The following is a 115,343-nucleotide window of genomic DNA, read 5'->3' as shown; positions in this document are numbered from 1 at the left end:
AGGAGGCCCACCTGGTGACCGACGCCGACGAGATCGCCGAGCTCGTGGGCGGCATGGGCGAGCTCGCCCCCGAGCGGCGAGGGCCCGTCGTGGCGCGTGACCTGCTGCCGCCCGCCACGGCCACCGTGCTCGACGCCGTCCCCGGGGGAGCCGGCGGCGACCTCGCCCGCATCGCCCGGAACGCCGGTCTGAGCAGGGACCGCACCCTCGGCGGCCTCTACGAACTCCAGGGTCTGGGCTTCGTCGAACGCCATGGTGATCACTGGAAGTTGGCCGGACCGCCGTCAACATCCGGCACCCCCAAGCCCCTCGGACGGCGCCCCACCACGCGGCGAGGCGGTTCTTGACCTGGGGCGATCGGGTGAAAGGGTTAAGAGGACGACCGTGGGAACCGATACGGCGGGCCCGGCACGGTCACCGAACCCCCCGGCCGCCGTATACCGGGGGGCGCGGACAGTGGAACGTATCTGCATATCAACCGAAGGGGCCGTCCTCGCGCACCGCAGCGCCACAGTCACGCTACGCTCACGGGAATCCAGCCATTCGTACCTCTCCCTTCACGTCACAGCAGAACGGCTCAAGACGACGAATGCCCCAGCACACCTCCGGGTCCGATCGCGCGGCGGCGCCACCCGCGGCGCGCGGCCCCGTGCGCCCTCCCGCTCCCTCGACCCTCGATGAGCTGTGGCGGTCGTACAAGGCTTCGGGCGACGAGCGGCTGCGGGAGCAGCTGATCCTCCACTACTCGCCCCTCGTGAAGTACGTGGCGGGCCGGGTCAGCGTCGGCCTGCCGCCCAATGTCGAGCAGGCGGACTTCGTGTCCTCCGGGGTCTTCGGACTCATCGACGCCATCGAGAAGTTCGACCCCACGCGGGAGATCAAGTTCGAGACCTACGCCATCACCCGCATCCGCGGGGCGATGATCGACGAGCTGCGGGCGCTGGACTGGATCCCGCGCTCGGTCCGCCAGAAGGCCCGGGCCGTCGAGCGCGCGTACGCCACCCTGGAGGCGGCGCTGCGGCGCACGCCCTCCGAGACCGAGGTGGCGGCCGAGATGGGCATCGCCGTCGAGGAACTGCACGCGGTCTTCAGCCAGTTGTCGCTGGCCAACGTGGTGGCGCTGGAGGACCTGCTGCACGTCGGCGTGGACGGCGGCGAGCGGCTGAGCCTGATGGACACCCTGGAGGACACCGCCGCGGACGACCCGGTGGAGGTCGCCGAGGACCGCGAGCTGCGCAGGCTGCTGGCCCGCGCCATCAACACCCTCCCCGAGCGGGAGAAGACCGTGGTCACCCTCTACTACTACGAGGGCCTCACGCTCGCCGAGATCGGCCATGTGCTCGGCGTCACGGAGAGCCGGGTCAGCCAGATCCACACCAAGTCCGTGCTTCAGCTGAGGGCGAAGCTCGCGGACATCGGGCGCTGACGGCGTGGGAAACCTCCCACCAGCGTCGTCCCGGTCAAGGGATATCCGTAAAGTGGAGCCGTGCCCAGGATTCGAGCGGCCTCAGTGGCCGAGCACCGGACTATGCAGCGCGACGCCCTGCTGGACGCTGCCCGCTCCCTGCTGTCCGAAGGCGGTACGGAGGCGTTGACCTTCCCCGCGCTGGCCGAGCGCACCGGCCTGGCCCGGTCCTCGGTCTATGAGTACTTCCGCTCGCGCGCGGCCGTGGTCGAGGAGCTGTGCGCCGTCGACTTCCCCGTCTGGGCGGCGGAGGTCGAGGCTGCCATGGAGCGGGAGGACACGCCCGAGGCGAAGATCGAGGCGTATGTGCGACGGCAGCTCGCGCTCGTCGGCGACCGCCGGCACCGGGCCGTGGTCGCCATCTCCGCCGGCGAGCTCGACGCGGGCGCCCGCGAGAAGATCCGCGCCGCCCACGGCGGTCTGATCGCCATGGTCGTCGAGGCCCTCGTCGGCGTCGGTCACGACCAGCCCCGGCTGGCGGCCATGCTCCTCCAGGGCGTCGTGGACGCCGCCGTCCGCCGTATCGAGCTCGGCGCGGCCGAGGAACCGGACCGGATCACCGAGGCGGCCGTCGCCATGGCCCTGCGCGGGGTCCGCGGCTGACACCGCCCGCGCGAACGTCCCCAGCGGGCCGGTCAGCGGCAGCAACCGGGACGGCGGCCGGCGCAGCATCCACGGCGGCAGCAGGCTCAAGGGGTCGAGGTAGGTCCCGCCCCGGAGCAGCCCCCAGTGCAGACACCCCGCCGGACAGTGGGAGAGCCCCGCCTGGAGGCTGCCGACCGCGGTCCCGGCGGACACGGCGTCGCCCTTCCGCACCGAAGCCCGCACCGGCTCATAGGTGATGCGCAGCGGTGGCTCACCGCTCCCCGCCAGCTCGACGGCGACCACGCCGCGCCCGGCGACGGTGCCCGCGAAGGACACCGTCCCCGGGGCGGCCGCCCGGACGGTCTGGCCCGCTCGGGCGTCGAGATCCACGCCGCGGTGCCCCGAGGCCCAGGGAACCGGTGGCGGATCCCATGCCCGGACGACCGCCGGCCGAGGTCCGCGGACCCCGCTCACGGGCCATGAGCGATCGCCCGCGACGCTGCCCGGCTCCGGCGGGAGCCTGGCGACGGAGGCGCTCACGGCAGGGATCCCTGGGGCCTGCGTGAATCCAGTGACGGCTGCGATGCATGCGATGACCAGCGTTAACGCACGGAGAGTGACCGCCCGTACCGGTCGGCCGGGCGGCCGGAAAGGGCGGCTCGGACCGCTTCGGAGGGACCGTGGGAGACGCGGGGCGGAGGTCATGGCAGCACCGTCGCGCACTCCGCCGATCCGCGGGGATCTTGTCCGTGACCGGTGGACTACTCGCGGGTTGTGGACAACGCCGTCACCCGGGCCTTCCCCGGTCCCGTACACTTCTCATGGCGATCCGGGTGACCGGATCGACTTCGCACGCCCCGCTACCGGCGCGTCAGTCCCTTTCGGGCAGCCCGGTGGCCGTGTCACTCGGTCCGCGGACGGTTCCTCGCAAAGGCACCTACCGCGGCGGACACGTCGGGGCGTCAGGAGCGGCGGCCGCCCGGCCGCCGTGGAACCGAGTAATTCAAGGAGCGCGGCCATGGCCGTCGTCACGATGCGGGAGCTGCTGGAGAGCGGCGTCCACTTCGGTCACCAGACCCGTCGTTGGAACCCGAAGATGAAGCGTTTCATCTTCACGGAGCGCAACGGCATCTACATCATCGACCTGCTCCAGTCGCTGTCGTACATCGACCGCGCCTACGAGTTCGTCAAGGAGACCGTCGCGCACGGTGGCTCCATCATGTTCGTCGGTACGAAGAAGCAGGCCCAGGAGGCCATCGCCGAGCAGGCGACGCGCGTCGGCATGCCCTACGTCAACCAGCGCTGGCTGGGCGGCATGCTCACCAACTTCTCGACCGTCTACAAGCGCCTCCAGCGCCTCAAGGAGCTCGAGCTCATCGACTTCGAGGATGTGGCCGCCTCCGGCCTCACCAAGAAGGAGCTGCTCGTCCTCTCCCGTGAGAAGAGCAAGCTGGAGAAGACCCTCGGCGGTATCCGCGAGATGCAGAAGGTGCCCAGCGCCGTCTGGATCGTGGACACCAAGAAGGAGCACATCGCCGTCGGTGAGGCGCGCAAGCTGCGCATCCCGGTCGTCGCGATCCTCGACACCAACTGCGACCCCGACGAGGTCGACTACAAGATCCCGGGCAACGACGACGCGATCCGCTCCGTCACCCTGCTGACCCGCGTGATCGCCGACGCCGTCGCCGAGGGCCTCATCGCCCGTTCCGGTGCCGCCACCGGTGACGCCAAGGCCGACAAGGCCGCCGGCGAGCCGCTCGCCGAGTGGGAGCGCGACCTGCTCGAGGGCGAGAAGAAGGCCGACGACGAGGCCGAGAAGCCCGCCGAGGCCCCGGCCGAGGCTCCGGCGGCCGACGCCGAGCAGGCCTGACACCTCAGTCCCGGTAGTTGAACGGCGGGGGTCGGCGCGAGCAGCGCCGCCCCCCGCCGTGCACCCGTAGTCAACGACTTTCGAGAGAGATTCACCATGGCGAACTTCACCGCCGCTGACGTCAAGAAGCTCCGTGAGCTCACCGGCGCCGGCATGATGGACTGCAAGAAGGCGCTGGACGAGGCTGCCGGCGACCTGGAGAAGGCCGTCGAGATCGTCCGCGTCAAGGGTCTGAAGGGTGTGGCCAAGCGCGAGAGCCGCACCACCGAGAACGGCGCCGTCGTCACCTCCATCGCCGACGACAACACCTCCGGTGTCATCGTCGAGCTGAAGTGCGAGACGGACTTCGTCGCCAAGGGTGACAAGTTCATCACCGTCGCCGACGCTCTGGCCGCCCACATCGCCAAGAGCGCCCCGGCCGACCTCGAGGCGCTCATGGCGTCCGAGATCGAGGCCGGCAAGACCGTCCAGGCGTTCGTGGACGAGGCCAACGCCACCCTCGGCGAGAAGATCGTCGTGGACCGCTTCGCGCAGTTCGCCGACGGCAAGGTCTACTCCTACATGCACCGCACCGCCGCGGACCTGCCCCCGCAGGTCGGCGTGCTGGTCGAGCTGGACAAGGAGAACGCCGAGGTCGCCAAGGACGTCGCGCAGCACATCGCCGCCTTCGCGCCGAAGTTCCTGACCCGTGACGCCATCCCGGCCGACGTCGTCGAGAACGAGCGCCGCGTCGCCGAGGCCACCGCTCGCGAGGAGGGCAAGCCCGAGGCCGCCCTGCCGAAGATCGTCGAGGGTCGCGTCACCGGCTTCTTCAAGGAGCAGGTCCTGCTGGACCAGCCCTTCGCGAAGGACAACAAGAAGACCGTCCAGAAGATTCTGGACGAGGCCGGTGTCGCGCTGAAGCGCTTCGCGCGCATCCGCGTCGGCGCCTGAGCCTGTAGCAGGGCAGCGATTGACCTGCGACCCGCTAGGGTCGTATGCAGCCGGCCCGTCACCGGTCGGCCGCTGATGTGACGAGGAGGCCATTGCCGCAGAGGGATCTGATAAGGACCCGTCCGGCAATGGCCTTCTTCGTATGTGCACGAGGAGATCTCCAATGAATCAGGGTGCGGACGCCCGGCAGACCGCCGACGACAAGAGCGACGACCACGGCAAACGCCGCCGGTTTATGCTGAAACTGTCCGGCGAGGCATTCGCCGGCGGCGGGGGCCTCGGTGTCGACCCCGATGTCGTGCACGCGATCGCCCGCGAGATCGCGGCGGTCGTCCGCGACGGGTACGAGATCGCCGTCGTGATCGGCGGCGGCAACTTCTTCCGCGGCGCCGAGCTCCAGCAGCGCGGCATGGACCGGGCCCGGTCGGACTACATGGGCATGCTCGGCACCGTCATGAACTGCCTCGCCCTCCAGGACTTCCTGGTCAAGGAAGGCATCGAGACGCGGGTGCAGACCGGCATCACCATGGGCCAGGTCGCCGAGCCGTTCATCCCGCTGCGCGCGGTACGCCACCTGGAGAAGGGCCGCGTCGTCATCTTCGGCGCGGGCATGGGCATGCCCTACTTCTCCACCGACACCACCGCCGCCCAGCGCGCCCTGGAGATCCACGCCGAGGCGATCCTGATGGGCAAGAACGGCGTCGACGGGGTCTACGACTCCGACCCGAAGAAGAACCCCGACGCGGTGAAGTTCGACGCCCTCGAGTACGGCGAGGTGCTCTCCCGCGGCCTCAAGGTCGCCGACGCCACCGCCATCTCCCTGTGCATGGACAACAAGCTCCCGATCCTGGTCTTCGAGCTGCTGGCCGAGGGCAACATCGCCCGCGCGGTCAAGGGTGAGAAGATCGGCACGCTCGTGAGCGACGAGAGCACGCGGGCCTGACCGCCCGCACCGCCGTCCGTGGCTCTCACGCCCGATGCGGACGGCAACTCCGTGCCGTGGGAAGACCTCGGCACGGGGATGGACAACGGCCTGCCGGTCGGACACCGTGCAGGAGAAGACGCGCGCAGGGGCGAGGCTCTGCTTACTGATAACACCAGGAGCAAGTGGTGATCGAAGAGATCCTCCTCGAGGCCGAGGAGAAGATGGAGAAGGCCGTTGTGGTCGCCAAGGAGGACTTCGCGGCGATCCGCACCGGGCGTGCGCACCCGGCGATGTTCAACAAGATCGTGGCGGACTACTACGGTGCGCTGACGCCGATCAACCAGCTGGCGTCCTTCTCGGTGCCGGAGCCGCGCATGGCCGTGGTGACGCCGTTCGACAAGACCGCGCTGCGCAACATCGAGCAGGCGATCCGTGACTCGGACCTCGGCGTCAACCCGAGCAACGACGGCAACATCATCCGGGTGACGTTCCCGGAGCTGACCGAGCAGCGCCGCAGGGACTACGTCAAGGTCGCCAAGACCAAGGCCGAGGACGCCAAGGTCTCGATCCGCTCCATCCGCCGCAAGGCCAAGGACGCCCTGGACAAGCTGGTCAAGGACAAGGAGTCCGGCGAGGACGAGGTGCGCCGCGCGGAGAAGGAGCTCGACGACACCACCGCGAAGTACGTCGCGCAGGTGGACGAGCTGCTCAAGCACAAGGAAGCCGAGCTCCTCGAGGTCTGATGAACGAGACATCCTGGGGGACCCCGCAGGCAACCGCGTACTGGGGGTCCACCGACCGGGGGCCCTCCTCTGCGGCCCCCTCGGCGGGTCCTGTGCGCGAGGCGGGCGACGCGGCGCAGACTCGCCCCATGCCCATCGTGCCCGCCGCAGGCGGAGACCAGGACGACCGTGACCAGGGGGCCGCCCACCTTCGCGGCCCCCTGTTCCGCGATGAACAGGAGCCCGACATCCGGCCCCAGGACCCGCCCCCGGTGCCCGCTTCCCCGCAGGCCCCGAAGTCGGGGAAGAAGAGCGCCGGCCGCGATCTGCGGGCCGCGATAGGGGTGGGACTGGGCCTCGGCGCGGTCATCCTCGCCTCCCTGTTCATCTACAAGCCCGTCTTCCTCGGCGTCATCGTGCTCGCCGTGGTCGTCGGGCTGTGGGAGCTGACCTCCCGGCTCGCCGAGAAGAAGGCCGTCCGGGCCCCCCTGGTGCCGCTGGCGCTCGGTGGTGCCGCGATGGTCATCGCGGGCTATGTGAACGGCGCCGAGGGCGCGTGGGTGGCCATGGCCTTCACCGCGCTGGCCGTGCTCGTATGGCGCATGACGGAGCCGCCGGACGACTACCTCAAGGACGTCACGGCGGGCATCTTCGCGGCGTTCTACGTGCCCTTCCTCGCCACGTTCGTGGCGCTGATGCTGGCCGCGGACGACGGTGCGTGGCGGGTGCTGACCTTCCTGATCCTCACGGTGGTCAGCGACACCGGCGCGTACGCGGTGGGCTGGAAGTTCGGCAAGCGCAAGCTGGCGCCGCGCATCAGCCCCGGCAAGACCCGCGAGGGCCTGGTCGGCGCGGTGGTGTTCGCCATGGTGGCGGGCGCGCTGTGCATGCACTTCCTGATCGACGACGGGGCGTGGTGGCAGGGTCTGCTGCTCGGTCTCGCCGTCGCGGCCAGCGCCACGCTGGGCGACCTCGGTGAGTCCATGATCAAGCGGGATCTCGGGATCAAGGACATGGGCGCGCTGCTGCCCGGCCACGGCGGGATCATGGACCGGCTGGACTCCCTGCTGCCGACGGCTCCGGTCGTCTGGCTGCTGATGGTGGTCTTCGTCGGAGGTGGCTGACCGGGCGGGCACCCCGTCCGACCTGCTGTTTCTCGTGTTGAAGGGTTCGTCGTCCACAGGGCGGCGGGCCCTTCTTCGTATGTCTGCGACACTGGTAGGACCATGCCTGCACCTGGAGAACTCACCTTTGTCGCGCCGCGCGGGGCCAAGAAGCCCCCGCGGCACCTTGCCGATCTTTCGCCCGCCGAGCGCCGTGAGGCGGTCGCCGCGATCGGCGAGAAGCCGTTCCGCGCCAAGCAGCTGTCGCAGCACTATTTCGCGCGGTACGCGCACGACCCGGCGGCATGGACGGACATCCCGGCGGCGGCCCGCGAGAAGCTCGCGGCCGAGCTGCTGCCGGAGCTGATGAGCGTCGTCCGGCACATCTCGTGCGACGACGACACCACCCGTAAGACCCTCTGGCGGCTGCACGACGGCAAGCTGGTGGAGTCCGTGCTCATGCGCTACCCCGACCGGGTCACCATGTGCATCAGCTCCCAGGCCGGCTGCGGTATGAACTGCCCGTTCTGCGCCACCGGCCAGGCGGGCCTGGACCGCAATCTGTCGACCGCCGAGATCGTCCACCAGATCGTGGACGGCATGCGCGCGCTGCGCGACGGCGAGGTCCCGGGCGGCCCCGCCCGGCTGTCCAACATCGTCTTCATGGGCATGGGCGAGCCCCTCGCGAACTACAAGCGGGTCGTCGGCGCCATCCGCCGCCTCACCGACCCCGAGCCGGACGGCCTCGGCCTCTCCCAGCGCGGCATCACGGTCTCCACCGTCGGCCTGGTCCCGGCGATGCACCGCTTCGCCGACGAGGGCTTCAAGTGCCGCCTCGCCGTCTCGCTGCACGCGCCGGACGACGACCTGCGCGACACCCTGGTCCCCGTGAACACCCGCTGGAAGGTCCGCGAGGTCCTCGACGCCGCGTGGGAGTACGCCGAGAAGTCCGGCCGCCGGATCTCCATCGAGTACGCCCTGATCCGCGACATCAACGACCAGGCCTGGCGTGGTGACCTCCTCGGCCGGCTCCTCAAGGGCAAGCGGGTGCACGTCAACCTCATCCCGCTGAACCCGACCCCGGGCTCCAAGTGGACGGCCTCCCGCCCGGAGGACGAGCGGGCCTTCGTCGAGGCGATCGCCGCCCACGGCGTGCCGGTGACCGTCCGGGACACCCGCGGCCAGGAGATCGACGGCGCCTGCGGGCAGCTGGCTGCCACCGAGCGCTGAACACGACCCGCCGGAGGCGCACTGATACTGTGCCTTCGCACAAATGAACAATCCGACAGGGGAGCGCGCGAGCGCTGAGAGTGCGGCACAGGCCGCAGACCCTCGGACCTGATCCGGGTCATACCGGCGTAGGGAGTCAGCATCACCATGAACACCAATCTCCGGCGTGCCCTCGGGGCTGCCGTCGTCGCCGCGCTCGGTCTGCCCGTGCTGGCCGCCTGCGGCGGCTCGGGCGGCTCCGACGGGGCCGACGGCGGCAAGACCGTCACCCTCGTCTCGCACGACTCCTTCGTCGTCTCGGACGGTGTCCTGAAGGACTTCGAGAAGGAGAGCGGCTACACCGTCAAGGTGATCAAGAGCGGCGACGCCGGCTCGGCCGTCAACCAGGCGATCCTGTCCAAGAGCCACCCGCAGGGCGACGTCTTCTTCGGCGTCGACAACACCCTGCTCTCCCGGGCGCTGGACCAGGACCTCTTCACGCCCTACGAGGCCAAGGGCCTCAACCGGGTGCCGAAGAACCTCCAGGCCGACGCCGCCCGGCACCGGGTCACCCCGGTCGACACCGGCGACATCTGCGTCAACTACGACCGCGCGTACTTCGCCGACCACAAGCTGGCCCCGCCGCAGACCCTCGACGACCTGATCAAGCCGGAGTACAAGAACCTCCTCGTCACCGAGAACGCCGCCACCTCCTCGCCCGGCCTCGCCTTCCAGCTCGCCACCGTCGCCAAGTACGGCGACGACGGCTGGCAGGACTACTGGAAGAAGCTCAAGGCCAACGGCGTGGAGGTCGTGAGCGGCTGGGAGCAGGCGTACAGCGAGCGCTTCTCCGGCTCGGCCGGCGGCAAGAAGGCCAAGGGCGACAAGCCGCTGGTCGTCTCCTACGCCTCCAGCCCGCCCGCCGAGGTGATGGGCGTGAAGCCGGAGCCCAAGGAGGCCCCCACCGGGGTCGCGACGGGCACCTGCTTCCAGCAGACGGAGTTCGCCGGCCTGCTCAAGGGCGCGAAGAACACCAAGGGCGGCCAGGCCCTGATCGACTTCCTGCTGAGCAGGAAGTTCCAGGAGGACATGCCCCTCCAGATGTTCGTCCGGCCCGCCAACCAGGACGCCGCGCTGCCCGAGCTGTTCACCAAGTACGGCGTGAAGGTCACGGATCCCCACACCCTCGACCCGGAGAAGATCGCCAAGAACCGCGAGCAGTGGGTCAAGGCATGGTCCTCGATCGTCCTGAAGTAGAAGCCCTCCGGGCACCCCGCCGGCCGGACCCCCGGCCGGCGCTCCGGCAGACGGCGGTGCGGTTCGGCCTGATGGTCGTGCCGCTCGCCTTCTTCGGGGTCTTCTTCGCCTATCCCGTCACCGCCATCGTCCTCCGCGGTCTCAAGGACGGCGGCCGGTGGCACTTCGGGCGCGTGGGCGAGGTGCTCGCCGACCCGGCGATCGGCCACGTCCTGTGGTTCACCACCTGGCAGGCGGCCGCCTCCACGGCCCTGACGCTCGCCCTCGCCCTTCCCGGCGCGTACGTCTTCGCGCGCTTCGAATTCCCCGGGAAGCGGCTGCTGCGGGCGGTGGTGACCGTCCCCTTCGTGCTGCCCACCGTCGTCGTGGGATCGGCCTTCCTGGCACTCCTCGGCCGGGGCGGGCTGCTGGACGAGCTCTGGGGCGTCCGGCTGGACACCACCGTCTGGGCGATCCTGCTCGCGCACGTGTTCTTCAACTACGCCGTGGTCGTCCGGACCGTCGGCGGCCTCTGGGCACAGCTCGACCCACGCCAGGAGGAAGCCGCCCGGGTGCTGGGCGCGGGGCGGGTCGCCGCCTGGCGGCGGGTCACCCTGCCGGCCCTCGCGCCGGCCGTGGCCGCCGCGTCCCTCATGGTCTTCCTCTTCACCTTCACCTCCTTCGGCGCCGTCCAGATCCTCGGCGGCCCCCGCTACGCCACCCTGGAAGTGGAGATCTACCAGCAGACCGCCCAACTGCTGGACCTGCCGACGGCCGCGGTGCTCACGCTCGTGCAGTTCGTCGCGGTCGCCGTGCTGCTGGGGGTGCACGCCTGGACCGTGCGCCGCCGCGAGTCCGCCCTGAAGCTGGTCGACGCCGCGCACACCGCGCGCCGCCCGCGCGGTGCCGCCCAGTGGACGCTGCTGGGCGGCGTGCTCACGGTGATCGCCCTGCTGGTCCTGGTGCCGCTGGCCGTGCTCGTCCTGCGCTCCTTCGACGGGCCCGACGGCTACGGCCTGGCCTTCTACCGCGCCCTGGCCTCCGCCGGGGGCAGCGGTGGCACGTTCACCGTCGCCCCACTGGAGGCCATCGGAAACTCCCTGACGTACGCGCTGGCCGCCACCGGGATCGCCCTGGTCGTCGGCGGGCTGGCCGCCGCCGCGCTGACCCGGCGCGCGGGCCGCCTCGTCCGGGGCTTCGACGCGCTCCTGATGCTGCCGCTCGGCACCTCCGCCGTGACCGTCGGCTTCGGCTTCCTGATCACCTTGGACGAGCCGCCGCTGGACCTGCGCGCGTCCTGGATCCTGGTGCCGCTGGCGCAGGCGCTGGTGGGCGTGCCCTTCGTCGTCCGGACCATGCTGCCCGTGCTGCGCGCCGTGGACGCCCGGCTGCGCGAGGCCGCCGCGGTGCTCGGCGCGTCCCCGCTGCGCGCGTGGCGCGAGGTGGACCTGCCGCTCGTCGGCCGGGCCCTGGCGGTCGCCGCGGGCTTCGCCTTCGCGGTGTCCCTGGGGGAGTTCGGCGCGACCGTGTTCATCGCCCGCCCCGACAGCCCGACCCTGCCGGTGGCCGTGTCCCGGCTGCTGGGCCGCGCCGGTGAGCTCAATTACGGGCAGGCCATGGCCCTCAGCACGATTCTGATGCTGGTGTGCGCGGCGGCGCTGCTGGTTCTGGAGCGCATCCGCACCGACCGTTCGGGAGAGTTCTGATGTCCTTGCTGCGACTGGACGGCGTCACGGTCCGCTTCGGGGAGCGCGCCGCCCTGGACGCGGTGGACCTGGAGGTCGCCGAGCACGAGACGGTCTGTGTGCTCGGCCCGAGCGGCAGCGGCAAGTCCACGCTGCTGCGGGTCGTCGCCGGGCTCCAGCGGGCGGACGCCGGACGGGTGCTCCTCTCCGGGAACGACCAGGAGGGCGTGCCCACGCACCGGCGCGAGGTGGGCCTGATGTTCCAGGACCACCAGCTCTTCCCGCAGCGGGACGTCGGCGGCAACGTCGCCTTCGGCCTGCGCATGCGGAAGGCGGGCCGCGCCGAGACGGAGCGCCGGGTGACGGAGCTGCTGGAGCTGGTGGGGCTGCCGGGTGCCGGGCGGCGCGCCGTCGCGGCGCTGTCCGGCGGTGAGCAGCAGCGGGTGGCGCTCGCGCGCGCCCTCGCGCCCCGCCCCCGGCTGCTGATGCTCGACGAGCCGCTCGGCCAGCTCGACCGCGGTCTGCGCGAGCGGCTGGTGGTGGAGCTGCGCGAGCTCTTCGGCCGGCTGGGAACCACGGTGCTGGCCGTCACCCACGACCAGGGCGAGGCGTTCGCGCTCGCCGACCGGGTGGTGGTGATGCGCGACGGGCGCATAGCCCAGGCGGGCACGCCCCTGGAGGTGTGGCAGCGGCCGGCGTCGGAGTTCGTGGCCCGCTTCCTCGGCTTCGACAACGTCGTCGCGGCGCGGGTGAGCGGCGGGAGCGCGGACACGGTGTGGGGCAGGATCCCGGTGCCCGCCGGCACACCGGAGGGCGAGCGCCGGCTGCTCGTACGGCCTGCGGGTGTGCTGCTGGTGCCGGACGGAGGGGAAGCCGGCGGGCTGCCGTGCACGGTGACCGGCCGGACGTTCCGGGGCGACCATGTCGTGGTGCTGCTGAGTCCCTCCGACGGGCCGCAGCTGGAGGCTGCGTGCGGCCTGCGGGGCGCGCCCGACGTGGGGGACCGGGTGGGCGTCACGTTCGACGCCGGCGAGGTCGTGGTGCTGGACGGTCCCTGAGGGGAACGGGAACGGGCCCGTCGCCCTGTCCACGAGGGACGGGGCGGCGGGCCCGTTCGTACGCGCGCCGGGCGTCAGCCCGTGGCGGTCGGTTCGAGTCTCTTCGCCTCCGGCTCGGCCGCCGGTGCCCCCTCGGGCTCGCCGAACCAGGCGACCGCCACCGCTCCCGCCACGGCCAGCAGGAAGCCGAGGATCGCCATCCAGGCGAAGCCGGCCCGGGAGGTGTCGCCGAGCCACACCACGCCGATGATGCCGGGCAGCACCGTCTCACCGACGACGAGCGCGGCGGTGGCGCCGTTGACCGAGCCGATCTGGAGGGCGACGGTGTGCAGGTACATGCCGACGCTGCCGGATATGAGGATCGCGTACAGCGCAGGGTCCGCGAGCATCGTGGGCAGGTCGAACGGGTCGATGCCGTCGAGGATGCGGACACCCACGCCGATGGCGCCGAAGCCCAGGCCGGACAGCAGACCGGCCAGGATGGCGGCCTTCGACCCCAGGAAGTGGACGGCCACCCAGCCGCCGCCCATCAGCACGACGGAGATGATCAGCAGCCACCAGTGCGTGGACCGGGCGGCCTCGCCGCTGCCCTCGTGACCCGCGGCGGTCGCCAGCAGCACCAGCGCGGAGCAGACGACGCCGATCGACATCCACTCCTTCCGGGTCAGCCGGATGCCGAGGAGCTTGATGCTCAGCAGCGCGGTGACGATGAGGTTGGCGCTGATGACCGTCTGGGAGAGGAAGAGCGGCAGCATCCGGGCGGCCAGGGCGCCGAGGGCGAAGCCGACGAAGTCCAGGACCGTACCGACCATGAACTCCCAGGTCACCGCGGCCTTGGCGGTGGACGAGAGGCTCGGCCCGCCGTGCTGGGTGGTGCCCGTGGTGGAGGCCGCCGCGGCTTCCCGGCGGGCCGATTTGCGCGATCCCACGGCTTGCAGGACCGAACCTGTTCCGTAACAGGCCGAGGCCGCGACAGCCGTCAGAAGGCCGATGATCACCAATAGCTCCGTTCGCCTGATAAACCGTCGTGCTCCAAAGCCAGACGCGGTTTTCGGCGCGGAAGTTGCCTTGGGTCAAGAAAAGGTCAAAAACTTGGTGCCGGCCGGTCAGCCGCCGAGGTGCCCCGCCAGCCGGGTCAGCACCGCCGGCACCTCTTCGACGGTGTCCACCAGCGCGATCCGCCCGGCCATCGGCCTCCCCCTGGCCAGGGCCGTGAGGAGCGGCCAGGCGGGCAGGACGGACGTCCAGTGCTCACGCCCCACGAGGACCATCGGCCTCGCCTGCCCCCGGGACCCGTAGAAGTTGGGGGTGGCGTTGCCGAAGATCTCCTGGAGGGTCCCGGCGGCGCCCGGAAGGAAGATCACCCCGGCGTCGGCGCGGGCGAGGAGACCGTCCTCGCGGAGGGCGTTGGCGAAGTACTTCGCGATGTGCCCGGCGAAGGCGTTGGACGGCTCGTGCCCGTAGAACCAGGTGGGGATGCCCACCGAGGGCCCGCCGTCGGGCCGCGTCGCCCTTACGGCGAGAGCCGTGGCGGCCCAGGCGCCCACGGACGGGGTGAAGCCGGGGACGCCCCGGAGGTCCGCCAGGGCGCGGTCCAGCATGCCGTCCTCGAACGGCGCCGCGTACGCGCCGAGGTTCGCGGCCTCCATCGCGCCCGGGCCACCGCCCGTGGCGACCATCAGCCCGGAGCGCGCCAGGGCCCGGCCGAGCCGTGCCGCTGCCGCGTACTCCGGTGTGTCGCGGCGCAGGTTGTGGCCGCCCATGACGCCCACGACGCGCTCCCCGACCAGAAGCTCGTCCAGGGCGTCGGAGACCGCGTCGTCATGGATGCCGCGCAGCATCGAGGCGACGATGTCGCCGTCCGCCCTGGTGCGCTCGTACCAGCTGTACGCGAGCGCGTCGGGCGTGTTGCCGTAGCCCTTCTCCAGGCCCTCGTACAGCTCCTCGGGCCGGTAGAGCGTGCCCCGGTAGGGGTCGAAGGGCAGATGCGGCACCGGCGGGAAGACCAGCGCGCCGCCGGCCCGCACCTTCGCCGCCGCCTCCCGCTCCATCGGACAGCCGAGGAAGACCGTCCCGGAGGTGTCGGCGGCCAGCAGGGCGGGGGTACGGGCCGTCAGGTCGACGGACTGCACCCGGTATCCGGCGGGCGAGCCGGTGGCGGAGACGACCCGGTCGAACTCCTCCAGCGACTCGATCTCCTCCGTGGCACCGGCGGCCATCGGCCGTCACCGCGTCATGGGCAGGGCCGCCAGCTCGGCGATCGCCCAGGTCAGCGGGGTCAGTACGGCCAGCAGCACACCGGTGCGCAGCACGGCCGCGCCACGGAGCAGCGAGTGCGGGATGCCCAGGCGGTTCAGCGCCGAGGTGGTGCCGGCGCGGCTCTGGCGGCTGTCGAGGGCCGCGGTGATGGCGGTGGCGGTGACGCAGGACATCACCAGGCCCGCGCCGAGGCCGGTGAGCGGGCCGAAGGGCCGTGATCCGTCGGCCTCCCACGCCGCGCCGTAGAGCTCGGCGGCGGCGAGCGACGCCGAGGCCACCGCGCACAGCACCCCGAGCGGCCGCCCGATCCGGGTGGCGGCGTCCTGTAGTATCCGCCCGGCCAGCAGCCTTACGGCTCCGGGTCGTCCGGCCGCCAGCAGGACCCCGCACCAGTGGGTCAGCCCGGGCCCGGCCAGGACGAGCCCCAGGGAGGCCAGCAGCCAGCCGCCGATGACGCCGGGGGAGGCACCGTCCGAGCCGGGCAGGGCGAGCAGGGCGTCGGGGGCCGGAGCCGGCCCCCGGGCCACGTACGCCTCCATGGCGAGGCCGACCGTGATGATCGTGATGCCCCAGGGGAGGCCGGTGTAGCTGGGCTTGGGCGCGCGTGGCGGTGCGGGCGTGACGGGAGCGGCGGGGGCGTCCGCGGTGTCCTGCGGGCCCTCGTCGGTGTGCTTCGCGGCCGCCCTGGCGCGCCGCTCGCCGCCCGAGCGCGGCCGCAGGACGAGGGCGCAGGTGCCGGCGGCGAGTACCGGCAGCAGGCCCAGGAGGGTCAGCGTCGCGGCCCACGGCAGGGGGGCGTTCCCGTCCAGCAGCCGGGAGGCGGAGCCGCTCAGCGGGGTGCCGCCGAGATCCCCGCGGAGCTCCAGGTAGACCAGCAGGGCGACGCCGCTGCCGACGGAGCAGGAGAGGGCCGTGGACGCCGCCGCGAGCAGGGACAGCCGCACCGGGCCGAGGCCGATGGCGTCGAGGCCGTCGCGGGGCCGGGTGGCGGGGTCCGTACGGGCCACGGCGAGGGCGAACTGCACGACGGCGGCCAGCGGCACGGCGCACCACACCAGCCGGACGAGTGATTCCCCGGTGGCCTTGGGGTGGGCCACCGCGTATCCGAGCGTGCACAGCAGCAGGAACCCGACGCCCGCGGCGGCGGCCACGACCAGCAGCCGCCGCAGCAGGACGAGCGGATGCGCGCCGCGCGTCAGGCGGAGACTGAGCACGCGGCCCTGCCCTCGCCCTCGGATGCCTCGGGGGACGGGATGCCGCTCGTGCGGCGGCCGTCGACCAGGGTGACGGCGCGGTCCGCCAGGGTGGCGACCTCCTCGTCCAGGCCGGCGACGACGACGGTGATCTGGTGCGAGCGCGCGGCCGTGGTCAGGGTGCGCAGCACCTGGGCCCGGTCGGCGTTGTGCAGCGGGGCGGTCGGCTCGTCCGCGAAGATCACTGTCGGTTCGGTGGTCAGCGCCCGTGCGATGGCGACCCGCTGACGCTGGGCCATGAGCAGCGCGCCGGGCCGCTTGCGGGCGCAGTCGCCGACGTCGAGGCGTTCCAGCCACTCGCCGGCGGTCCGCTTGGCGGCCCGGTGGCCGATGCCGCGCAGCAGCAGCGGCAGGGCCGCGTTCTCCCAGGCCGACAGCTCCGGTACGAGGTGGGGCTCGCTGTCGATCCAGCCGAACCGCTCCCGGCGCAGCCGCTCCCGCGCGGAGCGGGAGAGGGTGTGCACGGGCGCGCTGTTGAACCACACCTCGCCGGGGTGGGGGACGAGCTGTCCCGACAGGCACTTGAGCAGGGTGGACTTCCCGGAGCCACGTGGTCCGGTGACGGCGAGGATCTCGCCTTCGCGCACGCCGAGGGAGACTCCGGCGAGTGCGGGGGAACCGCTGTATGCGTAATGCAGGCCGCGTGCCCAGAGCACGTCGTTGTCCGGCGGGGCCACCATATCGAGCACCTCGGGTCGCTGAAGGGTCCGTTCCCCTGACCGGCTGAACGAACCGGAGGCCATTGGGTCACTGGCACCGTACGGAACCGGGATCCTAGCCCTCTCCCAGGCTCGGCGCTGGAGTGCCTCACTTTCCTCCGGTCGGCCTCATCCCCGGCCGTCGCCCAAGCGTCGGAGCGCGTACGCGCACGGCCGGTGAGCGGATGTGCGGCAGGGGCGTGGGCGGACATGGTGAAAGCCGTGGCCCACGCGCGCGTACTGCGAAGGGGGTCGCGCGGGGCCACGGCGGGGGGACGGTGTCCGGGAGCGGGCCGGACGCCGTCGGGTCGGTGCGGACGGCCGGCCGGGCCGCCGCTCGGACCATAGGTCAGATCTTCGTCCAGGCCTCCGTAAGGACGCCGCGGAGGATCTGCTCGATCTCGTCGAAGGTCGACCGGCCGGCGATCAGCGGCGGCGCGACCTGGATGACCGGGTCGCCGCGGTCGTCGGCCCGGCAGTACAGCCCGTTCTCGAACAGCTTCTTCGATACGAAGCCGTAGAGCAGCCGCTCGCAGTCCTCGGGCGTGAACGACTCCTTGGTGGCCTTGTCCTTCACCAGCTCGATGCCGTAGAAGAAGCCGTTGCCGCGGACGTCGCCGACGATCGGCAGGTCGTGCAGCTTGGACAGGGTCGACAGGAAGGCCGACTCGTTGTCCAGCACGTGCTGGTTGAGGCCCTCGCGCTCGAAGATGTCGAGGTTGGCCAGCGCGACGGCGGCGGAGACCGGGTGGCCGCCGAAGGTGTAGCCGTGCAGGAAGGTCGCGTCGCCCTTGAAGAACGGCTCGGCGATCCGGTCGGAGATGACGGCCGCGCCGATGGGGGAGTAGCCGGAGGTCATGCCCTTGGCACAGGTGATGATGTCCGGGACGTAGCCGAACTTGTCGCAGGCGAACATCGTGCCGAGGCGGCCGAAGGCGCAGATGACCTCGTCCGACACCAGCAGGACGTTGTACTTGTCGCAGATCTCGCGGACCCGCTGGAAGTAGCCGGGGGGCGGTGGGAAGCAGCCGCCCGCGTTCTGCACGGGCTCCAGGAAGACGGCGGCGACGGTGTCGGGGCCCTCGAAGAGGATCTGCTGCTCGATCTGGTCGGCGGCCCAGCGGCCGAAGGCCTCCGGGTCGTCGCCGTGGACCGGGGCGCGGTAGATGTTGGTGTTGGCGACCTTGTGCGCGCCGGGGACCAGCGGCTCGAAGGGGGCCTTGAGGGCCGGCAGGCCGGTGATGGACAGGGCGCCCTGGGTGGTGCCGTGGTAGGCGACCGACCGCGATATGACCTTGTACTTCCGGTGGTTGCCGGTCAGCTGGTGGTACTGCTTCGCCAGCTTCCAGGCGGTCTCGACGGCCTCGGCGCCGCCGGTGGTGAAGAAGACCTTGTTGAGGTCGCCGGGGGCGTAGTGGGCCAGCCGCTCCGCCAGCTCCACGGCCCTGGGGTGGGCGTAGCTCCACACCGGGAAGAAGGCCAGCTCCTGCGCCTGCTTGTTGGCGGCCTCGGCCAGCTCGGCGCGGCCGTGGCCGGCCTGGACCACGAACAGGCCGGCGAGACCGTCGAGGTAGCGCTTGCCCTTGTCGTCGTAGATGTAGGTGCCCTCACCGCGCACGATGGTCGGCACGGATGCGTTCTCGTACGACGACATGCGGGTGAAGTGCATCCACAGGTGGTCGTACGCCGTCTGGGAGAGGTCCTTGCTCACGGCTATCGGGTTCCCCATGTGTAGGTCTGCTTGCGGAGCTTGAGGTAGACGAAGCTTTCGGTGGAGCGCACGCCGGGGAGGGTCCGGATGCGCTTGTTGATCGTTTCCAGGAGGTGGTCGTCGTCCTCGCAGACGATCTCGATGAGGAGATCGAAGGAGCCGGCCGTCACCACGACGTACTCCACCTCGTCCATCGCGGTCAGGGCGTCGGCGACGGGGTCGAGGTCGCCCTCGACGTTGATGCCGACCATCGCCTGGCGCCGGAATCCCACGGTGAGCGGGTCCGTGACGGCGACGATCTGCATCACGCCCTGGTCGAGCAGCTTCTGCACGCGCTGCCGGACGGCCGCCTCGGACAGACCTACGGCCTTGCCGATCGCCGCGTAGGGGCGGCGGCCGTCCTCCTGGAGTTGCTCGATGATCGCCAGGGAGACGGCGTCGATCGACTGCGTGCCCTGCACGCTCTTGGGGTCTGCACTACGAGTGGCCACGGAGTCCACTGTGCATGGGACTCGCCCGTGTGGCAACCCTGAATCGATGAAATTCGTTGTGTGGAACCTTTTGAAGAACTGATTCCGTTGTTCATGGGTAGTGGGTATGTCGAAAGCGTCGCCTTACTGACTAGGCTGGGCGTCTCACCCAATGGACCTGAAAGAAGGGGTGGCGCACGTGACCACCGAGCTGCGTCGTCTTCGCAACTACATCGACGGAGAGTTCCGGGAGGCCGCCGACGGGCGGACCACGGAGGTGGTCAACCCGGCCACCGGCGAGGCGTACGCCGTCGCCGCCCTGTCCGGCCCGGCCGATGTCGACGCGGCCATGGCCGCGGCCCAGGCCGCGTTCCCGGCCTGGCGCGACCTGGTGCCGGCCGAGCGCCAGAAGGTGCTCCTCAAGATCGCCGATGCCTTCGAGGTGCGGGCCGAGGAGCTGATCGCCGCCGAGTCCGAGAACACCGGCAAGCCGCTGGCGCTCACCCGCAGCGAAGAGATCCCGCCGATGGTGGACCAGATCCGCTTCTTCGCGGGTGCCGCCCGGATGCTGGAGGGCCGCTCCGCCGGCGAGTACATGGAGGGCATGACCTCCATCATCCGGCGCGAGCCGATCGGCGTCTGCGCGCAGGTCGCGCCGTGGAACTACCCCATGATGATGGCCACGTGGAAGTTCGCCCCGGCGCTCGCCGCGGGCAACACCGTCGTCCTCAAGCCCTCCGACACCACCCCGGCCTCCACGCTGCTCATGGCCGAGATCATCGGCGGCGTGCTGGAGGAGCTCGGCCACCCCAAGGGCGTCTTCAACGTCCTGTGCGGTGACCGCGAGACCGGCCGCCTGATGGTGGAGCACTCCGTGCCGGCCATGGCCTCGATCACCGGCTCCGTGCGGGCGGGCATCCAGGTCGCCGCGTCCGCCTCCAAGGACGTCAAGCGGGTCCACCTGGAGCTCGGTGGCAAGGCGCCGGTCGTCGTCTTCGAGGACGCCGACATCGCCAAGGCCGTCGAGGACATCTCGGTCGCGGGCTTCTTCAACGCCGGCCAGGACTGTACGGCCGCGACCCGGGTGCTCGTGCACGAGTCGATCCACGACGAGTTCGTGACCGCGCTGGCCAAGGCCGCCGCCGACACCAAGACCGGGCAGCCGGACGACGAGGACGTGCTCTACGGCCCGCTCAACAACGCCAACCAGCTCCAGCAGGTGTCGGGCTTCATCGAGCGGCTCCCCTCGCACGCCAAGGTCGAGGCGGGCGGTCACCGCGTCGGCGAGAAGGGCTACTTCTTCGCCCCGACCGTCGTCTCCGGCCTTCAGCAGGACGACGAGATCATCCAGCACGAGGTCTTCGGCCCGGTCATCACCGTCCAGTCCTTCTCGGACGAGGAGCAGGCCGTCGGCTACGCCAACGGCGTCGAGTACGCGCTGGCCTCGTCGGTGTGGACCAAGGACCACGCCCGCGCCATGCGGATGTCCAAGCGGCTCGACTTCGGCTGCGTGTGGATCAACACCCACATCCCGCTGGTCGCCGAGATGCCCCACGGCGGCTTCAAGCAGTCCGGCTACGGCAAGGACCTCTCGGCGTACGGCTTCGAGGACTACACGCGCATCAAGCACGTGATGACGTCCCTCGGCTGAGACGCGACGGCAGTGCAGCGGTGGCCCCGCCGGATCATCCGGCGGGGCCACCGCCGTTCCCGGGGCGGGTCAGGGTGCGGGCCGTGCCGTGCCGGGCGGGCCGTAGAGGCGCAGGAAGGCGCGCACGCCGCCGCTGACGATGGTGTCGACCTCGGTCTCGGGCATCCTCACGGCGCCGAAGAGGGAGCCCTGGCTGACGTCCGAGACGGCCAGCAGCGCGAAGTGCCGCGCGGCCAAGCCCGCGTCGTCGATGTCGAGCAGCCCCTCCTCCGCCAGCTCGCCCAGCCGGTGGGCCAGCTGCCGGAAGGCGGGCCGCGGGCCGGCCTCCTGCCACGCCTCGATGACGGCGGGCTCCAGGTGGGACGCCTCCGCGTGGATCTGGCGTACGAGCGCGAAGTGGTCGGCGAACTCGGGTGGGGGCGAGGCCCAGTCGAAGGCGAAGGAGGTGAGGTCCCGCTCCAGATCGGTGATCTTGCCGAGGTGGCGCTCGACCATCGTCCGGTGCCAGGCGGTGACGGAGCCCGCGCTCTCGATGACGACGGAGCGGAAGAGCTCCTCCTTGTCCTGGAAGTGGTTGTAGATCGTGCGCTTCGACACCCCGGCCTCGGCGGCGATGGCGTCCACGCTGGCGCGGCTGAAGCCGTCCCGGGCGAAGACCGTGCGGGCGGCGCGCGTGATGGCCTGCCGCTTCTCCGCCATGCCGCGGCGGGGACGTCCGGCCGCGGGCTCCTGTGCTGCGGGCATCGCCGCTCCTCTCCAAGGGTCGCGAAGCGTGCCTCGCGAAAAATTGCACTGTTCGGTTTACCTGTTGCACTGCACGGTGTAGTTTACCTGTATGCCTTCCGAGTCCCCGCGGACCCGGCGGCCCAGCCCCGTCATGACGGTGCTCGTGGTCCTGCTGGGTTTCCTCACGCTGCCCATGTCCATGTCCGGCACGACCGTCGCGATCCCCCGCATCGGCGAGGACCTGCACGCCTCCGGCGCCTCCCTGCAATGGGTCGTGACGGGCTATTTCCTCACGGCCTCCTCCCTCATGCTCGTCTCCGGCTCGCTCGGCGACCTCTTCGGCCGTCGCCGGATCTTCTCCATAGGCGCCGCCGTCTACACCGCCGGGGCCCTCGGCAGCGCCGTGGTGAACGACATCCTGCTGCTCGACGTGGCCCGTACGCTCTCCGGCGCGGGCGCGGCCGGAGTGATGGCCGGCGGCGGCGCGATCCTCGCGTCCACCTTCCAGGGCGCGGCCAGGACCCGGGCCTTCGCCGCCATGGGGACCATGGGCGGCATCGGTCTCGCGATCGGCCCGACGTTCTCCGGGTGGATGGTCGGTGGGCTGGGCTGGCGCACGACCTTCGGGGTCTTCGCGGCCGCCGGCCTGGTGATCCTCCTGGGCACCGCCTTCATCGGCGAGTCGCGGGCCGACCACCGCCCGAAGGTCGACCGGCCGGGAGTAGCCAGCTTCATCGGCGGCCTGGCGCTGCTGATGTTCGGCATCACCCAGGGCGCGCAGGCCGGCTGGGGCAGCCCCCGGGTGCTCGGCCCCGTGGCCGCCGGAATCCTGCTGCTGGTGGTGTTCGCGGCCGTCGAGCGGCGCAGCGACCATCCGGTGCTCGACCTGACCCTGGTCCGTGACCGCCGCTTCATGGGCTGGAGCCTGGCGGCCCTCGCGGTGCCCGTCGGTTCCTCCGGGGTGCTGGTGTTCCTGCCGACCTACCTCCAGGGTGTGAACGGCCTCTCCGCCCGGGACGCCGGACTGAGCATGCTGATGCTGACGGCCCCCGTGCTCGTCCTCCCCGCCGCCGGCGGCCGGCTGGTCAACCGGGGGGTACCCGCCCGCTTCCTGGTGGGGCTGGCCCTGCTGCTCCTCGCGGGCGGCAACGCCTGGCTCACCGTGCTCCACCCGGGCATATCGGCCCTCGCCCTGCTCGGCCCCCTCCTCGCCATCGGCACCGGCAACGGCCTGGTGGTCGGTATCATCGATGCCCAGGCGATGAGCCTGGTGGAGCCTGCCCGGGTGGGCATGGCGGCCGGATTCCTCAACACCGTCAAGGGCGGCGCCAACGCCCTGGTGGTGGCCGTGGTCGGCGCGGTGCTGACCAGCTTGATCCAGGCCCGTACGGGCTCGGCCGAGCTGGCCGGGAAGATCGCCGCCGGTGACCTCTCCGGACCCGCCGAGGCGCTGCACGCGGCACAGTTCACCGACGCCTGGCACATCGTCCTCTGGTCGGTCGCGGCCCTGTGCGCCCTGGGCGCGGTCACCGTCCACCTGCTGCTCGCCCCGGCCGGGCCCGTCAAGGTGTCGGGGGGTGCGGACAGCTCCCGGACAGGCCGTACATTGTCCGCGAAGATCTGACCCGTCAAGCTGCCGAAATGCGAGTGAGCCCCGTGAAGAGCCTGTCCCGCCGGTCCCTGCTGCGCGTGCTCGGCGCCGGCGCGGGCGCCGCCGCACTCGCCGGCTGCGGGGTCCCCGCGGCCTACGTCGAGCCCGGCGACCGGGCCGCGGCGGACCGCTCCGGCCGGGACAAGCGGCTCGTCTTCGCCAACTGGCCGCTCTACATCGACACCGACGAGGACGACGCCCAGCTCCGCCCGACGCTGGACGAGTTCGAGAAGGCCAGCGGGATCTCGGTGAAGTACACCGAGGAGATCAACGACAACGACGAGTTCTTCGGGAAGATCAGCCCGGCGCTGATGAACCACAAGGACACCGGCCGGGATCTCGTCGTCGTCAGCGACTGGATGTGCGCCCGCTATGTGCACCTGGGCTGGGTGCAGGAGATGGACCGCTCCCGTCAGCCGAACGTCGCCCGCAACCTCGACCCGCTGTTGCGCGAGCCGCCCTTCGACCCCGGCCGCCGGCACACCGTCCCCTGGCAGTCCGGCATCACCGGCATCGCCTACAACCGCAAGAAGCTCGGCCGCGAGATCCGGCACACCTCCGAGCTGTGGAAGGACGACCTGCGTGGCCGGGTCACCCTGCTGGCCGGGCTGGACGAGGCGTTCTGCCTGCTCATGCAGGGCAACGGCGCAGACGTCACCCGCTGGACCGCCGACGACTTCCACACCATGACCGACCAGCTGCGCCGGCTGGTGAGCAAGCGCCACATCCGCCGCTTCACCGGCAACGACTACATCAAGGACCTCTCCTCCGGCGACGTCCTGGCCTGCCAGGCCTACTCCGGCGACATCATCCAGCTCCAGGCCGACAACCCCGACATCGAGTTCGTGGTCCCGGAGGAGGGCGCCGAGCTCTGGGCGGAGAGCCTGATGATTCCCAACCTCGCCCGCCACAAGAGCAATGCCGAGCGGCTCATCGACCACTACTACCAGCCGGAGGTCGCGGCCCGGCTCGCCACCGCGGTCAACTACGTCTGCCCCGTGCCCGCCGCGCGGGACGTCCTCGCCTCCTCCCCGGACAAGGAGGTCGCCGAGCTCGCCGGGAACCCCCTGATCTTCCCGAGCGACGACATGCGCAAGCGCCTCGGGACCGCCCGCGACATGACCTCCAAGGAGCGCCCCGCGTTCGCCAAGGAGTGGAACGAGATCGTCGGCCTCTGAGGCGGCCCCCGGGCGGCCGGGGTCCCGTCCCCCTCAAGGCGGCCTCCGTGAAAGACCGTTGAGGCTGCCTGAATCCATACCCGCTACGCCCCCGCACTACGGATTCCGTCGTAAGTCAAGGTCTTGACCGGCGATCTTGTGCATCGTCAGACTGTCGCCGTCGCCGACGAGCCATCGGCGTGCAGACCACTACGGGGGAGTGATCGCACTGGACGGCAAGACGAGCCTGCCCGCGAGGGCCGGCCTCTCCGAAGCCCTGGCGGCCCTGCCGCAGGACACCGGCGCGGCCGGCTTCGGAGCGGACATCGACGCGGCGCACGAGGTGCTGCTGGCGCCGGACGCCTCGGCCGAGGAGCGGGAGACGGCCCTGCTCGGCTGGCTGCGCCGGTCCCAGCCCTGCCTGTTCGGACGCCTCGCCGCCAGGTCCTGGCAGGGCCCGGGCGCCTCCAAGGGGCTGGGCGTCGACATCTGCTGGTTCGGCCCGGAGGACCTCGCCCGGGGCCACGCCCACCTCGCGGCCCGGATCTGGACCGCGCGGGCCGCCTGGAAGCGCCGGGCGGTCACCGGCCAGAGCAGCGCCTTCCTGATCGTCTTCAACGACGAGCGGCTCGCCCGGGCGCTGCCCGGCCCCGAGTTCGCCGACCTGTGCCGGAGCCTGGCCGACAGCTACCTCTCCGAATGGGCGCCCCTCGCCTTCGACACCGTCTACGCCGAGGCCGTGCCGCTGGAGCAGCCCGACGGCTCCCTGGTCCTCTTCAAGGCCAGCACCCAGCTCTTCTACACCGCCGCCCACCAGCGCCGTAACCACGACCGCAGGATCCCCGGCGGGGTGGTGATCTCGGTCAACGCCCCGGGCCACTACGCCCATTCGCTCGTCACCCGCGGCCTGCTGCCCGACCTCGGGGCGGCCATGGACTTCGTCCGCGACAACGCCCACCGCACCATCGGCAACGGCGGCATCGGCCACCCGGACCGCCTCACCAGCAGCTGGCACAACCCCGCCCGTCCCGGCTGCCCCGCCGACACCTTCTCCGCCACCCACCAGATCGACGTCCTCGTCCAGAAGGACGTCGTCGGCGACGACACCCTGCGCCTGGGCACCCACCGTGAGGAGGAGATCTGGCCCTCGCTGCGGCTGGACTACCTCACGGCGAAGGACTTCTCGGTCGGCGACCCCGACCACGGCTGGGCCAACGGCCTGCCCATCGAGCACGACGCCCTGCTCACCAACCCCTGGGAGCCCGTCGTCGCCGCCAACACCCCCGACTTCAACTACTGACCACCCGCGGCGCGCCCCGCCGGGACGGAGACCTCCATGCTCATCAGGGACATGAGTGACAGCCGGCTCACCGACGCCTACGGCATCCGCTACCAGCAGGTCTACCCCCACGGCGGCGAGGACCTCGCCGACTGGGGCCTGGGCCGGGCCGTCATCCCGCCCGGCGGCGAGACCGAGCCGCACGACCACCACGAGGAGCACGAGGCGTTCGTCATCCTCTCGGGCAGCGGGGTCATGGTCATCGACGACGAGACGCGGCCCGTCTCCGCGCCCTCGGCCGTGCTCATCCCCAACGGCTCCCGCCACCAGCTGAGGAACGCCAGCGACACCGAGCCGCTCGTCTTCCTCTCGCTCTACTGGCCGCCCGCCATGGGCCCGCTCGACCTCTGACCCGCGCTCCACCGGCCCGCGCTCCCCACCCCGGAGATCCCGCACATGCTCACGCGCACCCTCGTCACCGCGGCACCGCCCACCCCCAACGGCGACCTGCACCTCGGTCACCTCTCCGGCCCCTACTCCGGAGCCGACATCCACACCCGGGCGCTCCGCCTCCACGGCACGCCGGTCCGCTACCTCACCGGCTCGGACGTCCACCAGAGCTACGTCCCCCTCAAGGCCCGCGCCCTGGGCGAGGACCCCCTCGCGCTCGCCGACCGGTACGCGGACGTCGTCGCCGCCATCTTCACCTCGGCCGCCTTCGAGGCCGACACCTACGTCCGGCCCCAGCACTCCCGCCTCCACCAGGAAGCCGTACGGGACTTCGTCGCCACCCTCCACCGCACCGGCCGGATCGTCCCCCGCACGGCGGAGGGGCTCCACTGCGCCGCCTGCGACCGCTACCTCTTCGAAGGGCACGTCAGCGGCGGCTGCCCCCGCTGCGGCGCCGACAGCGACGGCAACTCCTGCGAGGAGTGCGCCTGGCCCAATGTCTGCACCGACCTCGTCGACCCCGTCTGCAACACCTGTGGAGCCACACCGGTTGCACGCACCTACGAGCGCCTCGTCTTCCCCCTGGGCCGGTACACCGACCGGCTGCGCGCCCTGCACGCCGGCACCGCGATGAGCCCCCAGCTGGAGGAGCTCTGCGCCGGCCTGCTGGCCGGCGAGCTCCCCGACATCCCCGTCACCCACCCCACCGACTGGGGGCTCCCCGTCCCCGTGGCGGGCTTCGAGGAGCAGCGCGTCTACGTCTGGGCCGAGATGGTCCCCGGCTATTTCGCCGAACTCCAGGAGGCCCTGCGCGCCGAAGGAGCGGACCCCGGCGGCTGGCGCGAGGAGTGGAACGCCTCCCGGATCGTCCAGTTCTTCGGCTTCGACAACGGCTACTTCCACACTGTCCTCTTCCCGGCCCTGATGATGGCCTACGACGAGGGCCTGCGGCTGCCGGACGCCTTCGTCACCAACGAGTTCTTCCAGCTGGACGACGCGAAGTTCTCCAAGAGCCGCGGCCACGCCATCTGGGCCGACGCGCTGCTCGCCAAGGTGCCCGGCAGCGTCGTCCGCTTCGCGCTCGCCCACGACCGGCCGGAGACCGCCCGCACCTCCTTCACCTGGGACCGCTTCCGCCGGCTGGCCGACGAGGAACTGGCCGGAGCCTGGCAGGGCTGGCTCGACGGGCTCTTCCGGCGCGTCACCGCCGTCGGCGGCGGCCGGGTCCCCGCACCCGGCACGCCCACCCCCTCCCAGGCCGCCTTCGCCTCCGCCGTCGACGCGCTGGCCGACGAGTGCCTCGCCGCCCTCACCGCCGAAACGTTTTCCCCGCAGCGGGCCACCCGCTGCCTCGGCGAACTCGTCCGCCTCTCCACCGCCTTCGCCGCCGGGCAGTCCCGCCTGCTCGCCGCCCGCCCCGGCGACGACCGCGCCCGTACGGCCGTCGCCCTCGAAGCACGCGCGGCCCGCACCCTGGCCGCCTGCGCCCACCCCCTCATGCCGGACTTCGCCCGGCAGCTCTGGCACGCCCTCGGCCTGCCCGGCGAGCCCACCCGCGACGCCGGGCGGGCGGACCTCCGCGGCACTGGGACCCACCCCGTTGTCCCCGGCCCCCACACCTTCTTCACGCCGCTGCCCGCCGACATCGACACCCGGGTGATGGGCGGATGACCCGGGCCCGCGCATGAGCCGCGCACTCGTCATCGGCGCCGGGGTCTTCGGCCTGTCCCTCGCCCGCGAACTCGCGGGCCGGGGCCGGTCCGTCGACCTCGTCGACCCCCGCCCCGCCGGCGCGGGCAGCGGCCCCTCCTACGCCGACACCCGCATCCTGCGCTGTGCCCACGGACCGGACCGCTTCTACGCCCGCTCCGCCTGGCGGGCCCGGACGCTCTGGCGGGAGCTGGAGGCCGAGACCGGCGAGCGGTTCCTCCACCCCACCGGCGCGCTGCTGCTCGCCACCGGCCCCGACACCGGCTGGGAGCGGGCGAGCCTCGGCACCCTGCGCGACCTCGGCATCCCCGTCGAACACGTGCCGGCCGCCGCCCTGCCCGGCCGCTTCCCCGGCTGCACCGCCCACGGTGTCTCCTTCGCCGTCCACGAACCCGGCGGCGCCGTGCTCGCGGCCCGTACGGCCATGCGCGCCCTCGCCGCCTCCGCCGCGCGGCACGGCGTCCGCACCACCGTGGGCACCGCCGTGCCCGACGGCGAGGGCGCCCGCGTCGACGGCCGGCTCCACACCGCCGACCTCGTCGTCTGGGCCGTGGGCCCGGCCCTGCCCGTGCTCTTCCCCGGCCTCACCGGGGTCGTCGCCGAACGGCAGGACAGCTACTGGCTCACCGCGCGCGGCCCCTGGGCGGCGGGCGGCCCCGCCTGGATCGACCGCTCGGCGGAGATGTACGGCGTGCCGGCGCTCGGCGGCGCGGCCACCGTGAAGATCGTGCCGGACAGCGTCGCGACGGACCTCGCGCACGTCCACGCCGCGGTGGCCGCCGGCGAACTCCCGCCGCACGCGCGGCGCTACGTCGCCACCCGCTTCCCCGCCCTCGCCGAGGCGCCCGTCGAGCGGCGCGAGGAGTGCGCGTACGCCTGGTCGCCCGACGAGCACTTCGTCCTCGACCGCCTGCCCGGCACCCGCGACGGCTGGCTGGTCGGCGGCGACTCCGGACACGGCTTCAAGCACGGGCCGGCCTGGGCCCGGTACGTGGCCGACGTCCTCGACGGGACGGCCGAGCCGCTCCCGCGCTTCGCCCTGCGCGGGCCCTCCGCGGCGCCGGGGGCACACCGAGAACCACCGGGAGAAGAGTCATGAGCGAGCAGCGACACGAGCCGCGGAACGAGCGGAACGAGCAGGAGACAGAGCGGCCGAACGGGTCCTCGCACGAGCAGGAGTACCCGCGGCACCCCTGGACGCCCGCCTGCGCCGCCGTCGCCGACCGGCTGACGCCCGGCGCCGACGTGGTCGTACGGGGCCGGAAGTGGCGGGTGGCCGGCCGGGTGGTGGCCACGGACCACGAGGAGACCTGGCTGGAGGTCCTGCTGGAGGACGGCTCGGAGACGTCCTGGCTCGCCGTCGAGACCCTGGGGGGCGACCCCCGCCTCTCGCTCTGGCGGCGCGCCGAGGCGACCACCGCGGGCTTCGACCTCGCGTCCGCCACGCTGCGCGGCGCGGTCCTGACCGAGACGGCGCGTGGCGAGGCCCGCTATGTGACGGAGGGCCGGTTCGCCTGGGCGCTGCCGGCCGCCGGGCGGCTGGTCCACCGTGAGTACGAGGGCCCGGAAGGCCGGGTCGCGGCGGCCCGCTTCAGCCCGGAAGGGCCCTGGCTCGTGGGCGTCGGCACGCCCCTGGGCGGCGCGGAGGCCCTTGAGGGACCCGAGGGACTCGATGAGGAAGGGGACGGCGGGACGACGGAGCCCGGCGACTGGTGGACCGCGTTCTTCGGCGACATCTACACCGACTCCGACATCGAACAGCAGGACCCCGGCCTCACCCGCACCATGGTCGACTGCGTCACCGCGCTGCTGCCGCCCGCCACCCACCCCCGCCTGCTCGACCTCGCCTGCGGCACCGGCCGCCACGCGGTGCCGCTGGCGGGCGCCGGCTACCGCGTCACCGGCGCCGACCTGTCGGCCGACTACCTCGGCCAGGCGCGCCGCCGGGCCGCGGCCGCCGGGCGCGACGTCGCCTTCGTACGGGCCGACATGCGCGACCTCGGCGCCTTCCCCGACGGCTCCTTCGACGCCGTGACCAACCTCCACACGAGCTTCGGCTTCTTCCACGACGCGGCCGAGGACATGCGCGTCCTCCACGAGGTGCGCCGGGTCCTGGCGCCCGGCGGCCGGTTCCTCCTCGACGTCGTCAACCGGGACGCCTTCCTCCGGCAGACCAGCGAGGTCTTCGGCGTCCCCGAGGACCAGTACGTCATCCGCAACTTCGACAGCTCCACCGGCCGGACGTTCCTCCACGAGGAGGTCTTCGACCCGCTGACCAGCCGCATCCGCTGGACCGTGACCGAGCCCGCCACCGGGCGCTCGTCCACCGCCGACTACCGCGTCTTCAGCGCCCACGAGCTCCTGGCCATGCTGCGGGCCGCCGGTCTGCGCGTGGAGGCGGTGCACGGGGACTACGACCGCTCGCCGTTCACCGTCCACGCGCCCAGCGTGGTCGTGCTCGCCTCGGCCCCAGCCGCCCGCTGAAGCCCTCACGCCCCGGACGTCACCCCCTTTGACGTCACCTCACCTCACGATTGGCGATCCGATCACCATGCCGACCGCACTCCACCGCATGATCAACCAGCAGGCCGCCGCCCTCGAACACGTCGCGGGCCTCGACCTGGCCGAGCGGGCCGCCGTCCTCGCCGCCGCCCGCCGGGTCGTCGTCACCGGCACCGGGACCAGCCAGCACGCCGCCGAGCTCGGCGCCGCGATGCTGGAGCGGGCCGGCCTCGACGCCCGCTGGGTGCCCGCCGTCCAGTGGTCCCGGTGGAGCGCGGGTCACCGGCCCGGTGACGTCCTCCTGGTCATCACCCACACCGCCGAGACCGCCTTCGCGGTCCGCGCGCGGGCCGCCGCCCAGGAGGCCGGCGTCCCCGTCGTCTCCGTCACCGGCACGGGCCGCGGCTGGCCGGAGGCGATCGGGACGGTCGCCCCCGAGGAGTCCGAGACCTACACCGTCAGCTACACCTCCGCGCTCGGCGTCCTCGCCCGGCTCGCCCACCTCGCCGGCGCCCCCGAGGGCTCCGCCGACGACCTCCGGCGCACGGCGGAGCAGGTGCGCGCCGTCTGCGCCGAGCCGGGCATCGACCACATCGCGGTCCCCGCGCGCAGCCTGGCGGTCATCGGCTGCGGGCCCTGGGGCGTCACCGCCCGCGAGGGCGCCCTGAAGATCCGCGAAGGGGCCCGGATCCTCGCCGAGGGCTTCGACTCCGACCGCTTCCTGCACGGCTCGGCCGTGCCCTACACCGCCGCCGACGGCCTCGTCGTCCTCGAACCGGCCGCCGACGCCGACGGCCTGACCGCGGCCCTCGCGGACGCCGCCCGGCGCGAGGGCATCGCGACCGCCACGCTGGAGGCGCCCGCCGGGGACCCGCTGCCGCCGCTCCTCGCCCAGATCCCCATGACCGTCCGCCTCCAGCTGCTGGCCGACCGCTACGCCGCCCTGCGCGGCCAGGACCCCGACGAGGCCATCGTCGGCGCCTGGGCCGACAGCGCGCTGTGGCGGATGGGTACCCCGGGCCGGTGAACCTCCCGCTGCCCGCCCGCCTCGCCCGGCTCTCCCGTCACCAGGTCGCGCTGGTGTCGGCCGCCCTGTTCTGGGGCAGCTCGGCGACCTTCACCAAGTCCGCGCTGGACGCGCTGCCGCCGCTGACGCTGCTGGTGATCCAGCTGGCGTCGGCGACGGCCGTGCTCTGGGCGGTGCTCCTGATCCGCGGTCCACGGCGCCCACCCGGCCGGAAGTGGGTCGTCCGCCTCGGTCTCCTGGGGCTGCTGGAACCCGCGCTCGCCTACGCGTTCTTCACCTTCGGACTCACCCGCACCACGGCGTCCAACGCCTCCCTGCTCACCGGCCTGGAGTCGTTTTTCGCCATCGGCATGGCCTGCCTCTTCCTGCGCGAGAGACTCACCGGGCGGGCCTGCGTGGCGCTCGTCCTGGCCCTCGCGGGGGTGGCCACGCTGGAGGGCCTCGGCTCGGGCTTCGCGCCGCACCCCGGGGACGGGCTGGTGCTCGCCGGGGTGGTGTGCGCGGCGAGCTACGTCATGCTCGCCGCGCGGGCGGCCGAGCACGTGGACGCGCTGACGATGACGGCGTACCAGTTCTCGTCCGGGCTGCTGTGCACCCTGCCGTTCGCGGTGGCGCGGTGGGCGGGCGGCGCGGAGTCCCTGCCCACGGACGCCTCGGCCGGGGCCTGGACCGCGGCCGTGCTGTCCGGGGTCGTCGGCTACGCCGCGAGCTTCCTGCTCTACAACTACGCGATCAAGGCCGTACGGGCCACGACGGCGGCGATGGTCCTCAACCTCATCCCCGTCTTCGGCGTCGCCTGCGCCGCGCTGTTCCTCGGCGAGCGGCTGACGGGCGCGGCGCTGGCCGGCGCCGTGCTGATCGTCGGCGCGGTCGTGGTCTTCTCCACGACGGAGGCCGACGTCCCGCCCGCAGCCGGCTCGCCGCCGGAGGAAAGGGAGGAGGAAGGGGACGGCGTCGCCGTCCCCACCGGGAGGTCAGCGGGGCAGCAGTGACCGCAGGGCGTCGATGCGGTTCGTGGTGATCGAGTCGACGCCCGCGGCGAGCAGCCGGCGCATGGTGAAGCGGGTGTCCGCCGTCCACGCGGAGACCAGCATTCCCGCGGCGTGGTCGCGGGCGACCAGCTCCGGGGTCACCAGCCCGAAGCGGTAGTTCATCCAGCGCGGCCGGACCGCGTCGAGCAGCGCCGCGCGGGGCGGCACGAGCGTCGTCCAGGTGAGCGCGATCTCGGCGTACGGGTCCGCGCGGCGCACGGCCAGCATCGCCGTGGGGCCGCCGCAGTAGTACACCCGCCCGGCCGCGCCGCTCGCGTGGACCTCGGCGACCGCCGCCTCCGTGGCCGCGGGGTCGGGCAGGTCGACGAAGAGCCGCGGCGCGGGCCCCGCCGGCCCGCCGTCCGTGAGGAGCGTGAGCGCCTCGCGCAGGGTCGGCACCCCACCGTCCGTCAGCTCGCGCAGCTCCTCGGCCGACAGCGAGTCCAGCAGCCGGGTTTGGCCCCACAGCCGTTCCAGCGTCGCGTCGTGCAGCAGGACGGGCACGCCGTCCCGCGTCAGCCGGACGTCGGTCTCCACCGCGCCCGCCCCGGCCCGGAGCGCCGAGCCGAGCGAGGCGAGGGTGTTCTCACGGTGGACGTACGGGTCGCCGCGGTGGGCGACGGCGGTGAACTCGGGGGCGGCTGCTGCGCGCGTCGGTTCGGACATGGGGCCATTCTTACCGGCGTCCCGCCGGGGACCGGACCCGCCGTGCCCCCGCCGGGCCCGGTCAGCCCCGCCAGGCCGCGGTGTAGTCGTCGATCTCCGCGCGCAGCGCCCGCTTGCCCGCCTCGTCCATGAAGGACGCCTCGACCGCGTTCTTGGCGAGCTCGGCGACGCCCCGGGCGTCGAGGTCCAGCAGCCGGGCCGCGACGCCGTACTCCCGGTTGAGGTCGGTGCCGAACATCGGCGGGTCGTCGCTGTTGATCGTGACCAGCACGCCCGCGGCCACCATCTCCTTGACCGGGTGCGCGTCGAGGTCGGTCACGGCCCGGGTGGCGAGGTTGGAGGTCGGGCAGACCTCCAGCGGGATCCGGTGCTCGGCGAGGTGGGCCAGCAGCGCCGGGTCCTGGGTGGCGCTCGTGCCGTGCCCGATGCGCTCGGCGCGCAGCTCGGTCAGCGCGTCCCAGATCGTCCCCGGGCCCGTGGTCTCCCCGGCGTGCGGGACGCTGTGCAGGCCGGCGGCGATCGCCCGGTCGAAGTAGGGCTTGAACTGCGGCCGGGGCACACCGATCTCGGGGCCGCCCAGCCCGAAGGAGACCAGCCCCTCCGGCTTGAGCTCGCAGGCGATCCGGGCCGTCTCCTCGGCGGCCTCCAGCCCGGCCTCGCCGGGGATGTCGAAGCACCAGCGCAGCACGACGCCCAGCTCCGCCTCCGCCGCCTTGCGGGCGTCCTCGATCGCCTCGACGAACGCGACGTCGGGGATGCCGCGCCGGGTCGAGCTGTACGGGGTCACGGTCAGCTCGGCGTAGCGGATGTTCTGCCGGGCCATGTCGCGCGCGACCTCGTACGTCAGCAGCCGTACGTCCTGGGCGTCGCGGATCAGGTCGACCACCGAGAGGTAGACCTCGATGAAGTGGGCGAAGTCGCGGAAGGTGAAGAAGTCGGCGAGCGCCTCGGGGTCGGTGGGCACCGGGGAGTCCGGGTGCCGGGCGGCCAGCTCGGCGACGATCCGCGGGGACGCGGAGCCGACATGGTGGACGTGCAGCTCCGCCTTGGGGAGCCCGGCGATGAACGAGTCGAGAACGGACATGCGCGCCTCCAGGGCTGCTCGGTCGACGGGGTGATCATCGTATGCGGGGCGGGTACGGGGGCCGTGCTCAGGCCTTAGCATGACGGAGTACCGACTGGGGAGGGCCATGTCCGAGAGGGCCGACCGAGCCGACGGGGCCGCCACGGCCGACGAGCAGCCCGGGGCGCGGGTCCGCGACCCCTGGGCGCCGCCGGAGCGGCGGGTGCCGCTGGACGAACCGACGACCGGAGCGCTGCCCGAGCAGCGGACCGCGGACGCGCCCGAACGGCCGGGCCACGCGGTGCCGCCGCCGCACGCCGCGGTGCCTCCCGCCCACCGCGCCGGACCACCGGGCGCCCCCTCCGCCGTTCCGCCGGTGCCTCCCGCGCCGACGGGTCCGGGGACCCCGAGCGCGTATCCGGGCGGTCCCTGGGGGCAGGGCCCCTACCCCCAGGGCTACCCGCAGGGGCCTGTGAACCCGCAGGCCCCCTACGCCACGACCGGCTACGGCTACCCCGTGGCCCCCGCCGGCCAGGTCCCTTACGGCGCACCGCCCTACGGCGGGCCCGTGCCCTACGGCCAGGTTCCGTACCAGCCGGGCTCGTACGGCTATCCGGTGCCGGCGTTCTACGGCGAGGACCCGCGCGCCATGGGCTCGGACAGCGGCTTCGGCGTCGCCGCGCTGGTGCTCGGCATCGTCGGCACCGTCATGTCCGTCACGGTGCTCTTCGGGGCGCTGCTCGGCATACTCGGCGTCATCTTCGGCGCGATAGGCCGGTCCAAGGTGAAGAACGGCCGGGCGTTCAACGGCGGCCAGGCGCTCACCGGGCTGATACTCGGGGCGCTGGCGTTCGTGCTGTCCGCGGTGATGCTCTTCGTCTACATCAGCGTCTCGGACGACGAGGACGGGTACGTGCCGGAGGATGATCCGGGGGCGACGTACGGGGCGTATGTGTCGGCGCCGTTGCGGCCGGGGCCCGCCGCCGGAGGCGGCTGACGCCGCGTGGCGGAACCTTCCGCCGGGCACCGCGCCTTGGTGCGTCCGGCGGGGCATTTGCCCTACCCGCCCCTTCCCGGAACCGGGGCTCCGCCCCGGACCCCGGTCCTCAAACTCCCCCAGCTACCGCTGGGAGGTGCCCCCGGACGGGCCGAATCGTCGCCCGGAACCGGGCCGGACACCGGCCCCGGGCAGGGAGGGGTCAGGCCCGCTCCGCCAGCCGCTGCCGGGCCTCCATCAGCGCGAAGCCCAGCAGGTTGTCGCCGCGCCACCGCCGCGGGTCCCGCGCCCGCTCGTCGTCGGCCGCGAGGCCGATGCCCCACACGCGGTCCAGCGGGCTCGCCTCGACGAGGACCCGCTCGCCGGTGCCCAGCAGGTAGTCGCGGAGCGCCGGGTCCTGGCCGAATTTGTGCACGCTGCCCTCGGCCACCAGGTCGAAGCGGTGGCGGCGCCAGCGCTCCTCGTCGAAGCCGCGCACCGTGCGGCCCGCGTCCTTGGCCTGCTTGGGGTGCGCGGCCGCGAGGGCCCGTGCCTCCGCCTCGGCGTCGCCGAACAGCCGGGCCTTGCCCGCCATCATCCAGTGCTCGGCCGTGGCGTACGTGATGCCGCCCACCGTGAACGGCGACGGCCACCACTGGCTGAAACAGCTCGCGCCTATGCTGCCGTCGGGCCGCGGCCGGTGGCCCCAGAAGTAGACGTACGTGACGCGCTCGCCGCGGCCGAGGACCGCCGACAGCTCCGCCACCGTGCGAGGCCCGTCCGCGTGGCTCTCCGGCCCGTTCTCCCCGTTGATCGTCATCCGGCCATTCTGGCGGCCCGGACACCGCACGTGAAGTCAATTACTGACCGTCAACCCTTCGCCATAACATTGCCCGACGCAGTCCAACGGAGGGGACAACCTTATGTCTGACTACCAGCAGAATCCTTACGGCGCGCCCCAGCAGCCGCCGGCGCCGGGGTACGGCTACCCCACGCAGGGCCAGGGCCAGACTCAGGGCTACCCGGCCCAGAGCCCGAGCCAGGGCTACCCCGCGCAGGGCGCCTACCCGGCAGCGCCCCCGGTCCAGCCCTACCCCGGTGGCTACGCCGTCCCGATGCAGCCCAACAACAGCATGGGCACCGCCGGTCTGGTCTGCGGAATCATCGGCACGGTGTGCAGCCTGCTGGTCTTCCTGTGGTTCTTCGGCCTGATCCTGGGCATCCTCGGCATCATCTTCGGCGCCGTCGGCCGCTCCAAGGTGACGAAGGGCGAGGCGACCAACCGCAGCGCCGCCACCACCGGCATCGTGCTGGGCATCGCGGCGCTCGTGATCCCCGTCCTGTGGTTCGCGCTCTTCGCGAGCATCATCAGCGCGGGCTCCTGGGGGGCGTGACGATCCGGCCGTTCCGTCACCGATTCCGTCGTGATGTCAAAACACCACGACGGAATCCCTTGTTGCCGACCCTCTCCTCTGCCAAGATCTGCAACCAACGCGATCGGTCGAGGAGTATGCGATGGGCCAGCGGTTCGATGTGACGGAGCGGTTCGCCGACGGCGCGCAGTACATCGGGGGCCGGCTGCGGACCGGCACCTCCGGCCGCCGGCAGGCGATCGTCGACCCGGCCACCGGAGCCGAACTCCTCGGCTACGAACCGGCCGGGCCCGCCGACGTCGACGCCGCGGTGACCGCCGCCGCGCGGGCCCTGCCCGGCTGGGCCGGAGCCACCCCCGGCGACCGCGCGGGCGCGCTGCACCGCTTCGCGGACGTCCTGGCCGGCCGGGCCGAGGAGCTCGCCCGCACCGAGACCGCCCAGTGCGGCAAGCCCATCCGGCTCAGCACGGAGTTCGACGTCCCGGGCACGGTCGACAACACCTCTTTCTTCGCGGGCGCCGCCCGGCACCTGGAGGGCCGCTCCGCCGGCGAGTACAGCGCCGACCACACCTCTTACGTCCGCCGCGAGCCGATCGGCGTCGTGGGCTCGATCGCGCCCTGGAACTACCCGCTCCAGATGGCTGCCTGGAAGGTCCTGCCGGCCATCGCCGCCGGCAACACCGTCGTCCTCAAGCCTTCCGAGCTCACCCCGCTCACCTCCCTGATGTTCGCCCAGGCCGCGTCCGACGCCGGCATCCCCGACGGCGTGGTCAACGTCGTCAGCGGCGCGGGCGAGGACGCGGGGGAGCACCTCGTCGGCCATCCGTCCGTCGCCATGACCTCCTTCACCGGCTCCACCCCGGTCGGCAGGCGCGTCGCCGAGATCGCCACCCGCACGGTCAAGCGGCTCCACCTCGAACTCGGCGGGAAGGCCCCCTTCCTCGTCTTCGACGACGCCGACCTGGAGGCCGCCGTCCACGGCGCCGTCGCCGGCGCGCTCATCAACGCCGGCCAGGACTGCACCGCCGCGACCCGCGCCTATGTCCAGCGACCGCTGTACGAGGCCTTCGTGGCCGGCGTCGCCGACCTCATGGCCACCGTCCGCCTCGGCGACCCCTTCGACCCCGCCACCGACCTCGGCCCGCTCATCTCCCACGCCCACCGCGACCGCGTCGCCGGCTTCGTGGACCGCGCCCGCTCCTACGCCACCGTCGTCACCGGCGGCGCGGCCCCCGCCGGCGACCTCGCCAAGGGCGCGTACTACCTCCCCACCCTGCTCACCGGCGCCCCGCAGGACAGCGAGGCCGTGCAGCGGGAGATCTTCGGCCCCGTCCTGGTCGTGCTGCCCTTCGACGGCGACGACGAGGGCCTGGCGCTCGCCGGTGACACCCCCTACGGCCTGGCCGCCTCCGTCTGGAGCCGGGACGTCTACCGCACCGGCCGCGCCACCAGGGAACTGCGGGCCGGCTGCGTCTGGGTCAACGACCACATCCCGATCGTCAGCGAGATGCCCCACGGCGGCTTCCGCGCCTCGGGCTACGGCAAGGACATGTCGGCCTACTCCTTCGAGGAGTACACCCAGGTCAAGCATGTGATGTCCGACAACACCGCGGTCGCCCGGAAGGACTGGCACCGCACCGTCTTCGGTGGGCGCTGAGCACCCCCCGCATTAGCGACAATCTTCTGGTCCCCGCCGAACGGGCCACCGGCGCGGCGCCCGACCCCGGACATATGAGAACGTACGCGGCTGTACGTGCCGTACGTGCTCACGCCCCCGACACCCCTGGACCAGACCCATGACAACATCCGCCCCGACCACCACCCCGACCAGCGACAGCAGCGGCACGGACGTCCGCCTCACCGGCATCAGCAAGCGCTACGGCGCCTTCACCGCCGTGCACCCGCTCGACCTGGCGGTCCCCGGCGGCTCCTTCTTCGCCCTGCTCGGCGCCTCCGGCTGCGGCAAGACCACCACGCTGCGCATGATCGCCGGCCTGGAGGACCCCAGCACCGGCACCGTCCGGCTCGGCGGCAAGGACGTCACGGGTCTGCCCCCGTACAAGCGGCCCGTCAACACCGTCTTCCAGAGCTACGCGCTCTTCCCGCACCTCGACATCTACGAGAACGTCGCCTTCGGCCTGCGCCGCCGCGGCGTGAAGTCCGTCAAGAAGCAGGTCGACGACATGCTCGACCTCGTCCAGCTCGGCGACTTCGCCCGCCGCAAGCCCCAGCAGCTCTCCGGCGGCCAGCAGCAGCGCGTCGCCGTCGCCCGCGCCCTGATCAACCACCCCCAGGTGCTGCTCCTCGACGAGCCCCTCGGCGCCCTCGACCTCAAGCTGCGCCGCCAGATGCAGCTGGAGCTCAAGCGCATCCAGACCGAGGTCGGCATCACCTTCGTGCACGTCACCCACGACCAGGAGGAGGCCATGACCATGGCCGACACGGTCGCGGTCATGAACGGTGGCCGCGTCGAGCAGATGGGCGCCCCCGCCGACCTCTACGACACCCCCCGCACCACCTTCGTCGCCAACTTCCTGGGCACCTCCAACCTCATCACCGCGGACGTCCTCGACACCTCCGGTGACGACATCGTCCTGCGCGCCGCCGACTCCAAACTCGCCCTGCCCGCGCACCGATGTACCGTCACCGCCCGGACGGGCGAGAAACTCCTCGTCGGGATACGGCCCGAGAAGATCACCCTGACCCACGCCGACGACGCCGGCACCATCCCCGACGGCCGCAACCGCGTCCGCGGCCGCATCACCGAGGCCGGGTTCATCGGCGTCTCCACCCAGTACCTCGTCGACAGCCCCGTGGGCACCGGTCTGTCCGTGTACGAGCAGAACATCGAGCGCGACGGCCGCCTGGTCCCCGGCGCCGACGTCGTCCTGCACTGGAACCCGGGCCACAGCTTCGGCCTGGACGCCGCGCAGAGCATCGAGGCGGGCACGGACGCGGGGGAGGGCACCTGATGGCACTGACCGGCACCCGGCACGAGCCCCCCGCCGACGCCCCGGCGACGGCCCCGGCCGCCCGCGGGAAGCTCACCCCCTACTGGCTGCTGCTCCCCGGCATCCTCTGGCTGCTCGTCTTCTTCGCGGCCCCCCTCGTCTACCAGGCGTCCACGTCCGTGCAGACCGGCTCCCTCGAAGAGGGCTTCCAGGTCACCTGGCACCTCGCCACCTACTGGGACGCGCTCACCGAGTACTACCCGCAGTTCCTGCGGTCGGTCGCCTACGCCGCGACCGCCACCGTGCTCTGCCTCGCCCTCGGCTACCCGCTCGCCTACCTCATCGCCTTCCGGGCCGGCCGCTGGCGCAACGTCCTGATGGTCCTCGTCATCGCGCCGTTCTTCACCAGCTTCCTGATCCGCACCCTCGCCTGGAAGACGATCCTGTCCGACGGCGGACCCGTCGTCTCCGCCCTGGGCGCCCTGCACGTCCTCGACCTCACCGACGCGCTCGGCGTCACCGAGGGACAGCGCGTCCTCGCCACCCCGCTGGCCGTCGTCTGCGGCCTGACCTACAACTTCCTGCCCTTCATGATCCTGCCGCTCTACACCTCGCTCGAACGCATCGACCCCAGGCTCCACGAAGCGGCCGGAGACCTCTACGCCAGGCCCCTCACCACCTTCCGCAAGGTGACCTTCCCGCTGTCCATGCCCGGTGTCGTGGCCGGCACCCTGCTCACCTTCATCCCGGCCACCGGCGACTACATCAACGCCGAGCTGCTCGGCTCCACCGACCAGAAGATGATCGGCAACGTCATCCAGTCGCAGTTCCTGCGCGTCCTGGACTACCCGACCGCCGCCGCCCTCTCCTTCATCCTCATGGCCGCCATCCTCGCCATGGTCACCCTCTACATCCGCAAGTCCGGGACGGAGGACCTGGTCTGATGGCCGCTCCCACCAAGACGCCCAAGGCGCCCGCCAAGGCGTCGCGCTGGCTCCGCCGCAACCTCGTCGTCCTCGCGGGCCTGGCCACCCTCGCCTATCTGATCCTGCCCAACGTCGTCGTCACGGTCTTCTCCTTCAACAAGCCGAACGGCCGCTTCAACTACGAGTGGCAGCGCTTCTCCACCGACGCCTGGACCGACCCCTGCGGCGTCGCCGACCTGTGCGGCTCGCTCTCCCTGAGCCTGGAGATCGCCTTCTGGGCCACCCTCGGCGCGACCGTCCTCGGCACGATGATCGCCTTCGCGCTCGCCCGCTACCGCTTCCGCGCCCGCTCCTCGGTGAGCACCCTGCTCTTCCTGCCGATGGCCATGCCCGAGGTCGTCATGGCCGCCTCGCTGGCCACCCTCTTCCTCAACATGGGCGTCACCTTCGGCTTCTGGACCGTGCTGATCGCCCACATCATGTTCTGCCTGAGCTTCGTGGTCACGGCGGTCAAGGCCCGGGTCATGTCCATGGACCCCCGCCTCGAACAGGCCGCCCAGGACCTCTACGCCACCCCGCTCCAGACCTTCCTGCGGGTGACCCTGCCGATCGCCGCCCCCGGCATCGCGGCGGGCGCCCTGCTCGCCTTCGCGCTGTCGTTCGACGACTTCATCATCACGAACTTCAACGCCGGCTCGACTGTGACCTTCCCCATGTTCGTCTGGGGAGCCGCACAACGGGGCACACCCGTTCAAATCAATGTCATCGGAACGGCGATGTTCGGCATCGCCGTGCTGTGCGTCCTCGTCGGTCAGCTGGTCGGCGGGCGCCGTAAAAGGAGCTGAGACCATGGCCGCTCGTGCCATGAACCCTGCCAAATCACTCTCCGACGCCGCACCCCGGCCCTACTGGCTCGACGACCCCGGCCGCCCGGCGGCCCTCCCCGCCCTCGTCGGCGACGAGCGGTGCGAACTGCTCGTCGTCGGCGGCGGCTACTCCGGACTGTGGACCGCGCTCCTGGCCAAGGAGCGCGACCCCGCCCGCGACGTCGTCCTCATCGAGGCCCAGGAGACCGGCTGGGCCGCCTCCGGCCGCAACGGAGGCTTCTGCTCCGCCTCCCTCACCCACGGCTGGGCCAACGGCCAGTCCCGCTGGCCCCAGGAACTGGCCACCCTGGAGCGGCTCGGCCGCCGCAACCTCGCCGAGATCGAGGCCACCGTGGCGCGCCATGGCATCGACTGCGGCTTCGAGCGCACCGGCGAGATCGACATCGCCACCGCCCCGCACCAGGTCGCCGAGCTGCGCGAGGCCGCCGACGAGGTCGCCGGGCTCGGCCTCCCCGACTACGAGTACCTCGACCAGGACGCCCTGCGCGCCGAGGTCGACTCCCCGACCTTCCTCGCCGGACTCTGGGACCGCACCGGCGTCGCCATGCTGCACCCCGCCCGGCTCGTCTGGGGCCTCAAGCGGGCCTGCCTCGACCTCGGTGTGCGGATCTACGAGCACACGCCCGGCACCGAGCTGTCCGCCCAGGGCCCCGGCGTCGTCGTCCGCACCCCCTACGGGCGGGTCTTCGCCCGGCACGCCGCGCTCGGCACCAACGCCTTCCCCTCGCTGGTCAAGCGGGTACGCCCGTACATCGCGCCCGTCTACGACTACGCCCTGATGACCGAGCCGCTCACGCCCGAGCAGCGCGACGCCATCGGCTGGCGGCGCCGGCAGGGACTCGGCGACGCCGCCAACCACTTCCACTACTTCCGGATCACGCCCGACCACCGCATCCTGTGGGGCGGGTACGACATCGTCCACCACTACGGCGGCGGCGTCCGGTCCGAGTACGACCACCACCCGGCCACCTACCGCAAGCTCGCCGAGCACTTCTTCCGCTGCTTCCCCCAGCTGGAGGGCCTGCGCTTCACCCACAACTGGGGCGGCGCCATCGACACCTGCTCCCGGTTCTCGGCCTTCTTCGGCACCGCGCACGGCGGCCGGGTCGCCTACGCGCTCGGCTACACCGGCCTCGGCGTCGGCGCCAGCCGCTTCGGCGCGGACGTCATGCTCGACCTGCTCGCCGGGGAGCGCACCGAGCGGACCGAGCTGGACATGGTGCGCAGCAAGCCGCTGCCGTTCCCGCCCGAGCCCGTGCGGTCCATGGGCATCGGCATCACCCAGTGGTCGATGACCCGCGCCGACGAGAACGGCGGCCGCCGCAACCTCTGGCTCAAGGCCATGGACAAGGTCGGGCTCGGCTTCGACAGCTGACGCCCCTCGCCCGGCGCACGCCGATCCCCTGACCGACGACGGCAGATGCGCCGGTGCGCCCCCTTCGTGTCTCCGTACGCCCCATGGCGTCGGGAACCCGCGTAATGATCCGCCGCCCGCGGCCTCTCATCCGTGAACGCAGGACGAGCGCACACGGAACGGAGGAGCCCACATGAACGGCGGCGCGGGGAACGACGAGGGCAAGAGGAGTGCGGTGGAGTGGCTGGCGTCGGCGGCACCCGACCCCGGGACGTGCCGGTGGGAGTGGGAGCGCAACCCCCTCGGGGTGGCGCTCCTGCCCGCGGGCCGGGTCTGGGACGTCCTCGTCCTCCCCAGCGGCCTCGGCTATCCCACCCTGGACGTGCTGGGCCGGTGCACCGACCGGCTGGGCCCGGTCCTCGCCGACTTCGGCGACAGCCGCATGGGGTTCTTCGTGCCGCCGGGCACCGCGGCGGGCTGGCTCGCCACCGGGGTACGGGGCGCGGGGCTCGGCAGCTGGGTGGTGGTCCCGTACCCCGGACGCCACGCCTCCGGGGTCCGCTGGGTCGTGCCGCCCGACGGTACGGGCACGCTGACGGACCCGGCGACGCTGGAGCTGGCGATGCACGAGGCGGCCGCGAACCTCGCGGGCGCCGACCGTCCCGGCGACTTCAGGGTCCGGGAGGCGGATCCGCCCGAGTGACGCGGGTGAGCGGCAGGGCGAGGGCCCACAGCACCACGCCGGACAGGCACCAGGCGCCCGCCACGTCCAGCGGCCAGTGGTACCCGCACCGCACCAGGCCGATCCCCACGCCGGCGTTGAGCAGTACATACGCGCCGAGGGCCAGGGCCCGCGGACGGCGGCCGGCGCGGGTGGCGGTCAGGAGAAGCAGCGCCGCGGCGCCGTAGGCGACGGCGGCCGTGGCGGTGTGCCCGGAGGGGAAGAAGCCGTCGTGCGCGCCGGAGGCCGCCATCTCCGGCGGCCCCGGGCGGCCGACCCAGGACTTGAGGGGGACGACCAGGGCCGGGACGGCGGCCATCGCGAGGGCGGCGCCGAACGCCGGCGGCCACCACCGGCGGCCGCGGCGGGCGCGCGCCGTGGCGAGCGCGGACACGGCGATCGCCGCCAGCAGCACGGGCAGGGCCACCGTGACGTTGCCGAGGTCGGCGAGGAAACGGGCGAGTCCGCCCGGGAAGCCGGAGTGCGCGACCGTACGGCCGAGGCGCTCGTCGAGGGCGCGCAGCGGGCCGTGCGAGGCGGTCTGCCAGGTGAGGAAGGCGAGGAGCAGGACGCACAGCGCCGGGAAGAGCCCGCGCCGGGTCCATGCCGGCGGCCCCGGAACAGGGGGGGTGGTTCCGGGGCCGCCGTGGGGACCGGGGTGCCGCGCGCCCCGGGGGGTATGGGGCGAGCGGCCATCCGATCGGTGAGGATGTCCGGAGCCGGAGGCTCCAGTGGTGTGCGCGAAGGCACGGCCGGACCGGAGCTGGGGAAGCGCCGGCGCGGCGGTGTCCGCAGTCTCCTGCGGACGGGGTGTTGCGTTCATCTGAAGAAACCGTACGGCAGGTCGAGCGCCCCGAACAGCCGGATCACTCGTCCACCACCCGCCCCGCACAGGTTCTTCACTCCGCGCATCGCTTACCCGTGGTAACCGATACCCGGGGTTACGGCGAAAGGTGTCACAGGCGGGCGAAAGCGGCCTCGATGATGTCCAGGCCCTCGTTCAGCAGGTCCTCGCCGATGACCAGCGGCGGCAGGAAGCGCAGCACGTTGCCGTAGGTGCCGCAGGTGAGGACGAGCAGCCCCTCCGCGTGGCAGGCCTTGGCGAGCGCGCCGGCGGCGGCCGCGTTCGGGGTCTTGGTGCCCGGCTCGACCAGCTCGATCGCGATCATCGCGCCGCGACCGCGGATGTCACCGATGATCGCGCCGTTGTCCAGCTTGGCCTGCATCTCGGCGAGGCGGCCCTTCATGACCTCCTCGATGCGCTTCGCCTTGGCGTTGAGGTCCATCTCGCGCATGGTCTCGATGGAGCCGAGCGCCGCGGCGCACGCCACCGGGTTGCCGCCGTAGGTGCCGCCGAGGCCACCCGCGTGCGGGGCGTCCATGATCTCCGCGCGGCCGGTGACGGCGGCGAGCGGCAGACCGCCCGCGATGCCCTTGGCCGTCGTGATCAGGTCCGGGACGATGCCCTCGTCCTCGCACGCGAACCACTGGCCCGTACGGCAGAAGCCGGACTGGATCTCGTCCGCGACGAAGACGATGCCGTTGTCCTTCGCGAACTGCGCGATGGAGGGCAGGAAGCCCTTGGCCGGCTCGATGAAGCCGCCCTCGCCGAGCACCGGCTCGATGATGATCGCGGCGACGTTCTCCGCGCCGATCTGCTTGGTGATCTGGTCGATGGCCTGGGCGGACGCCTCGGCGCCACAGTTCTCCGGGCCGGTCGGCCAGCGGTAGCCGTAGGCCACCGGCACGCGGTAGACCTCGGGCGCGAACGGGCCGAAGCCCTGCTTGTACGGCATGTTCTTCGCCGTCAGCGCCATCGTCAGGTTGGTGCGGCCGTGGTAGCCGTGGTCGAAGACGACGACGGCCTGGCGCTTGGTGTACGCGCGGGCGATCTTGACGGCGTTCTCGACGGCCTCGGCGCCCGAGTTGAAGAGCGCGGACTTCTTGGCGTGGTCGCCCGGGGTCAGCTCGGCGAGCTGCTCACAGACCTCCACGTAGCCCTCGTACGGGGTCACCATGAAACAGGTGTGGGTGAAGTCGGCGAGCTGCGCGGACGCGCGGCGCACGACGGCCTCCGCGCTGGAGCCCACCGAGGTCACGGCGATGCCCGAGCCGAAGTCGATCAGGCGGTTGCCGTCGATGTCCTCGATCACGCCGCCGCCGGCGCGCGCGGTGAACACCGGGAGCGTCGAACCCACGCCCGCCGCGACCGTCGCCGTGCGGCGGGCCTGAAGCTCAAGCGACTTGGGGCCGGGGATCGCGGTGACGACGCGGCGCTCCTGGGGGAGGGAGGGGCCTCCGGTCAGTTCGGTCATGAGTGGGCTCCAGAGGGGGAACGGTGCGGCATTCGGACTTTTAGTCGCAGGCTAGGGGCGAAATCACGCCCCCGGCATGTTCCGTAAGGGAGAAGTGCGCGTGCCGCCTTGTCCGTACCGGACATGGCGGGGCTCCCGCCACTAGATTGAGCGGCGGCGCGCAGGCGTGGCGCCGACGACCGCGGCTGGTGGGGGGCAAGGGGCAGCGATGGACACAGAGGGCACGTACGACGCACCCGGAACACGGGGTGCGGGGGGAGCGGGGGGGCTGCCGGGCCCCCGGGCCGTGCCCCCCCGCCCCGCCGAGCCACCACGGTTCGTCGCACCTCCCGTACCGGCGGCCGCCCCGCCGGCGGCCCCGGCCCACGGCGGTGGCCCGGAAGCGCCTTTCCTCGCCTGGCTGCGCACCCCCCGCCCCGCCACCCGGCCGGGCGTCTGGGCCTTCGGCCACCGGCCGCGGACACCCGAGGACCACAGCCGGGTGCCGGCCCGGCAGCTGCTGGTCGGCGCCGTGATCGCGTTCCTGTGCGGCTGGCTCCTGTGGTCCTTGCTGTGGCACGGCTACCTCGGGCCCTACTGGCAGTGGCCGCTGCGCGCCATGTTCCTCGACGTGTGGCCGGAAGGCACCCAGGAGTGGCTCGCGGCCTCGTACATCTACTACGCCCTCTGCGTGGGCGCCCTCGCGGTCGGCTTCGGCCGGATCGGCCGGTGGGCGGAGCTCTGGCGGCGCTACGGCGCGCCCCTGTGGGACCGGATCTGGCGCCCGGCCCCGGCCTTCCTCCGCCCGCCCGACCCGGAGCGCCTCCCGTCGCCCGTGCTGATCCGCCGCGGCGCCCTGGCCGCCGCCGGCGCCGTGGCCGTGTGGACGCTCTGCTGGAACGGCGCGTTCGGCGGGGTGTGGCTGTGGCCGCTCTTCCATCTGACCCCCGAGTCCTGGCAGGGGCAGATCCCCGAGTCCTTCTACGCCACCTACACCTACTACGTCCTCTTCGCTGGCCTCCTCCTCGCGGTCGCCGGCCGCGTCGGCTGCTGGCGCGAGATCCGGCGCCGCTACGGCCCGGCCGGCCGCGCCGCCGCCGAACGGCCCGGCCCCGTACCGCCCGACGGCTCCCCCGGCCCCGGGACCGCCGACCCCGAGCCGCAGGGCGACCCCGCCGACTGGCCCCAGCTGCGCGCCGCCGGAGCCCACGACGCCGCCGAACGGCTGGCGGCCGAGGCCCGTGCCGGTGTGATGAACGACGTCGACCACTCCCGCATCGAGCGCGCCTGGCAGTCGGTGCGCACCCGGCCGGGCCGGCTGGCCGCCTTCACCGAGACCGTGCTGCGGTACGGCGCCGCCGCCTGCGCGCACCCCTCCGGCGCCCGCGACCTGCCCGTCCGCGTCGCCCGGCACGACCTCGTCACCCGCCAGGTGCGGATCGGCACCGCCGCCGACGACGAGCGCAACCCCCACGACCACCGCGGCGCCGGCTGCGCCCTCGACCCCGGCCTGCTCGGCACCTCCCTGCTGGCCGTCGGACCGCCCGGCTGCGGGAAGACGGACCGTCTGGTGCGGCCCGTGCTGGAGTCGCTCTGCCTCCAGGCGCTCGCCGGCCGCACGGCCGTCGTCGCCGTCGGCGCGGCGGGGGAGGGGCTCGCCCCGGACGAGGCGTTCGACATCGTGGTGAAGATCGGACGCCCGGACTCCGCCTACGACCTGGACCTGTACGGCGGCACGGAGGACCCCGACGAGGCGGCCGCCGTCCTCGCCGAGGGCCTCATCGGCGACGTCGCCGCCACCCTGCCCGGCGAGGGCTCCCGGCGGGCCGCGATGGCGCTGGCCCAGCTCCTCGGCCCGTACCACGCGGTCCACGGCCGCTTCCCGTCCGTGCCCGAGCTGCGGGAACTCCTCGACGGCTCGGCCACCGCCGTCGCCGCGCTGCGCGCCGGACTCGCCGCCGGCGGGCACGACGCGCTCGCCCGGGAACTCGACGCGCGCGAACGGCAGGCGCACCGACCCGGCGACGCGGGACCGCTCCTCGCCGACCGGCTCGCGCTCCTCGACCGGCCGGCCTTCGCCCGCTTCTTCGACACCACCCGGCCCGGCCGCACCTTCTCCCTCCGCACCCTCGAACACCCGCTGCGGGTCCGCATCGACCTGCCCGAGCGCGGCCACGCCGAGGCGTCCCGGATGCTCGCCCGGCTCGTCCTCGCCCAGTTCACCGAGTCCACCGTGGCCCGCGCCGACCGCTCGCTCTTCGCCTGCCTCGTCCTCGACGACGCGACCCACGCCGTCACCCCCGAGGCCGTCCGCGGCCTCGGCCGGCTGCGCTCGGCCAACGCCGGGGCCGTCCTCACCCTCCGCACGCTCGACGACGTGCCGGAGTCGCTGCGCAGCGCGCTGCTCGGCTCCGTGGGCTGCCGGATGGCCTTCTCCGGGGTCACCACCTGGGACGGCGCCCGCTTCGCGGAGGTCTGGGGCAAGGAGTGGGTGGAGGCCCGCGACGTCACCGACCGCCAGGTCATCGCCCACGAACCGCTGACCCGGGCCGCGCACCTGCTGCGCCGCGCGGTCACCGGCCGGGCCGTCACCGCCCAGTCCGTGACCGTCCGCAAGGTCGAGCGGGAGCGCTGGTCCGCCTCGGAGCTCGCCCATATGGTGCCCCCTGGGCACGCCGTGCTGTCCGTGACGTCCGTGCGGGGCGCGAGCGCGCCGCCAGTGCTGGTCGACCTGATGCGCTGACGGGCCCCGCGCGCGCCGCCCACCCGCGCCGCGGATGGGCCGCGGGGCAGCGTTCGCGTGCCCGGCGAATCCTCCACTGAGGCAGAATCGGGAGCAGCCGTTCATACGGGACGGCGCAGTCGTCAGCCCTCCCGAAGGTGCCATGCCTCCTACGCTCGCCTCCCTCGTCCACCACTCCGCGCTCAAGCTCGCCGTGCTCGCGGGGGAGGACCGGCTGGACACCCCCGTCCGCTGGGCGCACGTCAGCGAGCTGGCCGATCCCGTGCCGTGGATGGACGGCGGGGAGCTCCTGCTGATCACCGCGATGAAGATCGACGCGGAGGACCGGCAGGAGATGCGCCGGTACGTGCGCCGGCTGGTCCGCGCCGGCGTCGTCGGACTCGGGTTCGCCGTCGGTGTCAACTACGAGCAGGTGCCCGCGGCGCTGGTCGAGGCCGCCGAGGCGGAGGGGCTGCCGCTGCTGGAGGTGCCGCGCCGCACCCCGTTCCTCGCCATCAGCAAGGCCGTGTCGGCCGCCATCGCCGCCGACCAGTACCGCGCGGTGACCGCGGGCTTCGAGGCCCAGCGCGAGCTGACCCGGGCGGCCGTCGGCGCCGAGGGCCCGGCCGCGCTGCTGGCCCGGCTCGCCGTGCACCTGGACGGCTGGGCCGCGCTCTACGACGCGTCCGGCGCCGTCGTCGCGGCCGCCCCGGACTGGGCGGCCCGCCGCGCCGCCCGGCTGGGCCGGGACGTCGAACGGCTCCGCGAGCGCCCCGCGCCCGCGACCGCCGTGCTGGGCAGCGACCCCGCCGAGGAGGGCGCCGACCGCGTCGAGCTCCAGTCCCTCGGCTCCGGCCGCCGGGCCAGGGGCGTCCTCGCCGTCGGCACGGCCGCCCCCCTGGGCACCGCCGAGCGCTACGCCGTCCAGTCCGCGATCGCCCTCCTCACCCTCACCACCGAGCGCTCCCGCGCCCTCCAGGACGCCGAGCAGCGCCTGGGCGCGGCGGTGCTGCGGATGCTGCTGGCCGGCGAGCCGGACCACGCGCGGGCCGTCGCCGGCGACCTCTACGGCGGACTGCTGGACGCCCCCTTCCGCGTGCTGGTCGCCGAGGCCGTGACCGAACCGCCGGCCGCCGAGGAGGCAACCGAGCCGTCCGGCGAGGCCGCGCCGCCCCCGGCCGACCCGCTGGGGCTGCTCGCGGACGCGGTGGAGACGGCGGCGGGCCGGGTGGCCGAGGCGGTGCTGACGGTTCCGGACGGTGAGCGGCTCATCGTCCTCGCGCCCGACGGCGGCGCGGCGGTCGCGGCCTGCGCGGAGCACGCGCGCGGGATAGAGGCCCGCCGGGGGACGAAGTCCCGGCCGCGGGACCGCAGCGCGGCGGCGCCCCCCTGCGACCTCGTCGTCGGCCTCTCGGCCCCCGCCGGGCCCATCGCCGCCGCGGCCGCCTACCGGCAGGCCGAACAGGCCCTGTCGGTGGCCCGCCGCCGCGGCCGCGTCCTCGTGGAGCACGAGGAGGTCGCGGCCGGTTCGGTGCTCCCCCTCCTCGCCGACGACGCCGTCCGCGCCTTCGCCGACGGCCTGCTCCGCGCCCTGTACGAGCACGACGCCACCGGCCGCGGCGACCTGGTCGCCTCCCTCCGGGCCTGGCTCTCCCGCCACGGCCAGTGGGACGCGGCGGCGGCGGACCTGGGCGTGCACCGCCATACGCTGCGCTACCGGATGCGGAGGGTGGAGGAGATCCTGGGCCGGTCGCTGGACGACCCGGACGTCCGGATGGAGCTGTGGCTGGCCCTGAAGACGACGTCGGGGCAGCAGCAGTAGGGCATTCTCGCCACCCCGTCCCGCCCCGGTCCTCAAGCGCCGGACGGGCTGAAGATCAGCCCGTCCGGCGTTCGAGGACACCGCGCGGAGCGCGGAAAAGGGGGCCCGGGGGGCTTGTCCCCCGTTCGGGAAGGGGCGGGGCGGGGAAAAGGCCCGCCGCAGGCGCACCCCTCCACCCCGCCATTGCGGCGCGCCCACCCCCACCCGTACTCCATCCCGGACAACGGCCCCCAAGACCCGCCCCCTCTACGGTGAGGGAGCCGAAATCACCTACACCTCCCGGGAGGGAAAACCGTGACTGCTCCCCACGCGTTCTGGCTGGTCGGCCGCGAGGCCACCGGCGAGGAGACCTTCGACGTCACGAACTCCTGGGACGGCCGTCTCGTCGGCACCGTGAGCGTGCCCACCGAGGCGCAGGTCGAGGAGGCCGTCGCCGCCGCGCACGCCGTCCGTGACGAGTTCGCCGCCACGCCCGCGCACGTCCGCACCGCCGCCCTCGACCACGTCGCCGCGCGGCTCACCGAGCGCACCGAGGAGATCGCCCAGCTGATCTCCGCCGAGAACGGCAAGCCCATCAAGTGGGCGCGCGGCGAGGTCGGCCGCGCCGTTTCCGTCTTCCGCTGGGCCGCCGAGGAGGCCCGCCGGTTCAACGCCGGTGACGCCCAGCGCCTGGACACCGACGCCGGCGGCACCGGCCGCCTCGCGCTGACGCGCCGCTTCCCGCGCGGCACCGTGCTCGGCATCGCGCCCTTCAACTTCCCGCTCAACCTGAGCGCGCACAAGGTCGCCCCGGCCATCGCCGTCGGCACCCCGATCATCCTCAAGCCCGCGCCGGCGACCCCGATCTCCTCCCTGGTCCTGGGCGAGATCCTCGCCGAGACCGACCTGCCGGCCGGTTCCTGGAGCGTGCTGCCGGTCCCGAACGACCGGATGCCCGCCCTCGTCCAGGACGAGCGCCTGCCGGTCATCTCCTTCACCGGCTCCGGCCCCGTCGGCTGGTCGATCCTCGACTCCGCGCCGCGCAAGCACGTCACCCTGGAGCTCGGCGGCAACGGCGCGGCCGTCGTGCTCGCCGACTGGTCCTCGGAGGAGGACCTGGACTGGGCGGCGCAGCGCATCGCCACCTTCTCCAACTACCAGGGCGGCCAGTCCTGCATCTCCGTGCAGCGCGTCATCGCCGACGCCTCGCTGTACGAGCGGCTGGTCCCCAAGGTCGTCGCGGCCGTCGAGGCACAGGTCACCGGTGACCCGTCCGACGCGGCCACCGACGTCGGCCCGCTGGTCAGCGAGGACGCCGCCAAGCGCGTCGAGTCCTGGGTGGACGAGGCGGTCGCCGCCGGTGCCACGCTCCTCGCGGGCGGCAAGCGCGAGGGCGCCACGTACGCCCCGACCGTCCTCGCGGACCTCCCGGCGGACGTGACCCTCGCGTGCGAGGAGGTCTTCGGACCGGTCCTCACCCTCTCCCGGGTGGACGGCGAGGCCGCCGCCTTCGCCGCCGTCAACGACTCGCCTTACGGTCTCCAGGCGGGCGTCTTCACGCATGACCTCCAGACCGCCTTCCGCGCCCACCGCGCGCTGGAGACCGGCGGCGTGATCATCGGCGACGTGCCGTCCTACCGCGCCGACCAGATGCCTTACGGCGGTGCCAAGCAGTCCGGCGTCGGCCGCGAGGGCGTCCGCTACGCGATGGACGACTACACCTACGAGCGGGTGCTGGTCCTGTCGGGCCTGGCGCTCTAGCCACAGGACCCGCGCGGGACGGCGCGGGGTACGGACAGGACGGCCGGACCGGCACCACGGGTGGGTGCCGGTCCGGCCGTCCGTATGTCACGCCCCGCCCGCCGGCCCCGTGGCCCGATCCTTGCGCATCATGACAGTCAGGCCGCTCGTCGCCCGTCGCCGCCTCGGGAAATCTGGAGGCCGTAGAACGGTCCGACCGCAAGGAGCCCCCTCATGAACGACGCCACCACCCCCGCCCGCATGCTCGCCGTCCGGCAGGAGACCGCGGGCGGCCCCGAGGTGCTGGAGCTGGTCGAGACCGACCGGCCCGAGCCCAACGTGGGCGAGGTCCTGGTGCGGGTGCGCGCCGCCGGGGTCAACCCGGTCGACTGGAAGACCCGGGCCCGCGGCTTCTACTACACCGGCCAGACCCCGCCGTTCGGCCTCGGCTACGACGTCTCCGGCACGGTCGAGGCGGTCGGGGACGGCGTGACCGTCCACGCCGTGGGCGACGAGGTCTACGGCATGCCCCGCTTCCCGCACCCGGCCGGCGCGTACGCCCAGTACGTCACGGCGCCCGCCCGGCACTTCGCGCCCCGGCCGCGCGGCCTCGACCACGTCCGGGCCGCGGCCCTGCCGCTGGCCGCGCTGACGGCCTGGCAGGCGCTCGTCGACACGGCCGGGGTGGGCGAGGGACAGCGCGTCCTGGTCCACGCGGCGGCCGGCGGGGTCGGCCACCTGGCCGTGCAGATCGCCAAGGCCCGCGGCGCGTACGTCATCGGCACGGCGAGCACCGCCAAGCACGACTTCCTGCGCGGCCTGGGCGCCGACGAGCTGATCGACTACCGCGAGCGGGACTTCGCCGAGGCCGTGCGCGACGTCGACGTCGTCCTGGAGGCCATCGGCGGCGACTACCCCGCCCGCTCCCTGCGCACCCTGCGTCCCGGCGGCACCCTCGTCTCCCTGCTGCCCCTGGCCGAGCCGGTGCTCACGGAGGCCCGTGAGCGCGGCCTGCGCGCCGCCCGCATCATGGTCGAGCCCGACCTCGGCGGCCTGCGCGGCATCGCCGAGCTCGTCGAGTCCGGCCGGCTGCGGACCGAGGTCGCCGCCGTCCTGCCGCTGGCCGAGGCGGCCGAGGCCCACCGGATGGGCGAGACCGGCCGCACCACCGGCAAGATCGTCCTCTCCGTCGACTGACGCCCGGGGGCCCGCGATCCGGACCCTCACCCGCCCGGGTGAGGGTCCGGATCGTTGCGCGAGGACTGGTAGAGGTACGTCGAATCGGGTAGATACGGTCGAGTAGCACCGGTCGGTAGCCGACCGGGACGGCCCCGACTCACGCGGCGAGGTGCCTGATGACCGCACCATCCGTACGACCGGTCTCCGAACGCGAAGCACGCCAGGTCGCCGAAGCGGCCCGGGAACAGGACTGGAAGAAGCCCAGTTTCGCCAAGGAACTCTTCCTCGGCCGGTTCCGCCTCGACCTGATCCACCCGCATCCCACGCCCGTGCCGGAGGACGTCCGGCGCGGCGAGGAGTTCCTCACCAAGCTCCGCGACTTCTGCGAGACCCGCATCGACGGCGCCCGCATCGAGCGCGAGGCGAAGATCCCGGACGAGACGGTCAACGGGCTCAAGGAGCTCGGCGCCCTCGGCATGAAGATCGACACCAAGTACGGCGGGCTGGGCCTCACCTCGGTCTACTACAACAAGGCCCTCGCCCTGGTCGGCTCCGTCAGCCCCGCCGTCGGCGCCCTGCTCTCCGCCCACCAGTCCATCGGCGTCCCCCAGCCGCTGAAGCTCTTCGGCACCCAGGAGCAGAAGGACACCTTCCTGCCGCGCTGCGCCCGCACCGACATCACGGCCTTCCTGCTCACCGAGCCGGACGTGGGCTCCGACCCCGCCCGGCTCGCCACCTCCGCCGTCCCCGACGGCGACGACTACATCCTGGACGGCGTCAAGCTCTGGACCACCAACGGCGTCGTCGCCGACCTGCTCGTCGTGATGGCCAGGGTGCCCAGGAGCGAGGGCCACAAGGGCGGCATCACGGCCTTCGTCGTCGAGGCCGCCGCCGAGGGCGTCACCGTCGAGCACCGCAACGCCTTCATGGGCCTGCGCGGCATCGAGAACGGCGTCACCCGCTTCCACCGGGTCCGCGTCCCCGCCGCGCACCGCATCGGCCCCGAGGGCGCCGGCCTGAAGATCGCCCTGACCACGCTCAACACCGGCCGCCTGTCCATCCCCGCCATGTGCGTCGCCGGCGGCAAGTGGGCGCTGAAGATCGCCCGCGAGTGGTCGGAGGCGCGCGAGCAGTGGGGCAAGTCGATCGCCGAGCACGAGGCCGTCGGCGCCAAGATCTCCTTCATCGCCGCGACGACCTTCGCGCTGGAGGCGGTCCTCGACCTCTCCGGCCAGATGGCCGACGAGAACCGCAACGACATCCGCATCGAGGCCGCCCTCGCCAAGCTGTACTCCAGCGAGATGGCCTGGCTGATGATGGACGAGCTGGTCCAGATCCGCGGCGGCCGGGGCTACGAGAGCGCCGCCTCGCTGGCCGCCCGCGGCGAGCGCGCCGTCCCCGCCGAGCAGATGCTGCGCGACTCCCGCATCAACCGCATCTTCGAGGGCTCCACCGAGATCATGCACCTGCTCATCGCCCGCGAGGCCGTCGACGCCCACCTCTCGGTCGCCGGCGACCTCATCGACCCCGAGAAGTCCCTCGGCGACAAGGCCCGCGCCGGAGCCCGCGCCGGCGGCTTCTACGCCCGCTGGCTGCCCAAGCTGGTGGCGGGCCCCGGGCAGCTGCCCACCACGTACACCGAGTTCCACCCGGCCGGCCACCGCGACCTGGCCGGCCACCTGCGGTACGTCGAGCGCTCCTCGCGCAAGCTCGCCCGCTCGACCTTCTACGCCATGTCGCGCTGGCAGGGCCGGATGGAGACCAAGCAGGGCTTCCTCGGCCGCGTCGTCGACATCGGGGCCGAGCTCTTCGCCATGAGCGCCGCCTGCGTCCGCGCCGAGCGGCTGCGCACCGAGGGCACCCACGGCCGCGAGGCCTACGAGCTGGCCGACGTCTTCTGCCGGCAGGCCAGGATCCGCGTCGAGGAGCTCTTCGGGCGGCTGTGGACCAACACCGACGACCTCGACCGCAAGCTCGTCTCCGGCGTGCTCGCGGGATCGTACGAATGGCTGGAGGCCGGCATCGTCGACCCCAGCGGCGACGGCCCCTGGATCGCGGACGCCACCCCCGGCCCCGCCACCACCGACAACGTCCACCGGCCCATCCGCTGAGACCCGGCGGGCGACCCGCTACCAGACCGGGGCGCCCGCCGGACGCAAATGTTCCGCCACGGGGGCGGGCGGGGGGATCCCTGTCCGCCCACCGGCGGGAAGACGTAACAATGGAGCCCATGACGGACTCCCTCGCTGACCCGCATCTGCGCTACTCCGCCCCCACCGCCCCCGGGGCGCCGCGCGAGATCGTGATCCTCGGCTCGACCGGCTCGATCGGCACCCAGGCCATCGACCTCGTGCTCCGCAACCCCGGCCGCTTCACGGTGACGGCCCTGTCCGCCGCCGGCGGCCGGGTGGGGCTCCTGGCCGAGCAGGCCCGCCGGCTGCGGGTCCGCGCCGTCGCCGTCGCGCAGGCCGACAAGGTGCCCGCGCTGCGCGAGGCGCTGGCCGCGCAGTACGGGACCGAGCCGCTGCCCGAGATCCTCGCGGGCCCCGAGGCGGCCACCGAGCTCGCCCGCAGCGAGTGCCACACCGTCCTCAACGGCATCACCGGCTCCATCGGCCTCGCGCCGACCCTCGCCGCCCTGGAGGCGGGCCGCACCCTGGCGCTGGCCAACAAGGAGTCGCTGATCGTCGGCGGCCCGCTGGTCAAGGCGCTGGCCAAGCCCGGGCAGATCATCCCGGTCGACTCCGAGCACGCCGCGCTCTTCCAGGCCCTGCTCGGCGGCACCCGCGCCGAGGTCCGCAAGCTGGTCGTCACCGCCTCGGGCGGCCCCTTCCGCGGCCGGACGAAGGCGGAGCTGGCCTCCGTCACCCCTTCGGACGCCCTCGCGCACCCGACCTGGTCCATGGGCCCGGTGATCACGATCAACTCGGCCACCCTGGTCAACAAGGGCCTGGAGGTGATCGAGGCGCACCTGCTCTACGACATCCCCTTCGACCGCATCGAGGTCGTCGTCCACCCGCAGTCCTACGTCCACTCGATGGTGGAGTTCACGGACGGCTCCACGCTCGCCCAGGCGACCCCGCCGGACATGCGCGGCCCCATCGCCATCGGCCTCGGCTGGCCCGAGCGGATCCCGGACGCGGCCCCGGCCTTCGACTGGTCCAAGGCCTCCACCTGGGAGTTCTTCCCGCTCGACGAGGAGGCCTTCCCCTCGGTCGGCCTCGCCCGGCACGTCGGCGGCCTCGGCGGCACGGCGCCCGCCGTCTTCAACGCGGCCAACGAGGAGTGCGTCGACGCCTTCCTGGCGGGCGCGCTGCCGTTCAATGGGATTGTCGATACCGTCGCCGAGGTGGTGGCGGAACACGGCACCCCCGCCTCGGGAACCCGGCTGACGGTCCCGGACGTCCTGCAAGCGGAGACCTGGGCCCGCGCCCGGGCCCGTGAACTGGCCGCCCGCAAGGCGGCCCGTACGGTGAAGACAACCTCGGAGGCCCGCGCATGACAACACTGATGACGGTCCTCGGGATAGTCGTCTTCGTGGTGGGCCTGCTCTTCTCGATCGCCTGGCACGAACTGGGACACCTGTCCACCGCGAAGCTCTTCGGCATCCGGGTGCCGCAGTACATGGTCGGCTTCGGGCCGACGCTGTTCTCGCGGCGCAAGGGCGACACCGAGTACGGCATCAAGGCCATCCCGCTCGGCGGCTACATCCGCATGATCGGCATGTTCCCGCCCGGCGCGGACGGGAAGATCGCCGCACGCTCCACCTCGCCCTGGCGGGGCATGATCGAGGACGCCCGCTCGGCGGCCTTCGAGGAGCTCCAGCCCGGCGACGAGTCCCGGCTCTTCTACACGCGCAAGCCGTGGAAGCGCGTGATCGTGATGTTCGCCGGACCGTTCATGAACCTGGTCCTGGCCGTGGTGATCTTCCTCGGCGTGATGATGTCCTTCGGCATCAACACACAGACGACCCAGGTCTCCACGGTCTCGGACTGTGTGGTCAAGGCCACGGACAAGACGGACAAGTGCTCCCCGGGCGCCAAGGACTCCCCGGCCAAAGCCGCCGGACTCCAGCCGCGCGACAAGATCGTCGCCTTCAACGGCCACAAGGTCGACGACTGGTCCACCCTCCAGAAGGACATCCGCCGCACCACCGGCCCGGCCACCCTCACCGTCGAGCGGGACGGCACCCGCAAGACCCTCCACGCGAACCTGATCTCCAACCAGGTCCAGAAGTACGACGGCAAGGGCACCCCCCTCAAGGGCGAGTACGTCACCGCGGGCTTCCTGGGCTTCACCCCGGCCACCGGCGTCGTGCCCCAGTCCTTCGGGCAGTCGGTCGACCGTATGGGTGACATGGTCCAGTCCGGCGTGGAATCGCTGATCGCCCTGCCCAGCAAGATCCCCGACCTGTGGAACGCGGCCTTCGACGGCGGCGAGCGCAAGGCGGACTCCCCGATGGGCGTGGTCGGCGCCGCCCGCGTCGGCGGCGAGGTCTTCAACCTCGACATCCCGCCGTCGCAGCAGATCGCGACCATGCTCTTCCTGGTCGCGGGCTTCAACCTCTCCCTGTTCCTGTTCAACATGCTGCCGCTGCTGCCGCTGGACGGCGGACACATCGCGGGAGCGCTGTGGGAGTCGGTGCGGCGGGCCTTCGCCAAGGTCTTCCGCCGCCCCGACCCGGGCCCGTTCGACGTGGCGAAGCTGATGCCCGTCGCCTATGTGGTGGCCGGCATCTTCATCTGCTTCACGCTGCTGGTCCTGATCGCGGACGTGGTGAACCCGGTGCGGCTCACGTAGCGCCTTGCCGGCGGGGCGCGGGTGGGGGTGCACCACCGCTGCGCGGCGGTGTCCTCGCTCTCCCCCGACGGGCTGCTGTGCTGTGTCCTCAAGCGCCGGACGGGCTGATATCAGCCCGTCCGGCGCTTGAGGACGCGCCCGCAGGGCGCCGGCCGCCGTAGGCGGCGACGACGGGGCCGCAGTCGAAGGCCCGCCGGACACGCCTTGGCCCAGCCCGGCCCCGGCCCGCAATGTGCCCCGAAGGGGCCCGGTGCCGTAACCTCGAAGGCCGGAGCCCGCCGATCTCGGGACCTTGATTCACACCTTGGGGTTGCTCGCCAGATGACTGCGATTTCGCTTGGAATGCCTTCCGTTCCGATCAAGCTCGCCGACCGCAGGGTCAGCCGCAAGATCCAGGTCGGCTCCGTGGCCGTCGGAGGCGACGCACCCGTGTCGGTGCAGTCGATGACGACGACCCGGACCTCGGACATCGGCGCGACGCTCCAGCAGATCGCCGAGCTCACCGCCTCCGGCTGCCAGATCGTCCGCGTGGCCTGCCCGACCCAGGACGACGCCGACGCGCTGCCGGTCATCGCGAAGAAGTCGCAGATCCCGGTGATCGCCGACATCCACTTCCAGCCGAAGTACGTCTTCGCCGCCATCGACGCCGGCTGCGCCGCGGTCCGGGTCAACCCGGGCAACATCAAGCAGTTCGACGACAAGGTCAAGGAGATCGCGAAGGCCGCCGGCGAGACCGGTACCCCGATCCGCATCGGCGTCAACGCCGGCTCCCTCGACGCCCGCCTGCTGGCCAAGTACGGCAAGGCCACCCCGGAGGCGCTCGTCGAGTCCGCCCTGTGGGAGGCGTCCCTCTTCGAGGAGCACGGCTTCCGCGACATCAAGATCTCGGTCAAGCACAACGACCCGGTCGTGATGGTCAACGCCTACCGCCAGCTCGCCGCCCAGTGCGACTACCCCCTCCACCTCGGCGTCACCGAGGCGGGCCCGGCATTCCAGGGCACGATCAAGTCGGCCGTGGCGTTCGGCGCGCTGCTCTCCGAGGGCATCGGCGACACCATCCGCGTCTCCCTGTCGGCCCCGCCGGCCGAGGAGATCAAGGTCGGCATGCAGATCCTGGAGTCCCTGGGCCTGCGCCAGCGCCGCCTGGAGATCGTCTCCTGCCCGTCCTGCGGCCGCGCCCAGGTCGACGTCTACAAGCTCGCCGACCAGGTCTCCGCCGGCCTGGAGGGCATGGAGGTGCCGCTGCGCGTCGCCGTCATGGGCTGCGTCGTGAACGGCCCCGGCGAGGCCCGTGAGGCCGACCTCGGCGTAGCCTCCGGCAACGGCAAGGGCCAGATCTTCGTCAAGGGCGAGGTCATCAAGACCGTCCCCGAGTCCAAGATCGTGGAGACCCTCATCGAGGAGGCCCTCAAGCTGGCCGAGCAGATGGAGAAGGACGGCGTCGCCTCCGGCGAGCCCGAGATCAGCGTCAGCGGCTGAGCCCGGCGCCGGCTCCGCCCGGCCCGTACCGGACATCACGATGCCCCGCCCCCACCGGCGGGGCATCGTCGTGCCCGGAGGAGTCCGCCTTCGACGGGGGAGGTGTGCGCGGACCCGGAGAGGTACAGTTCCAAGACCTGTTCCCATGGCCACCGGCCCGCGACGGTGAGGCATACCCACACGTGTTGACGACGACCACCACCAAGGTCCTGGAGCCCGGTGAACTCGACGCCGCCCTCGCCGTCCTCGACCGCGAACCCGTCGCCAACGCCTTCGTCGCCGCGCGTGTCCAGGTAGCCGGCCTCGACCCCTGGCGGCTCGGCGGCGAGATGTGGGGCTGGTACGCCGGCGGCCGCCTCGAATCCCTCTGCTACGCCGGGGCCAACCTCGTCCCCATCTGCGCCGGCCCCGAGGCCGTCCGCGCCTTCGCCGACCGCGCCCGCCGCGCCGGCCGCCGCTGCTCCTCCATCGTCGGCCCGGCCGAGGCCACCGCCGAGCTGTGGTCCCTGCTCGAACCGCACTGGGGACCCGCCCGCGAGGTCCGCGCCCACCAGCCGCTGATGGTCACCCACGCCATGCCCGCCGACATCCAGCCCGACCCGCACGTCCGCCGCATCCGCAAGGACGAGATGGACGTGATCATGCCGGCCTGCGTGGCGATGTTCACCGAGGAGGTCGGCGTCTCCCCGCTCGCCGGCGACGGCGGACTCCTCTACCAGGCCCGCGTCGCCGAGCTCGTCGGCGCCGGGCGCTCCTTCGCCCGGATCGAGGACGGCCGGGTCGTCTTCAAGGCCGAGATCGGCGCCGCCACCACCCGCGCCTGCCAGATCCAGGGCGTCTGGGTCGCCCCCGAGTACCGCGGCCGCGGCCTCTCCGAGACCGGCATGGCCGCCGTGCTGCGGTACGCCCTGCGCGAGGTCTCCCCGGTGGCCAGCCTCTACGTGAACGACTACAACACCGCGGCCCGGGCCGCCTACCGCCGCGTCGGCTTCCGGGAAGTCGGCGCGTTCATGAGCGTCCTGTTCTGACCGGACCGCCGCTCGGCCGCCCCGCCCGGGTAGCCTCCGGACATGGATGACATCGCGGTCGGGAACCTCGACCTCGCCGCGCGGGTGGACGACGCGCTGGCCGTGCAGGCGCTGGCCTTCGGGCTCAGCGACGAAGAGATCGCTGTACGGCGCCACATCGTGCTCCGGCACCTGACGTCACCGGGCGCGCGGGCCCTCGGGGCCACCACGGCGGGCGGCCGGCTCGTCGGCTTCGTCTACGGCATGCCCAACGACCGCGCCCACTGGTGGTCCGGCGTCGTCGAACCGTATCTGCGCGCCACCGGCTCCGAGGGCTGGCTCGACAACGCCTTCGTCATCACCGAGCTGCACGTCCACCCCGACTTCCAGAAGCGGGGGATCGGCCGCTCCCTCATCACCACCCTCACCGGGAGCGCGGCCGAACCGCGCAGCATCCTCTCCGCCATCGACATGGAGAGCCCGGCCCGCGCCCTCTACCGCAGCCTCGGCTACCGCGACCTCGCCCGCCCGGTGATCTTCCCCAGCGCGCCGAGCCCGTACGTGGTGATGGGCGCGCCGCTGCCGCTGCGCGAGCGGCCGTGAGAACCCGTTTTCGCCCCACCGGCGGCTGCCGATAATCTCCTGGGATTCCCCCCGAGCCCGCAGGAGATCTGATGGCCCCCGTCCAGCGCATGTCCACGACCATGCTGAAAACCCTGCGTGACGACCCGGCCGACGCCGAGACCGCGAGCCACAAGCTGCTGGTCCGCGCCGGGTACGTCCGCCGTACCTCCGCGGGCGTCTGGACCTGGCTCCCGATGGGCAAGAAGGTGCTGGAGAACGTCTCCCGCGTGGTCCGCGAGGAGATGGACGCCATCGGCGGCCAGGAGGTCCTCCTTCCCGCCCTGCTGCCCAAGGAGCCCTACGAGGCGAGCGGCCGCTGGGAGGAGTACGGCGACCTGCTCTTCCGGCTCAAGGACCGCAAGGGCGCGGAGTACCTGCTCGGGCCGACGCACGAGGAGATCTTCACCCTCACGGTCAAGGACCAGTGCACGTCCTACAAGGACCTGCCGGTGATGCTCTATCAGATCCAGACCAAGTACCGGGACGAGGCGCGCCCCCGCTCGGGCGTGCTGCGCGGCCGCGAGTTCCAGATGAAGGACTCCTACTCCTTCGACACCACGGACGAGGGCCTCGCCGAGTCCTACCGTCTGCACCGCGAGGCCTACACCCGGATCTTCGAGCGGCTCGGCCTCGACTACCGCGTCGTCTCCGCCGTGTCGGGCGCGATGGGCGGCTCGGCGTCCGAGGAGTTCCTCGCCCCGGCCGCGGCCGGCGAGGACACCTTCGTCGACTGCCCCGCCTGCGACTACGCGGCCAACACCGAGGCGGTCACCGCCGTCGTCGCCCCCGCGGACCCCGCCGGGCACGGCCCCGTCGAGGAGCTCGACACCCCCGACACCCCGACCATCGAGTCCCTCGCCGAGCACCTCGGCGTGCCCGCCTCGGCCACCCTCAAGAACCTCCTCGTCAAGATCGACGGCGAGATCACGGCCATCGGCGTGCCCGGCGACCGCGAGGTCGACCTCGGCAAGCTGGGCGAGCACCTGGCGCCCGCCGTCGTCGAGTTGGTGACGGCCGAGGACTTCGCCGGCCGGCCCGACCTCGTCCGCGGCTACGTCGGCCCGCAGGGCCTGAAGCTGCGTTACCTCGCCGACCCGCGCGTGGCCCCCGGCACGGCCTGGGTCACCGGCGCCAACAAGCCCGACACGCACGCCCGCAACGTGGTCTGCGGCCGGGACTTCGAGGTCGACCAGTACCTCGACGTCGTCGTGGTCGAGCAGGGCGACCCCTGCCCCCGCTGCGGCGCCGGCCTGGAGATCGGCCGCGCGATCGAGATCGGCCATATCTTCCAGCTCGGCCGCAAGTACGCGGACGCGTTCGGCCTCGACGTCCTCGGCCCCCAGGGCAAGCCGGTCCGGGTCACCATGGGCTCGTACGGCATCGGCGTCTCGCGCGCAGTCGCCGCCCTCGCCGAGCAGACCCACGACGCCTCCGGCCTCTGCTGGCCCCGCGAGGTCGCCCCGGCGGACGTCCATATCGTCGCGGCCGGCAAGGCCCTCCAGACCGAACTCGCCCTGGAACTCGCGGAGAAGCTGGGCGCGGCGGGCGTGCGCGTCCTGGTCGACGACCGGGCGGGGGTGTCGCCGGGCGTGAAGTTCACGGACGCGGAGCTGATCGGTGTGCCGACGATCCTCGTGGTCGGGCGGGGGGCGGCCGACGGGGTGGTGGAGCTGAAGGACCGCCGGACGGGGGATCGTGAGGAGCTCACGGTCGCGGAGGCGGTCGGGCGGCTGTCGGCGCGGGTCTGACGTCCGGGGCCGGGCGCCTGACGGCGGGTCTTTCCCCGACCCGCCCCTTCCCGGACCGGGGGCGAGCCCCCGGGCCCCCGGTCCCGGGCAGCGATTCAGCCCGTCCGGCGTTTGAGGACCGGGGTCCGGGGCGGAGCCCCGGTCGGGAAGGGGCGGGGCTGGGGAAAGGCCCCGCGCAGCGGTGCCCCCACCCGCCCCACCCGCTCACACCCCCGTCACAACAACCCCGCGAACTCCAGCATCAGTTCACCCCGCCCCCGAACCCCCACCGACAGCTCCCCGACCCCCTCGCACACCGCCCGGACCACCGCCCACCCGCGCAACCGCTCCGCGTCCACCTCCAGCGAATCCGCCAGCTTCGCCACCCGCCGCCGCGCCGCGGCCGCCGCACCGGGGGAGGCCAGGAGGGTGTCCGCGCGGTCGCGGACCAGCCAGGCCAGGTCGTACGCGCGCTCGCCGACCAGCGGGCGCGGGGCGATGGCCAGCCAGGGCGCGCGGTCGCCGGACAGGACCGTGCCCTGGTGGTACTCGCCGTGCAGCAGCACCGCGTCACCACCCTCGCCGGCGCTCTCCGTCAGAGCGGTCACCAGCTCCAGGGCCTCGTCGGCCAGCGCCCGTACGTCCGCCGCCACGGGCAGCTCGCGGCGCTCGCGCAGGGTCTCCGCCAGGCCGGCCGCGTGCGCGGTCAGCTCGGGGAACGGGTGGGCCGGACCGGCGGGCGCGGCGGGCGGCACCCACAGCCGCTGGAGCACCGCGGCGGCCTCCAGCTGGGCCTTCGCCTCGGCCAGCGAGCGCAGGCTGATGTCACCGTGCAGCCGTTCCAGGAGCAGCGCCCCCGCGTCCGCCCGCAGCACCCGCACCGCGCACCGGCCGTCCCACCGCTCCAGCGCCGCGTGTTCGAGCGCGGCCGTGCCGTCGGGAGGGCAGAGCTTGAGCACGGCGGGCGTGCCGTCCGCCTGGCGTACCAGGACGACGACGCTCGTCCGGCCGCCGGGCGTCTGCACCCTTTCGGGCGTCAGCTCCCAGCGGGCGAGGTAGTCCTGGGCGGTCTCCGGCAGTGCCGCCAGCCAGCGGCGGGCCACCCCGTCCGCGGGCTGTGAGCTCAGGGTGCGCACCAGCCGCTCCGGCGGTTCGAGGCGGTAGTTCGCGTTGTTCATCCCTGCGCTGTCCTTTTCTTCTTCCGCTGGTCAGGACCGGTTCGGCGACCCGCTCGGCGAGGCGTCCGGCCCGGCCGCGGCGGCCCGCTCGGCGAGCCCAGGGAAGGCTACGCCGTCGCCGCGCCACCGCACCGACCGCACCGCCGCGTCCCGCAGCGCCGCCGCCGCGTCCCGGCGCAGGGCGCCGGTGGCGGCTCGTACGAGATCGGCGTAGACGCCCGCGGCGCGGCTCTCCAGCTCCGCCGCCAGCCGTACCGCGCCCGCCTCGTCCGGCACCGGGAACGGCAGCGCGTACCCGGCCGCCGCGGCCTCCGGCTCGCCTCCCAGCTCGCGGACCGCGCGGCCCATCGCGTCGCGCCGGGCCCGGTGCGCGTCGAATGCCTCGCGGGCCTCCGCCGCGCGCTCCTCGCCGATCCGGGCGCCGACGACCCCGTACCCGTACACGGCCGCGTGCTCGGCGCCGAGCGCGGCCTGCGCCGCCGCCAGCGCCCCGCCGCTCTCCCGGGCGGCGCTCACGCGTCACCGCCGAGCAGGTAGGCGTGGGCCGCGCCGGCCGCCGCGACGGAGGCGAGCAGCCGGGCGAGTTCGGGCGGTGCCCCGGTCAGGGCGGCGGTCCGGGCGTCGGCGGCGCGCCGCTCGGCGTCGGCGAGCGCGGCCAGGGCGGCCTTCTCGTCGCCGGGCACGCCGGACGTGCCTCCGGAGGGGGCGGCGGATCCCGGTGCGGTCACCCCGAAGGCCTCCGCGTGGCGGGCGGTCTCGGCCCGCAGCGGCCGGAGCCGCGCGGCGAGCCCGTCGTGCGCGCGGGCCGTCGCGTCGTACCGCTCCAGCAGGGCCGCCGAGTCCCGGCCGGCGGCGGCCCGCAGCCGCTCCGCCGTGGCGCCGCGCTCGGCGTCCGCTTCACGCCCCCGCCCGGAGGCACCGTCCGAACACCCGGTCAGCAGGGTCGCCGCACCCGCCGTGAGGGCCACCGCGCCGCCTGCCAGTACGCTGCGTCTGCGCGGGCCGGCAGCGCCCCGCGTCGTCGTCGTGCGCGCCACGATCCTCTTTCCGCCAGGTTCCGCCAGGTCCGGTCATGATCACCGCACGCGAGCGTACCGGCGCGCGGCACCACGGCCGGGGACCAGGCACCGAATCGTCAGTCGCCTGCCGGAACAGATAGGCTTTGACCTGACACGCGACTTTCCCACAACAGCACACGCGGCCGAGGAGTCACCCGGATGAGCACCACCCAGAGCGAGAGGCTGCGCGAGCTGCTGGCCCCTCTCGTCAGCGCGCGAGAGCTGGATCTGGAAGAGGTCGACGTGACCACCGCGGGCAAGCGGCGCGTGCTGCGCATCGTGGTGGACTCCGACGCGGGCGTGGAGCTGGACGAGTGCGCCGAGGTCAGCCGCGCGGTCTCCGAGAAGCTCGACGAGACGGACGCCATGGGTGGCGCTCCGTACGTCCTGGAGGTCACCTCCCCCGGCGCGGACCGCCCCCTGACCGAGCACCGGCACTACGTCCGGGCCACCGGCCGCCTGATCAAGGCGCAGCTGACCGAGGGCGGCGAGCTCGTCGCCCGCATCGTCGCGGTGGACGACGAGGGGCTCGACCTGGAGGTGCCCGGCGTGAAGGGGCGCAAGCCCACCGCCCGCAGGCTGGCCTTCGGTGAGATCGCCAAGGCGCGCGTGGAGATCGAGTTCAACCGCAAGTCCGTCGAGAAGGCCGAGAAGGCCGCTGACGAAACCGACGAGAGCCAAGAGGAGGCGTAGCCGTGGACATCGACATGAGTGCCCTGCGGGGTCTGGTGCGAGAGAAGGAGATCTCCTTCGACCTGCTGGTCGAGGCGATCGAGTCGGCCCTCCTCATCGCGTACCACCGCACCGAGGGAAGCCGCCGCCGCGCCCGCGTGGAGCTGGACCGGGCCACCGGCCATGTGACGGTCTGGGCCAAGGAGGACCCGCAGGACCTGGAGGAGGGCGAGGAGGCCCGCGAGTTCGACGACACGCCGTCCGGTTTCGGCCGGATCGCCGCGACCACCGCCAAGCAGGTCATCCTCCAGCGTCTGCGCGACGCCGAGGACGAGATCACTTTCGGTGAGTTCGCGGGTCGCGAGGGTGACGTCGTCGCGGGCATCGTCCAGCAGGGCAAGGACCCCAAGAACGTCCTGGTCGACATCGGCAAGCTGGAGGCCATCCTGCCGGTGCAGGAGCAGGTCCCCGGCGAGGAGTACAAGCACGGCACCCGCCTGCGCACGTATGTCGTCCGGGTGGCGAAGGGCGTCCGCGGCCCGTCCGTGACGCTGTCCCGCACGCACCCCAGCCTGGTGAAGAAGCTCTTCGCCATGGAGGTGCCGGAGATCGCCGACGGTTCGGTGGAGATCGCCGCCATCGCCCGCGAGGCCGGCCACCGCACCAAGATCGCGGTGCGCTCGACCCGCTCCGGGCTCAACGCCAAGGGCGCCTGCATCGGCCCGATGGGCGGCCGCGTCCGCGCCGTCATGGCCGAGCTGCACGGCGAGAAGATCGACATCGTCGACTGGTCGGACGACCCGGCCGAGCTGGTGGCGCACGCGCTGTCCCCCGCACGGGTGAGCAAGGTCGAGGTCGTGGACTTCGGCGCGCGCTCCGCACGGGTGACGGTCCCGGACTACCAGCTCTCCCTCGCCATCGGCAAGGAAGGCCAGAACGCCCGGCTCGCCGCCCGCCTCACCGGCTGGCGCATCGACATCCGGCCGGACACCGAGCAGCCGGAACAGGACTGATCCCACCCCCGGTCCCGGCCCTGCGATCAGGGCCGGAGCCGGGGCCCGGGCCGGGGATTCCCACCGGCCCGGGGCCGGGATCCCGCATGATCCACGGCGGGCCCGCCACGGCGGGCCCCGACCGGGCCGCACAGAGTGGCCGAAACGTATACGTGCCCGATCACTGCCCCCCAGGGGTGGGGTCGGTGCGGGGAGGTAGACTTAATCAGTGTCTGGCCGGACGCATGCCCGCGCATGCCCTGAGCGAACCTGCGTGGGATGCCGGGAGCGAGCGGCCAAGGGCGATCTGTTGCGGATCGTGAAGATCGAGGGCGAGTGCGTCCCCGATCCTCGCGGTACGCTGCCCGGCCGGGGTGCTTCCGTGCACCCGACACTGGTCTGTCTCGACCTGGCGGTCCGCCGCCGGGCGTTCCCCCGGGCCTTCAAAAGCCCGGGTCCGCTCGGCACCGCGGAACTGCGCCAGTACATCGAACGGGCCGAGGAATAGATCCCCGCGTATGCGGGGATGGCCCCACCGTAAGTAAGAACGCCACGGGAAACCGTGCGGTCAGGTACCTCGCGAGTTGGAAGTAGGTCGAGATTGCGATGAGCACTCGATGAGTACGCGATGAGTACGCCCATGAAGTAGCGACGGTCCGGTGGACACCCGGACCTAGAAGGAGCGAAGTGGCTAAGGTCCGGGTATACGAACTCGCCAAGGAGTTCGGAGTGGAGAGCAAGGTCGTCATGGCCAAGCTCCAAGAACTTGGTGAATTCGTCCGTTCGGCGTCCTCGACTATCGAGGCGCCGGTCGTCCGCAAGTTGACTGACGCATTGCAGGGACCGGGCGGCAACGCCAAGTCCGCTGCGAAGCCCGCGGCGCCGCGCAAGGCCGCGCCCGCGAAGCCGGGTGCCCCCACTCCGGGCGCCCCCCGTCCCGCCGCACCGGCCCCGAAGCCGGCGGCGGAGACCCCCTCGTCCAGCCCCAAGCCCGCGGGCGCCGCGCCGACCCCCGGCCCGCGTCCCGGCCCGAAGCCCGCTCCGGCCAAGCCCGCGCCGGTCACCCCGGTGCCCGCCGCGGAGTTCTCCGCGCCGGCTCCGGCCGCCCCGGCCCAGCAGGCCCCCTCCGGCCCGCGCCCCGGCGCCACCCCCGGCCCGCGTCCGGCTCGTCCGGCGCCCGCCGGTCGTGACGGCGGTCAGCGTGACGGCGGCCGTCCCGAGCGCGGTCCGCGCCCCGGCGGCCAGGGCCAGGGTGCCCCGCGCCCCGGTGGCGCCCGTCCGGCCGGTCCCCGTCCGGGCAACAACCCCTTCACCTCCGGTGGCTCCACGGGCATGGCCCGTCCGCAGGCCCCTCGTCCCGGTGGCGCGCCGCGCCCCGGCGGCCAGGGTGCCCCGGGCGCTCCGCGTCCGCAGGGCGGCCCGGGTGGCGCTCCGCGTCCCCAGGGTCAGGGCGGCGCTCGTCCGACCCCCGGTGGTATGCCTCGTCCGCAGGGCGGTCCCGGTGGCGCTCCGCGTCCCGGCGGCGGTCCCGCGGGTAACCGCCCGAACCCGGGCATGATGCCGCAGCGTCCGGCTGCCGGCCCGCGTCCGGGCCCCGGTGGCGGCGGTCGCGGTCCCGGCGGCGGCGCGGGTCGTCCCGGCGGTGCCGGTCGTCCCGGCGGCGGCTTCGCCGGCCGTCCGGCCGGTCCCGGCGGCGGCGGTCGTCCCGGTGGCGGCGGCGGTTTCGCCGGTCGTCCCGGTGGCGGTGGCGCTCCCGGTGGTGGCGGCGGCTTCGGCGGTCGTCCCGGTTTCGGTGGCCGTCCCGGCGGTCCCGGTGCCCGTGGTGGCACGCAGGGTGCGTTCGGCCGTCCCGGCGGTCCGGCGCGTCGTGGCCGTAAGTCGAAGCGGCAGAGGCGCCAGGAGTACGAGGCCATGCAGGCCCCGTCCGTCGGCGGCGTGATGCTGCCCCGCGGTGGCGGCGAGACCATTCGCCTGTCCCGTGGTGCCTCCCTCACCGACTTCGCGGAGAAGATCGGCGCCAACCCGGCGTCGCTCGTCGCCGTGATGATGAACCTCGGCGAGATGGTCACCGCGACCCAGTCGGTGTCCGACGAGACGCTGACGCTCCTCGGTGACGAGATGAACTACCAGGTTCAGATCGTCAGCCCCGAGGAGGAGGACCGCGAGCTGCTCGAGTCGTTCTCCATCGAGTTCGGTGAGAACGAGGGCGGCGAGGAGATGCTCGTCTCCCGTCCGCCGGTCGTCACCGTCATGGGTCACGTCGACCACGGTAAGACCCGACTGCTCGACGCCATCCGCAAGACGAACGTCATCGCGGGCGAGGCCGGCGGCATCACGCAGCACATCGGTGCGTACCAGGTCGCCACCGAGGTCAACGGCGAAGAGCGCGCGATCACCTTCATCGACACCCCGGGTCACGAGGCGTTCACCGCCATGCGTGCCCGTGGTGCCAAGTCGACCGACATCGCGATCCTCGTGGTGGCGGCCAACGACGGTGTCATGCCGCAGACGATCGAGGCGCTGAACCACGCCAAGGCGGCCGACGTGCCGATCGTGGTCGCGGTCAACAAGATCGACGTCGAGGGCGCCGACCCGACCAAGGTGCGCGGTCAGCTCACCGAGTTCGGTCTGGTGGCCGAGGAGTACGGCGGCGACACCATGTTCGTCGACATCTCCGCCAAGCAGGGCCTGCACATCGACAGCCTGCTGGAGGCCGTGGTCCTCACCGCGGACGCGTCGCTCGACCTGCGCGCCAACGCGGAGCAGGACGCGCAGGGTATTGCGATCGAGGCCCACCTCGACCGCGGTCGCGGCGCCGTGGCCACCGTGCTCGTCCAGCGCGGTACCCTCCGCGTCGGCGACACGATGGTCGCCGGTGACGCCTACGGCCGTGTCCGCGCGATGCTCGACGACAAGGGCCAGAACGTGGAAGAGGCGGGTCCGTCGACCCCGGTCCTCGTCCTCGGTCTGACCAACGTCCCGGGCGCCGGCGACAACTTCCTCGTCGTCGACGAGGACCGCACGGCCCGCCAGATCGCCGAGAAGCGCGCGGCGCGCGAGCGCAACGCCGCCTTCGCCAAGCGCACCCGCCGGGTGTCCCTCGAGGACCTCGACAAGGTGCTCAAGGCCGGCGAGATCCAGCAGCTCAACCTCATCATCAAGGGTGACGCGTCCGGTTCGGTCGAGGCTCTCGAGTCCTCGCTGCTCCAGCTCGATGTGGGCGAGGAGGTCGACATCCGCGTGCTGCACCGTGGCGTGGGTGCGGTCACCGAGTCCGACATCAACCTGGCGTCCGGCTCCGACGCGATCGTCATCGGCTTCAACGTCCGTGCGGAAGGCCGTGCCACGCAGATGGCCGACCGCGAGGGCGTCGACGTCCGGTACTACTCGGTCATCTACCAGGCGATCGAGGAGATCGAGGCGGCCCTCAAGGGCATGCTGAAGCCCGAGTACGAAGAGGTCGAGCTCGGTACGGCGGAGATCCGCGAGATCTACCGCTCGTCCAAGCTGGGCAACATCGCGGGTGTCCTCATCCGCTCGGGCGAGGTCAAGCGCAACACCAAGGCGCGCCTCATCCGCGACGGCAAGGTCATCGCAGAGGACCTCACGATCCAGGGTCTGCGCCGCTTCAAGGACGACGTCACCGAGATCCGCGAAGGCTACGAGGGTGGTATCAACCTCGGAAACTTCAACGACATCAAGGTCGACGACGTCATCGCGACGTACGAGATGCGGGAGAAGCCGCGCGGCTGATCGCATTGACACAGCCCGCGCGTAGCGTGGTCCACCAGGGGTGGTGGTCGGGCGGCGGGCGGGCCCGGGGCCGGTCGGCGGGGAGTAATTTCCGTCGATCGGCCCCGGCCGTTACGTGTACGGTTCGAAGAGTTCGTCGTACACCACGTACACCTCACGCCTCCCGGGTGGGCTTCACCCGTCACGCATGTATGTAGGGACGCTGTCCTTCGACCTCCTCCTCGGCGACGTACGGTCGCTGAAGGAGAAGCGCTCCGTCGTCCGACCGATCGTCGCCGAGCTGCACCGCAAGTTCGCGGTCAGTGTGGCGGAGGTGGGCGACCAGGACCTGTACCGCCGGGCCGAGATCGGCCTGGCGGCGGTCTCCGGGGATCCGGGGCACCTCACCGACCTGCTGGACCGCTGCGAGCGCTGGGTCGCCGGGCGGCCCGAAGTGGAGCTGCTCTCGGTCAGGCGGCGGTTCCACGGCGCCCATGACGACTGAGCGCGTCAGGGGCGTCACAAGCACAATGGACAACAAGAAGGAGACGGACCAGTGGCCGACAACGCGCGGGCGAAGAGGCTGGCGGACCTCATCCGCGAGGTGATCGCCCAGAAGCTTCAGCGCGGCATCAAGGACCCGCGGCTCGGTACGCACGTGACCATCACGGACACCCGGGTCACCGGCGACCTGCGGGAGGCTACGGTCTTCTACACGGTCTACGGCGACGACGAGGACCGTGCCAGCGCCGCCGCCGGCCTGGAGAGCGCCAAGGGCATCCTGCGCTCCGAGGTCGGCCGTGCCGCCGGGATCAAGTTCACGCCGACGCTGACGTTCGTGGCGGACGCCCTCCCGGACACCGCCCGGACGATCGAGGACCTGCTCGACAAGGCGCGGGCCTCGGACCAGCAGGTGCGCGAGGCGTCCTCGGGCGCCGCGTACGCGGGCGACGCCGACCCGTACCGCAAGCCGGGCGACGAGGACGAGAAGGACGCCGCCGCCGAATGAAGCACAAGGAGACCCCGCCGGACGGGCTGGTCGTCGTCGACAAGCCGGCCGGTTTCACCTCGCACGACGTCGTCGCGAAGATGCGCGGCATCGCGCGGACCCGGCGCGTCGGCCACGCGGGGACGCTCGACCCGATGGCGACCGGTGTGCTCGTCCTCGGGATCGAGCGGGCGACCAAGCTGCTCGGTCACCTCGCGCTGACCGAGAAGGAGTACGTCGCGACGATCCGGCTCGGCCAGAACACCGTGACGGACGACGCGGAGGGCGAGATCACCTCGTCCGCCGACGCCTCGGGCGTCACCCGTGAGGCGATCGACGCGGGTGTCGCCAAGCTCACCGGCGCCATCATGCAGGTGCCGTCGAAGGTCAGCGCCATCAAGATCGACGGCAAGCGGTCGTACGCGCGGGCCCGTGAGGGCGAGGACTTCGAGATCCCGGCCCGCCCGGTGACGGTCTCCTCCTTCGCCGTGCACGCCGTGCACGCCGTGCACCCGGCGGAGGCGGCGGACGGCACCCCGGTGCAGGACCTGCTGGTCTCCGTCGTCTGCTCGTCCGGTACGTACGTCCGTGCCCTCGCCCGTGACCTGGGCGCGGACACGGGTGTCGGCGGCCATCTGACGGCGCTGCGGCGCACCCGCGTCGGCCCGTACGGGCTGGGCGAGGCCCGCACGCTGGACCAGCTCCAGGAGGAGCTGACGATCATGCCCGTGGCGGAGGCGGCCGAGGCGGCCTTCACGCGCTGGGACGTCACGGAGGAGCAGGCGCGCCTGCTCGCCAACGGCGTCCGGGTCAGGATGCCGCTCTTCGAGACCACGGGCCCGATAGCGGTCTTCGGTCCGGACGGGCGCTTCCTGGTCCTGGTCGAGAACCAGGGCGGGCGGGCCAAGAGCCTGGCCGTCTTCGGCTGAGCCGGACCGCGGCATCCAGACGCCCCCGGGGCGGTCCACCGACCGCCGTGGGGGCGTCCCGCATGTTCCGGGGGCCTTGGGGCCGGGTGGTGGTCCCGGTGGCCTCACCGTGGGACGGGAGCGTGCCTTGCGACACGCTCCCGTCCCACGATCCCCCTCCCTCCGGTTCCCTATCCATCCCGTGCCGAGGATTCACCCCATTGGGCAGGCGCTCGGAGTGAATCGAGGGGGTGGAAGGGGGCGCGTTCCTGGTGCGATCTGTCCTGCCGATCATCCGCTGCCTAACGTCGCAGTAAGTGCACGGCGGGGAGGTTCGGCGGATGAGCGGTCGACGGACCGATGCGGACGAGAACTTGGTACGCATCAGAGACCTCGCCGGGCGTCCGCGCGGCACGGGTTTCCTCGCGGACGACCGCGGCACCATGATCACCAGCCATGAGGCGGTCGACGGCCTCGCCCGCCTGGTCCTGCTCGCGCCCGGGGAGCGCACCTGCCTCGTCGGGGCCGAGGCCGTCACCCCGCTGCCCGGGTCCGATCTCGCGCTGGTGCGGACCGAGGGCCTCGGCGTCCAGCCGCTGCCCGTCGCCGCCGCGGAGTACCTGGAGGACGGTGCGGAGGTCCGGCTCCGGGCCGGCCGCTGGCAGAACGCCCGGATCGTCGGCGAGGCCCTGGTGACGTACACCGCCACCGACCGCTTCCATCTGCTCGACGCCGCGGTGGAGCTCTCCGTCGGCGAGCGGGACGGCCTGCGCCTGGGCGAGGAGGCCACGGGCGGCCCCGTCCTCGACGCCCGCACCGGCACCGTCGTCGCCGTCCTCGGTACCGCGCTGCACGCCGAGCGCCGCTCCGGCGGCTTCGCCATCCCCCTCCGGGCGGCCGCCCTGGCCTGCCCGGACGGCCCCCTGGCCCGCCTCCTGGAGCACAACGGCGCCACCGTCCCCGCCTACGGCCCCGACCTCAACCTCGCGGGCGCCCTCCAGCTCACGGCGACCTCGCTCGGCCCCGTCACCACCTCCCGGGTCTGGCGCGACCCCGTCGACCGCCCCGAGGTCGCCCGCGAATTCGCCCGTTTCCTGGACACCGGCCGCCGCCCGCGCGAGCGGGTGCCCTGCGGCCTCGACCACGACGTCCACGGCGGGGTGACCGTCGCGGCCGGGCTGTCCCCGGGCCTGCCCGCGGAGACCTGCGGCGGCGCCGACGGCCGTACGTACGGCGGGGAGGGCCCGTACGGCGCGGAGAGTCCGTACGGGCCGGGGCACGGCGCCGGCTCCCCGTACGCCCCCGGGAGCCCCGGAGCGGGCGACGCGGGCGGCACGGCGGGCCCGGACGCCTGCGAGGAGGGGCCCGCGCCCGAGGAGGGATCCCCGGACGACGAGCCCGAGGAGGACGCGGAGGCCCGGCCGCCCGCAGCCCGGGTCCTCGGCCTCGTCGGCGGGCCCGGCACGGGCCGCACCACCGAGCTCGGCGCGCTCGCCACCCGCCGCGCCCGGGGCCCGGAGCCCGCGCCGACGATCTGGCTGCGCGGCGCCGACCTGGAGGACGGCGACGAGAGCGTGCGGGACGCCGTGGCCCGCGCCCTGGAGGCGGCCGGCCGGATCGTCACCGCCTCGGCGGGCGCCGCGGGCACGGTCGGCGACCCGGCGGAGGCCACCCCGGAGGCCGTCGCGGCCCTCGCCCAGCGCGTCGGCCGGCCGCTCCTCGTCATCCTCGACGGGCCCGAGGAGGTGCCGCCCGTCCTCGCCCACGCCTTGCCGTCGTGGACGGCGGCCACGGCCGAGTGGCTGGACGGCACGGCGGCCCGGCTCGTCGTCGCCTGCCGCCCGGAGCACTGGGAGACCGCCGGCGCCCTCTTCCCGCGCACCACCCTCCACACCCCCCTGGACACGGCCGTCCACCGCGGCCTGCCGTCCTGCGTCCGCCTCACCGACCTCACGCCCTGCCAGGCCGCCCAGGCCCGTGCCGTCTACGGCGTCCCCGCCGAGGCGATCCAGGAGGGCGACGCCGCCCACCCGCTCGCCCTGCGCCTCCTCGCCGAGGTCCGCGCGGCCCTCCCGGTCCACGGCGGACGGGCCTGGGCGGCCGGGGGAGCCGCCCCCGACGGCGGCGAGGACGAGGACGCCCCGCCCCCCGACCGCTGGGGCGTCTTCGCCGCCTACCTCGACCTGATCTGCCTGCGGATCGCCGTAAGGCTCTCGGCCGACCGCCGGCCGCCCCTGCGCGGCACCGCCGTCCGCCGGCTCGCCGCCCGGGTGGCGGGTCAGCTCCACGAGGCCGCCCGGCGCTGCCTGGGCCCGGGACAGGGCGAGCTGGACCGCGAGGCCTTCGAGGAGCTCTTCCCCTGGCGGAACGGCTGGGCCTCCGCCGTCCTCACCGAAGGCATGCTCGTCCCGGCCGGCACGGGCTACCGCTTCGGGCACGAGGAGTTCGCCGACTGGCTGCAAGGCGCGCACCTCGACCTCGACGCCGCCCTGCACACCCTCGTCCACCGCTGGTACGAGCCGGAGGGCCCGCCCGCCGAGACGGAGCCCCGGCTGCCGTCCCGGCCGGGCGGCGGCCCCGCGCCCGAGGGCCACGTCCCGCCGCCGCCCGGCTCCAGCAGGCCGCCCAGGACGGCGGCCGCCCGCCGCCGCACCCGCGCCGGGGCCCGCGGCAAGGAGCGGCCCAAGCCCGTGCCCGTACCGCGCCACCGCATCGGCCCGGTCCTCCAGGCGATGCTGCTCCTCGGCCGCCGCTCCGGCCCCGCGGAGCTCGCCACCCGGCTCGACGGGCTGATCCACGCCGCGGAGGCCCTCTCCCTCGCGCCCCGCCCGTCCACCGGGCCCGACGAGCACGTCCCGGCGCTCCCCGATCCCGCCTGGTGGGCCGCGCACCTCCTCGGCGAGACGCTGCTGCGCGTCCCCGACGCCACCCCCTTTCTGGGCACCCTGCGGCTGCTGGCCGAGCGGCTGACCACCCGCTCGCTCGCCATCGGCGGCTTCGACAGCGACCCCGCGGGCCCCCTCGGCGGCCTCGCCGAGTTCGGGCCCTGGTTCTGGCTCCGGCTGCCCCTCGGCCTCGCCGACCGCCTGGACCTGCTCCGGCTCCTGGTGCCCGCGGACGGCCCGCCGCCCGGCGCCGCCCAGACCCAGCAGCTCGAACCGCAGGCGCACCAGGTGGCCCACCCGCCCCAGAGCGACCGCTTCCTGCCCACCGTGGCCACCGTCCTCGCCGAGGACCCCTGCGCCGCGCAGACCCTCCTGTGCCGCTGGTTCGCCGACGAGCGCCCCCTCCAGGGCCCGCCCTACGGCGACTGCGTGCGCCCCACGGTCTCCACCGCCGCCCAGGTCCTCCTGCACACCCACCGCCACCACGCCGTCGACGACCTCGCCGAGTCCCTCGTCGACGCGGGCCACCCCCGGGCCGACGAGCTCCTGGTCGCCCTCGCCGAGGACGAGCCGTCCGCGATCTGCCGGGCCGTCGACCGCTGGGCCCACGACGACCGCGTCGAGCGCCACGTCGCCGCGGCCGCCTACGCCCTCAAGGCCGCCCCCCACGTCACCACCACCGCCGACCGCGAGCTGCTGCGCTACTCCGCCCTGGCCCTGCTGTCCCGACCCGCCGAGGGCGCCCTGCACGGCACGGCGCTCTGCCTGCTCGTCCGCGACGACGAGACCCGCGGCAAATACCTCCCGCAGGCCCTCGTCCGCTTCGCCGCCGGCGACGCCCACGTCCCCGCCCGCGCCCTCGCCGCCGCGCTGTCCACCCACCCCGAGCCCGTCCTCGCCGTCTTCCGGGCCAGGCTGTACGAGCCGGGGGACGGCCCCGGCGAGGTCCTCGCCGCCCTGGCCGAGGTCACCACGCCCGCCCTGGCCCGCCGCGCCGCCTCGCTCGTGCGGGAGCACGTCGAGCACCGCCCCGAGGGCGCCGGGCACGCGGCGGCCTTCGTGGACCGCCGCCTGGAGGCGGGCCCCGCCGCCCGGTCCGTCCTCTTCCCGCTCGTCGTCCAGCTGCTGGGCAACCGCTCCGCCCAGGTCCGCCGCGCCCTCGCGCCCGTCCTCGCCGCCCCCGGCACCCCTCTCTCGCGCCCCCTGCGCCAGGAGCTCCTGGAGGTGCTGCTGGAGCGCGAGCAGTACGGCCCGTTCGAGCGGGACATCACCGTCCTCGACGCGCTGCTGCGCGCGGTGGCCACGGGCGCCGGCGTGCGGGCCGAGGCCCGCACCCGCGACCTGGTGCACCGCATCGGCCTGCTCATGGCCCGCAGCGCGGAAGGGGCGGCGTGCTTCGACCGGCGGCTGACCCAGCTGGCCCGCGAGGTCCCGGTGTTCGGCGGCCAGGTGCGCGGCTGGCTGCGCTCCGCGCCCGCGCAGTGGGCGGTCGTGGTGGGCCCGCAGGCGCGGATCAGACTGACCGCGGAAGAAGATGACGAAGATCTGACAGTCGGTGGACCGGCCGATGCTGAGCGGCGCGAACCGGCATGGCACTCTTAGACCTGCGTAATCGACAGACAAAAGTTCGGGTTCGGGCGAGGAGCGGGCACAGTGCAGCGCTGGCGTGGCTTGGAGGACATCCCCCAGGACTGGGGGCGCAGCGTCGTCACCATCGGCTCGTACGACGGGGTGCACCGGGGGCACCAGCTGATCATCGGCCGCGCGGTGGAGCGGGCACGGGAGCTCGGCGTGCCCTCGGTCGTCGTGACCTTCGACCCGCACCCCAGCGAGGTCGTCCGGCCGGGCAGCCACCCGCCGCTGCTGGCCCCGCACCACCGGCGTGCGGAGCTGATGGCGGAGCTGGGCGTGGACGCGGTGCTGATCCTGCCGTTCACGGCGGAGTTCTCGAAGCTCTCGCCCGCCGACTTCGTGGTGAAGGTGCTGGTCGACAAGCTGCACGCCAAGCTCGTCGTCGAGGGCCCCAACTTCCGCTTCGGCCACCGCGCCGCCGGCGACGTGGAGTTCCTCAAGGAGCTCGGCGCCACCTACGACTACGGCGTCGAGGTCATCGACCTGTACGTGACCGGTGAGGCGGGCGGCGGGCTGCCGTTCTCGTCCACGCTGACCCGCCGGCTGGTCGCCGAGGGCGACGTCGCGGGCGCCATGGAGATCCTCGGCCGCCCGCATCGCGTCGAGGGCGTCGTCGTCCAGGGCGCGCAGCGCGGCCGCGAGCTCGGCTACCCCACGGCCAATGTGGAGACCCTCCCGCACACCGCCATCCCGGCCGACGGCGTCTACGCCGGTTGGCTCGTCGTCGGCGAGGAGGCCATGCCCGCGGCGATCTCGGTCGGCACGAACGTGCAGTTCGACGCGACCGAGCGCACGGTGGAGGCCTACGCCATCGACCGTACGGACCTCGATCTGTACGGCCTCCACGTGGCCGTGGACTTCCTGGCCTACCTGCGCGGCATGGAGAAGTTCGAGTCCATCGAGGCGCTGCTGCTGTGCATGGCGGGCGATGTGAAGCGGGCGCGTGACCTGGTGACGGCGCACGAGTCGCAGGTGGTGGCGCGGTAGCGCGCGGTTTGCTTGAGGTGAACGACGGTGGGCGGGCTGGATGAGAATCCGGCCCGCCCACCGTCGTGTGGGGACTTGCCGGAGGCCTCGGCCGCATGGTTCCGGGTGCCAAGTCAGCCTGTCCGGCGTTGAGGACCGGGGTCCGGGGCGGAGCCCCCGCCACGCGGCGGAGCCGCATATCGGACGCAGCGGGAAGGGGCGGGGCCGGGGAAAAATCCCCGGCCCCGCCCCCTCAAACCCGCACCGTCACTACTGCTGCGGCCCCTGCGGATACTGCGGAGGCCACCCACCCTGCCCCGGCACCGAACCCGGCACCGGATACCCCGGCTGCGGCTGAGCCAACGGCTGCCCCGTGTAAGGGTCGTACCCGTACACCGCGGGCCCCGGCTGAGCCGCCTGCTCGGGCGCGTACGCCCCCGGCACCGGCGGCGCCTGATGGGCCGGCGGATTCTCCCCGGTCCACAGCCCGCGCTGCTGCTGGGCCCGCGTGAAGTCCTCCGCGACCAGCGTGGACAGGTTGAAGTACGCCTCCCGCGTCTTCGGCCGCATCATCTCCAGATCGACCTCCGCACCCGTGGCCAGGTGCTCGTCGAACGGCACGACGACGACCCCGCGGCAGCGCGTCTCGAAGTGGGAGACGATGTCCTCCACCTTGATCATCTTGCCGGTCTCGCGGACCCCCGAGATGACGGTGACGCTGCGCGAGACGAGGTCGGCGTAGCCGTGCGCGTGCAGCCAGTCGAGCGTGGTGCTGGCGCTGCTCGCGCCGTCGACGGACGGTGTCGAGACGATGATCAGCTGGTCGGCGAGGTCGAGGACGCCGCGCATGGCGCTGTAGAGCAGGCCGGTGCCCGAGTCGGTGAGGATGATCGGGTACTGCTTGCCCAGCAGGTCTATCGCCCGCCGGTAGTCCTCGTCGTTGAAGGTGGTGGAGACCGCCGGGTCCACGTCGTTGGCGATGATCTCCAGACCGGAGGGCGCCTGCGAGGTGTAGCGGCGGATGTCCATGTAGCTGTGCAGGCTGGGGATCGCGGACACGAGGTCGCGGATCGTCGCGCCGGTCTCACGGCGTACGCGGCGGCCGAGCGTGCCCGCGTCCGGGTTGGCGTCGATGGCCAGGATCTTGTCCTGGCGCTCGCTCGCGAGCGTCGCGCCGAGGGCCGTGGTCGTGGTCGTCTTGCCGACGCCACCCTTGAGGCTGATGACGGCGATGCGGTAGCAGGAGAGGACGGGCGTACGGATCAGCTCCAGCTTCCGCTGCCGCTCCGCCTCCTCCTTCTTGCCGCCGAACTTGAAGCGGTTGCTGGTGATCTGCTTCTTCGGCTTGGGCTTGCTCCGCAGCAGCCGCTCGGACGACAGCTCCATGGAGGCCGTGAAGCCGAGCGGGGCGCCGTGCACGGACCGCTGCCGCTGCTCGGGCGAGACGGTGGGCCAGCCGCCGGCGCGCGGGTCGACGGGCATCCCGGGGTGGGGCTCGGCCTGCGGGGACGCCTGGGGAGCGGCCTGGGCCGCGTCCGGCTGCGGGACGTTCGCCTGCGGGTGGTGCGCCTGGGCCTGCGGGGTCCCGGCGAGCGGCGGGAGCGGCGCGGGCGCCTGGGCGGCGTGCGCGTCGGGCCCGACGGCCGGGGGCAGGGCCGCGGCGGCGGGGTGCGCCTGGCCGACCGGCTGCCCGGGCTGCGGGTGACCGCCCTGCGGGGCGAAGCCGTCGAGGGCGGGCGGGAGGGGCGCCGGCGCGGCCTGCGGGTAGCCGGTCGGCGGGACGGCCTGCGGCGCGGGGGCCGCACCGGTGACGGGCGCGGGCAGGGGCGCGCCGTGCGCTGCCGCCTGGGGGTGGGCGGCGGCCGGGGGAGCGGTCTGCGCGTCGGGGCGCGGGTAGCCGTAGCCGCCGGGGGGCACGGTGCCGTCGGCCGGCGCGTGCGGGGCCGGCAGCTCGGGGCGGGGGTAGCCGTAGCCCGCGGCCGCCTGCGCCGGTCCCGGCTCGCTCGGGGCGGCGGGAGTCTCCTGCGAGGCGGGCAGCGGGGAACCGTGGGCGACGGGAGCCCCGGTGCCGCTCACGGGCTGACCGGCGTACGGCGCCGGGAAACCGGCCGCCTCGGGGGCGGGGTAGCCGTAGCCGCCCTGTGCCGTCGGCGCGGGGGCCGCGGACTGCGGGGCGTCCTGGGGCGCGGTCTGCTGCCCGGGGGCCGGGTAGCCGTAGCCGGTGGCGGGTACGGGGTCGCTTTGCGGGGCCGGGGCCGGTGCCGGTGCCGGTGCGCCGTGGAGTTCGGGGCGCGGGTAGCCGTAGCCGCCCTGCGGTGCGGGTGCGGGTGCGGGTGCGGGAGCAGGGGTCGGGACAGGCGTCGGGACAGGCGTCGGGGCAGGAGCCGGTGCCGGAACGGGAGCCGCCGGTACGGGCGCTTCCGGCGCGTCCGGGCGCGGGTAGCCGTAACCCCCCTGGGCGCTCGGTGCCGCGGCCTCCGGCTGCGGCGCGACGGCGGGCTGGAAGTCCGGGGGCAGCGGCGGCAGCGCGGGGGGCGCGGGCGGGGTCCACTGCTGCGCCTGCGCGTCCGGGGCCTGCTGGGCCTGCGCGTCCGGGACCTGCGGGGACTCGGGGGTGGCCGCGGCCTCCGGGACGTTCGGCGTGTCCGGGGCGCCCAGGACCTCCGGGGCCCTCGCCGGCTCGTCAGCGGCACGGCCGGCGATCTCTTCGTGCAGGGCGGCGGCGGAGAACCGCATGGTGCCCTCGCGACGCACGTCACCGCTCGCCGCGTCGACGGGGTCCGGCGCCGTGTCCGGAACCGCGTCCGCGACGGCGTCGGCGGCGGGATCGGCCACGGCGTGCGTGGCGCCCACGGAGTGTGCGGTGTCGGCGGGTTCCACGGCGGGGCCGGGCTCCACGGCCGGCGCGGAACCGGCGGCGGAGTCCGTCACCGGATCGGCGGACGAGTCCACGGCGCTGTCCGTGCCGAAGGGGGCCGGGGCGTCGTGGGACGCTACACCGTGATCCGGCTCCTCGGCCGGAGCCGCGGCCGCGCCCTCCGGGGCCCGGCCCAGGGCCGGTTCCGGCCCGCCGACGGGCGCGGCATCGGCATCGGTGGCGTCCGCACCGGAGTCGAAGTCCGCGCCGGAGACAGGGAAGGAAGGCGCGGGCTCAGGATCCGCCGCCGTGGGGAACGCCGCGAGCGGTTCACCCGAAGGCGGCGGCGGAGCCACCGCGTCCAGGCCGCTGGGGGCCGCACCGTCCGAGCCCGCCGCGGGCGTCGCCGCGTTCTGCGTGTACCAGGCAGGCGGGGTGTAGTCGATGGTGAACTCACCCGTCTGCTCGGGCTCGTTCTCGTGGCCCGCGTCGGACCGTTCCTCGCCGGCTGTTGTCCCGCCCGCGCGGATCGCGTCCCGATCGCTGCTCACATTGCCTCCTGCTGGTGTGGTCTAGCGCCCATGAATTGCCTGTCGGGCCCGACCGTTCCCGTCGTCCGACCGCCCGGGGTTCCCCCTTGTGCGACGGGAGAGGCCCGGTATGGGGTCTCCAGTACGTACACCCACCAAGACTAATCGTCATACGCATCGTCGCGGCAGGCCCGCCCCGAGCCCACCGGGCGTACCCTCCGTCACCTGCGGCCATGCCGCGACGGGGAACGGACCGACCGCCGGGCGCCTGCCCGATGCCGGGCAGCACCGCCCGCGCCGGCCCGTCGGTCTGCCGTCCCGTCAGTCCGCCGGCCCGCTCAGTCCATGCGGCGCGCGGCGCCCAGCAGCCCCGTCTCCGGCTCGGTCGCCCGGGTGTCCACGTACATCCGCGAACCGCCCGCGCACCAGAGCGTGAGCCCGTCCCGCAAGGTGGGCAGGGCGTCGACGTCCTCCTGCGGGAGCCCGAGGAGCCGGCCCAGTTGGCGCGCTTCCTCGGGGGAGACCCGCTGGACGCCGACGAGGTCGGCGCTGTCCATCAACCGGGGGGCCTCGGGACCCAGATAGGGGAGCAGGGTCAGGACGGGCTGCCAGGGGGCGGAGACGACCCGGCCGCGCGGCGGGCGCACGCCGCAGTCGCGGACCACCAGGACGGGGCTGTGCACCGTCGGCCCCTGCGGCGGCACCCGGCCGACGTCGTGCAGGGTCACGCACTGCTGACCGCCGTTGGCGGCCTGCGCGAGCCCGGTCCACAGCGGGCGGCGAGCCGTCTCGACGGCGACCCGGGCACCCGTGCCGACCGTACGCAACGCGATGACCTGCGCCGTCCAGGCACCGCCGATCAGCACCGCGTCGAACGGCGTGGGCCGGGCGAGGCCGAGGACGGCGGGCGCCTCCCGGGGGTCGGCGCCGATGACCACGCCGTCGTCCCCGACGGGCAGGGCCAGCGCCTCGAACTGGTCGGCCGACAGCTCGTGCCGGCCGCGCCGCGGGCCGAGCAGCCCGAGCCCGAAGCGCCGCCGCCCGGTGGCGGGAGCGGTGGCGGGCACCGGGCCCGTCGCGGGGCCGGTCGTCGGTGTGGCCGTGGACATCAGCGCGTACCTCCCAGGGGCAGCGTGGCGAGGACACCGGGCACCTGCTCGTGGTCGAGCCGGACGAGTCCGGCCCGTACGGCGCGCGCCGCCCGCTCCAGGTCCCGCCGCGTCGTGGCCAGTTCGTCCGCACTGCGGCCGGTCACCCGGACGTGTGCCGTCATCGTCGGCGCGTGCCGCCCGTCCCGGGTGCCGCCGCGGCCGAGCGTGAGGCTGAGCGTCGTCGCCAGCGCGGGCAGCGACGTGAGCAGCGCGGCCAGCTGCGGCAGGGGAGTGGCCGTCGGGCCCAGCTGCGGCCAGCGCGCCACCCAGTACGTCGTGTGCCACCGGTCGTCGCAGCGCCAGGCCCGTACGGTCTCCAGCGTCCGCCGCACGGGCGCGCCGGCCCGCCCGGCCTGCGCGGAGGCCACCGGGTTGACGTTCGCGGCGGTGGATATCGCGGCCGTCAGCTCCTCCTCGGACAGCGGCGCCGCGCGGAAGCCCGCACCCTGCAACCGGCTGACGAGCTGGTCCGCCGTCCGCAGCACACAGCGTCGCGCGCCCTCCTCGCCGCCGCCCCGGGCCTCGACGGCCTCCGGGCACAGCTCCGGGTCGAGCTTCAGCGCCACCCACGTCATCCGTACCGCCGGGGAACCCGACTGGGCCTGCAACGGCGCGTAGTTCCGCGCCGCCAGGGACTCGGCGGGCAGGTGCGGCGCGGGCGAGGGCAGGGTGCTCTGCACCACCTGGACGGACTCCAGACGGATCCCGTCGACGTCCATCGCGTCCCGCAGCAGGGCCAGCGGCAGCGCCTTCTCCACCCGCAGCGGCCGCAGCGGCGCGTCCACGGCGTCGAGCCGGAGCACCGCCGTGACGAACGTGCCGTCGCCGACCAGGCCGATCTCGCGGCGCTCGCGGTCGGTGAAGGAAGCGGTCCGCAGAGCCGGCTCGCACTCCACGACCGGGGCGATCCCCGGGTCCGTGCCCGCGCCGGCCGGGGTCACCCGCCGCGCGCGCCCGCGCAGCGTCACCGCCGCCACCAGCCACTCCGCTATCGGCCGCTGCCCGAGCTGCACCACCGCGAGCAGCACCAGCAGCGCGGCGACGGCCACCGCGGGCGCCATCAGCAGCGGCTGCCCGGAGACCCACGCGGCCAGCACCAGGGCGGCGGCCACCTCGACCAGCACCAGCTGCTGGAGCCGCACCGGCCCCACGCTCACCGCCCGTGCCACGGGCCGTGGCGCGACCACGCCCGCCCCGGAGCCCGCGGCCCCAGGGTTCCGTACGCGCGTTGCGGCACCCATGCCCGTCAAGCCCCCATCGTCGCCGGCCCCCGCCGCCCCGCCACCTGCGTGGCCGGCGCCGAGGCCCTCGTCTCCGTCACGGAAACCCGTGACCGTCCTCCCGGATCAGCGGCATCCCCTGACGGGCGCTCCGATCGCTACCGGCATAGTAGGGGGCCGGTACGACAACCGGACCGCGGGCAGCGCCTGTCCACCGACGCCGACGACTTGGGGAGAAGCGGCTACACATGGCATCACGGCGGGATGAGCTCAATGCCTACACCTTTGCGAAGAAGCGTACGGTCGCGGCGTTCCTGCAACCCTCGCCCAGCGGCACGGAGGAAGGCGCTCCGCGCCCGCTGCGCGCGGTCCTGCCCGGCATCATCGTCGGCGCGGTGCTGGTCGCCGGCTTCGGCGCCTGGGGCATGTTCAGGCCGACGGCGCCGAAGGGCTGGGACGACGAGGCCGCGCACGTCATCGTCGGCAGCCAGTCCACCACCCGCTACGTCGTCCTGAAGACCGACGGCAAGAAGCAGCTGCACCCGGTGCTCAACTTCGCGTCCGCGAAGCTCCTCCTCACCCCCGACAAGTCCACCGTCATCAAGGTGAAGGAATCCGAGCTCGACAACGGCCACATCCCGCGCGGCCCGACCGTCGGCATCCCGTACGCGCCCGACCGGATGCCCAGCGCCGGCGAGGCGGGCAAGCAGAAGCAGTGGGCCGTCTGCGAGCAGCCCGGCGCCGGCGGCCGGACCACCCAGAAGGCGGTCTTCCTCTTCGCCGGCCACGACCCCAAGCTGAAGAAGCTCACCGGCGACCAGCGCCTGCGCGGCAACCAGGCCCTCTACGTCCAGGGGCCCGACGACGCCCGCTACCTCGTCGACCCCCAGGGCGTGAAGTACCTGCTCGGCGGCGCCGACTGGAAGTCCGCCGCCCCCGCCGACCAGAACCTGCTGCTCCGCTCCCTGTTCAGCGACGGCGCCCAGCCGCAGCGCGTCACCAAGGACTGGCTCGACACCTTCCACGAGGGCACGCCCATCGTCTTCCCCGAGATGCGCGACGAGGTCGGCGTGAACGCGGGCGTGGCCAGCCTGCCGCCCCGGGCCAACCGCGTCGGCATGGTCCTCGAAGCCCCCACGGGCACGGGCACCCAGCACTACGTGGTGCTGCCCGGCCAGGTGCGGCGCGTCTCGGAGCTCGTCGCCAAGCTGCTCCTCAACAGCCGGAAACTGACCACGCTGGGCCAGGTCGGCGTGCCCGAGCGGGTGAGCGCCGCCGCCTTCACCCCGCACGACCAGGACTTCTACGGGCAGTACCGCTGGCCTTCCCGGGTGCCCCGGCAGGCCAACAGCGTGAACCCGACCGCGAACACGGCGGCCAAGGACACCGTGTGCAGCATCTTCGGCGGCATGTCCGCCTCCGGCACCCCGGACCTGGCCACCTGGGCGGGCACCGAGTACCCGGCCACCATCCCCGACGGCGCCACCAGCGCGTACGTCACCCCCGGCTCCGGCCTCCTCTACCGCCAGGTCACCGGCCGCCAGACCAACAGCGGCTCGGTCTTCCTCGTCACCGACACCGGGCTGCGGTACGCGGTCCAGTCCAACAACGACAGCGCGGCCGGGAAGTCGAAGATCGGCGAGAGCGCGGCGCCGTCACCGGGCACGGCCGACGCGCCAGAGGCGGGTCAGTCGGGGCAGGCCGCCGCGCCCCCCGAGGCGGACCAGGCCCGCATCCGGCTCGGCTACCGGAACGTGAACCCCCTGGCCGTGCCGACCAACTGGTCGCAGTTCCTGCCGACGGGGCCGCGACTGGACACGAACAGCGCCAGGCAGCCGCAGGGATCGTGAGACGTCTGATGCCACGGATGCCATGGATGCCACAGATGCCGCTGATGCCACGGATGCCAATGATGTTGCGAACCACGACCTCCTCGGCCGCTGTGCTGACGGCCGCGTTGCTGACGACCCTGCCGTCCGCCCCCGCCATGGCCGCGGCCTCCGTCGGCCCGCGCACTTCCTTGGGCGTCCCCGTGACCCTGGACGGCAGCGGCGAGTGCACGAGCTATCCGGCGAAGACCATCAAGGGCACGCCCTGGTCACTCCAGCGGCTGCTCCTCGACCGCCTCTGGCAGGACACCAAGGGCCGGGACAGCCAGGGCAACCCGGTGCGCGTGGCCGTCATCGACACCGGCGTCGACATCAGGAACCCGCAGCTCAAGGACGCCGTCGACGCGAAGAGCGGGGTGGACCTGCTCGCCGGCATGAAGGAAGCGCCCCAGGAGGGGGCGGCGAGCGTCAGGGCGGCGGCGAAGGACGGCCCGCAGGGCGATCCGACGAGCCCGGCGAAGAAGTCCCCGGAGAAGAAGCCTTCGGCCAAGCCGTCGGGCAGCCCGTCACCGAGCCCGAAGGCATCGGAGAAGAGCAAGGAAGAGGAACGCAGGAAGGAGGAGGAGAGAAAGAAGGAAGAGGAACGCAAGAAGGAACGGGAGAAGGAGAAAGAGAAGGAGAGGGAACGGGAGAAGGAGAAAGAAAGGGAGAAAGAGAAGGAGAAGGAGGTGAAGACCGATCCCACGCTCGACCTAGTGGGCCATGGAACGAAGGTGGCCGGAATCATCGCCGCCCGCCCGTCGTCCGGCAGCGGATTCGTCGGCATCGCCCCGGAAGCCGTCATCATCCCGATCCGGCAGAACGACGAGAAGGGCACCGGCACGTCCCGGACCCTCGCCCAGGGCATCAACCACGCCGTCGCGGCAGGGGCCCGCGTCATCAACATCTCCCAGGACACCTCGAAACCGCTGCTCCCCGACTCCGACCTCGAACTGGCGGTGAAGGACGCGCTGGCGAAGGACGTCGTCGTGGTGGCCTCCGCGGGCAACGACGGCCTGGACGGCAACGTCAAGGAGACGTACCCCGCCGCGTACAAGGGTGTCCTCGCCGTGGCCGCCTCGGACCGCAACAACGAGCGCGCCGTCTTCTCCCAGCCCGGCGAGTTCGTCGGCGTGGCCGCGCCCGGCGTCGAGATGGTCTCCACCGTCCCGCTCGGCGGCCAGTGCGTCGACAACGGCACCAGCTTCTCCGCCCCGTACGTCGCCGGGGTCGCCGCCCTCCTCCGCGCCAAGCACCCGGACTGGAAGCAGCACCAGGTCGTCGCCCAGATCGAGCAGACCGCCGAACGCGCCGTCAACGGCCACGACCGCTACGTCGGCTGGGGCGTCATCGACCCGGTCCGCGCCCTCACCGAGGACGCCCACCCCATCGACAAGGTCACCCCCGACAAGGCCTCCGCCCGCAACGTCCGAGCCCCCGAAGCGGCCCCTCTGCCCCTCGGCGAGACCCCGCAGCAACGCCAGGAGCGCCTCGCCACCTACGTGCTGGGCGGCGCCGGAGTACTCGTAGCGGTGATCGCCGGAACGGCCGTCGTGCTCCGGGACCACCGCCGACGGGCCGCACGGAGCGTGTGACGCCCGTCAAACGGTCTTGACGGGTATCCAGTTGGGCCGCTGGGTGTCAGTGACTACAGTTACTGTGGCGCTCCTTGGGTGCTACACGGGTAGGGGGTCGGGGTGGTAGGTGGAGGTCCGGGCGGCGAGCCCACACCGTCGGGGGACGGCAAGCTCGTCAAAGAGCCCGAGACGCTGAAGTCGTTCCAGGACCGCATCGAAGGCGTCCTCGAAAAGCTGGAGAAGTCGAAGGCGTCGTCGAAGTCCATGGGCGACCAGAAGGTGTCGACGGAGGCGTTCGGCACCGGATTCGGGTCGGCGAAGGATCTGGCCGGTCTCTACGACAAGATCCACGAGCGGCTGCTGACACTGTCCAAGGTGTTCGGCGACCAGGTCGAGGCGATGGGCCTCGCGGCGGTGATCGCCGAGCGCGGCTACGACGGCATCGACGCCGAGGAGGCGGAGAAGCTGCGGGCCATTCAGAAGCGCACGCAGGAGTACGAGCGTGACCGGGCCGCCGCGTTGAAGAAGGGTGGCCCAGGGGACGCGGGCACCACCGGAGGCGGCGGCGGGTTCTAGGGGATCAGTAGATGAGCGACGACAAGAGCAAGGGCAAGTTCGACCACTACAGCCACGATCAGCTCTATGCGATGGTGGCGAACTCCAAGCCTGAGCGGCTGATCGATGTCGGGGACGCGCTGGAGGAGGCGTTTCACGCCCTCGACGGCATCAGCAGGGACCTGAAGGTGTACGTCACACGGGTCAAGCTGGAGGGCGAGGGCGGCCAGGCGTTCCACAAGTGGGGCGAGAAGATGGTCATGCAGACCACCAAACTGGCCTATTACGTCTTGGCGGCCGGCGCGGGCATGAAGCTGGCCGGCGAGGGACTCGCCACGACGAAGTCCGCCATGCCGAAGCCGGACATGATGTGTTACGCGGATCCGGAGAAGGACAAGGCGCGGCTGAAGAACCGCGACGAGGCCGCGGGTTTGATGGGCGCTCTGGACAACTATTACGGCGTCGTGGGTGTGGAGCTGGGGAAGCTGGAGGAGCCGACGTTTGGGCTGCCGCCGGGGATCAGGGATTCCCACGAGGACTGGGCGCGGCCTTACGCCTCGACGTCCTCCGGCGGAGATGTGGCATCCGGCGGAGGAGGCGGAGTGCGCCGGACGGACTTCCCTAACCTTGCCGGCCCGCACGGGACGGGGCCTGGTGCAGCGGCACACTATGATGCCGGAGACGTTAGCGGACGCCCTGGGATCGCCGCGCATGTAGGGCCAGATACGCAGCACCCTGGCGTGGATGCGGGGGTGTACCGGCCGCCGGGGACAAACATCGATTCGGTGAGCACCCTTCCATCGCCGGACGTAACCACACGACCCGAGATCCCGCTGCCCGCCTCGGATTCTTCACGTCACCCGACGGTTATTTCCGGACCATCGTTGCCGATCGGGCCCAGCATTGCGCCACCTAAGGGGCTCTCTGACAGCCAAGGAGGAATCCATCCAGGGCGAGGACCGATGGGCGGAGGGCGCACCGAAGCTCCCGCCGGGACCTTTCGGCCTGGAACCACACCGTTCATCGGTGCGAAAGACGGAGTCGTCGGCGGCACGCCGTCCCGTCCAGGGCCCGGCACCGGGCCCGGAACCGGCGTGCCGCGTATCCCACGCGGCACGGTGATCGGGGACGAACGTGGCTCCATGGGCCGTGGTCCCATGGCCATGGGCGGCTTCCCGGGGATGCCGGGAGGCGGGGCCACGGGCCCAGGAAATCGCGCCCCTGGCCGAAGGTTGGCTACCGAGCCGGGCGGGGTTACTGGCGTTCCACGCCCGCAGCGTGCGGGGCCCTCGGAGTTCACTCCTGGCGGCACAGGACTGGTACGAGGTGGGCAAGGAATGGCCCCTCTGCCGCACTTTGGGACCGCCCCCACGAGTGAAGGGCGCCGCAACGCCCGTAACAGGCCCGAGTACCTAGTGGAGGACGAGGAGACATGGACGGACGGACGCCGCCACACCGTCCCACCCGTCATTGACTGACTCTGCCTATACCGTCCGCACGATTCCGAGGAGACTGCCGAGCTATGTCCCGTCTGGCCCGCAGAGCGCTGCACCGTGCCCTGCCGTTGCTTGGCACCGTGGCCATATTGGTCGGGAGCGGCCTGCCATCGGCCTCGGCGGAGGACATGCGCCCGAAGCAGTGGTACTTGGATGCCATGCGAGCCGATGACATGTGGAAGGTCAGCCAGGGAGAAGGGGTGACCGTCGCGGTTCTCGATTCGGGAGTGGACTCGTCCGTGCCGGAATTGAGCGGTCAGGTGTTGAAAGGCGTCGACATGTCCGTGAGGCCGCGGGATGCCAATCAAGATCAGGATGGGCATGGCACGGGAATGGCCACCCTGATCGCTGGCAGAGCGGTCGGCGAAGGTATCCAAGGCCTTGCTCCGGGCGCCAAGATCCTTCCAGTGAGGACAGCTCCAGATACTCCTGACCCGCTCTGGGGCAAAGCCATCCGGTACGCGGTGGATCACGGCGCCCGGGTCATCAACATATCGATGGGCGGGCCCCAGTCGCCTGGGCAGTCCCCTGAGACCGAGGCAGCGGTGAAATACGCCTTGGACAAGGGGAGCTTGATTTTTGCGAGTGCAGGTAACGATGGCGACGATGGCAATCTTTCGAACTACCCTGCCTCACTCCCTGGAGTGGTCTCGGTGGGAGCGGTCGACCGTTCCGGCACAGTGACCAAGTGGTCGAACAGCGCCAGCAACGTGGCGCTCGCCGCGTCCGGGGACGATATCCCTGGGCGCTGCCGTAAGGGCGGAGGCTTCTGCGCCACGGGAGGAACCAGCGAGGCCACCGCCATCGTCTCAGCCAGCGCAGCCCTCATCTGGGCCAAGCACCCCGACTGGACCAACAATCAGGTCCTCCGGGTCATGATGGACACGGCGGGCAAGCCGACCACGGGAAAGGTGCCCAGCATCTATATCGGCTACGGCATCGTCCGCCCCCGCAAGGTCCTCGTGGACGGCGAAGGGGACCCGGGGCCCGCTGACGTCAACCCTCTCCTCGCCGCCGCAGGAAGCGACGCGAAGCCGTCGGCCTCGCCGTCCCCGAAGGCGAAGAGCGATGCCAAGGCACCGGCCCCCGAAGTGAAGGCGGCCGAGAGCCGGGGCAGCGGCAGCACCGCTCTCTGGATCGGCCTCGGGGCAGGAGCAGTAGTCGTCGCAACGGTGGCCACCGCCGTATTCATCCGGCGACGCAAGCGCGCAGCGGCCCACGTGCCGACTCCGTACGCACCCACGCCCTCACCCCCGTACGGCCCCGGGCCCGGCCCCGGACAGTAAGACTTCACGGACGGCTGGCCGGTAAAGGCGAAAGCCCGCCGCCCCCGGTCGGCATCAACCACACACCCAAGAAAAGCCCCTCGTGGGGAAAGGTGGAACATGACAGACAAGCAAAAGGTCGATGACAAGGCGTTCAAGGCATTCACGGACGCCATGGATCTGACCACCGGCCACTTCTCGGCGAACCTCCGCAAGCTCGCGAACGTCATCGCCACGCTCGACGGCGGTTCGTGGAAGGGTGACGCCCACCGCGCCTTCCGCAAGGCCCAGATGGACCTGAACGACGACCACGACCGCGTGCGTCGCCTCGTCGACCAGGTCCGCGAGGCCGTGGTCCTGACGCACCGTTCCACCGGTGCCACGGACGCGGAGATCGCCGCCACGATGAAGGGTGTCGACACGGCCGGCGCCCCGGCGGGCGGCGGTGGCGGCGGCCAGAGCGCGCCCACCAGCGGGATCGACAAGTACTGAGTGGAGCCCGGGCCCCGGGCCCGGGTGAGTGCGGGAGCCGCGGCAGAGGCGCGGCGATCGCCGATTTTTAGACGACGACACCACAGAGGGTGGGGACATGGCAGACAACGGCGAACTTGTCGTTCATTACGGCTCGCTTTCGGAGACCGCCAAGGACATCCGGGCGGCCGCAGGCGTGATCCGGCAGGAGCTGGACGCCATGCAGAAGGCCGTGAGTGACGTCGCGCACGGCTGGGAGGGCCAGGCCCACCAGATGATGATGAGCGCGAACGCGATGTTCCGGCAGCGGAGCGAGCACATCCAGACCACGCTGGACGAGATCGCGAAGCTCGTCATGACCGGTAGCGAGCACTACTACGCGACCGACAAGAAGGCCTCGACGCTTTTCGACATCAGCTACTGACACTGATGACGCGATAACCCTTCACGGGGGTGGGTGAGCCGACTACCGGCCCGCCCACCCCCGTTCGCGTGGGCCGTGCGCCACGGAACGGCTCACGTCAGGTCGAATTCGCCGTCCCGCACTCCCAGGACGAACGCGTGCCATTCGGCCTCGGTGTAGCGCAGAACGGTGTCCGGGTCCGCGGACGACCTCATCGCCACCGCGCCACCCGGAAGGTACGCGATCTCGACGCGCTCCTCGGTCGTGGCCTCGGGCGCGCTCAGCCACTCGGCGCCCGAGATGTCCATGGCGTACAGCTCGGCCTTCTCGTGTTCGTCCATCGGTCAGGAGCCGCCTTTCACAGTGCGCGAACTTCGCCACAGCGCAACATCGTCAAGCGAGTTGACGTGCGTCGCGGGCAATCCCTGAGCAGCGTACTCCGGACCGACGGGCCGCAGACCCGGTTCGAACAAGGCCCTCAGAGCTTGGCGTAGTTCTCCCCGGCCTCCCGGGAGAACACGGCCCACATCCTGCTGCCGCCCAGCGGCGCCGCGGTCTCGTCCAGGCCGCAGATGCCGCCGCAGGCGTCGACGACGGCGTCCAGCGTGGACAGGGCCGCTCTCCGCCGCGCCCTGCACATCTCCCGGGCCCCGGCCGGGTGCGGCGGGTGCTCGTCGGACACGGTGAGGCGCAGTACGCCGTACCGCCAGCGCACGGACAGGCCGGCTTCGCGGCCGGGGGTGAACAGGCAGGCGTTCGCGAGTAGTTCGGACGTGGCGAGCACGCCAAGCTCCGCCAGGTCGGAGAGGCCGTGCTGGCACAGGACGCGCCGTACGACGGTACGGGCCGTACCGAGGCTGTGGGCGTTGGAGGGCAGGCCGAGGCTGTAGCTCAGGTTCCCGGGGGAGGGGGTCGGCGGGCCGGGTGGTCGCGTCGGATCGGGCAGGCAGGGGGTGCGGTCGTACATGCGCGTCACTCCAAGCGCTTGGCATGGCGGGTGAAGGAGTACTCGCACGCGGGACGGGCGCCGGTGGCCTGCCTCCCTGGGCGCGGCGTGCCCACCCCAGGGCAGGTGGGCATGCTCGCGCGGTGCACTTCCGGCTCCACGGCGTGTGAGCTAGGCAACACCGAAGGTAGCGCACTGGCGGAGCACCGTTCTACCGATCTGCGAAGGAGTGCTACTTCGTGGATCTGGGCCCCCCATCGCGGGCAGACTATGAGCGCTATCGCGAGAGAGGTGACATGCCCCCAAGGAGAATTCCTACGGTCCGTCAGCGTCGGCTCGGAAGCGAGTTGCGCAGGCTGCGTGAGGCCGTGGGCGTAACGACGCACGAGGCCGCGACCCTGCTGGGCGTGAACCGCACCCGCATCCCCAACATCGAGTCCGGACGCTTCGGCCTCAGCGCCGACCGCGTGCGGGCACTCGCCTCCAACTACGGCTGCCAGGACGCCGTTCTGATCGACGCGCTGGCGAACATGGCGGCTGACAGGGGGCCGCGCTGGTGGGATTCGTACCGCGGCGTGCTGCCGACGTCCTTCCAGGATGTCGCGGAGTTCGAGCACCATGCTGTGGCCATGCGCATCTTCGTCATGGTGCACATTCCCGGTCTGCTCCAGACCGCAGCGCATGCCCGGGCGGTCTTCGAGGCCTCGCTCGTGGCCCTGCCGGCCAAGGAGATCGAGCTACGTGCGACCCACCGCATGCGCCGTCAGGAAATCTTCACCCTCCGGGAGAGCCCGCCGCCCTTCACAGCGATCGTCCACGAGGCGGCACTCCGGATGCAGTTCGGCGGACCCGAAGTGGGCCGCGCTCAGCTGGCGCATCTCCTCGACGCGAGTGAGCGCGGCAACATCACCCTCCGCGCCCTGCCGTTCTCGGCCGGAGGATTCGCCGGGCCGGGGCAGCCGATCTGCTACGCCCACGGGCCGGTCGCCCAACTCGACACCGTGCAGTTGGATACGTTCCACGGTGCCCTCTTCCTCGACTCGCAGGAAGACCTGGGCTCGTACAAGCGCCTCCTCGACAGGATGGAGGAAGCCGCCCTTTCTCCTGGCGCGACCCGTGACCTCATCCATTCCATCGCCAAGCAGCTCTGAGAGGAACGACAGATGTCCGAGATCCGATGGCAGGAACCCCTATGCGGCGGCAACGGGGGCAACAGCTGCATCCAGATCGGCCGTATGCCCGACGGTACGCCGATACTCAGAGAAACGGCCCGCCCTCAGGAGCTGGTGGTCACGACCCGCGAGGGTCTCCGTAACCTCGTCGAGGCCGCGAAGCGCGGAGAGCTCGACCACCTCCTGTGAGCGAAGCCCGCCGCAGCAGCGGTCACGGCAGCCGAAGGTCGTCGCAGCCGTGCGTCTTCGCGGACTGTTCGGCGAAAGCCTTGAGCGCCGCGCGCTCGAACTCCAGGTCAGGGTTCTTGACGGTCCGCTCGCCAGCACCCTCGAGAATGGTCCCCAGCCTGTAGAAGGACCGCCCTTGCTGGGCTCCGCACTGTGCGCTGGCGAAACCGCGGTGGTACTTCTCTTGGAACTCCGCCGCTTTCTCCGAAGTCGGATCGAAGTCGGTGGACTTCGCGCGCGCCGTTTCGGCCAAGGAACCGTAGAGGGCTGTCAGCCGGTAGAGCGGAGTGCCCTGCGCGTTGTTCAGGTAGCAGTCCTCCGCCGGGGTGGTCGGGTCGGTGGGAGCATCCGCCACGGAGACCGCCCCGACCCGCTGGGCGCCGTCTCGGAGGGCGGCGACCGGGGCGCAGATGCCCTTCGCCTTGTCGAGGGGCACGGGGTTCCGGACCGGGTCCGGTGCCACCCGTTCGACGGGCCGGCCCAGCGCCGCGTCGCAGTCGTACTTGTCGGCCGCCGCGATCGCGGTGCTGGTGAGCAGGCGGGCGAAGCCGGTACGGTCGTCCGCGCGCTGCTGGGAGTCGAGGCCCGGTTCGTCGCGGGGGGAGTAGAGGGTCCTGGAGCTCACCAGAAGGCTCCTGTCCTTCTGATTGCGACAGGCGAGTTCGACAGTCCCTTGGAGGGAGCCGTCGTGAAAGACCATCGAGCCTCGCCAGCCGCCGCCCACGGGGACCGTTCCGTAGCCGAATGTGTCCACGAACTGATGGGCGTAGTGCGCCCGCACATCGGTGGAGCCCGACACCCGGCTCACCTGGAGGACTACGTTCTCGCCACTGTCGCGGCTCTTCAGGACACACTTGGTTATGCGCCCCTCAGCCATGTTGCCGAAGATGAAGTCGAGCTCCTTCTCGGGCCTGGCGTAGATCCCTCGGCTTCCCAGTGCCGACTGCACGTCCTGCTTGGAGACCACCCCTTCGCAGGCGTTGTTCAGAGAGCGATCGTCCCGCCATTCCTCGTAGCCACCCGTCATGTAGAACGCGGCTCCGGCGGTCAGGAGAAGCACGAGGATTGCGGATCCCGCGATCAGCCAACGACGGTGTTTGGGCACAGATCTGGTCCTAGTCTCTGTGGAGTGGGTCGGTTCCGGGATAGTCAACGGTGGTCAGTGGTCCCTGCCCAGTGCCCCAAGGGTCATCTGACGCGCGGTGTAGTGCTGGTTTTTGGAGTCTCCGACGAGATTTCTCATGAGGGACTCCTCCTGGTCGGTGTGGCCGTTCGACTTGCCCCACTCCCGTACAAGGCGGTCGACCTGCTGCTGGCCTGCGTAGAAGTCCTCCCGGCTGTCCTTGCCGGCCGCCGCTGTGGCCTCGGAGATCTGTTCCTTAGTCCATTCGTACATGGCGAAGTCGAGCATGCGGTTGAGGCCGTCGGCGCCGACCTTCACGCCTTTAGGCATGGCCACATCAGCAGTGATCTGCGCCGGGACGAAGTTGAGCGCTGCACCGGAAGTGGCGGTCACGGCGTGGCTGACATCGCGGGCCCATTGGATGGCCGCGTCGCGTTTGTCGTAGACCACATCGGCCCGCACGCCGTCGTAAAACCCGAAAGCCCCAGCCGCGTTCCTGACGGTGAGCTTGCGGTCCTCCTCCTCATCGAAGGATGTCCGTTTCATGGTCTCGGCGGAGTACTGCTGCTCAGCGTTGTACATCGTGGCGAAGGCGTTCGGATCCTCGGCTACGCCCCGCATAATCCGAGCCAGATTCGCCTGGTGGACGGCCATGTGAACTGTTCCGTTGGCGTCCTTCCACACTTCACCGGCCGAGTTCTCTCTTGGAGCGGCGTCGGTGTAGCGGCCGCTGTTGTTGGACGCGATCTCGTGGGTGTCGCTCGTGTAGTCCGTGAGCATGTGGCCGACGGACGCCCTCAGGTTCGCGTGGAGCTTGTCGCCCTTGCCGTCCGCGTCGAGCGTCCTGATCGTGTTCTGCATGACCCGCGCCTCGGCCTCGGTGTGCCCGCCGATCGCGTGCTTCGTGCCCGGTACGTCGCCGGTCGCCGCCGCCTCCAGCGCGGCGCCTAGCCCCAGCCGGGACGTGGGGTCGTCGAAGTCCTTGATGCCCGCCGGCCCGATCGTCGTGTGCTTGGGCCAGTCACGCTCGTTGATCAGGTACTTCATGCGGTCGTTCTTGCCGTCGGCGCCGGGGTCCAGGAACGACGTGGCGACATCGGGCTGCTTGCCCATGATGCTCAGGAGACCGTCGAGAGGGTCGTTGCCGACACCCTTGTGGCCTCCCGCGATCTTGTTGAAGATCCCCTCGTGCTTCTTCTCGGTGCTGATGATGTCGTCACCGAGGTCGGTGAGGAACTGCTTGCCGTATTTGTCGCCGTGCTTCATCAGCTCGACGAACGGCTGGTACCCGTACATCGGGTTGGTCTTGCTGCCGTAGTTCTTGGCGCCGGCCTCGCGCAGGTCCTTGCGCCACTTCTCGTAGAACGGTGACTTCGGGTCCCGGGTGGCCGTGGAGATGGTGGTCGCGAGGCCGTTCTGGAGCTGTTCGTAGTCCTTCTTGTGGTCGCCCTTGGTCTGGCCACGCAGTCTGTTGGCGTAGTCGATGGCCTTGTCGGGGCCGAGGTCGTTCAGGAAGGTCTGGCTGAACGCGAGGTCGTTCTTGTTGTCGCGCATCAGGCGCATCATTTCGGCGCGCTGCTTGTCGTCCGGGTCCTTGATGCCGGCGAGCCTGCTCGCCTCGTGGGCCTCGACCTTTTCGATGTCGCCCTCGGCCTTGGCGTTGAACCCGTTGGTGATGCCGTCGTTCGGGTCGGAGTCCTGGGTGGCGGCCTTGAGCGCCAGCTTGACGCCCTGGTCGGCGTCGTCGAATTGCTGGACGATGTCGGCGATGTGCTGCGTCCAGGCCGACTCGGCCTTGGGGATCGCGGTCGCGGCGTCGGGGTCGTTCTTCACGCCGGGGTCGTCGCGCTTGGTCCAGGTCGCCTTGCCGTTTTCGTCGATCTTCATGTCTTCTTTGGCGGCGTCGGCGATCGCCGATTTCATCTTGTTGCGCAGTTCGACGAACTGTCCGTGGGCGTCCCGCAGCAGTGAGGCGATGGCTCGGGCTTCCTTCGCGGCCGCGGAGTACTGCTCGTACGTCCGGGTGTTGGCTATCTGGGCGAAGGTGCGGGCGACGCCCTGCCACTGTTCGTCGATGCCGACGTTCCGGACCTGGCTGTTGTAGGCCTTCTGGGCGGTCTCGAAGTCCTTGGCGGCGGCGTCCCACTGGGTGGCGGCCGTGGTCAGCAGGGTGAGGTCCGTGGTCATGACCTGGTGGTACGTGAGCATGGGGTCCGGCCGTTCCCTTAGTTGTAGTCCGTCAGGCGGGACGTGAAGGGCGCGTTGCCGCCCGACTGGCCGGCGGCGGGCAGCCTCGGGGGCAGGAGCGGCGGGCCGTACAGGCCGAACTGGCCGCCGAGGCCCTTGTCGGCGCCCTGGAAGAGTGTGTTGGCGCCCGACAGACCGGCCTTCTCGCCGGCGAGACGGTTCTCCAGCGACTTGACCGAGGCGCGCCAGCCCTTGAGGGCCTCGGTGATGCCCGCGCCCGTGGCCCAGTCCTTGAAGCCCTTGGCCGCGGCTTCCGTGGTCTCGTCCATGACCTTGCCGGCCTTCTGGGTGTCGGGCTGTATGTGCTGCTCCAGCGCCGCGACGGCCGCCTTCTTCTTCGGGGAGGAGGAGGCGAGCCCGGGGCCGCCGCCCTGGGGCCCGACGAACGGGCTGCCAGGTCCGGCCGGCCCGGTGCCGTTGAGGCGTGTGTGGGAGTCCGTCGTCCCGGCACGATCCTCCTGGAGCCGTGCCACGGACTCGGCTCGCAGTTCGTCCCACTCGTTGTCGAATGCCATGCTTTTCCCGTTCCCCCCGGACAGCAAGTCCCGTGTTCACCCTGTGACATCAGGGCATTCGTGTGTTCGAAACTAACAAGGGGGGCGCGCCTGGCGCACCCCCCTTATGAGATGTTCGTCGAAGACCTAAGCACTGACGCCTCCCGAGCCCCTCGCGGTTCCGGCGGCTCGTGTGACCTCTGAGCCCTGCTCGTGCCCGAGGCGGCGCCCCCTTTGTCCGGGACGCGAAGCCCCAGCACTCGCCCGTGCCGGGGTCGGATGCTTCCCAGGGGCTCGCACGTCCGACAGGCTGGGGCCTGAACGCCCTTCTGTGTGCGTTTAGTTCCCCTTGCTCCTGATCCGTGAATCCCGTGCGGGGTGGTCTCGTCGGATGCTCTGCCTGGCGAGGTGGAGCGTTGTCACCAAACCTGCTGCGGCCAAGGCCAGGCCGACATATCCCAAGCGCTGGGTCCGGGCTGTGCCGCAGTCGATGTTGTATGTCGTGGCTCCCATCTCCTCCCGGGGGAAGACGACGGATCCGCACTTCAGGTGCTTGGTTTCTCTTTCGAATATCCCATGGGTCTTGTCGAATTCGACCGGCATGAGGAGAGCCAGAACGGCTCCGACAGAAAGCAATCCGAGCAGGACCGTGCTGATCCGATGGATCCTTCGTCCGTTATCTGCGGAAGAGGTTTTTCCCGATCTGATTGGTACTTGGTCCTCGTGTGCCTCGTTCGGCATTTTCCTCCTCCTATGGTGCTCCGGCCGGGCGTTCTCGCAAAGCTTCCCGCAGAGCTCGCCGGGATCACGCTGACTCCTTTAGGGCCCGGCGTACTCGCTCCCGGTGCTCGCAGTTTCAACTAGTTGGGTCGAAGGTAGGTCAGCGCTTTGTTCCGGCTGGCCGCATAGCTCTGCTCGGCTTCCTGCCTCATCTGCTTCACATCGTTGTAGTGAGGTCTATCCGGGTCCGTCGGGTCAATGCTGCGTTGCTTCGCCGAAGCGTCGATGAGGTCCTTGACGGAAGCTGTGTCTTTTGTCCAGTCCTTGGCGAGGTCCCCGCGAGCCTTTTCGTCGGCCAGGTTCTTGATGTCCTTGGACCAGTCGTATGCGGCGGCATCGATCGTTCGCTGAGCTACGTCTCCAATCACCGGAAGCCCGGTGACGGGGGCGCCACCGAGGTGATAGCCGTATCTGGCCACATCGTCGGCCCAAGCTTTGCGCGCATCCTGTTTGTCCATGATGGTGTCTGCGCCGATGGCGTTGAGGGCGCCGAACGCGGTACCCACGTCTCTGCTGGGGACGTCCCACTCGACGTTGCTTCTCCCCGGCCTGTCCGGCATCCCGGCAAGGATGTCGGCGGAATGCGCGCGCTCGGTGTTGTAGATCAGTGAGAAGTTCTTGGGGTCGTCCGAAACCCCACGGATGACCCGGATGAGACTTTCCTGGGCGACGGCCATATGCGAGTTACCGTCCTTGGTCCAGATGCTTTGCCGGCCGCCCTCGTAACCGTAATTGGAGTTCTGGCCGGTCAGAATCTCATGTGTATCGGTCGCGTAGTCGGTGATCGTTCGTGCAATCGGGGTGCGCAGGTTGGCCGGCAGGTGATCGCCAAACTTTCCGTTGAGGCTCTCGACGGTTTGATGCATGACTCGGGCCTGGCTTTCGGTGTGCGCGGCGCCCATCTTTGCCGACTCGCCGGGCTGGTGGCCGGTTGCGGCGGCCTCGATAGCCTTGGCGAGACCTTTTCGTGCATCTGGGTCCTCGACCTTCCTGAACTGATCCATGTCGGGGTGGGAATAGTTCCCGGTCAGCTCATAGCGAGTGTTCCAGTTCCTGTCGTGCAGGAGGTACTTGAGCCGGTCACCCTTGCCGTCGGGACCAGGATCGAGGAACTTCTCAGCCGTTTTAGGGTCACGGCTCGCTATGTCGAGCAGCCCGTCGAGAGGATCCCTGGCCAACCACTTCGGAGGACCTGCGAGGTGCTTCCCGCTGGGCATGTCCCAGATTCCTGGGTTCTTCTTCTCCGCGGCTATCATGTCGTCGCCCAGGTCGGTCACGAAGCCAGGAGAGAACCCTTTGCCGTGTGACATCAGGGTCACGAGAGACTGGTAGCCCTTTATTTGCACCTTCTGGTGGTCGTCCACGACATCCACCCCAGCGCTTCGCATCCCTTCTCGCCACTTCTCGTAGAAGGCGGAGTTCGGCGAGTTAGTTGCTGTGGCCAGCGAGGTCGCAAGGCCCTTTTCGATACTCAGGGAGCTGGACTTAGTCGCCTCGTCCGAGTTGTTGGAATTCTCATTCAGGCGATTGGAGAAGAGCAAAGTTCCCTTGGGGCCGAGCTCATTGAGGAGAGTCTGGCTGAACTCCACGTTGTGGCTGTTGTCGCGGACAAGGCGCTGCATCTCGGCCAGCGCCTTGGCATCCGAATGGCCACCGGAATTTTCTTTTGCCAGCTCCGCGAATCTCCGCCCTTCGACCTTCTCGATGTCTCCCTCGGCCTTGGCATTGAATCCGTGGTCGATCCCATCGTTCGGGTCCGAATCCTGCGTAGCCGCCGCCAGCGCCAGCTTGACGCCCTGGTCGGCGTCGTCGAATTGCTGGACGATGTCGGCGATGTGCTGCGTCCAGGCCGACTCGGCCTTGGGGATCGCGGTCGCGGCATCAGGATCGTTCTTCACGCCGGGGTCGTCGCGCTTGGTCCAGGTCGCCTTGCCGTTTTCGTCGATCTTCATGTCTTCTTTGGCGGCGTCGGCGATCGCGGACTTCATCTTGTTGCGCAGCTCGACGAACTGCCCGTGCGCGTCCCGCAGCAGCGACGCGATGGCCCTCGCCTCCTTCGCCGCCGCGGAGTACTGCTCGTACGTCCGGGTGTTGGCGATCTGGGCGAAGGTGCGGGCGACGCCCTGCCACTGTTCGTCGATGCCGACGTTCCGGACCTGGCTGTTGTACGTCTTCTGGACGGCTTCGAGGTCCTTGGCGGCCGCGTCCCACTGCGTCGCCGCCGTGGTCAGCAGGGTGAGGTCCGTGGTCATGACCTGGTGGTACGTGAGCATGGTGCGGTCGGCTCCCTAGGCGCGGGCGGACGGGGCGGGCGTGAAGCGTGGGGCGCCGCCCCTCGGCCCCGCACGTCCCGCCCCCGCACCCAGTGCCTCCGCCGCCCGCCGCCCCGCCCCCGCCACCGACCCGCCCCGCACACGCCCGAACGCCACGATTCCCCCCGGAATTCGTCCACATCAGCCCTGACACGCACGCACCAGGGCATTCGTACGTTCGAACCTAACAAAGAGGGGGTGCGCCGAGCGCACCCCCTCTTCAGATCTTGTCGATCCCCTTACTGCTACTGCTCCTCCGGCACCCAGCCCACCTGCACCAGCGGCGTCCCCCGCTTGCGGGAGACGAAGTAGCCGCGGCCCGGCGGCATCGGGCGCGGGCGGACGCCGCCCAGGACGTCGCCCTCGCCCGGGTCGCCCGAGAGGACGAGGCCCTGGGCGCCCAGCTCCCGTACGCGCTGCATGAACTGCTCGAACATCGAGCGGGACGCGCCGGCCGAGCTGCGCGCGATGATGAAGCGGACGCCGACGTCCCGGGCGAACGGCAGGTTCTCGGTCAGGACGGCCAGCGGGTTGCCGCTGCTGGTCGAGACGAGCTCGTAGTCGTCGACGATGACGAAGAAGCGCGGGCCCGACCACCAGCTGCGGTCGCGCAGCTGCTGCGGGGTGATGTCCGGCTGCGGGGCGCGCCGCTCCATCAGCCCGTTGAGGGCGTTGGCGTGCACCGTAAGGGCCGAGGTGATCGGCGCGTACTCCAGCAGGTGCGTGTCGGGGATGACGTCGAGGAGCGTACGGCGGTAGTCGCCGACCACGATCTTCGCCTCGTCCGGGCCGTAGCGCTCGGTGATCTGCTTGGCGAGCATCCGCAGCGCGGCCGTCTTGCCGGACTCGCTCTCACCGAAGACCAGGAAGAACGGATCGGTCTCGAAGTCGACGAAGACCGGCTCCAGATTGGTCTCGTCGATACCGAGGGCGACGCCGTACTGCGGGTACTCGAAGCCCTTGGGGAGCTCGTCGGCGCGCAGCTTGCGGGGGAGGAGCCGGACGCCCGGGGCGCCGGGGCCGGACCACGCCTCGCCGACCGCGCGGACCATCGCGGCCGTCGCGTCCGTGAGCGTCTCGGCGTCGCTGTCGGAGTCGATGCGCGGCTGGGCCGCCATGAAGTGGAGCTTCTCCGGCAGCTGACCGCGGCCGGGCACACCGGCCGGGACGTTCGCGGCGACCTTACGGTCGAACTCCGAGTCCATCGTGTCACCGAGCCGCAGCTCCAGCCGGTTGAGCAGCTGGTCCTTGAGCGAGGCGCGGACCTCCATGTTGCGCGAGGCGGTCACGACGATGTGAATGCCGTAGCCCAGGCCGCGGCCCGCGATGTCGGTGACGACCCCCTCCAGCATCTCGTACTCCTGCTTGAAGTTGGCCCAGCCGTCGACGATCAGGAAGACGTCGCCCCACGGCTGGTCGGTGATCTCCCCCGACGCGCGCAGCCGCCGGAACGTGCCGATCGAGTCGATGCCGTGCGCCCGGAAGTACTCCTCGCGGCGGGCCAGGACGCCCGCCACCTCGGCGACCGTGCGGCGGACCCGCTCGGGGTCCAGGCGCGAGGCCACACCGCCGACGTGCGGCAGGTCGGCGACGGCGCTCATGCCGCCGCCACCGAAGTCCAGGCCGTAGAACTGCACCTCGGCCGGCGTGTGCGTCAGGGCGAACGCCGAGATCAGCGTCCGCATCAGCGTCGACTTGCCGGACTGCGGGCCACCGACGACGAGCATGTTGCCCGCCGCGCCCGAGAAGTCCCGGTACAGGACGTCGCGCCGCTGCTCGAAAGGCTTGTCGACGAGCCCGATCGGCACCGACAGCCGCCCCGCGCGCGGCAGGTCCGGGGCCGTCAGGCCGCGGCCCTCCACCGCCGACAGCGGCGGCAGCAGCTCGTCCAGCGACGACGACCGGTCCAGCGGCGGCAGCCACACCTGGTGGGCCGGCGGGCCCTGGCCCTCGACCCGGCGCACGATCACGTCCAGCACCGTGTCGGCCAGCCCGTCGTCACCCGCCCGCGGCTCGTCCGGCACGGGCGCCGGCGCGGTGTACGTCACCGGCACGGGGTCGGCCGTGAACAGCACCGGGCGCCGCTCGATCGGCAGCGGCCCGCCGCCGGAGCCCGCGCCCGCGCCCGTACGGTACGTGCCCGAGACGTACGCGGCCTTGAAGCGCGTCATCTCGTCCGTGCCGAACTTCAGATAGCCCGAACCCGGCACCGACGGCAGGTGGTACGCGTCCGGCACGCCCAGCGCCGTACGCGACTCGGCCGCCGAGAACGTCCGCAGACCGATCCGGTACGACAGATACGTCTCCAGACCGCGCAGCCGGCCCTCCTCCAGGCGCTGCGAGGCCAGCAGCAGGTGCACACCAAGCGAACGGCCGATGCGGCCGATCTGGATGAACATGTCGATGAAGTCCGGCTTCGCCGTCAACAGCTCGCTGAACTCGTCGATCACCAGGACGAGTGAAGCCAGCGGCTCCAGCGCGGCCCCGGCGGCCCGCGCCTTCTCGTAGTCGTGGATGTTCGCGTAGTTGCCCGCCGCGCGCAGCAGCTCCTGCCGGCGCTGGAGCTCACCCGTGATCGAGTCGCGCATGCGGTCGACGAGCGTCAGGTCGTCCGCGAGGTTGGTGATGACGGCCGCGACGTGCGGCAGCCCCGACATCCCGGCGAAGGTCGCGCCACCCTTGAAGTCCGCCAGGACGAAGTTCAGATTCTCCGACGAATGTGTGACCGCGAGCCCCAGGACGAGCGTCCGCAGCAGCTCCGACTTACCGGAACCGGTCGCGCCCACGCACAGACCGTGCGGGCCCATGCCGTCCTGCGCCGCCTCCTTCAGGTCCAGCATCACGGGCGCGCCGTCCTCGCTGACGCCGATCGGCACCCGCAGCCGCTCCGCGGCCGACCGCGGCCGCCACGTCCGTGCCACGTCCACCGAACCCGCGTCACCCAGGCCCAGCAGATCCGTGAAGTCCAGGTTCGCCAGCAGCGGCTCGTCACCGTCGCCACCGCCCACCCGCAGCGGGGCCAGCTGCCGCGCCAGCGCCTCCGCCGCCTCCATGGACAGCGTGTCCGGCACCCCTTCGTACGTCGCGACCTGCGACATCAGCTGGAGCGAACCCGGCTCCACGACCACCGAGAGGCCACCGCGCAGCTCACCCAGATCGCCCGGCACGACCTCCACGATGGTCACGCCCTGAAGGCCCTCGGGCGCCGCGAACACCGAGTCCGGCGGCACCGCGCCACCGTCCAGCACGACCACCACATGCGGCTGGTCCAGCAGCGGCTGCCCCTCGCGGCTGAACCGCGTACGCCCCTCCAGCCGCGGACGCAGCAGGTCCTCCAGCTCGGCGAGGTCGTCACCGATCAGCCGGCGCGCACCGGCCCCGTCCACCGCACCCGGCACCTGCACATGCGGAAGCCACTTCGCCCACTCCCAGTACGAGGCCGCGCCCCGCGCCGAGACCACCGCGACGACCAGGTCCTCCGGCGAATGCAGCGTCACCAGCTGCGCCACCAGCGCCCGCGCCGTCCCGTGCACCGTCTCCGGCTCACCCGACAGCGTCACGTGGTAGAAGGCCCGCAGCGACAATGCCACCGGCATCCCGTCCAGCGAACCGTGCGTCGCCAGGAACTGCTGCATCGCACCCGTCGTCAACGGCTCCAGGTCGTCTATCGGAGCCGTCTCCGGAGCCACCAGCGGCGTCGAGAGCTGCTGCGTGCCCAGCCCGACCCGCACCTGCGCGAAGTCGTCGTCGCTCGCCCGCCGCTCCCACAGCCGCGTCCCCTCCGCCACCACCGACCACAGCTGATCGGGGGAGGGGTGCAGATAGAACTGCGCGTCCCGCTGCGCCTTCGCCGTGCGCCGCACCGTCCGGCGCGTCTGCGCCAAGTACTTGAGGTAGTCACGGCGCATGTCCGCCGTCTGCCCCTGCGAGCCCTGACGGTGCCGCACCACCATCGCGATGGTCATGCCGAGCGTCGAGCACATCATCATGACGCCCATGATCTTCATCATCGGGGCGGCGCCCGGCATGAAGAAATAGACCATCGACGAGGCCATGCCCAGCGTCGGCAACAGCTGCATCAGCACACTGTCCTGAGCGCCCCTCGGCAGCTCCGGGGGCGCCTCCAGGCGGATCTCCGCGCCGGGCACCTCCGGCGGCAGTGCCCTCGGTGGACGACTGACCACGATCTGGCTCACCGGATGCCTCAACCCCTCCGCACGGCAAGGACAATTCCGCGCGGCACCGCCCGTCACCCCGACGGCGACGGCCTCCCCTGCGCGGAACGGTGATCCTATCGACGTACGCGTCAAGCCTCCCGATAGGGTGGCCGCCGCGCGCAAGCATGAGCGATCACCAGAGTGATCGTCGGAGCGAACCAGAGCGAACCAAGGGGCCCGATAGGTGAGTACGTCCGCTGCGACCGGCTTCTGCCGAGTGACCGTGGTCGCGCCCGACAGCCGGATAGACGTCGCCCTTCCGGACGACATCGCCGTCGCCGACGTGTATCCGGAGATCCTGCGCCTGACCGGGCAGACCCAGCCCGTCGGCGCGCCCACCGGCTACCACCTCGTACGCCGCGACGGCACCGTCCTCGACAGCGCCCGCTCGCTCGCCGCGCAGCGGATCCTCGACGGCGACCTGCTCGCGCTCCGGCCCTTCGCCGAGTCGCTGCCGCCCGCCGTGCACGACGACGTCACCGACGCCGTCGCCGCCGCGGTCACCCGCGACCGCACCCTGTGGAACGACCGGCTCCTGCGGGCCTGGGGCCTGGCCGGGGGAGCCCTGCTGCTCGCCCTCATGGGCTTCGCCCTCTGGTTCGCCGACCCCGCCCGGCACGACACGCACGGCGTGTCCGGGTCCGTGGCCGCCGCCGTCGGCGTCCTGCTGACCGCCCTCGCGGGCGTACGGGCCAGGGTCTACGCCGACCGCGCCTCCGCCGTCGCCCTGGGCCTCGCCGCCCTCCCGCACCTGATGATCGCCGGCTCCGGGGTGCTCGGCCCGGCGGCCGGCGAGGGCGCGGGCCGGCTCCAGTTCCTGCTCGGCTGCGCCGCCGTCCTGGTCGCCTCCGCCGCGCTCGTCGCCGTCATGCCCGCCGGCGACGCGCCGTTCGTCGCCGCCCTCACCGCCGCGGCCACCGGCACCTTCGCCGCCTTCTGCGTGATCCTCACCGACTCCCGCCCCGCCGACGCGGCCGCCGTCTGCGCCGTCGTCGCCATAGGTGCCATCGCCTTCCTGCCCGGCCTGTCCGCCCGGGTGGCCCGCCTCCCCATCGGCTACGCCGCCCCCCGCGGCGCGGGCTCCGACGACCTCGCCGACCGCGGCCAGACGCCCGAGCCCGTGGACGCCGAGCGCATCGCCGCCCAGGTCCGCCGCGGCCACGAACTGCTCCTCGGCCTCGTCGGCGGCTGCGCGGCCGTCGTCGTCGGCTCCACCGCCGTGCTCGCCTTCACCTCCGCGGGCGGCCCCTGGCCCCGGCTGCTCGCCCTGGCCGCCGGCCTGGCGATGCTGCTGCGCGCCCGCCTCTTCCGCTACACCGCGCAGGTCGCCGCCGTCCTCGGCGCCGGGCTGACCGCCCTCGCCCTCCTCGTCCTCGGTCTCGCGCTCCAACCGCCCGCCGGGACCGACGGCTCCCTCGACGTCCGCACCCTCTGGGTCGCCGCCGCCGTCACCCTCGGTGGCGCCCTGCTCACCACCGTCGCCCTGGTAGTCCCCGAGAAGGGTCTGTCACCCTTTTGGGGGCGTGTCTCCGACCTCGCCGAGAGCACCCTCCTCCTCGCGCTCGTACCCCTGTGCCTCGCCGTCCTCGGCCTCTACTCCGCCGCCCGGGGCCTGGCCGGCTAGGCCCCGCGGCGGGGCCGCTGGGCCGGGCTGGTACTGTGTGTAACGGCCGTTTGTGTACGCGCCTCCGGAAAGCCCTCACGGGCCTCTGGGGACAGCGCCCAGCGGGCCCCGCCTCCCGAGTAACGGAAGCTCCCCTGAGACCAAGACCAGGGGCACTCGGTGGCTGAAAAGATTTTTTGAGGAGTACGCGTGTCGCTCGACGCCGCTACGAAGAAGCAGATCATGGCCGAGTTCGCCACCAAGGAGGGCGACACCGGCTCCCCCGAGGTCCAGGTCGCGATGCTCACCCGTCGCATCTCGGACCTCACCGAGCACCTGAAGCAGCACAAGCACGACCACCACTCGCGTCGTGGCCTGCTGCTGCTGGTCGGCCAGCGTCGCCGCCTGCTCCAGTACCTGGCCAAGAAGGACATCACGCGCTTCCGTGCCCTGGTCGAGCGCCTCGGCATCCGCCGCGGTGCCGCCGGCGCCAAGTAAGACACCGTGAAGGGAGCGGTTCCCAAACCTGGGGGCCGCTCCCTTTGCGTATCTCGTGGAAAGCAGAAGCTTTGTAGTCTGGTTTCCACAGCGGCAATGTGCCGCGACTGTACGAGGAGGAGCGCAGCGCTCGCCGCCGGTCCTCGGTAGTGGCCCCCGGATCAGGGAAATCCGGGTGCTTCGATCGAAGACCGGCCAGCACAGGCGCCCCTCCGCCCCCGTCCCGCGCCACACGGGCGCCGGGACGTAGACGAGGAGATATCCCTGGTGGAGAACGAGACCCACTACGCCGAGGCCGTCATCGACAACGGCGCCTTCGGCACCCGCACCATCCGCTTCGAGACGGGCCGCCTGGCCCGTCAGGCCGCCGGCTCCGCCGTGGCCTACCTGGACGACGACACCATGGTGCTGTCGGCCACCACCGCCTCCAAGCGGCCCAAGGACCAGCTGGACTTCTTCCCGCTGACCGTCGACGTCGAGGAGCGGCAGTACGCGGCCGGCAAGATCCCCGGCTCGTTCTTCCGCCGCGAGGGCCGCCCGTCCGAGGACGCCGTCCTCACCTGCCGCCTGATCGACCGCCCGCTGCGCCCGTCCTTCAAGAAGGGCCTGCGCAACGAGATCCAGATCGTCGAGACGGTCATGGCGCTCAACCCCGACCACCTGTACGACGTGGTCGCGATCAACGCCGCCTCCTGCTCCACGCAGCTCGCGGGCCTGCCCTTCTCCGGTCCGATCGGCGCCACCCGTGTGGCCCTGATCAAGGGCCAGTGGGTCGCCTTCCCGACGCACACCGAGCTCGAGGACGCCGTCTTCGACATGGTCGTCGCCGGTCGCGTCCTGGAGGACGGAGACGTCGCGATCATGATGGTCGAGGCCGAGGCCACCGAGAAGACCATCCAGCTGGTCAAGGACGGCGCCGAGGCCCCGACCGAAGAGGTCGTCGCCGCCGGTCTCGAGGCCGCGAAGCCGTTCATCAAGGTCCTGTGCCGCGCCCAGTCGGAGCTCGCCTCCAAGGCCGCCAAGCCCGAGGGCGAGTTCCCGGTCTTCCTGGACTACCAGGACGACGTCCTGGAGGCCCTGACCGCCGCCGTCAAGAGCGAGCTGGCCCAGGCGCTCACCATCGCCGGCAAGCAGGACCGCGAGGCCGAGCTGGACCGCGTCAAGGACGTGGCCGCCGAGAAGCTGCTCCCGCAGTTCGAGGGCCGCGAGAAGGAGATCTCCGCCGCGTACCGCTCGCTGACCAAGGCCCTGGTCCGTGAGCGCGTCATCAAGGAGAAGAAGCGCATCGACGGCCGCGGCGTGACGGACATCCGTACGCTCGCCGCCGAGGTCGAGGCCATCCCGCGCGTGCACGGCTCGGCGCTGTTCGAGCGCGGCGAGACCCAGATCCTGGGTGTCACCACGCTGAACATGCTCCGGATGGAGCAGCAGCTCGACACGCTGTCGCCGGTGACGCGCAAGCGTTACATGCACAACTACAACTTCCCGCCCTACTCCGTCGGCGAGACCGGCCGCGTCGGTTCGCCGAAGCGCCGCGAGATCGGCCACGGCGCCCTGGCCGAGCGGGCCATCGTGCCCGTGCTGCCGACGCGCGAGGAGTTCCCGTACGCGATCCGTCAGGTGTCCGAGGCCCTCGGCTCCAACGGCTCGACGTCCATGGGCTCGGTCTGCGCCTCCACCATGTCGCTGCTGAACGCCGGTGTGCCCCTCAAGGCCCCCGTCGCCGGTATCGCCATGGGTCTGATCTCCCAGGAGATCGACGGCAAGACGCACTACGTCGCCCTCACCGACATCCTCGGTGCGGAGGACGCCTTCGGCGACATGGACTTCAAGGTCGCCGGTACCAAGGAGTTCGTCACCGCCCTCCAGCTCGACACCAAGCTGGACGGCATCCCGGCCTCCGTCCTGGCCGCGGCCCTCAAGCAGGCCCGCGACGCCCGCCTCCACATCCTCGACGTGATGATGGAAGCGATCGACACGCCGGACGAGATGTCCCCCAACGCCCCGCGGATCATCACCGTCAAGATCCCCGTGGACAAGATCGGTGAGGTCATCGGCCCCAAGGGCAAGATGATCAACCAGATCCAGGAGGACACCGGCGCCGAGATCACGATCGAGGACGACGGCACCATCTACATCGGTGCCGCCGACGGCCCGGCCGCCGAGGCCGCCCGCGCCACGATCAACGCCATCGCCAACCCGACCATGCCGGAGGTCGGCGAGCGCTACCTGGGTACGGTCGTCAAGACCACCACCTTCGGTGCCTTCGTCTCCCTGATGCCCGGCAAGGACGGCCTGCTGCACATCTCGCAGATCCGCAAGCTCGCCGGTGGCAAGCGCGTGGAGAACGTCGAGGACGTGCTCGGCGTCGGCGCCAAGGTCCAGGTCGAGATCGCCGAGATCGACCAGCGCGGCAAGCTCTCGCTGATCCCGGTCATCGAGGGCGAGGACGGCGACGAGGCTAAGGACGAGTCCGCCAAGTGACGTCCCGTAGTACACGGAAGACGGCCCGCACCTCTTCGGAGGGGCGGGCCGTCGCCCGTACCCAAACGCTTCTCCAGGGCGAGAACGGCATCGGTACGGTGCGCCGTACCACCCTCCCGGGGGCCTGCGCATCGTCACTGAGACCCTGCCGTCCGTACGCTCGGCGACCTTCGGCATCTGGGCCAACGTCGGTTCCCGCGACGAGACCCCGACGCTCAACGGCGCCACCCACTACCTGGAGCACCTGCTCTTCAAGGGCACCGCCAAGCGCAGCGCGCTGGACATCTCCTCCGCCATCGACGCGGTCGGCGGCGAGATGAACGCGTTCACGGCGAAGGAGTACACGTGCTACTACGCCCGTGTCCTCGACACCGACCTGCCGCTGGCCATCGACGTCGTCTGTGACATGCTCACCGGCTCGCTCATCGAGGCCTCCGACGTCGACGCCGAGCGCGGTGTGATCCTCGAAGAGATCGCGATGACCGAGGACGACCCCGGCGACTGCGTGCACGACCTGTTCGCGCACACGATGCTGGGCGACACCCCCCTCGGCCGCCCGGTCCTCGGCACGGTCGACACGATCAACGCCCTCACCCGCGACCAGATCGCCCGCTTCTACAAGAAGCACTACGACCCGACCCACCTGGTCGTGGCCGCCGCGGGCAACGTCGACCACGCCAAGGTCGTCCGCCAGGTCCGCGCCGCCTTCGAGAAGGCCGGTGCCCTGGGCCGTACGGACGCGGTGCCCGTCGCCCCGCGCTCCGGCGCCAAGGCGATCCGCACCGCGGGCCGCGTGGAGCTGCTCGGCCGCAAGACCGAGCAGGCGCACGTCGTCCTCGGCATGCCGGGGCTGGCCCGCACCGACGACCGCCGCTGGGCGCTCGGCGTGCTCAACACCGCCCTGGGCGGTGGCATGAGCTCGCGCCTCTTCCAGGAGGTCCGGGAGAAGCGCGGTCTCGCCTATTCGGTCTACTCCTACACCTCGGGCTTCGCCGACTGCGGCCTCTTCGGCGTCTACGCCGGCTGCCGCCCGAGCCAGGTCCACGACGTGCTGCGGATCTGCCGCGACGAGCTGGACAAGGTCGCCGCGGACGGACTGTCGGACGAGGAGATCACCCGCGCCGTCGGACAGCTGTCCGGCTCCACGGTCCTCGGGCTGGAGGACACGGGCGCGCTGATGAACCGGATCGGCAAGAGCGAGCTGTGCTGGGGCGAGCAGATGTCGGTCGACGACATGCTGGCGCGCATCTCGGCCGTCACCCCGGACGAGGTCCGCTCGGTGGCCCGCGATGTACTGGGGCAGCGTCCCTCGCTGTCCGTCATCGGCCCGCTGAAGGACAAGCAGGCGGCAAAGCTCCACGACGTCGTGGCCCGCTAGGCCCGAACGGGCCCGAGAGAAGGAAGTACCGAGGATGAGCAAGCTGCGCGTGGCGGTCATCGGCGCCCACGGCCGGATCGGCTCCGAGGCCGTACGGGCCGTGGAGGCCGCCGACGACATGGAACTGGTGGCCGCGCTGGGCCGGGGCGACGAGCTGGAGACGCTGACCCGGGCCGGTGCCCAGGTCGCGGTCGAGCTGACGCACCCCGACTCGGTGATGGAGAACCTCGAGTTCTGCGTCGCCAACGGCATCCACGGCGTCGTCGGCACCACCGGCTGGACCGAGGACCGCCTCGCGCGGCTGCACTCCTGGCTCGACGCCTCGCCGTCGACCGGTGTGCTCATCGCCCCGAACTTCTCCATCGGGGCCGTCCTGACCATGACCTTCGCCCGGCAGGCGGCGCGCTTCTTCGAGTCCGCCGAGGTGGTCGAGCTGCACCACCGCGGCAAGGCGGACGCCCCCTCGGGCACCGCCACCCGCACCGCGCAGATGATCGCGGAGGCCCGGGAGGCCGCCGGCCTGCCGCGGCAGGAGGACCCGACCACGCACGGCCTGCCCGGCGCGCGGGGCGCGGACGTCGACGGGGTGCCCGTGCACGCCGTGCGGCTGCGGGGCCTGCTGGCCCACCAGGAAGTCCTCTTCGGCGACACCGGTGAGACGCTCACCATCCGGCACGACTCGCTGCACCACAGCTGCTTCATGCCCGGCATCCTGCTGGGCGCGCGCCGCGTGGTGGACACGCCCGGGCTGACCTTCGGCCTGGAACACTTCCTGGATCTGGGCTGAGCACCGTGCGCGCGAAGATCGTCTATTTCGGGCTGGCCGCCGTCCTGGTCGTCTACTTCTTCCTGGTCGGCAGCCGCGGCATCATGCTGATCAGGCAGGGGACGGCGATCACCGTCGCCTTCGGCGTGGCGGTGCTGGTGCTGCCCTTCATCGGTGCCTGGTTCCTCTACCAGACCACCCGGTTCGCCCGGGCCGCCAACCGGCTGGCCCAGGAGCTGGAGGCCGAGGGCGGCCTCCCCGTCGACGAGCTCGTAAGGACACCGGGCGGCCGGATCGACCGCGATTCCGCGGACGCCGTCTTCGCCCGGCGCCGGGCCGAGACGGAGGACGCCCCGGGGGACTGGCGGGCGTGGTTCCGGCTGGCGGTGGCGTACCACGACGCACGGGACACCCCGAGGGCCCGCAAGGCCATGCAGCGGGCCATCGCCCTGCACGACGGAAAGCCGGTGCGGGCCGAAGCGGTCTGACGGCGAACGGAAGAGGGGCGGGCAGGAGAATTCTCCTGCCCGCCCCTCTTCCTGTTTCCGGGGTCCGGAGCTCCGCTCCGGACGACGAGGGCGTGTCACACGGCCCGGAACTCCGCGACGCGACGCTCCACGGCGGCCACCGCCACGGCGAACCGCTCCGGGCGCCCCAGGAAGTCCGCCCCGTGATCGGTCACGACGGTGACCACGGGCTCGCCCTGCCCCCGGGTGACGACCAGCGCCTGCCCCTGGACCGTACGGGGCAGCCCGAGCCACCGCACCGGCTGCTGCACGGTCCGCACCCCCGCCACGTCCGCCCACGGGAGCACCGTGCTCGACAGCAGCCGGACCTGCCGCAGCCCCTCGGGGCTCAGCCAGAGGCCGACCTGGACCAGCCGTACGGCCGCCGCTATCAGCAGCGCGGCCACGGCCGCACAGATGCCGGCGCCCGGGAGGGAACCGGCGATGGCGATGATCAACGCCGAGAAGAGCACGTACGAGGCGAGCAGCAGTACCAGCGCGGCACCGCCGACCCGCCAGGGGCCGACCCGGTACGGACGCCGCCGGCGGGAGCGGTCCTCGTAAGGCAGGTACGCCTCGGGGGCCGGGCCCGCGGGTGCGGTGTCGTCTCGGTCGGCTGTCAGGAAGGGCAGGGGCATTGGGCGAGGTTATCCATGCGTGAAGGGCCCGGCCACCTCAGGGTGGACGGGCCCTTCACGCCGCGACCGAGCGGTTTCCGGTCGACAATCAGCTGGAAATCGGCCGGAAGACGGCCGGACCGGTCAGCGACCGTCCTTGGCCTCCGACTGCTGCGTGTGGTGCGTGCTCGTGCCCGCCTGCATCGCCGGCATGCCGAAGAGCAGCGCCCCGACCAGCCCCGCGGTCACCGTGATCCCCACGAGGGCCTGACGGGCCAGCTGCGAGCGGGTCGCGCGGACCCGGGGCGGCGGCGTGACGTTGCTGCGGTAGCGCTCGGATTCGGCGACGAAGGCGAAGGGCACCGGCTCACGGCTGGGGGCACCGCCCAGCGGTAGCTGGGGGAGGAACATGAAGGGCTCTCCTAGGAACCTCGAAGTGTGCTGTCACACAGAAGGACGTTCGAAAAGCGCTTCGGGTGCCCGTTTTCGGCGACTTCTGTGAAAAATCTCAACAGCCGCCCCGGCTCATCCCTCCGCCCCGCTCTGTCACGGGCCGAGTGTCAGTGGCGGCCCGTAGGCTGGTCGCCGCCCGAGCAACGTGATTTGGAAGGACCCCGCCGGTGACCGACAGCCCCACCGAGTACGCCAAGCCCACATTCCGCGGTGATGTGACCGTCGAGCTGGTCAAGCACAGCGCCGCCGACTCCGACGTGCTGTGGGCCGCCCGCGTCTCCACCGCCGGTGAGCAGTCCCTGGAGGAGATCACCAAGGACCCCGAGCGGTCGAAGGGGCTCATCAATTACCTGATGCGCGACCGCCACGGCAGCCCCTTCGAGCACAACTCGATGACCTTCTTCATCAGCGCCCCGATCCTCGTCTTCCGCGAGTTCATGCGCCACCGCGTCGGCTGGTCGTACAACGAGGAGTCCGGCCGCTACCGCGAGCTCCAGCCGGTCTTCTACGTCCCGGGCCAGGACCGCAAGCTGGTCCAGGAGGGCCGTCCGGGCAAGTACGTCTTCGTCGAGGGCAGCCAGGAGCAGCACGACCTGACCACCCGCGTCATGGAGGACTCCTACCGCCAGGCCTACGAGGCCTACCAGGAGATGCTGGCCGCCGGTGTCGCCCGTGAGGTCGCCCGCTCGGTCCTGCCGGTCGGACTCTTCTCCTCCATGTACGCCACCTGCAACGCCCGCTCGCTGATGCACTTCCTCGGCCTGCGCACCCAGCACGAGCAGGCGACGGTCCCCTCCTTCCCGCAGCGCGAGATCGAGATGGTCGGCGAGCAGATGGAGGCGGAGTGGGCCAAGCTCATGCCCCTCACCTATGCCGCGTTCAACAAGAACGGGCGCGTCGCTCCCTGACCGCGCCCCTACGCACCGGTAGGGAAGGTGTCCGTATTGCGGCTTTTCCCGACTTTCATCTAGGCTGAAGAAACGGACCCGGTACTGCTTGAACCCCCGAGCAGGCAGTGCCGGGATCCCTTTGGCACTCCCCGAGGGAGCACCTCACGGTGAGCAACGAGTAGCGTGGCCCCCATGGCTCCGACCTCCACACCGCAGACGCCCTTCGGGCGGGTCCTGACCGCCATGGTCACGCCCTTCACCGCTGACGGCGCCGTCGACCTCGACGGTGCCCAGCGCCTCGCCACCCACCTGGTGGACGCCGGCAACGACGGCATCGTCGTCAACGGCACCACCGGCGAGTCGCCCACCACCAGCGATGCGGAGAAAGCCCAGCTCGTGCGGGCCGTGGTCGAAGCGGTCGGCGACCGCGCCCACGTCGTCGCCGGAGCCGGCACGAACGACACCCACCACAGCCTCGAGCTGGCCCGCGCCGCCGAGCAGGCGGGCGCCCACGGCCTCCTGGCCGTCACCCCGTACTACAACAAGCCGCCGCAGGAGGGCCTCTTCCGGCACTTCACGGCCATCGCGGACGCCACGGAACTCCCCGTGATGCTCTACGACATCCCCGGCCGCAGCGGCGTCCCGATCAACACCGAGACGATCGTCCGTCTGGCCGAGCACCCCCGGATCGTCGCCAACAAGGACGCCAAGGGCGACCTGGGCCGCGCCAGCTGGGCCATCGCCCGCTCGCGCCTCGCCTGGTACTCCGGCGACGACATGCTCAACCTGCCGCTGCTCTCCGTCGGCGCGGTCGGCTTCGTGTCCGTCGTCGGCCACCTCGTCACCCCCGAGCTGCGCGCGCTGCTCAGCGCCCACCTCGCCGGTGACGTCGCCAAGGCGACCGAGATCCACCAGAAGCTGCTCCCGGTCTTCACGGGTATGTTCCGCACCCAGGGCGTGATCACCACCAAGGCGGCCCTGGCCCTCAAGGGCCTCCCGGCCGGTCCGCTGCGACTGCCGCTCGTCGAGCTCTCCCCGGAGGAGACCGAGCAGCTGAAGCGCGATCTCTCGGCCGGCGGGGTAGAGCTTTAACCAGAGGCCGCACCCGGCGCACCCGGCGCCCGTCGGACCAGGCGGCGCCCACAGACTTCACAACTGAATACGGAAACAACTGCAAGTGCACGAATGTCACGCGCGCCATGTGTCCCAGGAGGACATGTGGCGCGTGTGGTGAGGAGAGTCTTTTGAGTCACCCGCACCCTGAACTCGGTCCCCCGCCGAAGCTCCCCGAGGGCGGCCTCCGGGTCACGCCCCTCGGCGGTCTCGGCGAGATCGGCCGCAACATGACCGTCTTCGAGTACGACGGCCGTCTGCTGATCGTCGACTGCGGAGTGCTTTTCCCCGAGGAGGAGCAGCCCGGAGTCGACCTGATCCTGCCCGACTTCTCGTCCATCCGGGACCGCCTGGACGACATCGAGGGCATCGTGCTCACGCACGGCCACGAGGACCACATCGGTGGTGTCCCCTACCTGCTTCGCGAGAAGCCGGACATCCCGCTGATCGGCTCCA

General features: G+C 72.1%; 94 protein-coding genes, 2 pseudogenes and 1 riboswitch (2 of these 97 running past the window's edge). Of the genes and pseudogenes, 68 read left to right on the top strand and 28 right to left on the bottom strand.

Translation table 11 applies throughout. The annotated features are described in order from the left end of the window. From dprA to SMD11_RS09530, 3 genes are all read left to right on the top strand, one after another. Window positions 1-347 carry the end of a DNA-processing protein DprA gene (gene dprA / locus SMD11_RS09540; protein WP_418952424.1) on the top strand. It extends 916 nt beyond the left edge of the window, so the window shows 347 of its 1,263 coding nt (coding positions 917-1,263); its start codon lies off the left edge, out of view; it ends in the stop codon at window positions 345-347. A gap of 242 nt (window positions 348-589) precedes the next feature. Continuing rightward, window positions 590-1,426 (top strand): RNA polymerase sigma factor WhiG, encoded by an 837-nt coding sequence (gene whiG / locus SMD11_RS09535; protein ID WP_087926043.1) that lies wholly within the window; start codon window positions 590-592, stop codon window positions 1,424-1,426. 102 nt (window positions 1,427-1,528) lie between these two features. Further along, the gene (locus SMD11_RS09530; RefSeq protein WP_199844047.1) at window positions 1,529-2,068 is read left to right on the top strand and encodes a TetR/AcrR family transcriptional regulator; all 540 of its coding nucleotides are present in this window, start codon (window positions 1,529-1,531) and stop codon (window positions 2,066-2,068) included. A 150-nt stretch (window positions 2,069-2,218) separates the two neighbouring features. Here SMD11_RS09530 and SMD11_RS37265 read toward each other — a convergent pair. Beyond that, window positions 2,219-2,755 (bottom strand): annotated as a pseudogene (locus SMD11_RS37265) (peptidoglycan DD-metalloendopeptidase family protein); the annotation flags it as partial. 313 nt (window positions 2,756-3,068) lie between these two features. Between SMD11_RS37265 and rpsB the strand changes: the two are divergent. From rpsB to SMD11_RS09480, 9 genes are all read left to right on the top strand, one after another. After that, on the top strand, window positions 3,069-3,920 hold the full coding sequence (gene rpsB, locus SMD11_RS09520; RefSeq protein WP_087926041.1) for a 30S ribosomal protein S2: 852 nt from the start codon (window positions 3,069-3,071) through the stop codon (window positions 3,918-3,920). Between the two features lie 96 nt (window positions 3,921-4,016). Then, the gene (gene tsf / locus SMD11_RS09515; protein ID WP_087926040.1) at window positions 4,017-4,853 is read left to right on the top strand and encodes a translation elongation factor Ts; all 837 of its coding nucleotides are present in this window, start codon (window positions 4,017-4,019) and stop codon (window positions 4,851-4,853) included. Window positions 4,854-5,016: 163 nt separating this feature from the next. Next, window positions 5,017-5,796, top strand: a complete 780-nt coding sequence (gene pyrH / locus SMD11_RS09510) for a UMP kinase (protein ID WP_087926039.1) — start codon at window positions 5,017-5,019, stop codon at window positions 5,794-5,796. Window positions 5,797-5,963: 167 nt separating this feature from the next. After that, the gene (gene frr, locus SMD11_RS09505) at window positions 5,964-6,521 is read left to right on the top strand and encodes a ribosome recycling factor (protein WP_087926038.1); all 558 of its coding nucleotides are present in this window, start codon (window positions 5,964-5,966) and stop codon (window positions 6,519-6,521) included. Beyond that, entirely contained in the window at window positions 6,521-7,624 is a 1,104-nt protein-coding gene (locus tag SMD11_RS09500; RefSeq protein WP_087926037.1) for a phosphatidate cytidylyltransferase, read from the top strand. Before frr ends, SMD11_RS09500 begins: the two co-directional genes overlap by 1 nt. 102 nt (window positions 7,625-7,726) lie before the next feature. Next, window positions 7,727-8,833 (top strand): 23S rRNA (adenine(2503)-C(2))-methyltransferase RlmN, encoded by a 1,107-nt coding sequence (gene rlmN, locus SMD11_RS09495; protein ID WP_087926036.1) that lies wholly within the window; start codon window positions 7,727-7,729, stop codon window positions 8,831-8,833. A gap of 47 nt (window positions 8,834-8,880) precedes the next feature. Next, window positions 8,881-8,985: riboswitch (TPP riboswitch) on the top strand. After that, window positions 8,981-10,069, top strand: coding sequence for a thiamine ABC transporter substrate-binding protein (locus tag SMD11_RS09490; protein WP_087926035.1), 1,089 nt, complete (start codon window positions 8,981-8,983; stop codon window positions 10,067-10,069). It overlaps the preceding riboswitch by 5 nt. Before the next feature lie 71 nt (window positions 10,070-10,140). Next, the gene (locus SMD11_RS09485) at window positions 10,141-11,754 is read left to right on the top strand and encodes an ABC transporter permease (RefSeq protein WP_234366377.1); all 1,614 of its coding nucleotides are present in this window, start codon (window positions 10,141-10,143) and stop codon (window positions 11,752-11,754) included. Beyond that, window positions 11,754-12,791, top strand: coding sequence for an ABC transporter ATP-binding protein (locus tag SMD11_RS09480; RefSeq protein ID WP_087926033.1), 1,038 nt, complete (start codon window positions 11,754-11,756; stop codon window positions 12,789-12,791). The genes SMD11_RS09485 and SMD11_RS09480 overlap by 1 nt, the downstream gene beginning before the upstream one ends. 74 nt (window positions 12,792-12,865) lie before the next feature. Here SMD11_RS09480 and SMD11_RS09475 read toward each other — a convergent pair whose 3' ends face one another. The 6 genes from SMD11_RS09475 to SMD11_RS09450 form a co-directional block, all read right to left on the bottom strand. Further along, window positions 12,866-13,789, bottom strand: a complete 924-nt coding sequence (locus tag SMD11_RS09475) for a hypothetical protein (RefSeq protein WP_087926032.1) — start codon at window positions 13,787-13,789, stop codon at window positions 12,866-12,868. Window positions 13,790-13,897: 108 nt separating this feature from the next. Next, window positions 13,898-15,010, bottom strand: a complete 1,113-nt coding sequence (locus SMD11_RS09470) for an LOG family protein (protein ID WP_087926031.1) — start codon at window positions 15,008-15,010, stop codon at window positions 13,898-13,900. 6 nt (window positions 15,011-15,016) lie between these two features. Then, entirely contained in the window at window positions 15,017-16,264 is a 1,248-nt protein-coding gene (locus SMD11_RS09465) for a hypothetical protein (protein ID WP_087926030.1), read from the bottom strand. After that, window positions 16,246-16,983, bottom strand: a complete 738-nt coding sequence (locus tag SMD11_RS09460) for an ABC transporter ATP-binding protein (RefSeq protein ID WP_087926029.1) — start codon at window positions 16,981-16,983, stop codon at window positions 16,246-16,248. Before SMD11_RS09460 ends, SMD11_RS09465 begins: the two co-directional genes overlap by 19 nt. 367 nt (window positions 16,984-17,350) lie before the next feature. Continuing rightward, window positions 17,351-18,730 carry an aspartate aminotransferase family protein gene (locus SMD11_RS09455; protein ID WP_087926028.1) on the bottom strand — a complete coding sequence of 460 codons (1,380 nt, stop codon included), beginning with the start codon at window positions 18,728-18,730 and terminating at the stop codon, window positions 17,351-17,353. Then, the gene (locus SMD11_RS09450) at window positions 18,715-19,212 is read right to left on the bottom strand and encodes an Lrp/AsnC family transcriptional regulator (protein ID WP_087926027.1); all 498 of its coding nucleotides are present in this window, start codon (window positions 19,210-19,212) and stop codon (window positions 18,715-18,717) included. Before SMD11_RS09450 ends, SMD11_RS09455 begins: the two co-directional genes overlap by 16 nt. A gap of 169 nt (window positions 19,213-19,381) precedes the next feature. Here SMD11_RS09450 and SMD11_RS09445 point away from each other — a divergent pair, with 169 nt between their 5' ends. Beyond that, window positions 19,382-20,833 (top strand): gamma-aminobutyraldehyde dehydrogenase, encoded by a 1,452-nt coding sequence (locus tag SMD11_RS09445; protein WP_087930382.1) that lies wholly within the window; start codon window positions 19,382-19,384, stop codon window positions 20,831-20,833. Between the two features lie 69 nt (window positions 20,834-20,902). On the opposite strand, the gene SMD11_RS09440 is transcribed toward SMD11_RS09445, so the two are convergent. Beyond that, window positions 20,903-21,577, bottom strand: a complete 675-nt coding sequence (locus SMD11_RS09440; RefSeq protein ID WP_234365976.1) for a TetR/AcrR family transcriptional regulator — start codon at window positions 21,575-21,577, stop codon at window positions 20,903-20,905. 91 nt (window positions 21,578-21,668) lie between these two features. Here SMD11_RS09440 and SMD11_RS09435 point away from each other — a divergent pair, with 91 nt between their 5' ends. From SMD11_RS09435 to SMD11_RS09395, 9 genes are all read left to right on the top strand, one after another. Continuing rightward, window positions 21,669-23,183 carry an MFS transporter gene (locus SMD11_RS09435; RefSeq protein ID WP_087926025.1) on the top strand — a complete coding sequence of 505 codons (1,515 nt, stop codon included), beginning with the start codon at window positions 21,669-21,671 and terminating at the stop codon, window positions 23,181-23,183. A gap of 41 nt (window positions 23,184-23,224) precedes the next feature. Continuing rightward, a complete protein-coding gene (locus SMD11_RS09430) occupies window positions 23,225-24,388 on the top strand; it encodes a polyamine ABC transporter substrate-binding protein (protein WP_087930381.1) in 1,164 nt (387 codons plus the stop codon). A gap of 199 nt (window positions 24,389-24,587) precedes the next feature. Further along, on the top strand, window positions 24,588-25,667 hold the full coding sequence (locus SMD11_RS09425; protein ID WP_087926024.1) for a hypothetical protein: 1,080 nt from the start codon (window positions 24,588-24,590) through the stop codon (window positions 25,665-25,667). Between the two features lie 36 nt (window positions 25,668-25,703). Continuing rightward, the gene (locus SMD11_RS09420; RefSeq protein ID WP_087926023.1) at window positions 25,704-26,057 is read left to right on the top strand and encodes a cupin domain-containing protein; all 354 of its coding nucleotides are present in this window, start codon (window positions 25,704-25,706) and stop codon (window positions 26,055-26,057) included. Window positions 26,058-26,102: 45 nt separating this feature from the next. Continuing rightward, window positions 26,103-27,767, top strand: a complete 1,665-nt coding sequence (locus tag SMD11_RS09415) for a methionine--tRNA ligase (protein ID WP_087926022.1) — start codon at window positions 26,103-26,105, stop codon at window positions 27,765-27,767. A 13-nt stretch (window positions 27,768-27,780) separates the two neighbouring features. Then, a complete protein-coding gene (locus SMD11_RS09410) occupies window positions 27,781-28,905 on the top strand; it encodes an NAD(P)/FAD-dependent oxidoreductase (RefSeq protein ID WP_087926021.1) in 1,125 nt (374 codons plus the stop codon). Then, window positions 28,902-30,290 carry a DUF4178 domain-containing protein gene (locus SMD11_RS09405; RefSeq protein WP_087926020.1) on the top strand — a complete coding sequence of 463 codons (1,389 nt, stop codon included), beginning with the start codon at window positions 28,902-28,904 and terminating at the stop codon, window positions 30,288-30,290. The genes SMD11_RS09410 and SMD11_RS09405 overlap by 4 nt, the downstream gene beginning before the upstream one ends. Before the next feature lie 67 nt (window positions 30,291-30,357). Then, complete coding sequence (locus SMD11_RS09400) at window positions 30,358-31,335, top strand: SIS domain-containing protein (RefSeq protein WP_087926019.1); 978 nt, start codon at window positions 30,358-30,360, stop codon at window positions 31,333-31,335. Continuing rightward, window positions 31,332-32,327, top strand: a complete 996-nt coding sequence (locus SMD11_RS09395) for a DMT family transporter (protein ID WP_159395274.1) — start codon at window positions 31,332-31,334, stop codon at window positions 32,325-32,327. Before SMD11_RS09400 ends, SMD11_RS09395 begins: the two co-directional genes overlap by 4 nt. Here SMD11_RS09395 and SMD11_RS09390 read toward each other — a convergent pair. Then, a complete protein-coding gene (locus SMD11_RS09390) occupies window positions 32,310-33,032 on the bottom strand; it encodes a glycerophosphodiester phosphodiesterase (protein WP_087926017.1) in 723 nt (240 codons plus the stop codon). The genes SMD11_RS09395 and SMD11_RS09390 overlap by 18 nt on opposite strands. 61 nt (window positions 33,033-33,093) lie before the next feature. Then, a complete protein-coding gene (locus SMD11_RS09385) occupies window positions 33,094-34,116 on the bottom strand; it encodes an adenosine deaminase (RefSeq protein ID WP_087926016.1) in 1,023 nt (340 codons plus the stop codon). Between the two features lie 106 nt (window positions 34,117-34,222). On the opposite strand from SMD11_RS09385, the gene SMD11_RS09380 reads away from it, so the two are divergent. Further along, complete coding sequence (locus tag SMD11_RS09380; RefSeq protein WP_087926015.1) at window positions 34,223-35,092, top strand: DUF4190 domain-containing protein; 870 nt, start codon at window positions 34,223-34,225, stop codon at window positions 35,090-35,092. A gap of 202 nt (window positions 35,093-35,294) precedes the next feature. Here the strand turns inward: SMD11_RS09380 and SMD11_RS09375 are convergent, their stop codons facing one another. Further along, on the bottom strand, window positions 35,295-35,891 hold the full coding sequence (locus SMD11_RS09375) for an NADAR family protein (protein ID WP_087926014.1): 597 nt from the start codon (window positions 35,889-35,891) through the stop codon (window positions 35,295-35,297). Between the two features lie 103 nt (window positions 35,892-35,994). Between SMD11_RS09375 and SMD11_RS09370 the strand changes: the two genes are divergently transcribed. From SMD11_RS09370 to SMD11_RS09340, 7 genes are all read left to right on the top strand, one after another. Next, window positions 35,995-36,465 carry a DUF4190 domain-containing protein gene (locus SMD11_RS09370; RefSeq protein WP_087926013.1) on the top strand — a complete coding sequence of 157 codons (471 nt, stop codon included), beginning with the start codon at window positions 35,995-35,997 and terminating at the stop codon, window positions 36,463-36,465. 121 nt (window positions 36,466-36,586) lie between these two features. Continuing rightward, entirely contained in the window at window positions 36,587-38,101 is a 1,515-nt protein-coding gene (locus SMD11_RS09365; RefSeq protein ID WP_087926012.1) for a gamma-aminobutyraldehyde dehydrogenase, read from the top strand. A gap of 139 nt (window positions 38,102-38,240) precedes the next feature. Beyond that, window positions 38,241-39,416 carry an ABC transporter ATP-binding protein gene (locus tag SMD11_RS09360; RefSeq protein WP_087926011.1) on the top strand — a complete coding sequence of 392 codons (1,176 nt, stop codon included), beginning with the start codon at window positions 38,241-38,243 and terminating at the stop codon, window positions 39,414-39,416. Further along, on the top strand, window positions 39,416-40,339 hold the full coding sequence (locus SMD11_RS09355) for an ABC transporter permease (RefSeq protein WP_199843833.1): 924 nt from the start codon (window positions 39,416-39,418) through the stop codon (window positions 40,337-40,339). Before SMD11_RS09360 ends, SMD11_RS09355 begins: the two co-directional genes overlap by 1 nt. Beyond that, the gene (locus SMD11_RS09350) at window positions 40,339-41,166 is read left to right on the top strand and encodes an ABC transporter permease (protein WP_087926010.1); all 828 of its coding nucleotides are present in this window, start codon (window positions 40,339-40,341) and stop codon (window positions 41,164-41,166) included. The genes SMD11_RS09355 and SMD11_RS09350 overlap by 1 nt, the downstream gene beginning before the upstream one ends. Window positions 41,167-41,170: 4 nt before the next feature. Then, the gene (locus SMD11_RS09345) at window positions 41,171-42,583 is read left to right on the top strand and encodes an NAD(P)/FAD-dependent oxidoreductase (protein ID WP_234365974.1); all 1,413 of its coding nucleotides are present in this window, start codon (window positions 41,171-41,173) and stop codon (window positions 42,581-42,583) included. 172 nt (window positions 42,584-42,755) lie between these two features. Next, entirely contained in the window at window positions 42,756-43,265 is a 510-nt protein-coding gene (locus SMD11_RS09340) for a hypothetical protein (RefSeq protein WP_087926008.1), read from the top strand. Here the strand turns inward: SMD11_RS09340 and SMD11_RS09335 are convergent. Continuing rightward, window positions 43,234-44,106 (bottom strand): phosphatase PAP2 family protein, encoded by an 873-nt coding sequence (locus tag SMD11_RS09335; RefSeq protein WP_087926007.1) that lies wholly within the window; start codon window positions 44,104-44,106, stop codon window positions 43,234-43,236. The genes SMD11_RS09340 and SMD11_RS09335 overlap by 32 nt on opposite strands. Window positions 44,107-44,239: 133 nt before the next feature. Further along, window positions 44,240-45,598, bottom strand: a complete 1,359-nt coding sequence (gabT, locus tag SMD11_RS09330) for a 4-aminobutyrate--2-oxoglutarate transaminase (RefSeq protein ID WP_087926006.1) — start codon at window positions 45,596-45,598, stop codon at window positions 44,240-44,242. 208 nt (window positions 45,599-45,806) lie between these two features. On the opposite strand from gabT, the gene SMD11_RS09325 reads away from it, so the two are divergent. From SMD11_RS09325 to SMD11_RS09275, 11 genes are all read left to right on the top strand, one after another. Continuing rightward, a complete protein-coding gene (locus SMD11_RS09325; protein ID WP_087926005.1) occupies window positions 45,807-48,320 on the top strand; it encodes an ATP/GTP-binding protein in 2,514 nt (837 codons plus the stop codon). A gap of 142 nt (window positions 48,321-48,462) precedes the next feature. Next, window positions 48,463-50,121 carry a PucR family transcriptional regulator gene (locus SMD11_RS09320; protein WP_087926004.1) on the top strand — a complete coding sequence of 553 codons (1,659 nt, stop codon included), beginning with the start codon at window positions 48,463-48,465 and terminating at the stop codon, window positions 50,119-50,121. Between the two features lie 294 nt (window positions 50,122-50,415). Further along, the gene (locus tag SMD11_RS09315) at window positions 50,416-51,861 is read left to right on the top strand and encodes an aldehyde dehydrogenase family protein (protein WP_087926003.1); all 1,446 of its coding nucleotides are present in this window, start codon (window positions 50,416-50,418) and stop codon (window positions 51,859-51,861) included. Window positions 51,862-52,074: 213 nt separating this feature from the next. Then, window positions 52,075-53,037 (top strand): NADP-dependent oxidoreductase, encoded by a 963-nt coding sequence (locus tag SMD11_RS09310; protein WP_087926002.1) that lies wholly within the window; start codon window positions 52,075-52,077, stop codon window positions 53,035-53,037. Between the two features lie 158 nt (window positions 53,038-53,195). Further along, on the top strand, window positions 53,196-55,130 hold the full coding sequence (locus SMD11_RS09305) for an acyl-CoA dehydrogenase family protein (protein ID WP_087926001.1): 1,935 nt from the start codon (window positions 53,196-53,198) through the stop codon (window positions 55,128-55,130). A gap of 119 nt (window positions 55,131-55,249) precedes the next feature. Beyond that, window positions 55,250-56,521: a 1-deoxy-D-xylulose-5-phosphate reductoisomerase gene (dxr, locus tag SMD11_RS09300; RefSeq protein ID WP_087930379.1), complete on the top strand. Its 1,272-nt coding sequence runs from the start codon at window positions 55,250-55,252 to the stop codon at window positions 56,519-56,521. After that, on the top strand, window positions 56,518-57,819 hold the full coding sequence (locus SMD11_RS09295; RefSeq protein ID WP_087926000.1) for a M50 family metallopeptidase: 1,302 nt from the start codon (window positions 56,518-56,520) through the stop codon (window positions 57,817-57,819). Before dxr ends, SMD11_RS09295 begins: the two co-directional genes overlap by 4 nt. A 321-nt stretch (window positions 57,820-58,140) precedes the next feature. Beyond that, a complete protein-coding gene (gene ispG, locus SMD11_RS09290) occupies window positions 58,141-59,298 on the top strand; it encodes a flavodoxin-dependent (E)-4-hydroxy-3-methylbut-2-enyl-diphosphate synthase (protein ID WP_087925999.1) in 1,158 nt (385 codons plus the stop codon). Window positions 59,299-59,480: 182 nt separating this feature from the next. Next, on the top strand, window positions 59,481-60,326 hold the full coding sequence (locus SMD11_RS09285; protein ID WP_087925998.1) for a GNAT family N-acetyltransferase: 846 nt from the start codon (window positions 59,481-59,483) through the stop codon (window positions 60,324-60,326). A 42-nt stretch (window positions 60,327-60,368) separates the two neighbouring features. Beyond that, window positions 60,369-60,908: a GNAT family N-acetyltransferase gene (locus SMD11_RS09280; RefSeq protein WP_087925997.1), complete on the top strand. Its 540-nt coding sequence runs from the start codon at window positions 60,369-60,371 to the stop codon at window positions 60,906-60,908. 71 nt (window positions 60,909-60,979) lie between these two features. After that, window positions 60,980-62,677 (top strand): proline--tRNA ligase, encoded by a 1,698-nt coding sequence (locus SMD11_RS09275; RefSeq protein ID WP_087925996.1) that lies wholly within the window; start codon window positions 60,980-60,982, stop codon window positions 62,675-62,677. Window positions 62,678-62,892: 215 nt separating this feature from the next. On the opposite strand, the gene SMD11_RS09270 is transcribed toward SMD11_RS09275, so the two are convergent. Genes SMD11_RS09270 through SMD11_RS09260 form a run of 3 tightly spaced genes read right to left on the bottom strand, consistent with a single transcriptional unit; the run spans window position 62,893 to window position 64,871 of the window. Further along, on the bottom strand, window positions 62,893-63,834 hold the full coding sequence (locus SMD11_RS09270; protein ID WP_087925995.1) for an aminoglycoside phosphotransferase family protein: 942 nt from the start codon (window positions 63,832-63,834) through the stop codon (window positions 62,893-62,895). Between the two features lie 30 nt (window positions 63,835-63,864). After that, window positions 63,865-64,350: a ferritin-like domain-containing protein gene (locus SMD11_RS09265; RefSeq protein ID WP_087925994.1), complete on the bottom strand. Its 486-nt coding sequence runs from the start codon at window positions 64,348-64,350 to the stop codon at window positions 63,865-63,867. Beyond that, entirely contained in the window at window positions 64,347-64,871 is a 525-nt protein-coding gene (locus tag SMD11_RS09260; protein ID WP_087925993.1) for a hypothetical protein, read from the bottom strand. Before SMD11_RS09260 ends, SMD11_RS09265 begins: the two co-directional genes overlap by 4 nt. 180 nt (window positions 64,872-65,051) lie before the next feature. Between SMD11_RS09260 and rimP the strand changes: the two genes are divergently transcribed. From rimP to SMD11_RS09215, 9 genes are all read left to right on the top strand, one after another. Continuing rightward, window positions 65,052-65,585, top strand: coding sequence for a ribosome maturation factor RimP (gene rimP, locus SMD11_RS09255; RefSeq protein WP_087925992.1), 534 nt, complete (start codon window positions 65,052-65,054; stop codon window positions 65,583-65,585). 2 nt (window positions 65,586-65,587) lie between these two features. After that, a complete protein-coding gene (gene nusA / locus SMD11_RS09250) occupies window positions 65,588-66,577 on the top strand; it encodes a transcription termination factor NusA (RefSeq protein ID WP_087925991.1) in 990 nt (329 codons plus the stop codon). Between the two features lie 208 nt (window positions 66,578-66,785). Then, window positions 66,786-67,064 (top strand): YlxR family protein, encoded by a 279-nt coding sequence (locus SMD11_RS09245; protein ID WP_087925990.1) that lies wholly within the window; start codon window positions 66,786-66,788, stop codon window positions 67,062-67,064. Between the two features lie 179 nt (window positions 67,065-67,243). Further along, entirely contained in the window at window positions 67,244-70,309 is a 3,066-nt protein-coding gene (infB, locus tag SMD11_RS09240; RefSeq protein ID WP_087925989.1) for a translation initiation factor IF-2, read from the top strand. 187 nt (window positions 70,310-70,496) lie between these two features. Further along, window positions 70,497-70,793 (top strand): DUF503 domain-containing protein, encoded by a 297-nt coding sequence (locus tag SMD11_RS09235; RefSeq protein ID WP_087925988.1) that lies wholly within the window; start codon window positions 70,497-70,499, stop codon window positions 70,791-70,793. Between the two features lie 51 nt (window positions 70,794-70,844). Then, window positions 70,845-71,297 carry a 30S ribosome-binding factor RbfA gene (rbfA, locus tag SMD11_RS09230; protein ID WP_087925987.1) on the top strand — a complete coding sequence of 151 codons (453 nt, stop codon included), beginning with the start codon at window positions 70,845-70,847 and terminating at the stop codon, window positions 71,295-71,297. Continuing rightward, window positions 71,294-72,205, top strand: a complete 912-nt coding sequence (truB, locus tag SMD11_RS09225) for a tRNA pseudouridine(55) synthase TruB (RefSeq protein WP_087925986.1) — start codon at window positions 71,294-71,296, stop codon at window positions 72,203-72,205. The genes rbfA and truB overlap by 4 nt, the downstream gene beginning before the upstream one ends. 320 nt (window positions 72,206-72,525) lie before the next feature. Beyond that, window positions 72,526-76,671 carry a trypsin-like peptidase domain-containing protein gene (locus tag SMD11_RS35405; protein ID WP_159395273.1) on the top strand — a complete coding sequence of 1,382 codons (4,146 nt, stop codon included), beginning with the start codon at window positions 72,526-72,528 and terminating at the stop codon, window positions 76,669-76,671. A 51-nt stretch (window positions 76,672-76,722) separates the two neighbouring features. After that, the gene (locus SMD11_RS09215; RefSeq protein ID WP_087925985.1) at window positions 76,723-77,688 is read left to right on the top strand and encodes a bifunctional riboflavin kinase/FAD synthetase; all 966 of its coding nucleotides are present in this window, start codon (window positions 76,723-76,725) and stop codon (window positions 77,686-77,688) included. Between the two features lie 249 nt (window positions 77,689-77,937). Here SMD11_RS09215 and SMD11_RS36820 read toward each other — a convergent pair whose 3' ends face one another. The 3 genes from SMD11_RS36820 to eccE form a co-directional block, all read right to left on the bottom strand. After that, window positions 77,938-81,075: an SCO5717 family growth-regulating ATPase gene (locus tag SMD11_RS36820; RefSeq protein WP_199843832.1), complete on the bottom strand. Its 3,138-nt coding sequence runs from the start codon at window positions 81,073-81,075 to the stop codon at window positions 77,938-77,940. 317 nt (window positions 81,076-81,392) lie between these two features. After that, on the bottom strand, window positions 81,393-82,163 hold the full coding sequence (locus SMD11_RS09205) for a hypothetical protein (RefSeq protein ID WP_087925984.1): 771 nt from the start codon (window positions 82,161-82,163) through the stop codon (window positions 81,393-81,395). Further along, entirely contained in the window at window positions 82,163-83,446 is a 1,284-nt protein-coding gene (gene eccE / locus SMD11_RS09200; protein ID WP_087925983.1) for a type VII secretion protein EccE, read from the bottom strand. The genes SMD11_RS09205 and eccE overlap by 1 nt, the downstream gene beginning before the upstream one ends. A 227-nt stretch (window positions 83,447-83,673) precedes the next feature. On the opposite strand from eccE, the gene eccB reads away from it, so the two are divergent. The 7 genes from eccB to SMD11_RS09165 all read left to right on the top strand — a co-directional run bounded on the left by eccB (window position 83,674) and on the right by SMD11_RS09165 (window position 91,081). Beyond that, the gene (gene eccB, locus SMD11_RS09195; protein WP_087925982.1) at window positions 83,674-85,275 is read left to right on the top strand and encodes a type VII secretion protein EccB; all 1,602 of its coding nucleotides are present in this window, start codon (window positions 83,674-83,676) and stop codon (window positions 85,273-85,275) included. Between the two features lie 62 nt (window positions 85,276-85,337). Next, on the top strand, window positions 85,338-86,888 hold the full coding sequence (mycP, locus tag SMD11_RS09190; protein WP_159395272.1) for a type VII secretion-associated serine protease mycosin: 1,551 nt from the start codon (window positions 85,338-85,340) through the stop codon (window positions 86,886-86,888). A 102-nt stretch (window positions 86,889-86,990) separates the two neighbouring features. Continuing rightward, entirely contained in the window at window positions 86,991-87,446 is a 456-nt protein-coding gene (locus tag SMD11_RS09185) for a hypothetical protein (RefSeq protein WP_087925981.1), read from the top strand. An 11-nt stretch (window positions 87,447-87,457) separates the two neighbouring features. After that, window positions 87,458-88,903 carry a hypothetical protein gene (locus SMD11_RS35400; RefSeq protein WP_159395271.1) on the top strand — a complete coding sequence of 482 codons (1,446 nt, stop codon included), beginning with the start codon at window positions 87,458-87,460 and terminating at the stop codon, window positions 88,901-88,903. A gap of 44 nt (window positions 88,904-88,947) precedes the next feature. Next, on the top strand, window positions 88,948-90,207 hold the full coding sequence (gene mycP / locus SMD11_RS09175; protein WP_087925979.1) for a type VII secretion-associated serine protease mycosin: 1,260 nt from the start codon (window positions 88,948-88,950) through the stop codon (window positions 90,205-90,207). Between the two features lie 99 nt (window positions 90,208-90,306). Beyond that, the gene (locus tag SMD11_RS09170) at window positions 90,307-90,678 is read left to right on the top strand and encodes a WXG100 family type VII secretion target (protein WP_087925978.1); all 372 of its coding nucleotides are present in this window, start codon (window positions 90,307-90,309) and stop codon (window positions 90,676-90,678) included. Window positions 90,679-90,775: 97 nt separating this feature from the next. After that, complete coding sequence (locus SMD11_RS09165) at window positions 90,776-91,081, top strand: WXG100 family type VII secretion target (protein WP_146045644.1); 306 nt, start codon at window positions 90,776-90,778, stop codon at window positions 91,079-91,081. Between the two features lie 92 nt (window positions 91,082-91,173). Here SMD11_RS09165 and SMD11_RS09160 read toward each other — a convergent pair whose 3' ends face one another. Next, the gene (locus SMD11_RS09160; protein WP_087925976.1) at window positions 91,174-91,401 is read right to left on the bottom strand and encodes a DUF397 domain-containing protein; all 228 of its coding nucleotides are present in this window, start codon (window positions 91,399-91,401) and stop codon (window positions 91,174-91,176) included. Window positions 91,402-91,538: 137 nt separating this feature from the next. Beyond that, on the bottom strand, window positions 91,539-92,027 hold the full coding sequence (locus SMD11_RS09155; RefSeq protein WP_087925975.1) for an ATP-binding protein: 489 nt from the start codon (window positions 92,025-92,027) through the stop codon (window positions 91,539-91,541). 275 nt (window positions 92,028-92,302) lie between these two features. Between SMD11_RS09155 and SMD11_RS09150 the strand changes: the two genes are divergently transcribed. Beyond that, window positions 92,303-93,157, top strand: a complete 855-nt coding sequence (locus tag SMD11_RS09150) for a helix-turn-helix domain-containing protein (RefSeq protein WP_087930376.1) — start codon at window positions 92,303-92,305, stop codon at window positions 93,155-93,157. A gap of 12 nt (window positions 93,158-93,169) precedes the next feature. Further along, window positions 93,170-93,367: a hypothetical protein gene (locus tag SMD11_RS09145; RefSeq protein ID WP_087925974.1), complete on the top strand. Its 198-nt coding sequence runs from the start codon at window positions 93,170-93,172 to the stop codon at window positions 93,365-93,367. 22 nt (window positions 93,368-93,389) lie between these two features. Here the strand turns inward: SMD11_RS09145 and SMD11_RS09140 are convergent, their stop codons facing one another. From SMD11_RS09140 to eccCa, 5 genes are all read right to left on the bottom strand, one after another. After that, entirely contained in the window at window positions 93,390-94,511 is a 1,122-nt protein-coding gene (locus tag SMD11_RS09140; protein ID WP_159395270.1) for a hypothetical protein, read from the bottom strand. 54 nt (window positions 94,512-94,565) lie between these two features. Beyond that, window positions 94,566-96,737, bottom strand: coding sequence for a DUF6571 family protein (locus SMD11_RS09135; protein WP_087925972.1), 2,172 nt, complete (start codon window positions 96,735-96,737; stop codon window positions 94,566-94,568). Window positions 96,738-96,754: 17 nt separating this feature from the next. After that, window positions 96,755-97,291 (bottom strand): hypothetical protein, encoded by a 537-nt coding sequence (locus tag SMD11_RS09130; RefSeq protein WP_087925971.1) that lies wholly within the window; start codon window positions 97,289-97,291, stop codon window positions 96,755-96,757. Window positions 97,292-98,130: 839 nt separating this feature from the next. After that, on the bottom strand, window positions 98,131-100,302 hold the full coding sequence (locus tag SMD11_RS09125) for a hypothetical protein (protein WP_159395269.1): 2,172 nt from the start codon (window positions 100,300-100,302) through the stop codon (window positions 98,131-98,133). Window positions 100,303-100,607: 305 nt separating this feature from the next. Next, window positions 100,608-104,558, bottom strand: a complete 3,951-nt coding sequence (gene eccCa / locus SMD11_RS09120) for a type VII secretion protein EccCa (RefSeq protein ID WP_087925969.1) — start codon at window positions 104,556-104,558, stop codon at window positions 100,608-100,610. A gap of 205 nt (window positions 104,559-104,763) precedes the next feature. Here eccCa and eccD point away from each other — a divergent pair, with 205 nt between their 5' ends. The 6 genes and pseudogenes from eccD (at window position 104,764) to SMD11_RS09090 (ending at window position 111,796) form a co-directional block, all read left to right on the top strand. Beyond that, a complete protein-coding gene (gene eccD / locus SMD11_RS09115) occupies window positions 104,764-106,203 on the top strand; it encodes a type VII secretion integral membrane protein EccD (protein WP_087925968.1) in 1,440 nt (479 codons plus the stop codon). A gap of 189 nt (window positions 106,204-106,392) precedes the next feature. Further along, on the top strand, window positions 106,393-106,680 hold the full coding sequence (gene rpsO, locus SMD11_RS09110; protein ID WP_045934183.1) for a 30S ribosomal protein S15: 288 nt from the start codon (window positions 106,393-106,395) through the stop codon (window positions 106,678-106,680). 267 nt (window positions 106,681-106,947) lie between these two features. Next, a complete protein-coding gene (locus SMD11_RS09105; protein WP_087925967.1) occupies window positions 106,948-109,164 on the top strand; it encodes a polyribonucleotide nucleotidyltransferase in 2,217 nt (738 codons plus the stop codon). After that, window positions 109,161-110,542, top strand: a pseudogene (locus SMD11_RS09100) (M16 family metallopeptidase). Before SMD11_RS09105 ends, SMD11_RS09100 begins: the two are co-directional and overlap by 4 nt. Window positions 110,543-110,576: 34 nt before the next feature. Next, the gene (gene dapB, locus SMD11_RS09095) at window positions 110,577-111,329 is read left to right on the top strand and encodes a 4-hydroxy-tetrahydrodipicolinate reductase (RefSeq protein WP_087925966.1); all 753 of its coding nucleotides are present in this window, start codon (window positions 110,577-110,579) and stop codon (window positions 111,327-111,329) included. Window positions 111,330-111,334: 5 nt separating this feature from the next. Continuing rightward, on the top strand, window positions 111,335-111,796 hold the full coding sequence (locus SMD11_RS09090; protein ID WP_087925965.1) for a tetratricopeptide repeat protein: 462 nt from the start codon (window positions 111,335-111,337) through the stop codon (window positions 111,794-111,796). 95 nt (window positions 111,797-111,891) lie between these two features. Here the strand turns inward: SMD11_RS09090 and SMD11_RS09085 are convergent, their stop codons facing one another. Continuing rightward, on the bottom strand, window positions 111,892-112,452 hold the full coding sequence (locus tag SMD11_RS09085; RefSeq protein ID WP_087925964.1) for a PH domain-containing protein: 561 nt from the start codon (window positions 112,450-112,452) through the stop codon (window positions 111,892-111,894). Window positions 112,453-112,575: 123 nt separating this feature from the next. Beyond that, the gene (locus SMD11_RS09080) at window positions 112,576-112,842 is read right to left on the bottom strand and encodes a hypothetical protein (RefSeq protein ID WP_087925963.1); all 267 of its coding nucleotides are present in this window, start codon (window positions 112,840-112,842) and stop codon (window positions 112,576-112,578) included. A 209-nt stretch (window positions 112,843-113,051) separates the two neighbouring features. On the opposite strand from SMD11_RS09080, the gene thyX reads away from it, so the two are divergent. The 3 genes from thyX to SMD11_RS09065 all read left to right on the top strand — a co-directional run. Continuing rightward, window positions 113,052-113,792: an FAD-dependent thymidylate synthase gene (thyX, locus tag SMD11_RS09075; RefSeq protein WP_087925962.1), complete on the top strand. Its 741-nt coding sequence runs from the start codon at window positions 113,052-113,054 to the stop codon at window positions 113,790-113,792. A 174-nt stretch (window positions 113,793-113,966) separates the two neighbouring features. Then, window positions 113,967-114,866, top strand: coding sequence for a 4-hydroxy-tetrahydrodipicolinate synthase (dapA, locus tag SMD11_RS09070; protein ID WP_087925961.1), 900 nt, complete (start codon window positions 113,967-113,969; stop codon window positions 114,864-114,866). 152 nt (window positions 114,867-115,018) lie between these two features. Continuing rightward, on the top strand, window positions 115,019-115,343 hold the 5' end (the start) of the coding sequence (locus SMD11_RS09065) for a ribonuclease J (protein ID WP_087925960.1). The gene runs 1,361 nt beyond the window's last position; 325 of the gene's 1,686 nt are visible here — the first part of the coding sequence; its start codon is at window positions 115,019-115,021; its stop codon lies off the right edge, out of view.

The sequence above is a fragment of the Streptomyces albireticuli genome, from assembly GCF_002192455.1.
In the GTDB taxonomy this organism is placed as follows: domain Bacteria; phylum Actinomycetota; class Actinomycetes; order Streptomycetales; family Streptomycetaceae; genus Streptomyces; species Streptomyces albireticuli_B.
This window is presented reverse-complemented; position numbering and strand designations above follow the sequence as displayed.

What these genes read in the sequence shown, in the direction of transcription:
- whiG (WP_087926043.1), top strand. Translation starts at nt 590, where the DNA reads ATGCCCCAGCACACCTCCGGGTCCGATCGCGCGGCGGCGCCACCCGCG.
- SMD11_RS09530 (WP_199844047.1), top strand. Translation starts at nt 1,529, where the DNA reads ATGCAGCGCGACGCCCTGCTGGACGCTGCCCGCTCCCTGCTGTCCGAA.
- rpsB (WP_087926041.1), top strand. Translation starts at nt 3,069, where the DNA reads ATGGCCGTCGTCACGATGCGGGAGCTGCTGGAGAGCGGCGTCCACTTC.
- tsf (WP_087926040.1), top strand. Translation starts at nt 4,017, where the DNA reads ATGGCGAACTTCACCGCCGCTGACGTCAAGAAGCTCCGTGAGCTCACC.
- pyrH (WP_087926039.1), top strand. Translation starts at nt 5,017, where the DNA reads ATGAATCAGGGTGCGGACGCCCGGCAGACCGCCGACGACAAGAGCGAC.
- SMD11_RS09500 (WP_087926037.1), top strand. Translation starts at nt 6,521, where the DNA reads ATGAACGAGACATCCTGGGGGACCCCGCAGGCAACCGCGTACTGGGGG.
- rlmN (WP_087926036.1), top strand. Translation starts at nt 7,727, where the DNA reads ATGCCTGCACCTGGAGAACTCACCTTTGTCGCGCCGCGCGGGGCCAAG.
- SMD11_RS09490 (WP_087926035.1), top strand. Translation starts at nt 8,981, where the DNA reads ATGAACACCAATCTCCGGCGTGCCCTCGGGGCTGCCGTCGTCGCCGCG.
- SMD11_RS09485 (WP_234366377.1), top strand. Translation starts at nt 10,141, where the DNA reads ATGGTCGTGCCGCTCGCCTTCTTCGGGGTCTTCTTCGCCTATCCCGTC.
- SMD11_RS09480 (WP_087926033.1), top strand. Translation starts at nt 11,754, where the DNA reads ATGTCCTTGCTGCGACTGGACGGCGTCACGGTCCGCTTCGGGGAGCGC.
- SMD11_RS09470 (WP_087926031.1), bottom strand. Translation starts at nt 15,010, where the DNA reads ATGGCCGCCGGTGCCACGGAGGAGATCGAGTCGCTGGAGGAGTTCGAC.
- SMD11_RS09460 (WP_087926029.1), bottom strand. Translation starts at nt 16,983, where the DNA reads ATGGTGGCCCCGCCGGACAACGACGTGCTCTGGGCACGCGGCCTGCAT.
- SMD11_RS09455 (WP_087926028.1), bottom strand. Translation starts at nt 18,730, where the DNA reads ATGGGGAACCCGATAGCCGTGAGCAAGGACCTCTCCCAGACGGCGTAC.
- SMD11_RS09440 (WP_234365976.1), bottom strand. Translation starts at nt 21,577, where the DNA reads ATGCCCGCAGCACAGGAGCCCGCGGCCGGACGTCCCCGCCGCGGCATG.
- SMD11_RS09435 (WP_087926025.1), top strand. Translation starts at nt 21,669, where the DNA reads ATGCCTTCCGAGTCCCCGCGGACCCGGCGGCCCAGCCCCGTCATGACG.
- SMD11_RS09420 (WP_087926023.1), top strand. Translation starts at nt 25,704, where the DNA reads ATGCTCATCAGGGACATGAGTGACAGCCGGCTCACCGACGCCTACGGC.
- SMD11_RS09415 (WP_087926022.1), top strand. Translation starts at nt 26,103, where the DNA reads ATGCTCACGCGCACCCTCGTCACCGCGGCACCGCCCACCCCCAACGGC.
- SMD11_RS09410 (WP_087926021.1), top strand. Translation starts at nt 27,781, where the DNA reads ATGAGCCGCGCACTCGTCATCGGCGCCGGGGTCTTCGGCCTGTCCCTC.
- SMD11_RS09405 (WP_087926020.1), top strand. Translation starts at nt 28,902, where the DNA reads ATGAGCGAGCAGCGACACGAGCCGCGGAACGAGCGGAACGAGCAGGAG.
- SMD11_RS09400 (WP_087926019.1), top strand. Translation starts at nt 30,358, where the DNA reads ATGCCGACCGCACTCCACCGCATGATCAACCAGCAGGCCGCCGCCCTC.
- SMD11_RS09390 (WP_087926017.1), bottom strand. Translation starts at nt 33,032, where the DNA reads ATGTCCGAACCGACGCGCGCAGCAGCCGCCCCCGAGTTCACCGCCGTC.
- SMD11_RS09385 (WP_087926016.1), bottom strand. Translation starts at nt 34,116, where the DNA reads ATGTCCGTTCTCGACTCGTTCATCGCCGGGCTCCCCAAGGCGGAGCTG.
- SMD11_RS09380 (WP_087926015.1), top strand. Translation starts at nt 34,223, where the DNA reads ATGTCCGAGAGGGCCGACCGAGCCGACGGGGCCGCCACGGCCGACGAG.
- SMD11_RS09375 (WP_087926014.1), bottom strand. Translation starts at nt 35,891, where the DNA reads ATGACGATCAACGGGGAGAACGGGCCGGAGAGCCACGCGGACGGGCCT.
- SMD11_RS09370 (WP_087926013.1), top strand. Translation starts at nt 35,995, where the DNA reads ATGTCTGACTACCAGCAGAATCCTTACGGCGCGCCCCAGCAGCCGCCG.
- SMD11_RS09365 (WP_087926012.1), top strand. Translation starts at nt 36,587, where the DNA reads ATGGGCCAGCGGTTCGATGTGACGGAGCGGTTCGCCGACGGCGCGCAG.
- SMD11_RS09360 (WP_087926011.1), top strand. Translation starts at nt 38,241, where the DNA reads ATGACAACATCCGCCCCGACCACCACCCCGACCAGCGACAGCAGCGGC.
- SMD11_RS09355 (WP_199843833.1), top strand. Translation starts at nt 39,416, where the DNA reads ATGGCACTGACCGGCACCCGGCACGAGCCCCCCGCCGACGCCCCGGCG.
- SMD11_RS09350 (WP_087926010.1), top strand. Translation starts at nt 40,339, where the DNA reads ATGGCCGCTCCCACCAAGACGCCCAAGGCGCCCGCCAAGGCGTCGCGC.
- SMD11_RS09345 (WP_234365974.1), top strand. Translation starts at nt 41,171, where the DNA reads ATGGCCGCTCGTGCCATGAACCCTGCCAAATCACTCTCCGACGCCGCA.
- SMD11_RS09340 (WP_087926008.1), top strand. Translation starts at nt 42,756, where the DNA reads ATGAACGGCGGCGCGGGGAACGACGAGGGCAAGAGGAGTGCGGTGGAG.
- SMD11_RS09335 (WP_087926007.1), bottom strand. Translation starts at nt 44,106, where the DNA reads ATGAACGCAACACCCCGTCCGCAGGAGACTGCGGACACCGCCGCGCCG.
- gabT (WP_087926006.1), bottom strand. Translation starts at nt 45,598, where the DNA reads ATGACCGAACTGACCGGAGGCCCCTCCCTCCCCCAGGAGCGCCGCGTC.
- SMD11_RS09325 (WP_087926005.1), top strand. Translation starts at nt 45,807, where the DNA reads ATGGACACAGAGGGCACGTACGACGCACCCGGAACACGGGGTGCGGGG.
- SMD11_RS09320 (WP_087926004.1), top strand. Translation starts at nt 48,463, where the DNA reads ATGCCTCCTACGCTCGCCTCCCTCGTCCACCACTCCGCGCTCAAGCTC.
- SMD11_RS09310 (WP_087926002.1), top strand. Translation starts at nt 52,075, where the DNA reads ATGAACGACGCCACCACCCCCGCCCGCATGCTCGCCGTCCGGCAGGAG.
- SMD11_RS09305 (WP_087926001.1), top strand. Translation starts at nt 53,196, where the DNA reads ATGACCGCACCATCCGTACGACCGGTCTCCGAACGCGAAGCACGCCAG.
- dxr (WP_087930379.1), top strand. Translation starts at nt 55,250, where the DNA reads ATGACGGACTCCCTCGCTGACCCGCATCTGCGCTACTCCGCCCCCACC.
- SMD11_RS09295 (WP_087926000.1), top strand. Translation starts at nt 56,518, where the DNA reads ATGACAACACTGATGACGGTCCTCGGGATAGTCGTCTTCGTGGTGGGC.
- ispG (WP_087925999.1), top strand. Translation starts at nt 58,141, where the DNA reads ATGACTGCGATTTCGCTTGGAATGCCTTCCGTTCCGATCAAGCTCGCC.
- SMD11_RS09280 (WP_087925997.1), top strand. Translation starts at nt 60,369, where the DNA reads ATGGATGACATCGCGGTCGGGAACCTCGACCTCGCCGCGCGGGTGGAC.
- SMD11_RS09275 (WP_087925996.1), top strand. Translation starts at nt 60,980, where the DNA reads ATGGCCCCCGTCCAGCGCATGTCCACGACCATGCTGAAAACCCTGCGT.
- SMD11_RS09270 (WP_087925995.1), bottom strand. Translation starts at nt 63,834, where the DNA reads ATGAACAACGCGAACTACCGCCTCGAACCGCCGGAGCGGCTGGTGCGC.
- rimP (WP_087925992.1), top strand. Translation starts at nt 65,052, where the DNA reads ATGAGCACCACCCAGAGCGAGAGGCTGCGCGAGCTGCTGGCCCCTCTC.
- SMD11_RS09235 (WP_087925988.1), top strand. Translation starts at nt 70,497, where the DNA reads ATGTATGTAGGGACGCTGTCCTTCGACCTCCTCCTCGGCGACGTACGG.
- truB (WP_087925986.1), top strand. Translation starts at nt 71,294, where the DNA reads ATGAAGCACAAGGAGACCCCGCCGGACGGGCTGGTCGTCGTCGACAAG.
- SMD11_RS35405 (WP_159395273.1), top strand. Translation starts at nt 72,526, where the DNA reads ATGAGCGGTCGACGGACCGATGCGGACGAGAACTTGGTACGCATCAGA.
- SMD11_RS09205 (WP_087925984.1), bottom strand. Translation starts at nt 82,163, where the DNA reads ATGTCCACGGCCACACCGACGACCGGCCCCGCGACGGGCCCGGTGCCC.
- eccE (WP_087925983.1), bottom strand. Translation starts at nt 83,446, where the DNA reads ATGGGTGCCGCAACGCGCGTACGGAACCCTGGGGCCGCGGGCTCCGGG.
- eccB (WP_087925982.1), top strand. Translation starts at nt 83,674, where the DNA reads ATGGCATCACGGCGGGATGAGCTCAATGCCTACACCTTTGCGAAGAAG.
- mycP (WP_159395272.1), top strand. Translation starts at nt 85,338, where the DNA reads ATGTTGCGAACCACGACCTCCTCGGCCGCTGTGCTGACGGCCGCGTTG.
- SMD11_RS35400 (WP_159395271.1), top strand. Translation starts at nt 87,458, where the DNA reads ATGAGCGACGACAAGAGCAAGGGCAAGTTCGACCACTACAGCCACGAT.
- mycP (WP_087925979.1), top strand. Translation starts at nt 88,948, where the DNA reads ATGTCCCGTCTGGCCCGCAGAGCGCTGCACCGTGCCCTGCCGTTGCTT.
- SMD11_RS09170 (WP_087925978.1), top strand. Translation starts at nt 90,307, where the DNA reads ATGACAGACAAGCAAAAGGTCGATGACAAGGCGTTCAAGGCATTCACG.
- SMD11_RS09165 (WP_146045644.1), top strand. Translation starts at nt 90,776, where the DNA reads ATGGCAGACAACGGCGAACTTGTCGTTCATTACGGCTCGCTTTCGGAG.
- SMD11_RS09160 (WP_087925976.1), bottom strand. Translation starts at nt 91,401, where the DNA reads ATGGACGAACACGAGAAGGCCGAGCTGTACGCCATGGACATCTCGGGC.
- SMD11_RS09155 (WP_087925975.1), bottom strand. Translation starts at nt 92,027, where the DNA reads ATGTACGACCGCACCCCCTGCCTGCCCGATCCGACGCGACCACCCGGC.
- SMD11_RS09150 (WP_087930376.1), top strand. Translation starts at nt 92,303, where the DNA reads ATGCCCCCAAGGAGAATTCCTACGGTCCGTCAGCGTCGGCTCGGAAGC.
- SMD11_RS09145 (WP_087925974.1), top strand. Translation starts at nt 93,170, where the DNA reads ATGTCCGAGATCCGATGGCAGGAACCCCTATGCGGCGGCAACGGGGGC.
- SMD11_RS09135 (WP_087925972.1), bottom strand. Translation starts at nt 96,737, where the DNA reads ATGCTCACGTACCACCAGGTCATGACCACGGACCTCACCCTGCTGACC.
- SMD11_RS09130 (WP_087925971.1), bottom strand. Translation starts at nt 97,291, where the DNA reads ATGGCATTCGACAACGAGTGGGACGAACTGCGAGCCGAGTCCGTGGCA.
- SMD11_RS09125 (WP_159395269.1), bottom strand. Translation starts at nt 100,302, where the DNA reads ATGACCACGGACCTCACCCTGCTGACCACGGCGGCGACGCAGTGGGAC.
- dapB (WP_087925966.1), top strand. Translation starts at nt 110,577, where the DNA reads ATGAGCAAGCTGCGCGTGGCGGTCATCGGCGCCCACGGCCGGATCGGC.
- SMD11_RS09085 (WP_087925964.1), bottom strand. Translation starts at nt 112,452, where the DNA reads ATGCCCCTGCCCTTCCTGACAGCCGACCGAGACGACACCGCACCCGCG.
- SMD11_RS09080 (WP_087925963.1), bottom strand. Translation starts at nt 112,842, where the DNA reads ATGTTCCTCCCCCAGCTACCGCTGGGCGGTGCCCCCAGCCGTGAGCCG.
- dapA (WP_087925961.1), top strand. Translation starts at nt 113,967, where the DNA reads ATGGCTCCGACCTCCACACCGCAGACGCCCTTCGGGCGGGTCCTGACC.